93 protein-coding genes, 2 tRNA genes and 5 pseudogenes are annotated in these 90,972 nt (G+C 37.3%); 55 read left to right on the top strand and 45 right to left on the bottom strand.

What is annotated here, in order from left to right; all coding sequences use genetic code 11:
* Window positions 1-124: 124 nt before the first annotated feature.
* Entirely contained in the window at window positions 125-841 is a 717-nt protein-coding gene (trmB, locus tag HJG58_RS03360; RefSeq protein WP_002121537.1) for a tRNA (guanosine(46)-N7)-methyltransferase TrmB, read from the bottom strand.
* 145 nt (window positions 842-986) lie between these two features.
* Here trmB and HJG58_RS03355 point away from each other — a divergent pair, with 145 nt between their 5' ends.
* Window positions 987-3,425, top strand: coding sequence for an ExeM/NucH family extracellular endonuclease (locus HJG58_RS03355; protein ID WP_170247917.1), 2,439 nt, complete (start codon window positions 987-989; stop codon window positions 3,423-3,425).
* 206 nt (window positions 3,426-3,631) lie between these two features.
* Window positions 3,632-4,243 carry a glutathione binding-like protein gene (locus HJG58_RS03350; RefSeq protein ID WP_170247916.1) on the top strand — a complete coding sequence of 204 codons (612 nt, stop codon included), beginning with the start codon at window positions 3,632-3,634 and terminating at the stop codon, window positions 4,241-4,243.
* 61 nt (window positions 4,244-4,304) lie between these two features.
* On the opposite strand, the gene HJG58_RS03345 is transcribed toward HJG58_RS03350, so the two are convergent.
* Both HJG58_RS03345 and ahpF read right to left on the bottom strand, forming a co-directional pair.
* Window positions 4,305-4,649, bottom strand: coding sequence for a hypothetical protein (locus tag HJG58_RS03345; protein WP_170247915.1), 345 nt, complete (start codon window positions 4,647-4,649; stop codon window positions 4,305-4,307).
* A 174-nt stretch (window positions 4,650-4,823) separates the two neighbouring features.
* Window positions 4,824-6,389 carry an alkyl hydroperoxide reductase subunit F gene (gene ahpF / locus HJG58_RS03340; protein WP_216076494.1) on the bottom strand — a complete coding sequence of 522 codons (1,566 nt, stop codon included), beginning with the start codon at window positions 6,387-6,389 and terminating at the stop codon, window positions 4,824-4,826.
* 257 nt (window positions 6,390-6,646) lie between these two features.
* Between ahpF and HJG58_RS03335 the strand changes: the two genes are divergently transcribed.
* On the top strand, window positions 6,647-6,865 hold the full coding sequence (locus HJG58_RS03335) for a DUF1653 domain-containing protein (RefSeq protein WP_004702746.1): 219 nt from the start codon (window positions 6,647-6,649) through the stop codon (window positions 6,863-6,865).
* A 45-nt stretch (window positions 6,866-6,910) separates the two neighbouring features.
* Window positions 6,911-7,498, top strand: a complete 588-nt coding sequence (locus tag HJG58_RS03330; RefSeq protein WP_170247913.1) for an O-methyltransferase — start codon at window positions 6,911-6,913, stop codon at window positions 7,496-7,498.
* Between the two features lie 65 nt (window positions 7,499-7,563).
* Here HJG58_RS03330 and HJG58_RS03325 read toward each other — a convergent pair whose 3' ends face one another.
* Both HJG58_RS03325 and ahpC read right to left on the bottom strand, forming a co-directional pair.
* Entirely contained in the window at window positions 7,564-7,779 is a 216-nt protein-coding gene (locus HJG58_RS03325) for a KTSC domain-containing protein (RefSeq protein WP_005070287.1), read from the bottom strand.
* Window positions 7,780-7,973: 194 nt separating this feature from the next.
* On the bottom strand, window positions 7,974-8,537 hold the full coding sequence (gene ahpC / locus HJG58_RS03320; protein WP_003652649.1) for an alkyl hydroperoxide reductase subunit C: 564 nt from the start codon (window positions 8,535-8,537) through the stop codon (window positions 7,974-7,976).
* A gap of 352 nt (window positions 8,538-8,889) precedes the next feature.
* On the opposite strand from ahpC, the gene hrpA reads away from it, so the two are divergent.
* Both hrpA and HJG58_RS03310 read left to right on the top strand, forming a co-directional pair.
* A complete protein-coding gene (hrpA, locus tag HJG58_RS03315) occupies window positions 8,890-12,747 on the top strand; it encodes an ATP-dependent RNA helicase HrpA (protein WP_170247912.1) in 3,858 nt (1,285 codons plus the stop codon).
* A 95-nt stretch (window positions 12,748-12,842) separates the two neighbouring features.
* A complete protein-coding gene (locus HJG58_RS03310) occupies window positions 12,843-13,949 on the top strand; it encodes a beta-ketoacyl-ACP synthase III (protein ID WP_031947810.1) in 1,107 nt (368 codons plus the stop codon).
* Window positions 13,950-14,049: 100 nt separating this feature from the next.
* Here HJG58_RS03310 and HJG58_RS03305 read toward each other — a convergent pair whose 3' ends face one another.
* The 7 genes and pseudogenes from HJG58_RS03305 to benA all read right to left on the bottom strand — a co-directional run bounded on the left by HJG58_RS03305 (window position 14,050) and on the right by benA (window position 22,212).
* Complete coding sequence (locus tag HJG58_RS03305) at window positions 14,050-15,306, bottom strand: OprD family outer membrane porin (RefSeq protein WP_170247911.1); 1,257 nt, start codon at window positions 15,304-15,306, stop codon at window positions 14,050-14,052.
* Window positions 15,307-15,351: 45 nt separating this feature from the next.
* Entirely contained in the window at window positions 15,352-16,710 is a 1,359-nt protein-coding gene (locus tag HJG58_RS03300) for an aromatic acid/H+ symport family MFS transporter (RefSeq protein WP_170247910.1), read from the bottom strand.
* Window positions 16,711-17,189: 479 nt separating this feature from the next.
* Window positions 17,190-18,383: a benzoate/H(+) symporter BenE gene (benE, locus tag HJG58_RS03295; protein ID WP_170247909.1), complete on the bottom strand. Its 1,194-nt coding sequence runs from the start codon at window positions 18,381-18,383 to the stop codon at window positions 17,190-17,192.
* A gap of 57 nt (window positions 18,384-18,440) precedes the next feature.
* Window positions 18,441-19,226 carry a 1,6-dihydroxycyclohexa-2,4-diene-1-carboxylate dehydrogenase gene (locus HJG58_RS03290; protein WP_170247908.1) on the bottom strand — a complete coding sequence of 262 codons (786 nt, stop codon included), beginning with the start codon at window positions 19,224-19,226 and terminating at the stop codon, window positions 18,441-18,443.
* Between the two features lie 18 nt (window positions 19,227-19,244).
* Window positions 19,245-20,261, bottom strand: coding sequence for a benzoate 1,2-dioxygenase electron transfer component BenC (benC, locus tag HJG58_RS03285; RefSeq protein ID WP_170247907.1), 1,017 nt, complete (start codon window positions 20,259-20,261; stop codon window positions 19,245-19,247).
* Window positions 20,262-20,313: 52 nt separating this feature from the next.
* Window positions 20,314-20,833: pseudogene (benB, locus tag HJG58_RS03280) on the bottom strand (benzoate 1,2-dioxygenase small subunit).
* A complete protein-coding gene (gene benA, locus HJG58_RS03275) occupies window positions 20,830-22,212 on the bottom strand; it encodes a benzoate 1,2-dioxygenase large subunit (protein ID WP_170247906.1) in 1,383 nt (460 codons plus the stop codon). The pseudogene benB and the gene benA overlap by 4 nt, the downstream one beginning before the upstream one ends.
* A 106-nt stretch (window positions 22,213-22,318) precedes the next feature.
* Between benA and HJG58_RS03270 the strand changes: the two genes are divergently transcribed.
* Window positions 22,319-22,447 (top strand): hypothetical protein, encoded by a 129-nt coding sequence (locus tag HJG58_RS03270; protein ID WP_002011251.1) that lies wholly within the window; start codon window positions 22,319-22,321, stop codon window positions 22,445-22,447.
* A 44-nt stretch (window positions 22,448-22,491) separates the two neighbouring features.
* Entirely contained in the window at window positions 22,492-23,451 is a 960-nt protein-coding gene (locus HJG58_RS03265; RefSeq protein ID WP_170247905.1) for a LysR family transcriptional regulator, read from the top strand.
* 49 nt (window positions 23,452-23,500) lie between these two features.
* Here the strand turns inward: HJG58_RS03265 and HJG58_RS03260 are convergent, their stop codons facing one another.
* Entirely contained in the window at window positions 23,501-23,701 is a 201-nt protein-coding gene (locus HJG58_RS03260; RefSeq protein WP_086223908.1) for a heavy-metal-associated domain-containing protein, read from the bottom strand.
* A gap of 166 nt (window positions 23,702-23,867) precedes the next feature.
* On the opposite strand from HJG58_RS03260, the gene HJG58_RS03255 reads away from it, so the two are divergent.
* The 3 genes from HJG58_RS03255 (at window position 23,868) to HJG58_RS03245 (ending at window position 27,251) form a co-directional block, all read left to right on the top strand.
* A complete protein-coding gene (locus tag HJG58_RS03255; RefSeq protein ID WP_170247904.1) occupies window positions 23,868-26,339 on the top strand; it encodes a heavy metal translocating P-type ATPase in 2,472 nt (823 codons plus the stop codon).
* A 75-nt stretch (window positions 26,340-26,414) separates the two neighbouring features.
* The gene (gene cueR, locus HJG58_RS03250; RefSeq protein ID WP_001020650.1) at window positions 26,415-26,816 is read left to right on the top strand and encodes a Cu(I)-responsive transcriptional regulator; all 402 of its coding nucleotides are present in this window, start codon (window positions 26,415-26,417) and stop codon (window positions 26,814-26,816) included.
* Between the two features lie 27 nt (window positions 26,817-26,843).
* Entirely contained in the window at window positions 26,844-27,251 is a 408-nt protein-coding gene (locus tag HJG58_RS03245; RefSeq protein ID WP_170247903.1) for a GFA family protein, read from the top strand.
* A gap of 597 nt (window positions 27,252-27,848) precedes the next feature.
* On the opposite strand, the gene HJG58_RS03240 is transcribed toward HJG58_RS03245, so the two are convergent.
* A complete protein-coding gene (locus tag HJG58_RS03240) occupies window positions 27,849-28,205 on the bottom strand; it encodes a four-helix bundle copper-binding protein (protein WP_086266309.1) in 357 nt (118 codons plus the stop codon).
* Between the two features lie 475 nt (window positions 28,206-28,680).
* Window positions 28,681-29,010 carry a hypothetical protein gene (locus HJG58_RS03235; protein WP_170247902.1) on the bottom strand — a complete coding sequence of 110 codons (330 nt, stop codon included), beginning with the start codon at window positions 29,008-29,010 and terminating at the stop codon, window positions 28,681-28,683.
* 441 nt (window positions 29,011-29,451) lie between these two features.
* On the opposite strand from HJG58_RS03235, the gene HJG58_RS03230 reads away from it, so the two are divergent.
* Window positions 29,452-30,045, top strand: a complete 594-nt coding sequence (locus HJG58_RS03230; RefSeq protein WP_032006561.1) for a LysE family translocator — start codon at window positions 29,452-29,454, stop codon at window positions 30,043-30,045.
* Window positions 30,046-30,093: 48 nt separating this feature from the next.
* Window positions 30,094-30,312: a hypothetical protein gene (locus tag HJG58_RS03225; RefSeq protein ID WP_004709788.1), complete on the top strand. Its 219-nt coding sequence runs from the start codon at window positions 30,094-30,096 to the stop codon at window positions 30,310-30,312.
* A gap of 254 nt (window positions 30,313-30,566) precedes the next feature.
* On the opposite strand, the gene xseB is transcribed toward HJG58_RS03225, so the two are convergent.
* Both xseB and xseA read right to left on the bottom strand, forming a co-directional pair.
* Complete coding sequence (gene xseB / locus HJG58_RS03220) at window positions 30,567-30,761, bottom strand: exodeoxyribonuclease VII small subunit (protein ID WP_002119890.1); 195 nt, start codon at window positions 30,759-30,761, stop codon at window positions 30,567-30,569.
* The gene (xseA, locus tag HJG58_RS03215) at window positions 30,751-32,016 is read right to left on the bottom strand and encodes an exodeoxyribonuclease VII large subunit (RefSeq protein WP_170247901.1); all 1,266 of its coding nucleotides are present in this window, start codon (window positions 32,014-32,016) and stop codon (window positions 30,751-30,753) included. Before xseA ends, xseB begins: the two co-directional genes overlap by 11 nt.
* Before the next feature lie 256 nt (window positions 32,017-32,272).
* Here xseA and HJG58_RS03210 point away from each other — a divergent pair.
* A tRNA-Met gene (locus HJG58_RS03210) sits at window positions 32,273-32,349 on the top strand.
* A 174-nt stretch (window positions 32,350-32,523) separates the two neighbouring features.
* Window positions 32,524-32,757: a hypothetical protein gene (locus HJG58_RS03205; RefSeq protein ID WP_005070233.1), complete on the top strand. Its 234-nt coding sequence runs from the start codon at window positions 32,524-32,526 to the stop codon at window positions 32,755-32,757.
* Between the two features lie 151 nt (window positions 32,758-32,908).
* Here the strand turns inward: HJG58_RS03205 and HJG58_RS03200 are convergent, their stop codons facing one another.
* Window positions 32,909-33,580, bottom strand: a complete 672-nt coding sequence (locus HJG58_RS03200; RefSeq protein ID WP_002119885.1) for an XRE family transcriptional regulator — start codon at window positions 33,578-33,580, stop codon at window positions 32,909-32,911.
* Window positions 33,581-34,252: 672 nt separating this feature from the next.
* Between HJG58_RS03200 and HJG58_RS03195 the strand changes: the two genes are divergently transcribed.
* From HJG58_RS03195 to HJG58_RS03185, 3 genes are all read left to right on the top strand, one after another.
* A complete protein-coding gene (locus tag HJG58_RS03195) occupies window positions 34,253-34,507 on the top strand; it encodes a hypothetical protein (protein ID WP_039757565.1) in 255 nt (84 codons plus the stop codon).
* Between the two features lie 210 nt (window positions 34,508-34,717).
* The gene (locus HJG58_RS03190; RefSeq protein ID WP_002119864.1) at window positions 34,718-35,107 is read left to right on the top strand and encodes a hypothetical protein; all 390 of its coding nucleotides are present in this window, start codon (window positions 34,718-34,720) and stop codon (window positions 35,105-35,107) included.
* A 30-nt stretch (window positions 35,108-35,137) separates the two neighbouring features.
* Entirely contained in the window at window positions 35,138-35,683 is a 546-nt protein-coding gene (locus HJG58_RS03185; protein WP_170247900.1) for a glycoside hydrolase family 108 protein, read from the top strand.
* Window positions 35,684-35,778: 95 nt separating this feature from the next.
* On the opposite strand, the gene HJG58_RS03180 is transcribed toward HJG58_RS03185, so the two are convergent.
* Complete coding sequence (locus tag HJG58_RS03180; RefSeq protein ID WP_170247899.1) at window positions 35,779-36,396, bottom strand: LysE family translocator; 618 nt, start codon at window positions 36,394-36,396, stop codon at window positions 35,779-35,781.
* Between the two features lie 239 nt (window positions 36,397-36,635).
* On the opposite strand from HJG58_RS03180, the gene HJG58_RS03175 reads away from it, so the two are divergent.
* The 4 genes from HJG58_RS03175 to HJG58_RS03160 all read left to right on the top strand — a co-directional run bounded on the left by HJG58_RS03175 (window position 36,636) and on the right by HJG58_RS03160 (window position 39,729).
* On the top strand, window positions 36,636-37,568 hold the full coding sequence (locus HJG58_RS03175; protein ID WP_170247898.1) for an LpxL/LpxP family acyltransferase: 933 nt from the start codon (window positions 36,636-36,638) through the stop codon (window positions 37,566-37,568).
* Between the two features lie 333 nt (window positions 37,569-37,901).
* Entirely contained in the window at window positions 37,902-38,117 is a 216-nt protein-coding gene (locus HJG58_RS03170) for a cold-shock protein (RefSeq protein ID WP_032037901.1), read from the top strand.
* A gap of 223 nt (window positions 38,118-38,340) precedes the next feature.
* Window positions 38,341-38,565, top strand: coding sequence for a hypothetical protein (locus tag HJG58_RS03165; RefSeq protein WP_032037905.1), 225 nt, complete (start codon window positions 38,341-38,343; stop codon window positions 38,563-38,565).
* 354 nt (window positions 38,566-38,919) lie between these two features.
* A complete protein-coding gene (locus tag HJG58_RS03160; RefSeq protein ID WP_170247897.1) occupies window positions 38,920-39,729 on the top strand; it encodes a pyrroline-5-carboxylate reductase family protein in 810 nt (269 codons plus the stop codon).
* Window positions 39,730-39,744: 15 nt separating this feature from the next.
* On the opposite strand, the gene HJG58_RS03155 is transcribed toward HJG58_RS03160, so the two are convergent.
* From HJG58_RS03155 to HJG58_RS03145, 3 genes are all read right to left on the bottom strand, one after another.
* Window positions 39,745-39,861 carry a hypothetical protein gene (locus HJG58_RS03155; protein WP_108008433.1) on the bottom strand — a complete coding sequence of 39 codons (117 nt, stop codon included), beginning with the start codon at window positions 39,859-39,861 and terminating at the stop codon, window positions 39,745-39,747.
* Between the two features lie 178 nt (window positions 39,862-40,039).
* Window positions 40,040-40,525 (bottom strand): Lrp/AsnC family transcriptional regulator, encoded by a 486-nt coding sequence (locus HJG58_RS03150; RefSeq protein WP_216076493.1) that lies wholly within the window; start codon window positions 40,523-40,525, stop codon window positions 40,040-40,042.
* A gap of 233 nt (window positions 40,526-40,758) precedes the next feature.
* A complete protein-coding gene (locus tag HJG58_RS03145) occupies window positions 40,759-41,433 on the bottom strand; it encodes an HAD family hydrolase (protein ID WP_170247895.1) in 675 nt (224 codons plus the stop codon).
* 190 nt (window positions 41,434-41,623) lie between these two features.
* Here HJG58_RS03145 and HJG58_RS03140 point away from each other — a divergent pair, with 190 nt between their 5' ends.
* From HJG58_RS03140 to HJG58_RS03125, 4 genes are all read left to right on the top strand, one after another.
* Complete coding sequence (locus tag HJG58_RS03140) at window positions 41,624-42,391, top strand: class I SAM-dependent methyltransferase (RefSeq protein ID WP_170247894.1); 768 nt, start codon at window positions 41,624-41,626, stop codon at window positions 42,389-42,391.
* Between the two features lie 284 nt (window positions 42,392-42,675).
* Window positions 42,676-43,014, top strand: a complete 339-nt coding sequence (locus tag HJG58_RS03135; protein WP_170247893.1) for a hypothetical protein — start codon at window positions 42,676-42,678, stop codon at window positions 43,012-43,014.
* A gap of 243 nt (window positions 43,015-43,257) precedes the next feature.
* Window positions 43,258-43,887, top strand: a complete 630-nt coding sequence (locus tag HJG58_RS03130) for a class I SAM-dependent methyltransferase (protein ID WP_170247933.1) — start codon at window positions 43,258-43,260, stop codon at window positions 43,885-43,887.
* 630 nt (window positions 43,888-44,517) lie between these two features.
* Complete coding sequence (locus HJG58_RS03125; RefSeq protein ID WP_170247892.1) at window positions 44,518-45,078, top strand: TetR/AcrR family transcriptional regulator; 561 nt, start codon at window positions 44,518-44,520, stop codon at window positions 45,076-45,078.
* A gap of 67 nt (window positions 45,079-45,145) precedes the next feature.
* Here the strand turns inward: HJG58_RS03125 and HJG58_RS03120 are convergent, their stop codons facing one another.
* Both HJG58_RS03120 and HJG58_RS03110 read right to left on the bottom strand, forming a co-directional pair.
* A complete protein-coding gene (locus tag HJG58_RS03120; RefSeq protein ID WP_017481400.1) occupies window positions 45,146-46,081 on the bottom strand; it encodes a metal-dependent hydrolase in 936 nt (311 codons plus the stop codon).
* A gap of 320 nt (window positions 46,082-46,401) precedes the next feature.
* Window positions 46,402-46,635 carry a DUF2171 domain-containing protein gene (locus tag HJG58_RS03110; RefSeq protein WP_014206240.1) on the bottom strand — a complete coding sequence of 78 codons (234 nt, stop codon included), beginning with the start codon at window positions 46,633-46,635 and terminating at the stop codon, window positions 46,402-46,404.
* A gap of 249 nt (window positions 46,636-46,884) precedes the next feature.
* Between HJG58_RS03110 and HJG58_RS03105 the strand changes: the two genes are divergently transcribed.
* The 4 genes from HJG58_RS03105 to HJG58_RS03090 are packed head-to-tail and all read left to right on the top strand — an operon-like array spanning window position 46,885 to window position 49,895.
* Window positions 46,885-47,898 (top strand): acyl-CoA dehydrogenase family protein, encoded by a 1,014-nt coding sequence (locus HJG58_RS03105; RefSeq protein WP_170247891.1) that lies wholly within the window; start codon window positions 46,885-46,887, stop codon window positions 47,896-47,898.
* The gene (locus HJG58_RS03100; protein WP_170247890.1) at window positions 47,886-48,680 is read left to right on the top strand and encodes a PIG-L deacetylase family protein; all 795 of its coding nucleotides are present in this window, start codon (window positions 47,886-47,888) and stop codon (window positions 48,678-48,680) included. Before HJG58_RS03105 ends, HJG58_RS03100 begins: the two co-directional genes overlap by 13 nt.
* Window positions 48,655-49,254, top strand: coding sequence for a class I SAM-dependent methyltransferase (locus tag HJG58_RS03095; RefSeq protein WP_170247889.1), 600 nt, complete (start codon window positions 48,655-48,657; stop codon window positions 49,252-49,254). Before HJG58_RS03100 ends, HJG58_RS03095 begins: the two co-directional genes overlap by 26 nt.
* Window positions 49,251-49,895, top strand: coding sequence for a glycosyltransferase family 2 protein (locus HJG58_RS03090; protein WP_171545199.1), 645 nt, complete (start codon window positions 49,251-49,253; stop codon window positions 49,893-49,895). Before HJG58_RS03095 ends, HJG58_RS03090 begins: the two co-directional genes overlap by 4 nt.
* Window positions 49,896-49,899: 4 nt before the next feature.
* Here HJG58_RS03090 and HJG58_RS03085 read toward each other — a convergent pair whose 3' ends face one another.
* Window positions 49,900-50,262: a DUF3592 domain-containing protein gene (locus HJG58_RS03085; protein ID WP_170247887.1), complete on the bottom strand. Its 363-nt coding sequence runs from the start codon at window positions 50,260-50,262 to the stop codon at window positions 49,900-49,902.
* A 241-nt stretch (window positions 50,263-50,503) separates the two neighbouring features.
* Between HJG58_RS03085 and HJG58_RS03080 the strand changes: the two genes are divergently transcribed.
* Window positions 50,504-51,751, top strand: a complete 1,248-nt coding sequence (locus HJG58_RS03080; RefSeq protein WP_032003974.1) for a mechanosensitive ion channel family protein — start codon at window positions 50,504-50,506, stop codon at window positions 51,749-51,751.
* Window positions 51,752-51,836: 85 nt separating this feature from the next.
* Here the strand turns inward: HJG58_RS03080 and HJG58_RS03075 are convergent, their stop codons facing one another.
* Entirely contained in the window at window positions 51,837-52,241 is a 405-nt protein-coding gene (locus HJG58_RS03075; protein ID WP_170247886.1) for a hypothetical protein, read from the bottom strand.
* Between the two features lie 132 nt (window positions 52,242-52,373).
* Window positions 52,374-53,640, bottom strand: a pseudogene (locus tag HJG58_RS03070) (MFS transporter).
* A 111-nt stretch (window positions 53,641-53,751) separates the two neighbouring features.
* Here HJG58_RS03070 and HJG58_RS03065 point away from each other — a divergent pair.
* Window positions 53,752-54,198 carry a winged helix-turn-helix transcriptional regulator gene (locus HJG58_RS03065; RefSeq protein ID WP_170247884.1) on the top strand — a complete coding sequence of 149 codons (447 nt, stop codon included), beginning with the start codon at window positions 53,752-53,754 and terminating at the stop codon, window positions 54,196-54,198.
* A gap of 284 nt (window positions 54,199-54,482) precedes the next feature.
* Here the strand turns inward: HJG58_RS03065 and HJG58_RS03060 are convergent, their stop codons facing one another.
* On the bottom strand, window positions 54,483-55,355 hold the full coding sequence (locus HJG58_RS03060) for an aldo/keto reductase family oxidoreductase (protein WP_170247883.1): 873 nt from the start codon (window positions 55,353-55,355) through the stop codon (window positions 54,483-54,485).
* Window positions 55,356-55,435: 80 nt separating this feature from the next.
* On the opposite strand from HJG58_RS03060, the gene HJG58_RS03055 reads away from it, so the two are divergent.
* Window positions 55,436-56,071: a TetR/AcrR family transcriptional regulator gene (locus tag HJG58_RS03055; protein ID WP_170247882.1), complete on the top strand. Its 636-nt coding sequence runs from the start codon at window positions 55,436-55,438 to the stop codon at window positions 56,069-56,071.
* Between the two features lie 355 nt (window positions 56,072-56,426).
* Here HJG58_RS03055 and HJG58_RS03050 read toward each other — a convergent pair whose 3' ends face one another.
* From HJG58_RS03050 to HJG58_RS18965, 3 genes and pseudogenes are all read right to left on the bottom strand, one after another.
* Window positions 56,427-56,822 (bottom strand): hypothetical protein, encoded by a 396-nt coding sequence (locus HJG58_RS03050; protein ID WP_170247881.1) that lies wholly within the window; start codon window positions 56,820-56,822, stop codon window positions 56,427-56,429.
* Window positions 56,809-58,242 carry a chymotrypsin family serine protease gene (locus HJG58_RS03045; RefSeq protein ID WP_170247880.1) on the bottom strand — a complete coding sequence of 478 codons (1,434 nt, stop codon included), beginning with the start codon at window positions 58,240-58,242 and terminating at the stop codon, window positions 56,809-56,811. The genes HJG58_RS03050 and HJG58_RS03045 overlap by 14 nt, the downstream gene beginning before the upstream one ends.
* A gap of 305 nt (window positions 58,243-58,547) precedes the next feature.
* Window positions 58,548-58,727, bottom strand: a pseudogene (locus HJG58_RS18965) (hypothetical protein); the annotation flags it as partial.
* 111 nt (window positions 58,728-58,838) lie between these two features.
* On the opposite strand from HJG58_RS18965, the gene HJG58_RS03040 reads away from it, so the two are divergent.
* A complete protein-coding gene (locus HJG58_RS03040; RefSeq protein ID WP_000735767.1) occupies window positions 58,839-59,192 on the top strand; it encodes a lysozyme inhibitor LprI family protein in 354 nt (117 codons plus the stop codon).
* A gap of 173 nt (window positions 59,193-59,365) precedes the next feature.
* Here the strand turns inward: HJG58_RS03040 and HJG58_RS03035 are convergent.
* Both HJG58_RS03035 and cysS read right to left on the bottom strand, forming a co-directional pair.
* Window positions 59,366-59,441 (bottom strand) — tRNA-Gly (locus HJG58_RS03035).
* A 63-nt stretch (window positions 59,442-59,504) separates the two neighbouring features.
* Entirely contained in the window at window positions 59,505-60,926 is a 1,422-nt protein-coding gene (gene cysS / locus HJG58_RS03030) for a cysteine--tRNA ligase (protein ID WP_170247879.1), read from the bottom strand.
* 213 nt (window positions 60,927-61,139) lie between these two features.
* Between cysS and HJG58_RS03025 the strand changes: the two genes are divergently transcribed.
* The 10 genes and pseudogenes from HJG58_RS03025 (at window position 61,140) to HJG58_RS02980 (ending at window position 68,719) form a co-directional block, all read left to right on the top strand.
* Window positions 61,140-62,117 carry a KpsF/GutQ family sugar-phosphate isomerase gene (locus HJG58_RS03025; RefSeq protein WP_170247878.1) on the top strand — a complete coding sequence of 326 codons (978 nt, stop codon included), beginning with the start codon at window positions 61,140-61,142 and terminating at the stop codon, window positions 62,115-62,117.
* A gap of 3 nt (window positions 62,118-62,120) precedes the next feature.
* Window positions 62,121-62,660, top strand: coding sequence for a KdsC family phosphatase (locus HJG58_RS03020; protein WP_002122322.1), 540 nt, complete (start codon window positions 62,121-62,123; stop codon window positions 62,658-62,660).
* 37 nt (window positions 62,661-62,697) lie between these two features.
* A complete protein-coding gene (gene lptC, locus HJG58_RS03015) occupies window positions 62,698-63,246 on the top strand; it encodes an LPS export ABC transporter periplasmic protein LptC (RefSeq protein WP_170247877.1) in 549 nt (182 codons plus the stop codon).
* Window positions 63,230-63,778 carry a lipopolysaccharide transport periplasmic protein LptA gene (gene lptA, locus HJG58_RS03010; RefSeq protein WP_170247876.1) on the top strand — a complete coding sequence of 183 codons (549 nt, stop codon included), beginning with the start codon at window positions 63,230-63,232 and terminating at the stop codon, window positions 63,776-63,778. The genes lptC and lptA overlap by 17 nt, the downstream gene beginning before the upstream one ends.
* Window positions 63,778-64,521 carry an LPS export ABC transporter ATP-binding protein gene (lptB, locus tag HJG58_RS03005; protein WP_002122331.1) on the top strand — a complete coding sequence of 248 codons (744 nt, stop codon included), beginning with the start codon at window positions 63,778-63,780 and terminating at the stop codon, window positions 64,519-64,521. The genes lptA and lptB overlap by 1 nt, the downstream gene beginning before the upstream one ends.
* 273 nt (window positions 64,522-64,794) lie before the next feature.
* A pseudogene (locus tag HJG58_RS19145) lies at window positions 64,795-66,051 on the top strand (TolC family protein); the annotation flags it as partial.
* A gap of 1 nt (window position 66,052) precedes the next feature.
* Window positions 66,053-66,424, top strand: a pseudogene (locus HJG58_RS02995) (HlyD family efflux transporter periplasmic adaptor subunit); the annotation flags it as partial.
* 93 nt (window positions 66,425-66,517) lie between these two features.
* A complete protein-coding gene (locus HJG58_RS02990; protein ID WP_170247874.1) occupies window positions 66,518-67,117 on the top strand; it encodes an IMPACT family protein in 600 nt (199 codons plus the stop codon).
* Entirely contained in the window at window positions 67,110-67,721 is a 612-nt protein-coding gene (locus HJG58_RS02985) for a DapH/DapD/GlmU-related protein (protein ID WP_216076492.1), read from the top strand. Before HJG58_RS02990 ends, HJG58_RS02985 begins: the two co-directional genes overlap by 8 nt.
* 155 nt (window positions 67,722-67,876) lie before the next feature.
* Window positions 67,877-68,719: a universal stress protein gene (locus HJG58_RS02980; protein ID WP_002115820.1), complete on the top strand. Its 843-nt coding sequence runs from the start codon at window positions 67,877-67,879 to the stop codon at window positions 68,717-68,719.
* Between the two features lie 116 nt (window positions 68,720-68,835).
* On the opposite strand, the gene HJG58_RS02975 is transcribed toward HJG58_RS02980, so the two are convergent.
* The 5 genes from HJG58_RS02975 to mutS all read right to left on the bottom strand — a co-directional run bounded on the left by HJG58_RS02975 (window position 68,836) and on the right by mutS (window position 74,393).
* Window positions 68,836-69,504: an O-methyltransferase gene (locus tag HJG58_RS02975; protein ID WP_002115787.1), complete on the bottom strand. Its 669-nt coding sequence runs from the start codon at window positions 69,502-69,504 to the stop codon at window positions 68,836-68,838.
* 137 nt (window positions 69,505-69,641) lie between these two features.
* Window positions 69,642-70,364 carry a D-Ala-D-Ala carboxypeptidase family metallohydrolase gene (locus HJG58_RS02970; protein WP_005802595.1) on the bottom strand — a complete coding sequence of 241 codons (723 nt, stop codon included), beginning with the start codon at window positions 70,362-70,364 and terminating at the stop codon, window positions 69,642-69,644.
* Between the two features lie 130 nt (window positions 70,365-70,494).
* Window positions 70,495-70,818 carry a ferredoxin FdxA gene (fdxA, locus tag HJG58_RS02965; protein WP_002051033.1) on the bottom strand — a complete coding sequence of 108 codons (324 nt, stop codon included), beginning with the start codon at window positions 70,816-70,818 and terminating at the stop codon, window positions 70,495-70,497.
* Window positions 70,819-71,161: 343 nt separating this feature from the next.
* Window positions 71,162-71,692 (bottom strand): GNAT family N-acetyltransferase, encoded by a 531-nt coding sequence (locus HJG58_RS02960; RefSeq protein WP_170247873.1) that lies wholly within the window; start codon window positions 71,690-71,692, stop codon window positions 71,162-71,164.
* Window positions 71,693-71,753: 61 nt separating this feature from the next.
* Window positions 71,754-74,393, bottom strand: a complete 2,640-nt coding sequence (mutS, locus tag HJG58_RS02955) for a DNA mismatch repair protein MutS (RefSeq protein ID WP_049069168.1) — start codon at window positions 74,391-74,393, stop codon at window positions 71,754-71,756.
* A gap of 403 nt (window positions 74,394-74,796) precedes the next feature.
* Here mutS and HJG58_RS02950 point away from each other — a divergent pair, with 403 nt between their 5' ends.
* Entirely contained in the window at window positions 74,797-76,137 is a 1,341-nt protein-coding gene (locus tag HJG58_RS02950; protein ID WP_170247872.1) for an aspartate aminotransferase family protein, read from the top strand.
* 147 nt (window positions 76,138-76,284) lie between these two features.
* Here the strand turns inward: HJG58_RS02950 and qhpR are convergent, their stop codons facing one another.
* From qhpR to HJG58_RS02935, 3 genes are all read right to left on the bottom strand, one after another.
* Window positions 76,285-77,319: an AraC-like transcriptional regulator QhpR gene (qhpR, locus tag HJG58_RS02945; RefSeq protein ID WP_170247931.1), complete on the bottom strand. Its 1,035-nt coding sequence runs from the start codon at window positions 77,317-77,319 to the stop codon at window positions 76,285-76,287.
* 297 nt (window positions 77,320-77,616) lie between these two features.
* Entirely contained in the window at window positions 77,617-78,942 is a 1,326-nt protein-coding gene (locus HJG58_RS02940) for an HAD family hydrolase (protein WP_170247871.1), read from the bottom strand.
* A 74-nt stretch (window positions 78,943-79,016) separates the two neighbouring features.
* Window positions 79,017-80,018 (bottom strand): phosphotransferase enzyme family protein, encoded by a 1,002-nt coding sequence (locus tag HJG58_RS02935; RefSeq protein ID WP_170247870.1) that lies wholly within the window; start codon window positions 80,016-80,018, stop codon window positions 79,017-79,019.
* Between the two features lie 181 nt (window positions 80,019-80,199).
* Here HJG58_RS02935 and eat point away from each other — a divergent pair, with 181 nt between their 5' ends.
* A complete protein-coding gene (eat, locus tag HJG58_RS02930; RefSeq protein ID WP_170247869.1) occupies window positions 80,200-81,615 on the top strand; it encodes an ethanolamine permease in 1,416 nt (471 codons plus the stop codon).
* A 160-nt stretch (window positions 81,616-81,775) separates the two neighbouring features.
* Window positions 81,776-82,402, top strand: a complete 627-nt coding sequence (locus HJG58_RS02925) for a hypothetical protein (protein WP_216076491.1) — start codon at window positions 81,776-81,778, stop codon at window positions 82,400-82,402.
* 158 nt (window positions 82,403-82,560) lie between these two features.
* On the opposite strand, the gene HJG58_RS18855 is transcribed toward HJG58_RS02925, so the two are convergent.
* The 3 genes from HJG58_RS18855 to HJG58_RS02910 form a co-directional block, all read right to left on the bottom strand.
* Entirely contained in the window at window positions 82,561-82,794 is a 234-nt protein-coding gene (locus HJG58_RS18855) for a hypothetical protein (RefSeq protein ID WP_216076495.1), read from the bottom strand.
* Between the two features lie 340 nt (window positions 82,795-83,134).
* Window positions 83,135-83,251 (bottom strand): hypothetical protein, encoded by a 117-nt coding sequence (locus tag HJG58_RS02915; protein ID WP_119026689.1) that lies wholly within the window; start codon window positions 83,249-83,251, stop codon window positions 83,135-83,137.
* Window positions 83,252-83,423: 172 nt separating this feature from the next.
* Window positions 83,424-83,576 carry a hypothetical protein gene (locus HJG58_RS02910; RefSeq protein ID WP_081405284.1) on the bottom strand — a complete coding sequence of 51 codons (153 nt, stop codon included), beginning with the start codon at window positions 83,574-83,576 and terminating at the stop codon, window positions 83,424-83,426.
* Between the two features lie 385 nt (window positions 83,577-83,961).
* Between HJG58_RS02910 and HJG58_RS02905 the strand changes: the two genes are divergently transcribed.
* The 7 genes from HJG58_RS02905 (at window position 83,962) to HJG58_RS02875 (ending at window position 89,150) form a co-directional block, all read left to right on the top strand.
* Entirely contained in the window at window positions 83,962-84,282 is a 321-nt protein-coding gene (locus tag HJG58_RS02905; protein WP_032038393.1) for a hypothetical protein, read from the top strand.
* Window positions 84,283-84,523: 241 nt separating this feature from the next.
* Entirely contained in the window at window positions 84,524-84,733 is a 210-nt protein-coding gene (locus tag HJG58_RS02900) for a cold-shock protein (protein ID WP_014206275.1), read from the top strand.
* A 218-nt stretch (window positions 84,734-84,951) separates the two neighbouring features.
* On the top strand, window positions 84,952-85,101 hold the full coding sequence (locus tag HJG58_RS02895) for a hypothetical protein (RefSeq protein WP_170247868.1): 150 nt from the start codon (window positions 84,952-84,954) through the stop codon (window positions 85,099-85,101).
* A 96-nt stretch (window positions 85,102-85,197) separates the two neighbouring features.
* Window positions 85,198-85,668 (top strand): hypothetical protein, encoded by a 471-nt coding sequence (locus tag HJG58_RS02890; protein ID WP_170247867.1) that lies wholly within the window; start codon window positions 85,198-85,200, stop codon window positions 85,666-85,668.
* Window positions 85,669-85,815: 147 nt separating this feature from the next.
* Window positions 85,816-86,004, top strand: a complete 189-nt coding sequence (locus tag HJG58_RS02885) for a hypothetical protein (protein ID WP_014206277.1) — start codon at window positions 85,816-85,818, stop codon at window positions 86,002-86,004.
* Window positions 86,005-86,651: 647 nt separating this feature from the next.
* A complete protein-coding gene (locus tag HJG58_RS02880; RefSeq protein ID WP_170247866.1) occupies window positions 86,652-87,218 on the top strand; it encodes a TetR/AcrR family transcriptional regulator in 567 nt (188 codons plus the stop codon).
* A gap of 1,107 nt (window positions 87,219-88,325) precedes the next feature.
* Window positions 88,326-89,150: a DUF6502 family protein gene (locus HJG58_RS02875; RefSeq protein WP_170247865.1), complete on the top strand. Its 825-nt coding sequence runs from the start codon at window positions 88,326-88,328 to the stop codon at window positions 89,148-89,150.
* 8 nt (window positions 89,151-89,158) lie between these two features.
* Here HJG58_RS02875 and HJG58_RS02870 read toward each other — a convergent pair whose 3' ends face one another.
* Complete coding sequence (locus tag HJG58_RS02870; RefSeq protein WP_170247864.1) at window positions 89,159-89,515, bottom strand: IS630 transposase-related protein; 357 nt, start codon at window positions 89,513-89,515, stop codon at window positions 89,159-89,161.
* A gap of 496 nt (window positions 89,516-90,011) precedes the next feature.
* On the opposite strand from HJG58_RS02870, the gene HJG58_RS02865 reads away from it, so the two are divergent.
* Window positions 90,012-90,830: a hypothetical protein gene (locus HJG58_RS02865; RefSeq protein ID WP_170247863.1), complete on the top strand. Its 819-nt coding sequence runs from the start codon at window positions 90,012-90,014 to the stop codon at window positions 90,828-90,830.
* Window positions 90,831-90,972 lie beyond the last annotated feature (142 nt).

The raw sequence follows: 90,972 nt of genomic DNA, 5'->3' as shown, positions 1-90,972 counted from the left end.
GAGTTTGGTGTGGTAACTCAACTGATGGCTCTAGTCCTTATGTTTTTCAAGTCAATTTCTTATCCGCGATTCGGGTTATATAAAAAAGAAAAGGCCTAGTTTATGACTAAGCCTTTTTTATTATTTACTTAATCTTTTTAAAGATAAAGTCATTAATTTTATGACCTGACTCAATACCACGGCGTTCAAACTTAGTCACTGGGCGCCATTCTGGACGTGGGTAACTGTTGCCTTTACCTGCCAAGTTCTCAAGATCTGGACGGTTATCTAAAATATCAAGCATCCATTCTGCATACGGTTCCCAGTCTGTTGCTGCGTGGAATGTGCCGCCAAGTTCAAGTTTCTGTTCAACCAATTGCATACGCTCATGAATAACAAAACGGCGTTTAAAATGACGTTTCTTTTGCCAAGGGTCTGGAAAGTAAAGTTGTACACAGTTAATACTGTTGTCTGGCATTTCACGTAAAACCTGAATCGCATCTGCATCAAGTACACGCAAGTTTTTAAGTTCCGCCATACCTGCTTCATAAAGACACTGAGCAATACCAGGTACGTGGACTTCAATACCCACATAGTTGCGTTCAGGGTTGGCTTTTGCCATAAGCACTAATGAACGACCCATACCAAAACCGATTTCAACAGTTAAAGGACGTTCTGGATGTTCGAAATGTTGGCGTAAGTCGCCAACAGGATATTCCAAAATTAAATCGCGATGTTGTTCTAATGCCGTGCGTTGAGACGTATTAAGTGGTGCTGAACGACGCATAAACGTCACAATTTCACGGTGTTCAGGCAAATTGTCTAAGTCTGCAATTTGCGTTTCTAACTGATCGATCGACATAACCTTGGCAATATTGAAATTCAAATGCGGTATTTTAAGTCTTCATGTGGTCAAGTCAAATGTTTCGGTGTTTTTCTTCATGTAGATGTCATGTTCAATATTTAATCTAAGAATCTATATAAATTTCAAATGAACATATTTACTCATGAAAAACTTTCAATTACGCACACTTTCTGTGCTATTAGGGGCACTTGGTGCTTTTACGTATAGTCCTTGGGCACAAGCACAGCTCATGTTTAGTCAATATGTTGACGGCAGTAGTAACCGCAAAGGTTTGGAAATTTATAATCCAGATGGCGCTACAGTTAACTTAGCCGACTATGAAATTCAACAATTTAATAATGGCGGTACAGTAAAAACAGCAACTTTCCGTTTACAAGGATCGTTAACTAGTAAGCAGAAGTTTTTGGTAGGCCGTTCTGAGTTGCAGGCTGAACTTGGTAGTAAAGTCGATCAGGTCGCTGCATTATCTTTTAACGGTGATGATGCCGTTGTGCTTGTGTACAAAGGCACACCTGTAGACCGTTTTGGGCGTATTGGCGAGCGACCAGAAGCAGGATGGGGAACAGCCGTTTCGAGCTTAGGAAATAGTTTTAAGCGTATTGAAACTGAGAACCCAGCTTTAAGTATTGATGCAACTGCAGCATTTGATTTGGACCGTTCATGGTCGGCTTGGGCAAATCGAAATGACTTTTCAAATTTATCAGGTTCTACAACTCAGCCTCCTGTTGAAACAGTAAGTTGTTCAAGCTCAGATACACCAATTGCTGATTTAGCTACATCAACTCAAGACCAGACTTATACAGTGCGTGGGGTGATTACTGCTGATTATCGTTATGCCAATGGTTTTTCTGGCTTCTATGTTCAGACACCAGATACGAAAGCACGTGCGAATGTTAGCAATGCTATTTTTGTTTATATTCCAAATAGCAGCGCTGTAAAAGGTGGACAAATTGGCGATGAAGTTATTTTGCGTGGTCGTTTAACGACTTATCAAAACCAATTGCAATTAGATCAATTACAACAAGATATTCAAACTTGTAATAGCAATATGGCAAATCAAGTTCAGCCGATTAGCCTTGAACTCCCATTTGCTAGCTTAACGGGTGGTTCAACCCATTCTCCGCAGCGTTATCAAGGTATGTTGGTCAAATTACCTCAGACTTTAACGGTAAGCGAGAACTACAATTATGGCCGTTATGGTGAATTATCTCTAAGCTTAGGTCGCTTATATATTCCGACTAATTTATATCCAGCGTTATCTCCTGAAGCTAAAGCTCTTGCTCAGAAAAATTTATTGTCGAAAATTATTTTTGATGACGGCTATAACAACCAAAACCGTACTCCATGGTTACCGACAAATTTTAGCGCTGCCAATACGCTACGTTCAGGTTATCAACTTAAAAATACTGAAGGTATTTTGGAATACCGTTTTAATGGTTGGCGTGTGCAACCAGTGCTTGGACGTAATCAGCCTGAAGTGATTACTCAAACAAACCCGCGTCAAAGTGTCATTACCAAAAATGCTAATCACATTCGTGTAGCTTCATTTAACGTTTTGAACTATGACAATGGTGCAACTGGTTTTCCAACAGAACGTGGTGCAACAACACAAGCTGAGTTTGATAAACAGCACCGTAAAATTGTGAGTGCACTCAAAGCGATTGATGCCGATGTTTACGGTTTAATGGAAATTGCTAACAATGGTTATGGCCCGAACAGTGCAATTGCTCATTTAACCAGTGCTTTAGGTAGTGATTGGAAATACGTTGTTCCTGAAAACTTAGACCGTTTAGGTGGTGATGCAATCGCGGTTGCTATTATTTATAACAGCAAGCGTGTTAAGCCTTTGAATAAACCTGTTGTGCTTGATTTAGGCGACAAGAACCGAACAACATTGGCGCAAAGTTTCCAAGCCGTTCGTGGTAATAAAACCTTTACCGTTATTCCAAATCACTTGAAATCGAAAAGCTGTAGCGGAGTGGATGCTAGCTCTACTGATGCAGACCAAAAAGATGGTCAAGGCTGTTGGAACCCGACTCGTGTGAAAGCAGTAGATCAAATTGTGCAGTGGTTGGCGAAAAATCCAACTCAAGTGCCTAAGCAAAATGCTTTACTTGTAGGGGATATGAACAGTTACGCAAAAGAAGAACCTATTTTGTCATTTGAAAAAGCAAACTACAAAGTTTTGCTGAATGACGCTAAGGTAGGACAGGGTGCTCAGGCATATAGCTATGTATTTGGTGTTGCGAGTGATGCCAATGGAAATGGTGGAGCAGGTAACTTAGACCATGCAATTGCGGATGCATCTTTATATCCAAAAGTAGTGAGAACCTTTGCATGGCATATCAATGCAGATGAGCCAACCGTTTTAGACTACAACGAAGAATATAAAACTGATGAGCAAAAGGCACTGTTTTATGGTGAAGATGCTTATCGTTCTTCGGACCATGACCCTGTAATTGTCGATCTGGATTTAAATGGAAAAGACTCAAGCCATCCTGACGATGATAAGAAAAAAGGGATCTTTGATTTCTTAAATGAATTAATGAATTGGCTTAGTCAGCTTTTTAAGCGTAATTAACGGAAAATTGCGTGACGTAAATGTGTTTTATCATATTTTAAACAATCGTCACGCAAGACAACTTGCAAGGAATAACTTTTTCAAGAATATTAGATGGTGTAAGTATTTTATAAGTTTACGCTTTTTTACAATTAAGGAATTGTGCAAACCTTGCAGGTTTTCTAGAAGCAATTTAAAACGTTAATATGAGATAACAAGGATCAGATATGAAATTATATTATTCGCCAGGCGCATGTTCTTTAGCTGCACATATTATTTTAAATGAAATTAATGTTGATTTTGATTTAGAACGAGTAAATTTAAAAACACATAAAACAGAAAAAGGCGCAGATTATTACGAGATTAATCCAAAAGGATATGTACCAGCTTTAGAAATTAATCCTGGCTTAATGTTAACCGAAAACGTTGCGATTTTACCGTTTCTTGCTCAGCATGATCCTAAGCAGGATTTGATTCCGCCATCAGGAATGGGCCGTGCGAAAGTATTGGAGTGGTTGGGGTATTTGAACTCTGAGTTACATGATGCCTATGCAGTATTCTTTGGCGCACCATTAACAAGTGATGAAAAAGCTAAAGCTTATGCAGAAATCGACCGTCTTTTAAAATATATCGATAATTATTTGGCTGAATCTGATTATGATTATTTGGTAAATGATAATTTCGGCCCAGCAGATGCTTATCTATTTGTTTTAACAAATTGGTCAAACTCAATTGAGCACGATTTAACACCGTATAAGCATATTATTGCATTACGTAATAAAGTTGCAGAGCGTCAATCTGTACAAATTGCGATGCGTGATGAAGGCTTAATTTCATAAAAGATTTTTAAAAGCCAAAAAAAGCCCCTAGTCAATAGGGGCTTTTTTATACTAAAGACGATTAGTGTTGAGCGTCTTTTTTCACATCAGCAGCTGCATTTTCAACAGCTTGAGCTGTATCGGCAGTTGCTTTACGTGCAGTCGCTTCAGCTTGCGCAGCAGCATCAGCGGTTGCGTCAGCAGCATGGTCGGTTGCAGCATCGATTTTTTCAGCAGCATTATCAGTTGCAGTAGCAATATCGTCTGCAGCTTTGTCACCAGCAGATTTGATATCTGCAGTTGCTTGTTGAGCAGCATTTTCTAAGTGTTCACCCGTTGTCGCACCTGTTTCTGGAGCTTTATCTTTATTACATCCAACAAGAGCAACGGTCGCAGCAAGACCTAAAGCAACAAGTAATTTATTCATTGTGTTTTTCCTTCTAATTTATGGCATCCAAAATTATGGATGTCTAAAATATAAACATAAACTAACTGATTAATAAAGATCGAAAATTGTTAAAGAGTTGTAACTCTAATATTAAAAAAGCCTAGCATTTTGTAATGCTAGGCTTGGGTTAAATCGTACTGGTTTGACTAGGTTTTACTGCCCAGAACGGATGATGTAATCAAACGCAGAGAGTGATGCTTTAGCGCCTTCACCTGTAGCAATAATGATTTGCTTGTAAGGTACAGTGGTACAGTCACCCGCAGCAAATACACCTTGCACATTGGTTTCGTTGCGGTCATTCACAATGATCTCGCCACGGTTGGTTAATTCAACTTCACTGTCTTTCAAGAAGTCAGTGTTTGGTAATAAACCAATCTGCACAAAGATCCCAGCAAGCTCGACCACATGCTCTTCATCAGTGGCACGGTCTTTATATTTAAGGCCAGTCACTTGTGATCCGTCGCCTAACACTTCGGTACTTAAGGCATTCATAATCACCGTTGTGTTTGGCAAGCTATGCAATTTGTTTTGCAACACTTGGTCTGCACGAAGTTTAGTGTCGAACTCAACCAGAGTTACATGCTCAACAATCCCTGCAAGATCAATTGCAGCTTCTACGCCTGAGTTACCGCCACCAATCACAGCAACACGTTTACCTTTGAACAACGGACCATCACAGTGTGGGCAGTACGCGACACCACGGGTACGGTATTCTTGCTCACCCGGTACATTCATCTCTCTCCAACGTGCACCTGTTGAAAGGATCACTGTTTTCGATTCAAGCTTTGCACCGTTTTCAAGTTCAACTTCAACCAAGCCATTTGCAGTTTGATCTGCACCAACGATTTTGCTGACACGTTGCAAATTCATGATATCAACATCGTATTCACGAACATGCGCTTCCATTTCAGCAGCAAACTTAGGACCTTGAGTTTTTTGCACAGAAGTGAAGTTTTCAATGTCCATGGTATCCATGACCTGACCACCAAAGCGTTCAGCCACGATACCTGTGTTAATGCCTTTACGTGCAGCATAGATTGCAGCTGTTGCACCCGCAGGACCACCACCAATCACCAATACATCAAACGCATCTTTGGCATTGAGTACTGCTGCATCTTTTTCAGCTGAGTTGGTATCAAGTTTTGCCACAATCTCTTCAAGGGTCATACGACCTTGACCAATGTGTTCATTGTCTTGGAATACCATCGGTACTGCCATGATTTTGCGTTGTTCGACTTCGTCTTGGAAGAATGAACCGTCAATCATGGTTGCTGTAGTGTTCGGGTTATAAATCGCGATCAGGTTAAGCGCCTGTACCACATCCGGACAGTTATGACAGCTGAGTGATACAAACACATCAAAGTTGGCTTTGAGGTTTAAACCTTTAATCTGGTTGAGCACTTCATTTGACACTTTAGGTGCATAGCCAGACACTTGTAACAGTGCCAAGATCAAAGATGTAAACTCATGGCCCATTGGTAAGCCAGCAAAGAACACACGGGGTTGTTCACCTGCTTTAGCGACACCAAAGCTTGGACGACGTGTATTGTTACCGTCAAAACGGGCAGTCACTTTGTCAGAAAGCTCAGCGATTTCACTCACTAGTTCTTTAATTTGAGCAGCTTTATCTGATTCATCTAAAGCAGCAACTAATTCGATTGGACTTTCTAGACGTTCTAAGTAAGCTTTTAATTGAGTTTTAATGTTTTGATCTAACATCTGTTTTTTACTCCAATGCATCCAAATTCTTTCAATAGATGCATAGTACGTGAAAACATAAAATAGGTAAAACAGTATGTTTTTATATATTTGATCGGTTTTTTGAATTATTGGGGCTATTAATAATTAAGATCAATAATTTATCTCTAAAATATTCTTTTTTATGTTTTGTGGTGTTTTAAAATGAAAGTATTTAAAAATTTATATATGTTATATGGCTGTAAAGATTTTATGTCATAACATTAAAAGGTACTTTCATGTCATTGCAACGCGGCATTTATCAGCATTATAAAGGTAATCTCTATCAAGTTTTTTCTGTGGCAAAACACAGTGAGACTGAAGAAGAGTTAGTCGTTTATCAGTGTCTTTATGGTGACTATTCAACTTGGGTACGTCCGCTAGATATGTTTACTGAAACGGTTCAAATGGCTGATGGAAGTATCGTGCCGCGTTTCAAGTTAATTCAAAGCACTTAATTCAAACGACTTTTATATAAAATAACGATTTTAAAGGGTGAATATATGCCAAATACTTTTTTCTTACAAAGAGTTGCCGATTTATATGACTCCTTTAAACGACACGATGCTCAGCAAACAGATCGTTTGCTGCGGTATCGTAATATTGAGGCGGAGTCTGCAAAATTACTATCGCAATTTATTCGGATGCAGCAAACCAAATCAATTTTAGAAATCGGGACCTCAACAGGTTATTCTACTTTATGGCTTGCTGAGGCTGCTCAAGCCACTCACGGAAAAGTAACCACGCTTGAAATTGATGCCAATCGTAGTAATGAAGCGAAACGCCATGTGACTGAACTGACATTAGATGAATTGGTTGATTTCTGGGTAGGAGATGCAGCCGATTATTTAAAAGAAGCTCAGGAAACTTTCGATTTTATTTTGTTAGATGCTGAGCGTCCTGCTTATGAGAATTATTGGCTAGATTTAAAACGGCTGATGAAGCCAAAAGGTGGCGTACTCATTATTGATAAGGTTATTTCACATGCGGCTGAAGTCAGTTCATTCTTAGCTTTAATTAAAAAAGATGAAAATTTTATGAGCAGTATTTTGCCCGTAGGCGCTGGTCTATGTATTGTGGTGGCAAGATAAGCCATTTGAAAATATGATTTATTCATTCATAAAGGCCTGTTCAACGCAGGCCTTATTTCATTATGTTATGAAGCATTCACTAAAGATAGGCGAGTAAAGTGTAAGTCGAATTCTAAATATTTATGTACAAAAGCAGCTTTGTCTGTTGATCGTAATAAGTTGTCATAAATAAATTCTGGTACAGGATGATAAAGTTCGCCCGAACCATCGCTATAAAATATTTTTAGATGACGTGAAGTCGCATTGTATTTCCATGAAGTGACTGCCACAGTATTCGCCATAAATTTTTCCCCTTTTATTTCATATTACTTAAGCTCAAAAAACATCGGTTATTTATTCGACATTACTCAAACTTCATGTAATGGGGAAGGGCATAATTGTAAAAGTATCAGTAGAAAATGTGATGTGCTTATTCAAAACAAAAGAACCATCCGATGAAGGATGGTTCTTTGAGTTTTTAAAATCTAATAAGAGATTAGATCTTACCAACTAGGTCGATAGATGGAGCAAGAGTTGCTTCGCCTTCTTTCCATTTAGCTGGGCAAACTTCACCTGGGTGAGCGTGTACATATTGAGCAGCTTTTACTTTACGAAGAAGTTCAGATGCGTCACGGCCGATACCACCAGCGTTGAGTTCAACGATTTGGATTTTACCTTCTGGATCGATAACGAAAGTACCACGGTCAGCTAAACCTTCAGATTCGATAAGAACGTCGAAGTTTTTAGAAAGAGTCCAAGTTGGGTCACCAACTAATGGGTATTGGATTTTTTTGATTTCTTCAGAAGTGTCGTGCCAAGCTTTGTGAGTGAAGTGTGTATCAGTAGATACAGCATAAATTTCAACACCAAGTTTTTGGAATTCAGCGTAGTTGTCAGCTAAGTCACCAAGTTCAGTTGGACAAACGAAAGTGAAGTCAGCTGGATAGAAGAATACAACAGACCATTTACCTTTAAGGTTAGTTTCGTTAACTTCAACAAATTGGCCGTTGTGGTAAGCAGTTGCTTGGAATGGTTTAACTTCAGTATTAATCAAGCTCATCATTGTCTCCATGATTGAGGTTTATATTTAAACTTGTTTACGAGATGTAGAATAAATAAAAATTCTTTATTGGGGAAATAGTATTTTTACATGACTAAAATCGGAAAATCGAATAAGTGATAAATTTACGATTTTTAAGTCCCCACACACTGTATTCGATTTGACTGCAAAAACATGTAAATCAAATGACAGTTATCGTAAAAGAAACTTGCCTAACAACATGAAGTCTAGTGAATCAAAATTCAAGGGCAAAATTTTAAAAAATTAAAAATATATAAAAAACCAACTGTTTTACCTTATGGTCATTAGAGCGTAAAATAGAGGATTGTTGTATTTTCAGGAAAATTTGTCTGTGCAGAATGATTTAAATATTGATCAGTGGGTGATGGCAAGAGATCGTTACCGTTTAAATCGTTTGCGTAAAGATAAAAAAGCCAATACAGCAGAGATTGAAAAATTATTTGAACAATCTAATGCCAAAGTAAGGCAGCGATTTGAACGTCTCCCTAAAATCAAACTGAATCAGGATTTACCTGTTTCCCAATATGCAGACCGTTTAATTGATGCGATTCAAAAGTATCAGGTGATTATTGTGGCAGGTGAGACGGGTTCAGGTAAAACCACCCAGCTTCCTCAGATTGCAATGCTAGCGGGCCGTGGTTTAACGGGAATGATTGGTCATACCCAGCCACGTCGTTTAGCTGCACGTAGTGTTTCTCAGCGTATTGCAGAAGAAGTCGGCGAAAAGCTTGGCGAATCGATTGGTTTCAAAATCCGTTTTAATGAACAAGGTTCGCAGGACTCTATCGTAAGGTTAATGACCGATGGTATTTTGCTTGCCGAGTTAGGTAATGACCGTTATTTGTCTAAATATGACACGATCATTATTGATGAAGCACATGAACGCTCACTCAATATCGATTTTATTATGGGCTATTTAAAGCAGTTACTGCCAAAACGTCCAGATCTAAAAGTTATCGTGACTTCGGCAACTTTAGATGTAAATCGCTTTAGTAATTACTTTAATGACGCACCTATTTTTGAAGTAGAAGGGCGTAGTTATCCTGTCGAAGTACTTTATCGCCCAATTTCAGAAATGAATATTGGTGGCAGTGATGACGATGAGTTTGATGATTTTGAAGAAAACCTTCCTCGTGCAGTTGTACAGGCCGTAGAAGAATGCTTTGCTGACGCAGAAGCAAAAGGTCATCCAGAACATGCCGATATTTTAATTTTCTCAAGCACAGAACAAGAAATTCGTGAGTTGCAGGAAACCTTACAAAAGTATGGGCCTAGACATACCGAAATTTTACCGTTGTATGCGCGTTTAGCTGTTTCTGAACAACAAAAGATTTTTAGTCCGGGTGGTAAAGGTCGTCGTATTATTATTGCGACGAACGTGGCCGAAACTGCACTTACGGTTCCAAATATTCGCTATGTAATTGATAGCGGTTTTGCTCGTATATCGCGTTATAACTACCGTTCTCGTGTACAACGCTTACCAATTGAAGCAATTTCTCAGGCTGCGGCCAATCAGCGTAAAGGGCGTTGTGGTCGTATTGCTCCGGGTGTGTGTATCCGTTTATATAGCGAAGAAGACTTTTTAAGTCGTCCTGAATTTACCGAACCTGAAATTAAACGAACCAACTTAGCATCTGTTATTTTGCAAATGCAGAGCTTAGGGTTAGGTGAGTTAGAAAACTTCGATTTTATTGAGCCGCCAGATTTCCGCCTAGTTAATGATGGGCGTAAGTTGCTGATTGAGTTAGGCGCACTTAACGAGAAGAAAAATGAGCTGACCAAAGTTGGGCAAATGATGGCACGTATGCCAATTGACCCGCGACTCGCGCGTATGATCGTGGGCGGTGCTCATTTTGGCGTACTCAAAGAAATCTTAATTGTAGTAAGTGCTTTAGCTGTTCAGGACCCGCGTGAGCGCCCAGCTGATAAACAAATGCAAGCTGACCAAAAGCATGCATTATTCAAAGAAGCGGATTCAGATTTTCTGTTTTATTTAAAACTTTGGGAGACTTTAAATCCTAAAGGCGAAGCAGGCATGTCTGAAAATAAACGCCGTCAATTTGCCAAGCAGCATTTCTTAAGCTGGTTGCGTTTGCGTGAATGGAAACAGACACATCAGCAATTGGTTGAGTTAGCCGAAGGTTTAAAACTGAGCTTTAATGAAAAATCTGCGAATTATGAAAACTTGCACCGTGCGTTGCTAACAGGTTTATTATCCTTCATTGCCAATAAAACTGATGAACGAAATACCTTTATGGCAGTGCGTCAGCAAAAGGCTAAAGTTTTCCCTGCGAGTACTTTGCATAAAACCAATACCTCTTGGGTGATGGCTTTTGAGATGGTCGAAACTTCTCAAGTGTACTTACGTACTTTAGCCAAAATTGACCCTGAATGGATTTTGCTTGCTGCACGTGACTTATTGAAATATCACTATTTCGAGCCACATTGGTCTAAGAAAGCGGGAATCGTCAATGCGTATGCGCAAATTTCTTTATTTGGTTTAATTATTGAGCCAAAACGGTTAATTAATTTTGAGAAAGTTGACCAACCTGCTGCTCATGAGATTTTCTTACGCGATGCATTAACTACGGGTAACTTGGGTACAGTTCCACCATTTTTAAAACACAACTTACTTAAACTTGAAGAAGTAGAGCGAGTTGAAGATAAATTGCGTCGTCGTGATTTGGTGGTGGATGAAGAAACAATTTATCAGTTTTATGCATCTAAGATTCCTGAAGAAATTGCGAGCCGTCGTAGCTTTGAAGACTGGCGTGCGACAGTAGAAGCAAATAATCCTCGTTATTTATTTATTGACGATGATGCGCTCTGGCTCAATGACCGACCAACAACTCAGCAATTTCCAGATCATTTGCACAATGGTCAGCTACGTTTAGCAACGACATATCATTTTGACCCGAGCCACGACGAAGATGGTGCCACTGTTCAAATTCCTGTACAGGCGCTGCCTCAAGTTGATGAAAATATATGGTCATGGGGAATTCCGGGTTGGCGACAAGATTTAATTGAGGCTTTACTCAAAGCTTTACCTAAAGACAAGCGTCGTAATGTGGTGCCAATTCCTGATACAGCTCGTAAGCTCATGCAAGGGGTTGATGCGGTACATTTACGTGAACATATTTTTAGTTATTTAGCTTTTGCCTTGCGTGGTGAGCAAATTACTGAAAAAGATTTCTCGTTTGAACGTATTGATCCATATTTGGTACCTTTCATTAAAGTGATTGATGAAAAAGGTAAGCTGATTGCGAAAGGGCGTGATTTACCTGAGTTAAAAGCACGTTGCCGCGTAGAAACACATCGTCCAGTTAAACAGCAAAAAGGTGAGTTTAAAAACTTTCCTGAAAACTTTACTTTTGAGGCCTCTCATAAAGTCACGGGCGTTGTAGTTAAACAATATCAGGCTTTAGTTCCGACCAAGGCTTTTGCTGACCTCGAAGCTAAAGATGAGTCAGGCATTGTTATTCAAACGTTTAACGATCAAGCTGAGGCGATTAAACAGCATCGTGAAGGAATTATTCGTCTAGTCCATATGCAACTTGGTGATTTAGTTCGTCAGTTGAAAAAGCAGATTTCAAAACCGCTCGCGTTGGCTTATTCACCTTTGGGCGATAAAGCTAAGCTTGAGCAGATGTTGGTCTATGCAACGTTGCAGATGGCAATTACGACTTTGCCAATTAACGCTGATGAATTTAATAAGCTGCTAGATCAGGTCAAAAAGCAATTTTTGAGTTATGGTCAGCAAGCACTTGAGCAATTAAGTGATATTTATATTCAGTGGCAGCAAATCCGTCGTCAGCTTTTAGTACTTGATTCAGGCGTGTTTGGACGCAGTATTGATGATATTGAAGACCAGTTAGATCTCATGTCACTGAGTAATTTTGTTTACTGTCAACCAGTCGATCTTTGGCAGGAATACCCGCGTTATTTAAAAGCACTGCTATTGCGTTTAGATCGATTGCCAAATAATCTACAGCGAGATCATGCTGCAATTGACGATGTCGATCCATGGATGGACAAGGTGTTTAAATTCAAAAACGATCCAAAAATCAAAGAATTGTATTTGATGTTGGAAGAATTTCGCATTTCTTTATTTTCTCAGCCGATGAAAACCAAGATGCCTATTTCGCCAACTCGACTGCAAAAGTTATGGGATCGTTTGGGAATCAGTTAAGATAGATCGGGGTCTGTTTATGCTGTTGTTTAGCCTACAACGCAATTTATAAATGAAAGATTAACAGACCCTATTCATTTTTTTAGGAGTTTTACATGGGCATTCGTATCACAGGTACTGGGTTATTTCACCCAACAGAAATCATTTCTAATGAAGAACTGGCCGACAGTTTAAATGCTTATGTGGAACAATATAACCAAGAGAATGCAGAGAAAATTGCAGCAGGTGAGCTAGAAGAGTTACGTGGTTCTAGTGCTGAATTTATTGAAAAAGCGTCTGGTATTAAGCGCCGTTACGTGATTGAGAAATCAGGTATCCTTGATCCAACACGTTTACGTCCTCGTTTGTCTGAACGTTCAAATGATGAACTTTCACTTCAAGCAGAGTGGGGTGTGATTGCTGCGAAACAAGCAATGGAAAATGCAGGCGTAACTGCTGAAGATATCGATGTTGTGATTTTGGCATGTTCAAACATGCAGCGTGCTTATCCAGCTGTAGCGATTGAAATTCAATCGGCACTTGGCATTCAAGGTTATGCCTACGACATGAACGTTGCATGTTCAGCTGCTACTTTTGGTTTGAAACAAGCGGCAGATGCAATTCGCTCGGGTGCTCGCCGTGTTTTATTGGTAAATGTCGAGATTACATCGGGTCATCTGGATTACCGTAACCGTGATTGCCACTTCATTTTTGGTGATGTTGCAACGGCTTCTATTATTGAAGAAACCACTACTAAAACTGGTTTTGAAATTTTAGATATTCATTTATTTACTCAATTTTCAAACAACATTCGCAATAACTTTGGTTTCTTAAACCGTAGCGAAGATGCGGTCGTTGATGACAAGTTATTCCGTCAAGATGGCCGCAAGGTATTTAAAGATGTTTGTCCATTGGTGGCAAAAATCATTAATGCACAGTTAGAAAAAATGCAGTTAACTGCAAATGATATTAAGCGTTTCTGGTTACACCAAGCCAATGCCAATATGAATGAACTAATCTTGAAATATGTGGCTGGTAAAGAGGCAGATTTAAGCCGTGCACCAATTATTCTAGATGAGTTTGCGAATACCTCTTCAGCAGGTGTGATTATTGCTTTACACCGTACAGGCCACGAAGTGGATGATGGCGAATATGGCGTGATTTCATCTTTCGGTGCTGGTTATTCAGTAGGTTCGATTGTTGTTCAAAAGCACGTTGCTTAAGTTACTAGATTAATTAAAAACGCTCGTAAGAGCGTTTTTTTATGGGTCGAAAATAATAAAGCGGACTAAAATTAGCCCGCTTAGATTGAATCAAAAATGATTAAAACTTTTTGGTGTAGTTTACAAACAAGCGGTCTTCACCAAAGTCATTGCCATGTTTTACATTGTAATCAATGCGAATGTATTGCAGGGCGACGCCTTTTAAGAATGACTGCTGAAACGCATAATTTAAAATCACATTTGACTCGGTTTCGTGGTTTTTCTCACCATTGGCTGCTTTAAAATCATGGCCATAGACATATTTCACCATTGCGTTTAAGCCCGGAACATAATCTTTAAAGTCGTAGCCATACATTACATGATAAGACTTTTCGTCTTCTTTAAAGAAACCAGTAGCGTTCCAGTTAATGAAATAGGTTTCCGGTATGAACCCATCCGGTAATGGATAAGCCGACTCACCGATAATCTGCTGGTACCCCAAGCCAAAGGTATGGTTTTTTACTTTGAGCGTTTCTAGCACCCCGATGTTTTGCGCATCAATATCAAAAGTGTTGCCATCATCTTTTGCATTAAAGTACTTAAACTTAGACGTAAGAGCGAAATTAGGTTGTTTCCAATTATGCTCAAACCCTACATAGTGTTTGTTGTAGAGGTCTTCTAAATTACCGAAGTAATATTCACCCTTGAGTGACGGCGTAAATTGATAGCGCAGATCTATGTAATTTAAGCCATCAGATTCTTTAGTCATTCCATTTGCCGTGAAAGAAAACTTTTTAAAGTCTTCTTCATTTCGTGGAGAGACTTTTTCCACTCGGCCAATTTCTGCATAAAGCTGATCTGAAAGTTGCGACTTAAGATTGGTTCCCCAATATGAAGCAAGCAACTGACGACTGGCATCCACAGCGGTTACAGGCAAGTCTAACCAAAGCTCACCGACACTTAAAAGAGTTTTGTCATAACCCAGTTTTAAAGTGGCGCCGTATTTTAAAAAGTCGGATGCTTGTGATTGTGTCTCTTTATTAAAAGGCAAAACTGTGTCCGTAACATGTTTATCTGAACTTAAGCGCACGGCGTATTGAACAGAAGCATCAGCTCCAATCGTAATGGGCTTGTCTGCAATTTGCAGCGGAGTGTCATGCATTTTCGATTTATAAAATAGCGATGCTGCCTGAGACCAACTACCAGTGTCTTTGAGTGCATCATTATCAAAATTACGATTGATATAGGCATTCTTTAGCGTGAATTTCCATTCATCTTCAGCCTGCTGATTTGGATTTGCAGCGAATGAATTGCCACACATCAATACTAAGGTTGCAAAGGTTAAAGCATGTGGCTTAAAGCGATGTAATAATTCCATAATCCATTTCCAAAATCTATGCGCCAGTCCTAGGCGCATGTATGTTTACTGCTGGGTAAGCGTGTTTTGAGGGTTAAAAGTTGATGGCGTTTGTGCGGCAACAGAGGCTTTAAGATTGACCATAAATATTGCAAGTGCAGCAATCACACCCGGAATCGCAATTGCTAAGAAATTCATTTGGTGAGGAAGCTCAAATGTGAGCAGAGCTCCAGTTAAAACTGGTCCAATAATCGCGCCGATACGACCAATTCCAGATGCCCAGCCCATGCCAGTTGAACGAAGTGCTGTCGGGTAGAACTGTGCAACAAACGTGTAGAGTAAGATTTGTGAACCAATGGTGGCAGCGCCAGCAATCGCAATCAGGCTATATAAAATAAATTGTGGACTATTAATGCCAAGCAGAATTAAAGCTGCTGATCCCACAATAAACATAATGGTAATAACAGGTTTTAAATGGAATCTATCTGCTAAAGCACCACCACCAATTGCACCGACCATACCGCCAATATTGAGTGCAAACAGGAATAACATGCTCGCACCTAATGAGTAGCCCGCTTGCAGCATGAGTTTAGGTAACCAGCTTCCTAAGGCATACACCATGAGTAAGCACATAAAGAAAGCAATCCAGAACATAAATGTGCTGAAGGTACGACCCTGTTGGAAAAGCGCACGGACAGGTGCATCTGTTGTGGTGCTCTCATTTAATACCAATTGAGTATTGGAGTTTACCTGAGTTTGAGGTGCAATTTTGCTGACAATACTTTTAGCCTGTTCACTCTGATTAGATTTCACTAAAAAGGCGAGAGACTCAGGCAGAAATTTCCAGATCAGCGGGAGTAATAGCAGTGGAATACCTGCAAGTAAAAACATGATTTGCCAGCCCATATCCTTAACGAGCCATGCACCGAGTAGAGCAGATGTCATGCCGCCAATTGCGTAACCACTAAACATGATTGCGACTAATGTACTGCGGATTTTTTTTGGTGCGTATTCAGTCATAAGCGCGACGACGTTTGGCATAACGCCACCAATCCCAAGACCTGCAATAAAGCGTAAAATAGCAAACTCAGTTGGTCCTTTGGCAAAAGCACCTATAAAGGTAAATCCGCTAAATAAGGTGACACAAATCAGGATGGTCTTTTTACGTCCCAGTTTGTCTGAAAGTGTGCCGAAAATCATGGCACCGAACATCATCCCAAATAGCGCTGCACTGGCGAGTAAACCAGCTTCAACAGCAGTTAAAGACCATTGCTGCATTAACAGCGGAAGAGCAACTCCATAAATAACTAAATCATATCCATCAAAAATAATAATAAGTAAGCACCAGATTAAAACTTTCCAATGAAAAGATGTAAAACTGGCTTTATCAATTAACTCATTAATATTAACCTTGCTCGTATCCATTTTCTTCACCTCCAATTTGTGAAGCATCGCGTTATTTTTAAATAAACTATTTTGTTATTGGATTAGAGTCAAAAACCTAATTGATATATCTTTATGTCTTTAAGGTATTGTGCTTAAATTAATATAGGTATTTGAAAAATATAATTTATTTTATTTTCTTTGTGGGTGTTTTTTATTGCGTTTAAAATAGAGTTAAATATTGTATAGTGAGAATTTTAAGGATTTTATAGGTGCTTTTTTATAGATTTCATTGAGGAGAATCACGCTTAAAAGTATCTTTAAATTTATATTATGAGTTGAAGCAAAAATATAAAAATAAAATACTAAAGTCTATTATTTAATTATTGTAGAAATTGATCTTAAAAATGAAATTTAATTTATATTAAATAAAAAATCGCCAAATCAGAATTAGCAAATTATTTGCATCCTGATGTGGCGATTGAGGCTTTATTTTAGTGGTGGGTGCTTAGATAAAAAATTTAATTTGTGGCTGGAGTTGAGCGTGGTGTGAGAATGAAATGGGCGATTACACCAATACAAATACCCCAAAAGACTGAGCTTAATCTAAGGAAATGCATGCCTGATGCAGTAGCTAAAAAGGTAATAAGTGCAGCATCGCGTTGACTATCATTTCTCATAGCAACAGAAATATTGGTGGCAATCGCTCCAAGCAAGGCTAAACCTGCCAGTGCTGCAACCAACTCTTTAGGAAGTAAGCTAAATAGCATGACAATACTGCCAGCAAATAAGCCTCCTAAAATATAAAAAATTCCATTAGCGATACCCGCAATATATCGTTTTTCTTTAAGTTCATGAGCGTCTTTACCCATACATAAAGCCGCGGTAATTGAGGCAAGCACAATGGTAATACCACCTACGCAAGCAACAGCTAAAGAAGCAATACTGGTGACAGTAATAATGGGTTTGGCTGGGGTGTCGTAACCGCTGAGTTTCATAATTGCCATACCTGGTAAAAATTGACCAGTTAAGCTGACTAAAATGAGAGGAACAGCGAGGTTCAGTGTTGAGTTCCATGTCCACTCTGGGCTAATCCACTGCGGAATCGCTAAACTAAAACTCACATCAACAGGGTTCATTTTTCCTAAAATGAGGCTTAATAAAACTCCGGCAGCTAATACCCAAATCATGGTATAGCGTGGCATTAATCGTTTGGCAATTAAAAAGACAATGAGCATGCTAAAGACAATAAAAGGCATGCTGTCGGACGAGGTAAATAGACCAATACCAAATTGAAAAAGAATACCAGCCATCATGCCCGCAGCGACGTCTTGCGGAATCCATTTTAGTAATTTGTCGAAGTAACCTGTAACGCCAATTAAAAAAATAACGATGGCAGAAGTAATATAGGCGGCTACCGCTTCATTCAACGAAACGTTTGGAAATAGAGTAACTAACAGGGCTGTACCCGGTGCTGACCATGCGGTTATAACAGGCGTTTTAAATTTAATCGAAAGATAAATACCTGAAACGGCGGCACCAATTGAGATTCCCCAAATCCATGACACCATCATGTCGGTGGATACATGGGCACGCTGAGCAGCTTGGAAAAAAATAATCAGTGGGCCTGAGTAAGAAATTAAAACCGCAAGAAAGCCAGCAACTGTTGCTGATATGGACCAGTCATTTTTTAATGTCTTTAACAGGGTTGCCATGTGTGATTGCCTCCATGCAAATCATGTTATTTACTCAATCATGCAAAAAGATCAGGGTTAACCCTGATCTCCACCTCCGACTGAAATAACCGAGCCAGTCATATATGATGCTTCGTCTGATGCAAGAAATAAAATTGCATTGACTTGTTCTTGAATTGTGCCATAACGGCCTATAAATGTTCGATCTATTGTTTGATCAACCACTTGCTGCATCCAGTCTTTTTCATTTTGACTTAACGGGTTGGCGTTACGCGGTACTTTGCGAGGCGGTGCTTCGGTTCCACCCGTCGCAACGGCATTGACTCGGATCCCATCTTTAGCATGTTCAAAAGCAAGAGATGCTGTTAAAGCATTTACACCACCTTTAGATGCCGAGTAGGGAATACGGTTAATACCACGGGTTGCAATTGAAGATACATTTACAATAACACCCGATTGTTGCTTAATCATGGCGGGCAAGACAGCGCGGCAGCACCATAAAGTTGGAAACAATGAGCGATTCACTTCCTTAATGATCTCTTCTTCGGAAAACTCTTCAAAAGGTTTCATCCAGATCGCGCCACCCACATTATTAATCAGGATATCTACCCGACCATAGTGTTCAATGGCTTTTGCAACTATCGCTTGCGCGCCTGCATAGGTTTCAAGATCAGCATTAATCGTAACAGCATCACCACCTGTACTCTGAATTTCTTTGAGAACGTCTTCAACGTATTCAGAGCGATCAGCCATGATGACTTGGCCGCCTTCAGCTGCAACTTGCAGTGCCACGCCACGGCCAATACCTTGGGCACTACCCGTAACAATCACAACCTTATCGGTAAATCTTTGACGGTTTGACATAGATAATTTCTCCACCTGTTAATTCGCAGAGAATTTTTCAAACAAGAAATTAGCAGGTTTGATATTTTCAGTTTCTAACCAGTCGCGTACAGCTTCTACCATTGGTACTGGGCCACATAGATAAACATCGACGTCGCCACCGTTTAACCATTCACTTTCAATATGACCAGTGACATAGCCTTTGCGTTCATGGTTACTCTCAGGGCTTGCGACCACAGTGCGGTATTCGAACCATGGAAATTTTGCCTGCAACTCATTGAGTTTTTCTAGAGCAACCAAATCAAAGTCATTGGTTACACCAAAGACTAAACGAACAGGCTGTTCTGAACCTTTTTCTTCAAGCACTTGTAACATCGACATAAATGGGGCAATGCCAGTACCGCCTGCCAACATCAGTACAGGACGCGCTACATTACGTAAATAGAAGCTACCGAATGGTCCGGTAAATGTCATTTTGTCGCCAGCTTTAGCATTTTTGCTTAAGAATTCACTCATCTTGCCATTTGGTACATTACGGACCACAAATCCCGTTAAGCGGTTGCCCGGTTTTGAGCTAAATGAATATGAACGGGTTTCGCCAGTTTCTGGAATTGCAACGTTAACGTATTGGCCTGCAAGGAAATGAATATCCGGTTGGCCATCATCAAGTTGAATATCAAATGTGATGGTTGAGTCTGATAAGTTTTCAACGCGGGCTAAAGTACCTTGGAAGCTATGAATTTCTGTTTTGCAAACATCTGAAGATGCTTGAATCTGAAATACGGCGTCTGAAGTTGGTCGACATTGGCAAGCAAGAATATAGCCTTGCTCAGCTTCTTCAGGGGGTAATGCGTCTTCAATATAGGTTTCTTCTGGCATGTCATAACTACCGGACTCGCAAAATGCGCGGCAAGTTCCACATGCACCATCACGGCAATCCAAAGGAATATTAATTTTTTGGCGATAGGCTGCGTCAGATAGGGTTTCGCCTTGAGCTACGCTAATGAAACGTGTAACACCATCTTCAAATTGAAGTGCGATATTGTGGTTTGACATGGCATGTATCCTACAAAAGATTTGAAACTTTTACCCTCAGCCAACAGTCCGCTTAGCTGAGGGGGTATGTCTTAAAGGTGGTAAATATCAATCACTTGATTGATGTAGTCATTTTTCAAAACGACATACTTGCTCAAGATTTTTGGTTGATCACCTGAAAAATCGATCACATAACGTGACATACCGAAATAGCTATAATTTGTCTTGTAACGGAAACTCAAGGTATTCCAGTTAAAGCGAACAGTAACTTTGTCGCCATCGCGCTCAACAACTTCAACATTGGCAATATTGTGGCTTGTGCGTGTGTCTGGCATGGTTGCCGATGAGCGTTCAGTTTTAATACGGAACACACGATCTTCTAAACCTTGACGGTCTGGATAATAAATAAGTGAAATTTCAGATTGTGGATCTTCAGTTAATCTATCGTCATCATCCCAAGCTGGCATCCAGAATGAAGCTTCTGGTGCATAGCATTCAATCCATTCATCCCATTGTTCATCATCTAAAAAGCGAGCTTCACGATAGAGAAACTGAGCAATATTTTCTAAAGTTGCTTTGTCTTGAGCACTCATGCTGTTTCTCCCTGATCAGCAATTTCTTTCTCTGATGCAATCGCGTGTTTCATGGTTTGCAACCAATATTGATGTTGGGCAAGATAAAGCCCTTCATCTTCAGTTTTGATACCACTTAACATGGGTTTTAAACCGATTTCGTTCGCTGCTTCGTCTGGTCCATAAATCCAATGTTTTGAACCACGACACATATCATTCCATTCAAGAGCAATACCTGCGTAGCCTGCCTGACAAGCACGGAATTCTTCTAAATCGTCTGGTGTTGCCATGCCTGAAGCATTGAAGAAATCTTCATATTGACGTATACGACGTGCACGAGCTTCAGGCGCTTCACCTTTAGGCGCGATACAATAAATGGTGACCTCGGTTCTATTAACCGAAAGTGGGCGAAGTACACGAATTTGCGAACCAAACTGATCCATCAAATAAACATTTGGATAGAGACAAAGATTACGTGAACGCTCAATCATCCATTTCGACATGGCTTCGCCGTATTTTTCGGTGTATTCGTCTGCTTTCGGGAAGTTTGGACGGTCTTCTGGGTTTGCCCATTGTGTCCAAAGCAACATGTGGCCATTTTCAAAGCCATACGAGCCACCGCCTTGTTTACCCCAAGAACCTGCACTCATGGCACGAATGTTATCTGCAGCTTGAGTTTCTTTACGGTGTTGAGTTGTTGCTGCATAGTTCCAGTGAACAGCAGAAACGTGATAACCATCGGCACCATTTTCAGCAGTGAGTTTCCAGTTACCTTCGTAGGTATATGTAGATGAACCACGTAAAACTTCTAAACCATGTTCAGACTGGTCAACAATCATATCGATGATTTTGGTGGTTTCACCCAAGAATTCTTCAAGTGAAGGAACATCGGGATTTAAGCTACCAAATAAGAAACCTTTGTAACTCTCAAAACGTGCTACTTTTTTAAGGTCGTGTGAACCATCTTGGTTAAAACAGTCAGAATAACCTGCTTCACTTGGATCTTTAACCTTAAGCAATTTACCTGAGTTGTTAAAAGTCCAGCCGTGGAAAGGGCATGTATACGTTGCTTTATTACCACGCTTGTAACGGCAAAGTTGTGCTCCGCGGTGTGAACACGCATTGATCATGGCATTGAGTTCGCCGTTACGGTTACGTGCAATAATGACAGGCTGACGACCAATATGAGTAGTGTAGTAGTCATTATTGTTTGGAATTTGGCTTTCGTGTGCTAAGTAAACCCAATTGCCTTCGAAGATATATTTCATTTCGAGGTCAAAAAGAGATTCGTCAGTAAACACTGAGCGATGAAGTTTAAATTCACCTGTATCGATGTTATCGACAAGTAATTCATCAATACGGTCAAGATGGCTAGTATTGATTACAGGAATACGTGGCATGTCCGTTCTCCGACTTTCCAAAAGTGTGGAAGTCACCAAGGCCTTAGCTACGGTCTAAAAGGCCTTGATATCCTAATATTGTCAATGAAGCGCATGAGTGCGCTGAGTGTTTAACCGTGAATTGATGAAGATGAATAACTGGAAGATTGGCAAAAGGCTTGTTCACAAAGCAATTCATCACTTCATCGGTTTGTTGCTTGTATATACCTTAAAAGAATGGTTAAACTGTGTCTAAGACTGAATTTGCATTTTTTTATATCTTAAAGGTATGGAAGCCTTATGGAACTAAGACATTTACGATATTTCGTGGCGGTGGTGGAAGAACAAAGCTTCACCAAGGCTGCTGAGAAACTATTTATTGCTCAACCACCTTTGAGTCGGCAGATCCAAAATCTGGAAAGTGAGCTTGGAATTCAACTGTTTGAGCGCGGAAGCCGTCCTTTACAGACAACCCCAGCCGGACATTTCTTTTATCAGCACGCTCTTAAACTTTTGTCGAATGCTGAAGAAATAAAAAGTATGACCAAGCGGATTGGTCTCATCGAAAGAAGTATGACCATTGGTTTTGTTGGGTCTTTACTCTATGGTTTACTGCCGCGAATCATTTATTTATTTCGTCAGCAGCAACCACATTTGAATATTCAATTGATGGAGTTAAGTACCACTGAACAACTACAGGCATTAAAAGAAGGACGTATTGATGTTGGGTTTGGACGCCTAAGAATTAGTGATCCTGCAGTGAGACGAATTCTTTTACGTAAAGAACGATTGGTAGTTGCTGCACATACGAGCCACCCAATTGCGCAGCGTACGGAAGGGGTATATCTGGCCGATCTCATTGATGAAAAGATGTTTATGTATCCCACTTCGCCGAAACCCAATTTTTCGACCCAGCTTTTAAATATTTTTGCCGAGCATAGTTTGGTTCCAAAAAATATGCATGAAATACGAGAGATTCAATTGGCTTTGGGCTTAGTGGCAGCGGGAGAAGGTATCTGTATTATTCCGGCAAGCGCCGATACCATTCGATTTCCACACTTAAACTATATTCCGATTTTAGATAACGGCGCGGTCAGTCCAATTTTTATTACAGCACGGGCAATGGACCGAAGTGAAGATTTACAGTCACTGTTTGATTGTATTTATCAGGTTTATGACTTAGAAGGGATACCTTACCAACGGACTGTCTTTACACTCGATCAGAACCCGATAGATGATTCAAATGGTATCGATCTTTAAATAAGAGAAGTGCATAGCTTCAAAGGTTGAAGCTATGCAGTTTTATATCTTATTGCACTTTCGCTGGGAAACCATCTTCTTCAAGTGCTTCGGTAATTTTATCGATGCTTTCACTGCTTTCAACAGTCACGATTTTGGTTGCTAAATCTACATCTACTTTTGCATTTGGGTCGATATCTTGAATCGTCGCAGTCACGCCACGAGCGCAGCCACCACAAGTCATATTTTCAATAAGTAGTTTCATGTTCATACTCCATCAAGAATGAGATGTTTGTTTGGATAACACTGAGTCTAAACCTTGTCATGATTGTAAGGTCAAGACCAAATTTTTAAAAAAATATGCTTGACCTTCCCATGATGGGAATCTGTATGCTCAATACAGAATATTAAATTTTGCAGATTTGCAGAGGTGTTTGATGGACTCAAAAACCACAAAATTGCCAGCATATAGTGAAACACTCTCAATTGAGGGCATGACTTGTGCCTCCTGTGTAGGACGTGTCGAAAAAGCACTTAAGAAAGTTGAAAATGTAGAGATTGCCAACGTTAATTTGGCAACAGAAAAAGCCGTTGTTTATTCAAATCAACCGATTCAGCGCGAAGCACTGGTTAAAGCAGTTGAACGTGCGGGTTATGATGTTCCAAAAGCTGCACCAGTGGAGTTGTCTATTGAGGGCATGACCTGTGCATCTTGTGTTGCACGTGTTGAAAAAGCCCTCAAAAAAGTAGACGGTGTTCAAGAGGCAACTGTCAACTTAGCAACAGAGCAGGCTTGGGTACAAGCAGATGCATCAGTCAATGTTGAAGACTTAATTCGTGCTGTTAAAAAAGCAGGTTATGACGCGAAAGCAGCTGAAAAAAAACAAGATGAGCAACTCGATAAAAAAGCTTCAGAGTTAGATCAGCTTAAAAAAGATTTGATCATTTCGATTGTGTTGGCCTTACCTGTGTTTATTTTGGAAATGGGTTCACATCTAATCCCAGCTTTTCACATGTGGGTCATGCACACCATTGGTCAATACAATAGCTGGCTTTTACAGTTTGTTTTGACCACATTAGTACTCGTTTTTCCTGGACGCCGTTTTTACCAAAAAGGGATTCCAGCCTTATGGCGTTTAGCACCAGATATGAACTCGCTAGTGGCTGTTGGAACTTTAGCTGCCTACAGTTTCTCAGTCGTGTCAACCTTTATGCCGCAAGTTTTACCACAAGGTACGGTCAATGTTTACTTTGAAGCGGCTGCTGTAATTGTCAGTTTAATTTTACTCGGGCGATATTTTGAAGCAAAAGCTAAAGGACGTACTTCGCAAGCGATTCAACATTTAGTTGGAATGCAGCCCAAAACAGCTCGTATTCAGCGTGACGGTCAAGTGGTGGAAGTTGCTGTTGTCGAAGTGGTCAGTGGAACTATTGTAGAAATTCGTCCGGGTGAACGTGTGCCAGTCGATGGTGAAGTAGTTGAAGGGCACAGCTACATTGATGAATCTATGATTACGGGTGAGCCTGTTCCCGTTGAAAAGATCGTAGGCCATCAGGTGGTCGGTGGTACGGTCAATCAAAACGGTACTCTAAACATTCGGGCAACCGCCGTTGGTTCTTCGTCTGTACTTTCACAAATTATTCGCATGGTTGAACAAGCCCAAGGTTCTAAACTTCCGATTCAGGGTTTAGTGGATAAAGTCACCATGTGGTTTGTGCCTGTAGTGATGCTAATTGCTGCAATTACTTTCTTGGTTTGGTTTATTTGGGGACCAGAGCCTGCGCTAACTTTTGGCTTGGTGAATGCTGTTGCGGTACTAATTATTGCTTGTCCTTGTGCGATGGGGCTTGCAACACCAACTTCTATTATGGTCGGTACTGGACGTGGTGCTGAGCTAGGTGTCTTGTTCCGTAAAGGTGAAGCTTTGCAGCTTTTACAAGAAGCACAAGTGGTTGCCGTTGATAAAACAGGAACGCTCACCGAAGGCAAACCGACACTGACAGACTTTAATGTGCAATCTGGCTTTGAACGTAACCAAGTGCTGACTTTAGTTGCCTCTGTTGAGGCCAAATCTGAACACCCAATTGCCCTTGCGATTGTGCAAGCAGCAGAAAGCGAAGGCCTAAACTTATTACCAGTAACAGCATTTAACTCGATTACAGGTTCAGGTATTGAAGCAGAAGTTTCAGGCCAAAAAGTACAAATTGGCGCAGATCGTTATATGCACCAACTTGGTTTAGACACCAGCTCATTCCAAGCGATTGCTGCTCAGTTAGGTGAAGAAGGCAAAACACCACTCTATGTTGCCATTGACCAGCAACTTGCAGCAATTATTGCCGTGGCAGACCCAATTAAAGAAACAACCTATGCTGCGATTGAAGCCTTACATAAATTAGGTCTCAAAGTGGCCATGATTACAGGAGACAACCGTCATACTGCGCAAGCAATTGCCAAAAAGCTGAACATTGATGAAGTCGTGGCCGAGGTTTTACCCGAAGGCAAAGTGGACACAGTTCGTCAACTGCAAAAACAATATGGTCGTTTGGCCTTTGTGGGTGATGGCATTAACGATGCACCAGCCTTGGCGCAAGCAGATGTCGGTTTAGCCATTGGTACAGGTACAGATGTTGCGATTGAAGCTGCCGATGTGGTGCTGATGTCAGGTAGTTTAAAAGGCGTGCCGAATGCAATTGCATTAAGTAAAGCCACCATGCGAAACATACGTCAAAACCTATTCTGGGCATTTGTATATAACGTAGCCCTAATTCCAATTGCAGCAGGTGCGCTATATCCAGCATTTGGTGTGTTGCTTTCACCGATGTTTGCAGCAGGTGCGATGGCACTTTCTTCAGTCTTTGTTTTAGGCAATGCATTACGCTTAAAACGCTTTCATGCGCCAGTAGAGTAAGCGTGCTGAAAATCAACTTTTGGTTTAAGATCATGACAGCAGGTCTTAAACCAAATTTAATATTTGAGGTGTGAGATGAATATCGGTCAGGCATCCAAACATTCAGGCATTTCAGCGAAAATGATTCGCTACTATGAAGAAATCGGTTTACTTGAAGCAGCTCAGCGTTCTGCTTCTGGCTATCGCATTTATTCAGAAACAGACCTTAAAACTTTGAATTTTTTAAAACATGCCAGAGAGTTAGGTTTTTCTTCTGAACAGATGAAAGAGCTTATTTCACTTTGGAAAAACACAGATCGGCATAGTGCAGAAGTGAAAGCCCTAACCGTCAAACACATTGCCGAATTAAAACAGAAAATTGCCCATCTCCAAGAAATGGTCAATATTTTGCAGGCTTCTGCTGATGATTGCTGTGGCGACCAACAGGCTTCTTGTGCCATCTTAGATCACATTGAAAAAGGTGTGGGTGTAAGCTAAGTTTCATTAAAATAAAAAGGAAAAATCATGGCTTATACTGCTTCTTGTCTTTGTAATGGCGTTCAACTGTGCATTAATGTCGAATTAGAACCCATCATGGTTTGTCATTGTAATCAATGCCAAAAAGCACAAGGGGCTGCTTTTGCTGCCATCACTCAAGTACAAAAAAGTGATTTAAACATTGTGCAGGGTGAAAATCTTTTACAGGCTTATTTTGCATCGCCTAATAAAAAGAGAGTGTTCTGTAAAACTTGTGGTTCACCGATCTGGAGTGAACGTCTAGATAAGCCAGAAGTGGTACGCCTAAGGGTAGGACTTATTAATGAAGAAATATCGACGCCAGTCATCTCTCATGCTTTTGTCAATTCACAAGTGAAGTGGTATCCAATTTGTGATACCGCTCGCCAATATCCAAATGGGATAGAAAACCCTTAAATATTAAGGTTAGATCGTATTTTATTCATTTGTAAAAAAACGTGAACAAGACTAGTCATGAATAAATAATGTGCTATAACTGTACCTAAGGTAATCGTAATATCTCCTCGATCCACAGGGAAACTTGGGACAGGGCAAAAGATACGATAAGACCTTACATATAGCTAGCAAAGAGCAAACTAAGAGATGGATAGACACAAATCTTAACTTGCTCACCGTTGCAGAAAAGCCCGTGAAACGGGCTTTTTTAATGTCTTTTAAAAAGCTATTTCTCATTTAAAAATATCTTATATTTTTAAACTATTTATGAAAAAGTAATGTAAAAATCATAAAAAAATTGAAATATACAGACTATTCTGTATTGATTTTTATTTTAATTAACGGTACATTTAGTTAACGGTTTAAAGTTCAAGTTTAATAATGAACTCATGGTCGTTGTGGGAGATCTAAGAGCCTGCATTTTCCCCAAGATGCGGGTTTTTTTTATGCCTATAAAAAAGTATTCCTTAAATAATAAATATATAATTCGTTGTTATTTAAAGTATTTTAATCAGCCTACGATCTAAAGACGCGTAGGCTTTACATCTGGAAAATTATTTAAGCACGATAGGCAAGACAAGCTTGAGCACAGGCTAAACATGCTTTCGCACAGATCTGACAATGTTCATGCTCATGTTTGCTACATTCCGCTGCACAAAGTTGACATGCATTTGCGCAAAGTTGCATTGCTGATTCTGCTAGTTCAGAGTTTCTTAGTTCTAAAGACGTACAAAGTTGGCAGGTTTCTACACATGTCATGCAATGCTTAATACATTCACGCATCATATGAACATGTTCTTCTTGTAAACATGCAGCTGCACAAGTTTTACAAGCAATCATACATTCAATACAAGCTTGAATTGAGGTAGAGGCATTACAAAATAAAGAAGAGTTGGTTTCTCGTTGAATTTCCATAAAAGTTCTCCTGTCGAAGGCTATTATTAAAAAATGGAATATCGTTATATTTCCTATTTTAGAAGATCATTTTTAAGGCATGGCTGTTTGAGATGAAAGGTCTACAAATCGCTAATACATAATTAACCTCGTAGTAGAATGTTACATCCAGTTTTTAGTTAAAACGCTCATAATTGTTCATGTTAAGAGGGGATTTAAATTTAAGGATTGTGTTAAATTTAATTGCATATAATACTTTTGGCTAATTTCTTATTGTGTGAAAATTGGGCAGATTATCAGTGTGAACTTTAAGGGCACACGAAATGGAAAACGTTAATCAATATGCTCACGGAGCTGAGCATGAAGTCCACATACATTGCAAACGATCATTAAGTACTTTAATACTGAGTATGCTTGTATTAATTACAACAGGTCGTTAAAAGAAAAAGCACCTAAGGGTGCTTTTTCTATATGAGTTTAAAGTAAATACCTTCACTTAAGAGTTAATAAAGCCACGCCGTTTTTTGTAGGCTTTACGGTCATAAGAAGGGATGTTTGATTGCTGGAGATCAATCGCGAGTTGTTTCTTGCGTTGAAACTGAACTTCACTTAGAAGAGCAGCATAAATTTTGGGACGATCAGTTTTAAAATTTTCTACATCCAACGGAATCGTATCTTCATTTTTGACAATGTATAGCACAGAACCATTGCCATTCATTTCATAAACCGTCCAACCAACTCGTACAATGTAGAGTCCAGTTTTCTGATTCTTGCCTAAAAAAGATTTAAAACCATCTGGATGAGGGCGAACATAAGCATTCATCATGCATCCTCCATCATCTGATTTATTTGATGAAAGCGACAATCAAAGAATTGATGGGGAATGGGACATCATATTCAGTAAAATCACGACTTCTAATTGTTTATATATTGATCAATTTTCAAATTTCAAGTCAGAAAAAAGCGTTTATTAAATAAGCTGAATAAGAACTAAATATTAAAAATAACGACTTATTTTTCTGTGAAAAAAAGCTTGATTTAGTTGTTTAGCAAGCAGAAAAAATAGCGTTTATTCTATATTTGTGTGATCGATTTTGCATATTTAAAATTATTGAAATAGTAAGTGAATTTGTAGTCATGTGGAGTTAATTAATTGTTTTAAAATTAAAAAAATAAAATTCAATATTTCTTGTTACAACCATTATGTCGACAATAGATATTCCTTTTTGACATATTTCGCCTAGCATAACTAAAGAGTTCATTGCCTATGGTGTCATTTATGTTTATTGGACTTGTGGTCACCATTTTGTTGACTCCAGGCCCAACAAATACATTGTTAGCCTCGGCTGGAATACAAGCAGGGGTGAAGCAGTCTCTTAAACTTATTCCTGCTGAAGTGATGGGTTATCTTATTGCAATTACTTCATGGGGTGTTTTGCTTGAGTCAGTTTCACATTTTATTCCTTGGCTTCCTGCCTTATTAAAGTTAATAAGTGCAACTTTTATTCTCTACCTTGCATTTAAACTTTGGATAACATCAACAAATGACATCAAATTAGACACCCCACTGATTACACCTAAGGCTTTATTTGTTGCAACACTTTTAAATCCTAAAGCTTTACTCTTTGCTTCTGCTATTTTTCCACATGCAGCATGGGAAGTGCTTCACGTTTATTTTGTGCATATTGCTATTTTTTTATCATTAATTACACCCATTGCATTTTTATGGATTGCTTTTGGAACCGTATTAATTTCAAACAAAGTAACTTGGTTAAACCAACGTAATTTACAACGTACGGCTGCATTTATTTTAACTTTTTTTGCGATGCCAATCGGCTATTCTGCGATTAGCTCATTTTAAACTTAACCCATTATTTATATTAAAAAATTTATTTTTCAGGAGATTTTTATGAAAAGATTAAAAGTAATTATCAAGGACCAGTTTGATAAAGAATCAATTGCTTTGGCAAAAGTTAGACCCATGAATGACCATGCGCTTGAGCTTCATAAAAGCGTTGAACATATTGAAATTAATGACGATATTATTTTACCCAATATGGATTTGCTCTATGAAAACCCTAAAGACGGCAAAATTTATCAGTTAATTGGTCCATTCAGTGAGGAATAACTCTTAAATTAAATTTAACAATAACCATGAGTAGAGTTTGTGTTTGGTAGGGTCTTAATAGAACTCGTTTTATTTAAGAGGTGGTGAAAATTAAGCCAAACTAACGTATAGACACAATTAAAATATTGAACATCTAAAATGGTTATGGGACTATGCTTGTGTAAAAATGTGACCTAATCCACATTTTTGCATTTCAGGATTAAGTGGATTTCACTAAGCCCATTCCTTCAATGAGAAGTAGGAGTGGGCTTTTTTTATTCTTTGAATGTCTCATCTAAAGCTTGTTGAACGGCTTCAATACGTGACTTACATGCTTTATAAGCAGTAATAGATTCTTCAACAATCTTCATTAAATTATCAATATCTGGGCTTTCTTGAGATTCTAATAATTCGGCATTTTTCTTCAAAATGTCATGACCATCTTTAAACGTTAACTCTTCATTCTTCATTTGGAATTACCTGTGTAATGTTGGCTTCAACCACACCATCTTGCATCTCAATAGCAATGGCGGGGCTTGAAATTTGATGTATAGAGCGAATCGCTTTACCTTCTGATCTAACAATTGCATAGCCCTTGGCTTGAACCTGTTTCGGGTTTTGCAAAAGGATTTCTTTCATCAACGATTCGATTTGGGCTAATGAAAATTTAACCTGTTGTTGTGAGCTAAACTGAGTACGTTCTTTCATCTGGTCAAGCAAACGATGGGCCGAGCTAAGTTGACTCTGTGCCGAAGATTTTATGTGATGAAGCAGTTGATCATTCTTGCTTTGATAGGTCGTGATTTGATGCTGAGAAAGTAGCTTAATCGTTTGTAGACTATCTACAGCTTCTTGTACGCGTTCAACAATGTGGTTTCGAATACCAGCAATCACTTTACTTGGCGTATCAAATGAGCGATGAGCAATTTCATCAAGAATTGTACGGTCTTTTTCATGCCCTATGCCTACCCAAATGGGTACACTACGTTTGCAAAGTAGGGCGGCAAGTTCATAATCATTTAAATAAGCTAAATCATTCACCGATCCACCACCGCGAATAATCACAATTAAATCAGGCGGAAAGTTAAACGTGCTGGCCCATTGTCTTAAACCTGAACCTAAGGATTCAATCAAACTGGTTGCAGCCGTGTTTCCTTGAAAAGTAGCGGTGTGATACACAAAATGGCAAACCCTATTTCGCTCAAGAGCATCTGCATCTTTTTTAAAGTCACCGAGACCCGCAGCATTTTGAGGGGCAATCACTAAAACATTTTGAATATCAAAAGGAGTGGGAAGAAGTTTATTTTTATGGATTAAACCTTCTTGAGTAAGTCGTTCAATAATTTGCTGATAACGTTTAGCAATTTCACCCAATGTAAAGCTTGAGTCAATCTCTTCAATATTGACCGAAAATCCATATTGAGGATCAAAACGTGCTCTAATTTTGATGAGTACATTTAAATCACTTGAAATCTCAATCCCAGTTTCACGTTCGAACTTTAAAACAATTTTACTCGCTGAAAATTTCCAGATCGTGGCTTTACAGCTGGCAATAACTTTATCAGTCTCTGCATCTTTTTCTGCGAGTTCTAAATAGTAATGACCGCCCTTAATATTTAAATTTCGAATTTCTGCTTTTACCCAAACTGGTTCATCAAAAGCCACACGTATGACTTCCTGAACTGTGCCGAGATATTCACTAAGGGAAAACTGAGGTTCAGACATACGAACTAAAAATTAAAGGACCAATCTAGATAGTATAAAAGCCATCCAACCAAGGCAATTGTTGTCTATGAATATCGGGTTCTATTTAAAATAAATACAACAATTTAAAGAATTAAAAATTGAAATTGATATGTGAATTTAGACTGAATGGTTAAAATGAAAAAAATAATAAAAAGAGAATTGTTAATAATTACAACCGATTAAAAAATAAAGTTTGCTTTATAAAATATATGAGCGTATAAAGCTTACTTCCAATTGCGGGGTGGAGCAGTCTGGTAGCTCGTCGGGCTCATAACCCGAAGGTCGTTGGTTCAAATCCGACTCCCGCATCCAAAATATTATGCTCTGTGATGTACCACTTTTCATAATACGAAAATTATGAAAAGCAATTAGCTTATAAATAACCCTATATAAAGCTAAATATTAAATTCTAGACGAACTGTCCATACCTTAAATCTAGCGTTCTAATTACATACCGTAAAATCACATGAGCTCAGTGATGAGTGAATGATTGTGAATATAGTAAATGAGTGGCACATTGCCACAGCCGTAAATGGCAATGAAATTAATGTGAGGATTGTTCCTCATGTGCGTAAACAAAACTCTCTCGATGGATATCGTTGGGTCGAAGTTGGTAAAAAAATTCAACTTCAGTCTGGTGAAGAAATTGAGTTAAACCAAGATGGTAAAAGCTTCTATACCGGATTTAATCAACTTTATCGTTTAAATACATATTGTTGATAAAACCATGGTAATAAAGCGAGAAAACCTATCTCCTTTAAAGGAGATAGGTTTTTTTATATCTACAGTTTATATAAATAATTAAAGTTATAAAAAAGTTGAAGTGATTAAAAAAATTGTCTTATTATTTTAATTATATTTAATAACTCAATTAGCCTGCTCGCCAGAACTGGCGACCCATAACCTTAAAGTTTTTACCGTTCTCTTCTGTCACGCGTCGGTCTCTAAATTTTTCATTTAAGCTATGCAAAATTAAAGAACCATCTGCTTCTTTAAAAATCTGTTTAATCATCCCTTCGCCAGCAAAGTAAACCGCATAAATCTCGCCATCAATGACTTCTGTTTGAGAGATATCAATACCCACCAAATCTCCGTCTTTAATGTAATCTGTCATGCTATCGCCCTTAGCTTTAATAATACGCATGCATTCTTGAGCAACGCGTTTTTCTTTAAAGAATGAAGCAGGGAATGGAATTTTTCCATTAATAGCATCAAAGTGAAATTCAATAGATTCACCTGTCCCGCAAGAAAAGTTAGCTTCTACAACTTCAATCCAAACATACTGATCAGTAGATTCTGCACTCACTACAGTCGGGCTAAATACATCACTTTCTCTAAAAGAATCTTCAGTATTCCCCGTCGTTAACCAATAACCATCTACTCCTAAAAATTGGGCAATTAAAGGAAGAAATGCAGATTTTAAATTTTTCCCTGACTCTAAAGCCTGATAGGCGGGTTGCGACATCTTTACAGCTTCTGCCACTTCAGCCTGAGTTTTTTTGGCTTTAATTCTAGAGTCTTTTAAACGGTCTTTAAGAGCCATAATGGTTACACCAGTAAACTTATAACAAATATATAACTTAAGTTATATCTAGTAAAACAACTATAGTTATTGACTAATAATAACTATAGTTATAATATCAGTTATATCTCAAGATGAATAGAGAAATTTAAGAGGTGTCTAAGTCATTATTTATCGCTTTATCAAAACTTTGAGATGCAAGCTAAATTTATTTTGTTTCTATAGGTAGCAGAATAAAAGGGAGATAGCTCAATTATTATTTGCAAACAGGCTATCAAAACAAAAATTGGAATAAAAAAAAGCCCGATTCCGTGGATCAGGCTTAATGTTCGTCGATAAAGGGTATCAAGAACATGAAGAATTTAACAAAGATTGTGAGTCCTAACAAAAGTTTCCGATATACGGCAAAGCTTTATATGAACTTTTTGGTCAAAAAATTAAGGCGTGTAAAAAGTTTAATTCCAAAAAATTTAATACTTTTTTACATTTTAGGAAAATGAAGTATTTGTTTATAAATTAATGTCTTAAAGGTGATTTGTTTGGTTCTTTAAGCTTGTTGTACTCGTTGAAACGTTTCGAACACATATTTGTAGCCATAGCTTAGCTATATTGCTCAAAGAATGTATCAAAACCTCAAGAATAACAAACGATAAAGACGCCTTATTAACGAGTAAGTTGAGTTGGAGATAGTGAATGACTACAGCAATGCAGAACAGAGCTAAACAACTTAAAAATGCAAAACGTGGAGGGTATATCCCAACAATTGCCAAAGACGTGAACAAATATAAGGTACAAAAAATAAAAAGGGCACTTGAGGAGGCTAAGCAGATTGTAAATGAGCTTGAAGATGAAGCATTCGAATTCGATGATCAAGTCTCTATGCAAAAAGCGATTGGTGCAATCACAGTGATTGAGTTGATTGAACAAGCCTTAAACGGTGCACACTAACAGGCTTTAGCATACAAACATTTTTTCTCGGACCCCTGAAATAAATGGGGTCAAGGATAAGTTCGTCTTGCAATTTAGCGCAGCTTTAAAGCGTTAGTGTTTTTTATTGACTGTAATAAAGAAAACGAAGGGTATTAATAAACATTGAAAACCGCAAGCTGGTCAACGTGATGAGTTTTTAAGTTTTACCCTTTAGCGCAGGACAAAGTCATGGAAACAGTTTCTAGCAGTGGGTTAGCCACATTTTTAAATTTTTATAGTATTGCAATTATGGTGGCTCTAGCAGTCAGCTTAGTTGTCGCAGTTGTATTAATGATGCGTTTCCCTCGTTCTCCACAAGAATGGATTGTTGCTCTCATCTGTACAGTAGTTTCAAGCCTTACAGGCGGCTCATTCATTATTATGAAATGGAACCTGCATGAATGGGTATCCGATATTTGGGGAATGATCACCCTATCTGGATTCTTCTTTATCTGTGGTTTACCGGGCTGGGCTATCGTGAGATGGATATTTAACTTCATCAATAAACAAGAAGGTAAAACGATTGTAGAGGTCATCAAAGACCTAAAAAAAGCAAAAGATGATCTTCAAAATAGCTAAAGACAGCTTTAAATATAAAGGTAGAATAAAATGAATATTGACCAATACTTAGAAAAAATTATCAGCCGAGAAGGCGGATATGTTAACCATCCATCAGATCATGGCCATGCGACTAAATTTGGCATTACAGAGGCAGTCGCTCAATCGAACGGATATCAAGGCAATATGCAAGACTTGCCATTAAGCGTCGCCAAATCTATTTATAAGCAAAAATATTGGCTTGAACCCCAGTTTGACCAGATTAATGCGATTAGCCCAGCTATTGCAGAAGAGTTACTGGATACAGCTATAAATTGTGGCGTCAATTTTGCAAAACCTTTATTACAACGTGCTTTAAATCTGCTGAATAAGCAGGGGAAGGAAGGGTGGCCAAATCTTGTGGTAGATGGCCAGTACGGGCCTCTTACTTTACAAGCATTGGCTACGTATTTAAAAAGACGTAATAAAGAGGGAGAAAAAGTATTTGTGCGTATTTTAAATATTATGCAAGGACAGCATTATATTGAAATTACCGAGAACAATCCTAACTATGAGGATTTCTTTTACGGTTGGATATTAAACAGAGTAACACTCTAAAATGTATTAGAAGAGAACATGTTGAGAGAACAAAAGAAGTAAAAAGCCTAACCATGAGTTAAGGCTTTTTAACAAATAATAGATCGAGCAATGCTTTATTGTGCGATAAGTAAAATCGCAAGAAGAAAGAAAATAGCACCACTAATTTTATTGAGCATCGAGAAATTATTTCCGGATAACATTTTCTCTTTGAAAATCGAAGAAAAATTTGCGTAAACTAAATGAATTAAAAAGCCAATAAAACAGAAGGTTAAAGAAAGAATTAAAAATTGATTTAAAATCTCTTTCTTGATATCAATAAATTGAGGGAAGAGTGCGATAAAAAATACGATTGTTTTAGGATTAAGCAAAGATGCGAATAGCCCCTGATAAAATAATTTAGATTTACTTACAGCTTTATCGGTTTGTTGATCAGTCATTAACTCTTGGGTTGCAAGTTTTTTAGTAAAGTTTTTATATCCGAGATACATTAAATAAAATGCACCAATAAACTTTAAAACCGTAAAAATAGTAGGGTTACTGGTAATAATAAGTCCTACACCGCTGGCAGAAATTACAGCAATCACAAACATACCAATAATTAAACCACTTATTCCAAACAAAGCAGTTTTAACACCATAGTTAATTGAATTTGTGACAGTAAATAAAACTCCCGGTCCTGGGCTTAATAGGGTAAGAAATGCTATAGTTATAAATACTAAAAGACCGCTCACGCTGATATATCCTATTTATAAATTGAGGCAAGATTGTGCGGTTACTTTAAATGAGAAAATAATCGGTGTATACAGAAGGTTATGTATATTTAAGCCTTAAATAGATTAAATATTTAAAATATAGATTTTTATAAACAGGTCAGGAAAGTAAAACTATAAAAGTGAAAGCAACATAAACACACAACCTTAAAAATTGAGCGTGTTAGTATGTTAAGTCTATACCTCAAGAAATCTATAATATGACGAAAAATGAACGGCAGTTTAAATCTGGCGAGTTTCAATTTTCCTTTTTATCTTTTAAATATTGGGGTATATGGTTTTTAGCTTTTATTTTGATGTTATTCGCGATGTTACCTTGGTCTATTCAATGGCGTCTCGCTAATTTTTTATCAAAAATAGCATGGATATCTTTAGGTTCGAGAAGAAAAACAACACTACGTAATTTACAGGCATGTTTTCCTGAAAAAACACCTCTACAGATTGAAACAAAGGCCAAGCAAGTTTTCGTCGACACCTTAACTGGTGTGTTTGAAGCCCTAAACGCATGGTACTGCCCAAACTGGTTTAAAAGCCGTGTTCACATAGATGGGTTAGAGAACTTAACCAATAATCAGGAAAATGGCGTACTTTTATTAGGTACCCATAGTACGCTTTTAGATGCAGGTGGGGCGGTGTGTACTTTATTTTTTAATATGGATGTGGTTTACCGACCACAAAATAATCCATTTTTAGATTTTTTGATTCATCGTAGTCGGGCCCGAGTGTATAAAAATCAGATTGCTCGAGACAATATGCGCGGGCTCATACAAAATCTTAAGCATGGCCATGCGATATGGTATAGCCCAGATCAGGATTTTGGCCTCAAGCAAGGTGTAATGGCATCATTTTTCGGTATTCAGGCCGCTACAGTTACAGCCCATCGCAGACTAATGGATATCTCAAAAGCAGCGGCAGTTCCTTTATATTTTTATCGAAGCGGTAACATTCGTAATCCGCAATATCATGTTTTAGTAGAGCCAAAATTGGACAACTTCCCAAGTGGCTGTGAAGTCAGTGATGCTGAAAGGGTAAACAAAATTATTGAGAACCAAATTCGTATTGCCCCAACACAATACATGTGGTTTCACCGACGCTTTAAGACACGTCCTGCTGGTGAACAGAAATTCTATTAATGTGTAAATAATTAAATGTATTTCTTTCAATTAAAATATAAAATATCTGGTTTTTAATTGAAAGATCTTTAATTAAATCAATACGAAAGACGAAATGTAAACAGCATAGAATTTTTCTCGCTTTAATTATTTTGAATAACGATTGCAAATGATTTTGAAGCGTGTATAGTCGAACATAACTAACAAAATATTCTTGTCATCATAAATTTCTTTTTCGCAGTTTTATTTATAAGTCTTCGGTTCATTCAGATATTTAAGTTTTCACGTCTATTTTTTAGTTAAATTGGTTTCCCCAATAATAAGTTATAATATTTTAAGATTTAGGATAAATATATGTCTACTACTACTGGTACAGTAAAATGGTTCAATGAAACTAAAGGTTTTGGTTTTATTGCAGCTGATGAAGGTAAAGATATTTTTGCTCATTTTACCGATATTCAAACACAAGGTTTTAAAGTTCTCTTGGAAGGTCAACGTGTTGAGTTTACTGTAGTACAGGGTAAAAAAGGCCCACAAGCTTCAAATATTGTGATTCTTCAGAATTCATAACTTGATAGGGCATCTATAGTTGCTTTAAACATATTATTTAAATAGAATATGTTTAAAGCTAAAGTGCTTTGATAGAGTTTAAGAAAACCCACCATATCTTGTGGGTTTTTTATAAGTTTTAATTAAACTTATCTTTAAAATAAAAAGCAGAATAAAAATACGCTCTTAAAAGTACTTCTAAATTTTTTGTTAAAATATAAGTAATTAGGTATATGGTACTAAAATGGATATTTGTATTGGCGGCATTTTTGACGGTCAAAAAATAGAAAATCACAATGATTTTTTTAAGATAGAAGAGCATTACTCCGATAACAGTTCGAAGTATGTAAAACAACATTTTCACTTATTTGGAAAAATTTTTACTTTCTGGGTCTGTGATGAGATTGATCTGCAACAGGCAATCAGAAAAGCTGAGAGAATTTTAGCGAATAAGAAAGAAACTCTTTAGTTGTTTGAACTAGAACACTTCTGTGCCTTAATTTGGTTTAAAGATTTTCTTATTAAGTAATAGATATTCTTTATATAAGCTTAATAGAATTCATTACAGAATTTTTTACAATACTATTGTATACGTTACACAGCTTAACATTTTTTTTGTGGTATTTACTAACAATAGTAATACATTAGGCTTAAGCTAGAGTTGTTTTATTTATTGCGCAAATAAAACAAAACCCATTTTAATAATTTATATTATTAAAGTGGGTTCTTTATTCAGGCGGTCATTATTAATTCAACATTCATAATTAAATTATAGATAATATTTCTTTTTATAAGCCTCTCTTAAGAAAGGAAAACATTTTAAATGTTAAGTGCAGTACAGCCTAGTATTTGTTTCATTGGAAGTAGTAATTTAGCTTTGGCGTTAATAGGAGGATTAGTTTTAAAAGGATTTCAAAAACAAAAGATACATTTGATTGAAGAGAAAAAAATTAATGATTTAAATATTTTAAATCAAAAAGAAAATGGTTTAAAAAAAGCTGAAATTGTAGTGTTGTTATTAGATCCTAAACAGCTCAAAGAGACACTTATTCCCCTCAAAAAAGCGTTAGCAAATAAAATGATTGTTTCTATGATGGCAGGGATTGATATTGCTAACTTGACTCGTTTTACTGGTTCGAAAAAAATTGTTCGTGTAATTTCAAATCCTCCTGTACTAACGCATACGGGGACCCATGTACTTATTGCGTCAGAGCAAATGGACCAGCTTGATAAAGACTTAATCGAAATGCTCTATTCTGCAACGGGTCAGACTTTTTGGGCGCCGTCTGAAACTCAGACAGACGCAATTATTGCTTTATCTGGTTCGGGACCGGCTTATTTTTTCTATATTTTAGATAGCATGATAAAGACAGGGGTTTCTTTAGGTCTTGATAAACAATTTGCTCTAGATTTAGCACTCCAGGCGGCTAGTGGGGCAGTTGAAATGGTCCGTAAAAGTAATGTCCCGCCAGCAGATCTGTGTGGCAAGGTGACGTTGGCTAACGGGATTACCGAATCAGCACTCAGAATGTTTGAGTTAGGAAATGTATCTGATGATATACGTTTAGCTATGAAGGCCGCATATCATCGTAGTAAAGAAATCACTTCAGAAATTATTACTGAGGTGAGTTAACTCTTCTTGAGCAAACTAGGCTTTTAAAAGGTATTCCCAAATCACGAAGCCTAAGCCAAACCCAATAAAAGAGTAGAGAGTAATAATAAAGAATACAAAACTGGCCTTATTTTTTTTCTTCAAAATGTTCATGGCGATGCCTCCAATTCAGATTAATTACATTTTGAAGAATTGAAGGCTGTAATCATAGATACAGAATTTTTCAAAAAAAATATAACAGAGCTATGATCTGTTATATTTTTTAGGTTTTCTCTTGGTAAATATTTTAAAATCAATAAATTAAGTAATTAACTGTACGCGTTTAACCTTTTTATTCAATTAACATTAAATCGGCAGTATTAGCAGATTTGAGAGGGCGTAGGGCAAAGGTCGAACGTGTGTGTCGAATCCCCTTAATTGAATAAAGCTTTTTCCTTAAAAATCGTTCGTAATGGTCAGCATCTTTGACTGCTACTTTAACCAGATAATCGTAGTCGCCTGTGACGAGGTGATCTTCTACAACTTCAGGTATATCTGCTAATGCTTCACTGAAATTTTCTAGCATTTCGTCATCGTGGCGCTCTAAAGTAATTTCAATAAAAAAGACTTCATGAATGCCAATCGCTTTTGGGTTTACGTTTACCGTATATCCTTCAATAATTTTTAAAGTTTCCAGACGTTTCAGTCGAGTCCAGCACGGAGAAGATGAAAGACCTACTTCTTCGGCCAGTTGAGCAACGGTTAAACGGCCATTTCCACGCAATGCAGATAAAATTTTCCGATCTATACGATCTAGTGTGTATTCTGTTCTGTTCAAAATATAAACCAAAGAAGAATCTTCTGATAAAAATCAATATACTTCATTTTTATGCTGCGAATGTTTAAAATTTTTTAAAAATACAGGAAACATTTTGAGTCAAACGTACATACACTATTTCTATGCATCAAACCTTTCTGGATAGAGGTTGGGATGGAGCAAAGAGCACTGTTTCAGTAAGGGTGACTAAACAGTGCTCTTTGCGGATTTCATAAAAGAACAAATAACCATTTTTAAAGAATGAAATTATCTAATGTATTAATTGCTGTTTCTAGCTGATCATAATGGTGAATTTTTTCATCGGCTACAGTAGAGCAGATAGAAGGATCTGGGTGGAAAAAGATAGTTTTCATTCCGGCTTTATTAGCACCTTCAATATCGGCTTTAGGGTTATCTCCTACAAAAATACATTCATTAGGAGTACAACCAAGCTCTCTACATGCATACTCAAATATCTGTCTATCTGGTTTTCGCATACCTACGGCTTCTGAAACGATAATTGTAGAAAAAAACTCTTTGAGACCGAGTGCATAAAAATTATTTTCTTGGAAGGGGGATTTGCCATTAGAAACTAAGCCTAATTTATATCCTTTGTTATAAAGATTTTTAATTGCTTCAGGAACGCTCTCAAATGAAGAGCAAAACTTATTAAAGTCATTAACATAGGATTCAAGTAAGAAATCGACGCTAAAAGCTTGGATACTAAACTCTTCAATTAATTGGGAATAAACTAAGTCCTTCCAAACATTTCCATTGTTATCTAACTCAATAAATCTGGCGATAAAATTTTGCTTATTTTGTTGTGATACCAATTGAAAAAAGTTTACTTGCCATTCAACAAATTTTATAAGTGATGTATTTCTGTCCAGTAAAGTTTGATCTAAATCAAATAAAATAATATTTGGCATTTTGAGTGTTATAAAATTTTTAGATAAAGACAGTATAGCCGTCTATTTGATTTAAGAATTTTCAAATTTTGTGCTTACTATGTATTAAATTAAATAATAACTTTTATTTATCAATTGAAGAAAAACTAATCATTATTTTTTATCCAACTTTTCCTTTAATGTGATTCCATTACATAGAAGGAGCAAGGTTATGATCACCCAGCATGATATAAATCAAAAACAATATCAAAATAAATCTCTCGACTATTTAAACAGCCAAGCTCACTCTGAAGGTATTGAATTTAATAAATTTGTTAATGAAATTCAGAAATTTGAAAATGCTGTAGTCCTTGATTTAGGCTGTGGTGGTGGTCATGTCTCTTATAATGTTGCTCCTCATGCTGATCTAGTCTTTGCATACGATTTATCTCATGAAATGTTAGACACCGTGTCTAAAACTGCTAGCCAACGTAAATTAAAAAACATCTTTGTGCAGCAGGGCATTGCTGAAGATATGCCTTTTAGCGACCATCAGTTTGATGTGGTCATTAGCCGATATTCTGCGCATCACTGGCAGCATGTTCCGACTGCAATGAAGGAAGTAAATCGTGTTCTAAAGCCTGATGGCATTGTTATTTTTGTAGATATTATTAGTTCTAGCTCGCCTATATTGGATACGTTTTTACAGACGATCGAAACTATTCGAGACCCGAGTCATGTAAGAAACTATAGTGTGAAAGAGTGGGTCTATTTTATCGAAGATGCAGGCTTTGATTTGGTTGGTTTAGATAAACAAACGCTTTCGTTAGACTTTGATAGTTGGGTGAAGCGTATGAAAACGCCTGAAGATCAAATCAAAACTATACGTTATTTGCAGGAAGGTTCATCTGACCTTGTGAAGAAATATTTCAAAATTCAAAATGACGGTAGCTTTGAAAGTCATGTAGGTTATTTTGTCTTTAAGAAACTAGGGTTTTAAATTAGCAGAATGAGTAAGGGTTTTAGTAGATTAGAAATGAATTAAATATCACTAGAACTCTTTTCTCGAATAGCTTGAATTATATTAAAGATGACTATAAAACAAATCCAATATCATTTATTTGATAAAAATTAATCACCCAATTTTATTAAGGTGATTAAGTATTCAAAAGAGAAGTGGTTTTATTTAATTTTCTTTTTATTAATAGACACTTATGAATAATTATTATTTAATACGCCCGCAATATTATCACTAATACTTTTAATAACTTTGTCGGGGAAATAATGCGTATTTTTTTAGTAACAGTTCTCACTTTATTAGTAGGAACATCAATTTATGCTAGTCAAGAAACCAAGAATCTTCTAGAGCAAACACAATGTGAGAAAGCAGTTGAACTACATGGCTTTTTAAGCCGTGCTCAACTTGATTGTAATTCTCACTATTATTCAGAAGAGTTAAAGGATGCTGCAGCAAAATGTACTAAACATGAGCTAGGCGATAAATACGGTAGAGAAGTCATGAAGTTTGGTATGAAGCAATTTGAAGAGCGCAAAAGAGAAGATGCAAAAGGCCATCTATGTAGTAAGGTTTTAAAAGATTTCCCAAACTATATTAAAAAATAAAAAGGTTTTAAAAAACCGATTCTAGCAAGCCGATAAGATGGATTTAATTATCCATTTTATCGGTGTATCACGACATAAAATTTACCAGTTGAACCAGAAAACACACTCTAAGAAGCAGTCTAATACTATATTGACACTTAAAATTTCTTTTAAATGAATAGAATTGAAGAATTAATAGAGATATATTTTAAAAGGTATATTCATTTTTTAATACTAAAAAAGCTATTAGAAGGGCGTAAAATTATGACTATAAAGGAAGTTGCAAGTCCAATTGACCTAAGAAAAGCGGCTGATGCTCTAGAGTGGGCTGAAGAAGTAAATGTGAAACGCCCTTGGAGATATGAATTTTTTAGCATGTATGTGGCTGAGATTAAGTCACTTAATCTCAAAAAAACTAAGATTCTTGAGATAGGTGCTGGTACTGGCTATTTGGCAAAAATTCTATTAGAAAATATAGAGTCTCTGGAATATACAGCTTTAGATTTTTCTGAAGCTATGCATGAGTTGTCCAGAAAAAAATTAGGATCATTTGCGAGTAAAGCTAACTACTTAACTGCCAATTTTAGAGATTATGGGTGGTACAACGTATGCCAACAAGAAACTTTTGATGTCGTCATCATTCACCAAGCTTTACATGAGTTAAGGCATAAAGATTTTGCTAAAGAGTTTCATATGCAAGTTAGAAATCATCTCTTAAATACAAATTATTTATATATAGTGACCGATCATATAGTCAAAGATGAGGAAGGGATGAAAAATAAAGGCTTATATATGACTATTGATGAGCATATAAATACATTTTCTTTAGCTGGTTTTAAGAGTGTTGAATTATTAAAAGAAAAGAATGCATTATGTTCTTTCAAAGTTTCTTAAGCTGCTTTCAATAATTATCCCATTTTATAAACCAAATCTTCTGTATTGGATTAATAAACCCTTTTACTAAAATTATTTTAAAGCTTTATTTGTAGCCAATATCACATTGACACCTAAAACCCCTCCGATTATGCTTTGCCTGCTGGCCACATTGCCAGCCGGCTTTGACAGGCTGTTTTTCATCTAGGGCACCAAGAAAGTAATTTTTTGGTGGCGAACTCGTTCGTCCCCCCTTCGTAGCGGTAGGACGGAGGTGGGACGCCTTGTGCGTGCCGGTTCCTAGATGACTGGTCTGTCAACCCATCTTCGTTCTGCCACCATAATTATTTGACAGTAATTCGGTAGAACTTCTATTTTATCTAGGAGTCCGCTATGCGTACTATTTCTTCTTTATTGGCTTTTGCCAAAGTCTCTCTATTCATACCACTCGAGCAATCTATAAAGCGGTTCAATCGACTCTAGGTTTTCTACACCTTAAGAATCTAAAACACAGCAACTATAAAACTTGAGATAGGTCAGCACGCCATTTTGTGCGGCTTTTGCATGCCTGTTTTTTAGCACTCATTTTAAGAGTGACGGCATTTCTATCTCATTTACATACAACAAAAAATTATTTTTAGCGGTATATCTATGCCAAATTTACAATCTTCCTTTAAAGCATTAAAAGTGCTTCACGTAGCAAAAGACTTATTTAATCAATATGGATTTCACAAGGTCGGTGTTGACCGAATTATTAGTGAAGCCAAGGTTTCCAAAGCCACTTTTTATAATGCCTTTCACTCAAAAGAACGGCTAATCGAGAGGTGTATCAGTCTCCAAAAAGACACGCTAAAAGATAAAGTGTTTTCCATTCTCTATTCTTACAATGAACTCATGGTGCTGGATAAACTTAAGCAAATTTATTTTTTACATGCGAGTTTAGAAGGGCCATATCATTTACCCTTTAAGTCATTGTTTGAAATCAAAAGAGTCTATCCCAAGGCCTATGGCGTTACGATCGAGTACCGAACTTGGTTCATCAATGAAATTTATAAACTACTTTTATCCGTCAAAACTACTGCCTCAGTCGAAGACGCTTACATGTTTTTATGTATGATTGACGGGGCAATGTTCCGACTTTTTGAAAAAAATAGTATTGATGAAAGCGCGCTAGTTCGATTGTTTCTTTTTAATCTTTGTCGGTCTAGATAACTCTTAAACGAAAGAAAGCCTCCCAAAAAGAGGCTTTACTTTGTATTGAAATAAGCGCTTAGCTTGATTACACAGGTTTTGCGGCCTGCGCCATTCCTTCAAAATATTGAACCGCAGGCGAGCGAGCCATATAAGCTAAAGCTTGCTCGGTGTCTCCCTCATGAATTGGGTTAAATTTTGGTGAAACCCATCTTAAAGTCGCTTTCCACAAATATTTAATAGTCGGTAAGTTGTCTGAGCGAGTCGCAGTTTTTTCAAATTCTCGAATAATTTTGAAGTAGCCACGGCGCATCAATTTTTGAATATCTTCATGCTCTAAATCTTGCTTACCTAAACTACGGGCAAAGTCAGCAAGGAAGTAAATAAACAGTGGAAAAACCGCCGCCATAATCACTTGGCGCGACACATAAAACCCAAACTTGTTTGTTAAAAGGTGCTCAAATAAATCGTAAGCAACACAGCGATGTTCTACTTCTTCAGCCAAATGCCAACGGAACAAATCTGCCATAGCAGGGTCAGCTTGGTCCCAAGTCTTACTGTCCAGCGTCCATTGACCAATGGTTCCCGTAAAGTGCTCGATTGCAGCAATCACGCCCACTCGGAAAAGTAACCAATATTCATCAAGCTTTTCGCCTTTTAAAAAGGGTATGCCGAGCGGTTTGTCACCCAATAAAATGTTAAAAACAAAATGGGCACGGTTGAGTGTTTCTTGAATGTCGTAACCATTTTCACGTAAGAAGTCCTGTGCTTTTTCATGCGCACGTGCATGAGCAGCTTCTTGGCGGACAAATCCAATCACTTCTTGTTTTAGGGTTTCATCGGTAATTAAGGGCAGGGTTTTATTAAACACACGGCAAAACCAAAACTCACCAGCTGGCAAGAGCATGTTAATGCCATTGGCGACATGCGAGCATAGCGGATCATTCGGCATCCAACAGACCGATGATTCGGTAAAATCGAAATGTACCTTTCTGGCTTTAAGCTGATGATTCCCTGTGATCATATACGTCACCTTATTCATAATTGTTCATTTAATGCGAATGCACAATTTTTAGCACTAAGTAAAAACGATCACCATGTGCTTAAGGGACAAAATGAACCACAAAAAGGTTTGTAGAGATAAAAGCAGCTCCGTTAAAGACTAGGTGAATTTGAAATAAAACGAGGTTAAGTTTTATTTATTTTAAATATGAGATAAATAAAAAAGGCTCCTTTATAAAAAGGAGCCTTAGTTTTAGATTTTAGTAATAAACTAATTTTATTTTATTAGTAAAAAATAGCTTATTTAAAAAAGCTAACTATTTTATAGTTATATTTAGAAGTCTAGATCGCTTGCCACTGATCTTTAACTTCCTCTGAATTTTTATTCAGAATGACTTGGTCTTCTTTTACTTCCCCAATCCATCCTGTAGGAATAAGGTGATGTTGACCACTTTCATCTCGGGTGAGTTTTAACTGGTTTTCACCTTCAAGATGATCGACTGTTCCTACTTTAGTGCCACAAGAAGCAATAACATCTGCGTGTTTTTTAATATCATTAATATTTAAAGTGTTCATTTTAGACCTCTTCTGTAGAAATAGAAAAACGGTAACAACTAAATTACTTTAAATAATGAACTAAATGTTGAGTTTTTAATAAACCTTACATGATCGGTTTATAAGTTCACTTAATGGGTGTATTTGAATAACAATGAAATAATTAGATATAAAACTAATAATATTTATCTTTTTATTACAATTTATATGTTTATTTAAACAGAAGTATTTAGATATGGTTAAATCAAGTCTTATAAATAATTATTTGCAATGAATATTAAAATACCTATAAATATGACGATATTAAGTATATTGAGTGAATTTGAAGCTGCCTTAGCTGAAGATAAAAGTAAGCTTCGTATAGATTTGCTCAATCAATTGGTAAGTTTAACTCACAATTTGCCTCACCCAGCTTCTGGCCAAACCTATCAACGTTGGCAACTTTTTGCGCAGATTGCTGGAGTCGACTTAAGTTTAGCTAAGCTTTTTGAGTCTCATTGCGATGCTCTAAGCATTTTGAGTGAATTGGGTTATCAACAACAAATAGATGACCAGACTTGGGCTGTTTGGGCAGCAGACGGTGGACCAGCGCCATTACAAGTGGAAGATAGTCTTTGTAATGGCATCAAGCTTTGGTGCTCTGGTGCGGAATTTATTCAAAAAGCTTTAATGAGTTATAAAGATCAGCAAGGGCAGGCGCAGCTTTGTATTGTTGACTTAAGTCATCCATCCATTACGACCGATTTAAGCCACTGGCATGCTGTAGGCATGCACGCAACACAGACTGCACAAGTTCGTTTCGAGAATACGCCTGTTCAGATGGTTGGTCAGCCAAACAGTTATTTAAAACGCCCAGGTTTTTGGCATGGTGCAGCAGGTGTTGCGGCCTGCTGGTACGGTGCCGCCGTAAGTCTAGCCGGTTTTTTACAAGAAAGCTGTCAGGCAAATCCGAATCTTTATAAAAAATTGTATTTAGGAGAAGTCGCTCAGCAGCTAGATATCACCAAACAGTATTTTCAATATGTGGCCAAGCTGATAGACCAGAAACCAATGCTAAGTCATGAGCGGGAAATTCGAATATTGCGTGCCCAAACAGAACAATGCTGTTTGAGTGTTATTGAAAGAGTAGGTAAAGCCTTAGGCGCTCGTCCTTTTTGTGAAGATGCCACATTTGCTCAGCTCATGGCTGATTTGCCTGTGTTTATACGGCAAAGTCATGCCGCGTTTGATTATGAACAAATTGCAGAACTCTGTGTATCGGAGCAAAGCCTATGGGAACTTTAAAACATCCTTTGGTTGAAGACCGCGTTATTTTTGGTGAGGGTACGGCCAAAGAGCAATGGTTAAAGGCATTTAAAGAACAACCGTTAGCAGCTTTAGATCTTGAGCTATTTCGCTCAAAAAGAGTGGTAATTGTTGCGCCACATCCGGATGATGAAGTGCTTGGCTGTGGCGGATTAATGCAGCAGCTTGTTGCACTGAACTGCAAGATTTTGGTTTTAGCGGTAAGTAACGGTACCCAAAGTCATCCTAAATCTACAAAATATCCTCCAGATCAGCTTAATATTCTTCGCCCGCAAGAAAGCTTGGCAGCCTTAAATTGTCTAGGGGTAGCAAAGTCAACCGAGCATATAGAGCTTAATTTGTTAGATGGCCAGATCCATTTGCAAACCGAACAACTGTGGCAGAGTTTAGACAAGTTAGTTCAAGCCGACGATATTCTAATTTGTAGCTATGAATTTGATGGTCACCCAGACCATGAAGCCGTGGGTAAAACCGTACAAGCCTATGCAACCGCTAAGCAACTACTCTGTTTACACGTATTAATTTGGGCTTGGCATTGGGCAGAGCCTTTAGACCCACGAATTGATTGGCACCGAGCAAAAGCCTACCGCTTAACCGAAGAACAGCTAACTAAAAAACGTCAAGCAATTTTGCAGTTTAAAACCCAACTTGAAGCAGATGAAACCACGGGTAATGCTGCGGTTCTCTCTCCAAGTGCGATTAAACGTCTTTTAATACCTCATGAGGTTTATTTGAGTGATTCATTCTCGCGTGTACTTTGAAGATTTATATCGTCATAACAGTGATCCATGGGGCTATGACGCTCACTGGTATGAAGCCCGTAAAAGACAAATTTGTCTCGCGCTGCTGACAAAACCCCGCTATCCAAAGGTGCTAGAAGTGGGCTGTTCAAATGGACATTTAAGTTTTCATTTGGCGCAAAGAGCTGATGAGTTAGTGTGTATAGATGTCTCTGAGCGTGCTGTTCATTTAGCTTCCGAGCGGCTACAAGAGTTTGAGCATGTTGTGGTTGAGAACAGGAAAATACCCGAAGACTACTCAATTCAAAAATTTGATCTGATTTTAATTAGTGAGATGGCCTATTACTTATCCAAGGATGAATTACATCAGTTTATTGAAAAGTTAAAGCATAGTTTAAATGATGATGGCGAGATTCTGTGTTGTCACTGGCGTCATGAAATTCAAGATTTTGAGTTAAACGCTGAACAAGTTCATCAAGCTTTTCAGCAACATTTCCCATTTCATCATTACCTCAGCTTAAACGACCCAGACTTTATGATTGATCTGTGGACGGCGAACACTTCCTCTTTAGCACAGCAGGAAAAACTAAGATGAAAATAGGTATCGTCATTCCAGCACATAACGAAGAGCACTATCTATCTGCCTGTTTGCAATCTATTCAGGTCGCCATAGATAATATTTCTGGTTATGAGGTAGAAGTGCTTGTTGTACTCGATAACTGTACAGATCAGTCGCGGTTGATTGTACAAAGCCATCAAATCAATTGGATTGAATGCAACTATGCATGTGTAGGGCAAGCGAGGGATTTAGGAATCCGTCATTTAATCAGGTGTGGCGTCACTTGGATTGCATGTACTGATGCAGATACCGTGGTGAGTCCAGATTGGCTGCGCTATCAAATCCAGCATCAACCTACAGATGCAATTTGCGGCACTGTGACGCTAGATGATTTTAGTCATCTCTCTATAACGAAACAGCAGAAATATTTAGCGCACTATAAAGATCAGATGGATCACGCGCATATTCATGGGGCAAATTTAAGTTTTAGTGCAGAGGTCTATCTTTTGGTTGGTGGCTTTGAGCCTATTTCATGTCATGAGGATGTATCTCTAATCAAAAAATTGATCAATCATTGTTGCAATATTACTTGGAGCAATCTGGTTCGAGTAACTACAAGTAGTCGTTTAAATGGACGCGCACCTCAAGGTTTGTCGTCTTTTTTAAATAATCTCTAATGACCTAAATCATCACTTCGCCCAATATCGAAATATTCTTTAAATTTTTAGGATCATATTTAATATTAATAATGCTACCGACTTTATATTTATGTTGATCTTGCTTAGCAATAAGCACCTTTAGATTTTCAGTAATGATTTGGCCTTGCTCAGTTTGGAATTTTAATTTGATATAACATAAAGGGCGATATTGCACCTTAGCTAATGAGTCTTGAAAATATACGACCTCGGCAGAAGTCATCTTTCCTCGTTTATAAATCAAAAATCTTCGAACCTGACTTTTAAGAAAAAATGTCCAAGCAATATAGATAAATAATAAGCTGAACCAGACCACTCCAATAAAAGTTAAAAAGTCAGAAAATTTCACTCAATACAACCAGAAGCCTTCGTTTAGCACATTATTCTAAAGGAGCTGATAGCTTCGATCTACTTTCTAGAATCAATCTTAAACATAAATAGGCAAGGGGGTGAAATTAAGCAATTCGATTTAAATTTGAGTGGGTATATAACTTAGTTGTTGTATTTATGACAACATATGTAAACAAACCTTATTATAAATGTCCTTAACCCCTAAAATTCTAGAAAAGAAAGTTTTAAGGTGTATAGGTTTGGATTTTTTAAATTTTTTCCGTGATATTCGGGGTGAGTTAAGCCAATATCCTTGGCTAGAGATGTTTGTTTCACTCACTATTTTGATTTTATTTGCAGCAATAGCAAATTTTATTGCTAAACGCATTATTGTTCGGGGCGTTCGTCATTTAGTCACAAAACTCAAATCTCCGAATCAATCTATTTTTGCTCAGCATAGCGTTATAAAGAAATTTGCAAATATTGTTCCTGCCGTTGTGATTATGAACGGTATTGCAACGGTTCCTCATCTATCTCCGAAGTTTATTGCTTTTGTGGAGATGGGCGCGCAAGCATTCATTTTTCTTACACTCGCGCTTACGATCAGCGAACTATTAAATATCTTTAACCTTATTTATCAGCGTAATCCGAAATCTAGAAATAAGCCGATTAAAGGTTACTTACAGCTGGTTAAACTCATTTTATTTGTTGTGTGTGGCCTCATGATTTTGGGAACATTCCTTAAAAAGGATGTATTCACTTTACTTGCAGGTTTTGGTGCAATGGCAGCGGTATTAATGCTGGTTTTCCAAAACACCATTTTGTCTTTGGTGGCGAGTGTACAAATTGCCTCTTACGACATGGTACGTATTGGCGACTGGATTGAAATGCCATCACTCAATGCAGATGGCGATGTAATTGATATTTCACTGCATACCGTGACTGTTCAAAACTTTGATAAAACCTATACCACCATTCCAACCAATAAGCTCGTGACCGATACTTTTAAAAACTGGCGAGGCATGAGTAATTCAGGTTGCCGTCGAATGAAGCGCTCACTTTTCATCGACCAAAGTAGCGTTCATTTCATGAGTGATGAAGAGCAACAAAAGCTCAAAGACTTTTTATTGCTAGATCAATACTTAAATGCAAAGAACTCTGAGATTGAAGAATTCAATAAGCATTTAAGCAATCAATCTCGTTACAACAAGCGCCGTCTAACCAATATTGGTACATTTAGAGCCTATGTAGAGTTTTACTTGCGTCAGCACAAGGGTATTGCTCAAAATCAAACCATTATTGTTCGTCAGTTACAGCCGACCAGTCAAGGGTTGCCACTGGAGATTTATGCATTTACCAACACGATTGCGTGGGTTTCTTATGAAGCAATTCAGTCAGATATTTTTGACCATTTAATTGCGATTCTTCCCGAATTTGGTTTACGTGTTTACCAAGCACCTTCGGGTCATGATTTGCAAAGATTAACGGCAGAAATTCACCCCAGTTAAGTTTTAAGCTATAAATAACAGCAGTTAAACGAATTTGAAAAAGCTCCCAGACGGGGGCTTTTTTACTCATACTCTTCACAAAAGATTAGCCGGCAAACCAAATATTCTGATGATCACACATGGGACTCAAATGCCTAATACGTAGATTGTCTTGCTCAAAATCACCAATACTTCCAGTAATATCTAATCTATTGCCTAAGCCGATCTGCTGACCTTTATAACTTAAAGTGCTTTTTTCATCATCCCATTGAGCAGTATGTTCAGGGAAGACAATGAGTATATCCTTCACATAAAGACATCCTTGCTTTAACTCTAAATTTCCTTTTAAGCGTGCTGAACCAGAAACGCCATTAAACTGATAGACTGGGAGTTTTACAGCATCGGGACCATCGTCTGCTTCTTGTTGATGACATCCTGCAACAAGGGCAAATACCATGGTGTAAATCACTTTATTATAGATACCCAATTTTGTTCCTATAGGGGTTTTCATATATTTGATAGTAATTGACTAAAGTTACATATCAATCTTTAGATTGTTAAAGAAGATTTCATCCCATTACCGCTCGAACTTCAAAGTTGAAGTCCAAATGAGTTTATTTATGGGGGATGAAATTTTTGGTTATTATAATTTATGTATTTGTATATTGTTATCTTTTTTCATATGCTCTTTAAGACGTAATATGCCGTGTCATTCGCCAAAATAATAATGCCAGAAGGCTAACACCTGCGCCGAGTGCACACACGCCAAACCATCCAGCATAAGCATAAGTCGCTGTTGTACTAATTGCGCCTAGTCCACTACCTACCGCATAAAAGAGCATGTATAGACCAACAAGCCGACTATGCGCTTCTGGGCGAGTACGAAAAATCATACTCTGGTTGGTGACATGTAGGGCTTGTCCACCTAAGTCTAGCAATACGATGCCAATCACGAGTGCCCAAAGCGAATAGGACATGAGTGAAAGTGGAGCCCATGCAATTAATAATATTAAAAGTGCAGCCAAGCTTGTACGCTGAGCATATCCACGGTCTGCCCAGTAACCGGTACGCGCAGCAGCCAAAGCACCAATCACCCCAACGAGCCCAAAAGACCCAATTACAGTATGAGAAAAGTTATAAGGCGGGGCACTTAACGGTAGTACCAATGCACTCCAGAAAATATTAAATGCTGCAAACATGAGTAAAGCTAACACACCGCGCACTTGGAGCACTTTTTCTTGGCGTAGCAGTTTCAACATAGAAGCCAGAAGTTGAGGGTAGTGAATGGCACTGGGTTGAATATTTAAATGAGGAAGTCGTTTCCAAAGGGGCAAAGCAATTATGAGCATGATGATGGCTGCGCAAAAGTATACGCCGCGCCAACCCGCTATATCACTAATGCCTCCTGAAAATACACGGGCAAGCAGTAAACCAATGAACACACCACTTTGTGCGGTACCTACTACATGTCCTTGCTCATGTGGGGCCGCAGCACTTGCAGCATAGGCAATAAGCCCTTGTGTCATGGCTGTGCCGAGGAAACCCACCGCAAGCATTCCTACCAAAAGAATAATCGTAGAATGGGCAAAGCCAACCACGAGCAATGCAGATATCAAAGCCAATAACTGTAGGGCCATTAACCGACGCCGATTTACCAAATCACCCAACGGCACTAAAAAGATTAAGGCTAGCGCACAACCTATTTGAGTGGCTGTCACCACACCACCAATGGCGACATGACTCACATTAAAGTCACTCGCCAATATGTCGAGCAAGGGCTGTGCATAATAGACATTTGCTACGCTTGCACCACTTGCTATAGCAAACAGCAAAATTACGCCACGAGGCATGTTTGAAAGCGGTTTATCACTTTCGGAGGATGAAGTTGAAGATGCAAGAGAAGCTTTCATGGGCCTAAATCCATTCAATCTAGTTTTAAAATGCAACTAGTTGAATGTTAGATCGACTGGTTTTAAAATGCAACTAGATGACTTGTTACTGATAATTGGTTAGGAAACTCAATGGCGAACTCTACACTGATAAAAGATGAACCTTGTCCTGTTGCGCGCTGTGTCAATCTCATAGGAGATCGTTGGTCACTGCTTATTGTGCGTGATGCTTTTGATGGAATGCGCCGTTTTGGAGATTTTCAGCGCAGCTTAGGAGTAGCACGTAATATTCTTTCTGATCGTCTAAAAAAATTAGTCGATGCAGGTGTTCTTGAACTACAAGATGCTTCAGATGGCACGGCTTATCAAGAATATGTATTGACCGCTAAAGGGCAGAGTTTGTTCCCAGTGATTGTGGCTTTACGACAATGGGGAGAGCAGAACCTATTTGAAAGTGGTGAGCACCATTCTCTGTTAATTGATAAAAATACAGGTCAGCAAATTCCATTTATGGCACCAGTCGCGGCGGATGGAACAGTGCTGAGAAGTTCAGATACTAAAGTACAGAAAATTAAATGAAATATTGTTAATACTTTATTTTGGATGTAAAAAAGCCCTTGCTCGAAAGCTAAGGGTTTAGTCATTCATTGATCTAGCAATTAACTATATAAGGCTCATCTCATACTAAGGCCAGTATATATGAAATTGAGTCAATAAAGAAGGTAGTAGTGTCTTAACGTTAATAAAAGGTTTTAACATAGAGTTTGAATACTAATAACTAAAAACCACCTAATTCTTTTCAAATTAAGTGGTTTAAATTTTGGAATTTTGGCATAGGCTGGAACTTACTTCCAGCCAAACAATTAGCTATTATTTAAAGAGCTTAGTAAATTGTAGACTTCATCTGACAATATCAATTTGGAAGCACCAATATTTTCTTCCAAATGAGCTACCGATGATGTACCAGGAATTAATAAGATATTAGGTGATCGTTTTAGTAGCCATGCTAATGCGATTTGTTTCGGAGTTGCACCAAGATCATTTGCTATAGCAGATAATGTATCTGATTGAAAAGGTGTAAAACCACCTAGCGGAAAAAAGGGTACATAACAAATTCCTTTCTTAGCCAGTTGATCAATTAATACATCATCTTGACGATTAAATAAATTATATTGGTTTTGTACACAAGCAATATCTGTGATTTTTTCAGCTTCAATAATTTGAGCTTCTGTAACATTGCTTAATCCAATATGTTGAATTAAACCTTGTTCTTTTAATTTAGCCAGTACAACAACTATTTCCTCAATGGAACCTTCGGAAGGCATAATGGGGTTAAACATTGCTCGAAAGTTTACAACATCTAAAGTTTGTAGACCCAAATTACGCAAATTATCATGTACATCTTTTTCAATTTGTTCTGCAGAAAAAGCTGGTAGCCAAGAGGCATTTTCTCCTCGCTTTGCTCCAATTTTTGTGACAATGGTAAGATCATCTCGATAAGGATATAGAGCCTCTCGAATGATTTGATTGGTTATGTGAGGGCCATAAAAATCGCTGGTATCGATATGATTAATACCTAACTCGATAGCGGTTTTTAGGACATTTATTGCAGTATTTTTATCTTTTGGTGGTCCAAATGCATGGTGACCTGCCAGTTGCATTGCACCATAGCCAATTCTATTTACAATTTTATTTCCAAGTTTGTATGTGTCGGAAAGATTTATAAGATCGGACATAAGTTTTCCTAAGACTTTACTTTCAATATTGTTAAAGATAAATTTTATGAAGAATCCTTCACATTTAGAATTCGCATTTTATGTCCATTAATAAAACTGCTCTGAAGCCACGAAAATCACCAGTTCAGGCGCGTTCAACAGCAACAATAGAAGTACTTCATGAAGCAACCATTCAGGTTTTACTCAAAGAAGGAATTGTAAAATGTAATACTACACGTATTGCTGAAAGAGCGGGTGTATCAGTCGGTAGTATTTACCAATACTATCCAAACCGAGATTCTTTATTAGCTGCAGTTTTGCAACGTCATCTTGATAGCGTTGCAGAAAAAATTGAAGAGCTTTGCTTGAAACATGAAAAGACTTCAATTCAGACCCTAATATCAGCTTTAGTCGATGAAATAATCTTGGCAAAATTAAGTAATCCTGAGGAGTCAAAAGCGCTATATGCTATTTCAGGAGAAAGAGGGGGATTGGATCTTTCAAAGCGAATGAATGACCGTATGTTAGCTGCTGTTTCAAATTTATTGGAGAGTGCTTCGGATATTGAGTTTGATGATAGTCAGATCGTCGCTGAGTTCGTTTTAGGTGCAATTATGGGATTAATAAGAAGAGTGCTTGAAAATCAGTTAACAGATAAAGTGGAGCAGGTATTAGAGTCTCATTTAAAATTAATGGTCGTCGCCTATTTACAACAAGTTGGAGATACAAAGAATTAAAAATTTTAATCTTACAAATATGAAAGCTTCCGTTTGTATGGAAGGAAGAGTGGTAAAACTTCTCTAAATTTACACATAGCCAATAAAAAACCACCTAATTCTTTCGAATTAAGTGGTTTTTTAAATTTTGGAGCGGGAAACGAGACTCGAACTCGCGATCCCAACCTTGACAAGGTTATAATAACTATTAAATAACAATAGTTTATATTTTAATGGGGTCGAAGTGGTGTCGAATATTTTTTTACAATTAAAGCTGAGATATTAAGCGATTTGAAGAGTAATTAGTTTAACAATTACAGTATAAAAGAAAAAGTGCATTCCAATTTATGAAATGCACTTTTAATAACTCTCTAATTTATCCAGCAAACCAAATACTTTTATGCTCACATAAAGGGCTTACATTTTTAACTCGCTTACTATCTCGTTCAAACTGGCCAAAACCACCAGCTATGTCCAATTCTTCACCTAAGGCAATTTTTTTACCTTTATAAGTTAAAGTCTGATTTTTGCTATTCCATTCTGTAGATCGTTCAGGAAATACAACTAAAATGTCATTCACATATAGACACTCATCCTTAAGTTGTAATGGTCCTCTTAATCGTGCAGAAGCAGAAATACCATTGAATTGATAAACAGGAATTTTTACTGAGTTAAGTTGATCTTTATTTTCTTGCTTACTGGGTACTTGCTGCTGACATGCAGCAAGTAGTCCTAACGAAGCAACCGCTAATAATATTTTATTGATATACAAGTTGAGCTCCTATATCAGCCAAGTAATCTACGCTGGTATAAATGACTGTATTTGTGATTGTTTCGCCAGTATCTTTCCATGAGCATGCTGACTGAATACCAAATGCTACATTTAAAGCAAACCATGGGCCGCCACTGTCACCACGCACACAACGCAAAGTACCTAAGCCAGATGTATGATTAGTGCCAGCTCCACTTTGGGTATTGGTAACAACTACATAAGTGTTTCCACCTGGATGATGATTCGCACCAGTAATTGATATTACTTCACCACAGCTTTGCATCAATGCTGGATTTGTTGGTGAAGTTTGTCCAAGATGACAAACATAAGATCCTTTAACCGTTCCGCTTTTTACTACAGTACTAGTTCTATTTCGTTTACCTGTTAAAGCCCGAGCTGGTGATGTTGCATCAGCATAAAACTCTGGCACAGCTTGTTGAGTGGTAGTTGTACCTGCCTTCATAAATGCTAGGTCCATAGTTGTATCGTTACGATACATACCTGCTATAGGTGAAATAGCATATTGAGTTCCATCTTTATCCTTGTAGTTAAGAGGGGTAGTTGATTTTATACAATGGCCTGCGGTTATAACACCGAGTTCACCAGTTGAGACCCTTTTTGCAGTAAAACCAGTCATACAGTAGTTTCCACCTGTATTCGTTACTAACCAAGATCCACCACGTGATTTTGTCGGTAGAATACCGGTAGGAATTTCAGATAAGTCTACTTTGACGTTGAGCAGTCTTTCGAGAGCTTGTTTATCAATTTGTTTTAGAGATTTCACATAGACTAGTGCATTACCTGTTTGCTCATCATCCAAAATCATTTCAACTGTAGGGTACGCTTTTTTAACAGCAGCAAATGATTTATTAAGATGATTTACTCGTTGTTGCTTAGTATTTGAAGCCTCTTGTATAAGGGTAATAGGGGCACTTACACCGCGCTCAATAGCTCTATATGCTGATTCCACTTCTGTTTCAGTTAAATTTGCCAGCTTTCTAACTTGAATACGTTCTTGAACATTTTTATTTTTTAAAAGCTTAATCGATGTATCTGGTTTTCTTTCTAATTTAAAAGCTTGTTGAGAATTATTATTTCCAACAACTTTAACTTTTAATCCGAAGTCAGGTCCATTATCAAAATATAGACCAGAAATAACATTTTTATATTTATCACTTAAACCTGCTACCTGATTATCTGTACCATGCATAATAAGTAATCTTCGCATAGCTTCGTCTAATGTAACTCCATAAGATGCTGCATAGTGTTTCGCATCAAATGCTAATGTCTCAGCGACATTCATTACAGGTTTTTGTTGATTTGAATTACTATCTGCTGCAAATACACCGGTCGAAGTAAATGCAATAAATAAAGTGGTTGAAAGGGTTTTTAATTTAAATTTCTTGTATTTAGATGACATTTTTATCTCACAATGGAATCAATTATGAGTCTAAAACCTAACATATAGTTTTTTTATAAAATATAAAAGCGTGTAACTAAATATTTTACCAATTGATAAAATATAAGAATTTATATGTTAAATGGTTAATATAAATATGAAAATAAAATCATTGTAAAATTGTAAATAAATTAATTTATAAGTGGTTTTTACATTGAATAACTTTAATGAAAATATTGTTTTTAAATTTGTGATTTTATTTAAACTTGGTTTTTTTGGTGGAATATATTTTTATAAGAAATAATAAAGGGGCGTAAAGCCCTATATTAATTCTTCCTTCTCGACTGACGTTGCTGTCTTTGCCTGTTTAAATTTTCAAGGATAGGAATAACTTCATTCGGTTCATAAAGATGCTTGCCATCAGTCCCTTTATTGAATGGACGAAGCTCATCAATAATCAATTTACGAGACAGGCTATAGCGATCAATTAACCATGCTGCAGTAACTGAAATGACGTAGCTAAATAATTAAAACCTCTGGTACGAATAAAAGTTGTTTCATGTCATAATTAAAACCTAATGATTCAAATAGTTAGAAATTTGAAAGGTATTATATAAATGAAGAAATTAATGCTTACATTGTTAGTGTTATTTTGTGGGGTTGCTCATGCAGAATGTAAAACTGGCAATGTTTATTCTGATATTGAATGCTTTGAAAAACAGTTAAAAACTGATAAAGCTAAAATGAATAAGATATACAATAAATTAGCTTCAAACTTGGATAGTGAAGGGAAAGCCAGTTTGGAAAATTCCCAAAAGGCTTGGCTTGATTATCGTACAAAGCAATGTTCTGGTTTGATGGGGTATTATGGATCTCAAGCAATGGGAGCAGGTTCACATTTAATTATTTTAAGTTGTGAAGCTGATAAAACTAAAGAACGTCTTAATGAGCTTAAAAGTTTAGATCTTTAAAATAGGTTTTAAAAATTACGGTGTTTTAAATATTTAATTCTAAACCTGCTTTTTAGCGGGTTTTTTTAATACTTAAAGTATAGGTTAGTTGAATAGTCTAATTAATCAAAGCAAATAACTACCAGACAATAAAAAACCACCTAATTCTTTTGAATTAAGTGGTTTTTAAATCTTGGAGCGGGAAACGAGACTCGAACTCGCGACCCCAACCTTGGCAAGGTTATGCTCTACCAACTGAGCTATTCCCGCAATGTGAGCACATTATAGAGTGTTTCATTAAAGTGTCAACACTCTTGTGATCTAATTGAACGTTTAATCAGCACGGCGCCAAACTGTACCTTGACGCGTATCTTCTAATACCACACCTTGGTCGAGCAAAGACTGGCGAATACCATCCGCTTTAGCAAAGTCTTTTGCTTTTTTCGCATCAACACGTTGTTGAATGAAATCTTCAATTTCAGCATCAGACAAAGCAAGCGCTTCTTGTCCAATATCTGATTTTAAAAAATCATCTACATTGTGTTGTACCAAACCTAAAATGTTGGTGAGGTGACGTAATGTCGAATAAAGCACAGTCGCTTGGTCAGCTTGCTCTTCTTTTACAGCACGGTTTAACTCTTTGTTCAGTTCAAACAATACAGCCATTGCTTCAGCAGTATTGAAGTCATCACACATTGCATTGTTAAAACGCTCAATAAAGCTTTGATCAAGCGTTTCAGTTGTCTTCTGACCGTACACTTGTTGATAAGCTTTAAATGAATGATAGAAACGAGTTAAAGAAGTTTTTGCTTCTTTGAGTGCCACATCAGAGAAGTTCACAGGACTACGATAGTGCGAAGACACAATAAAGTAGCGGATCACTTCAGGGTGGAATTTCTCCATCACGTCACGAATCGTAAAGAAGTTGCCTAAAGACTTAGACATCTTTTCGCCGTCAACGTTAATGAAGCCAACATGCATCCAGTAGTTTACATATTGCTCACCAGTCGAAGCTTCACTTTGCGCAATTTCATTTTCATGATGCGGGAACATTAAATCTGAACCACCACCATGAATGTCAAAGTGATTGCCTAGGCAGCAAGTCGACATTGCAGAACACTCAATGTGCCAACCTGGACGACCATTACCCCAAGGAGATGCCCAAGATGGTTCATTTTCTTTTGCATGTTTCCAAAGTACAAAGTCAAAAGGGTGTTTCTTTTCAACTTCTACATCAACACGCTCACTCGCACCAGCTTGCATATCATCAAGCTTACGACCAGAGAGGCGACCATATTTTTCAAATTTGGTCACTTCAAAATAAACATCGCCGTTTGAAGCAGGGTAGGCAGCGCCTTTATTCACCAAATTGCCAATCATATTTTGCATCTGGTCGATATATTCAGTCGCTTTAGGTGCTTCATCAGGAGCTAAACAGCCTAGGTTCGCAGCATCTTCATTCATTGCATCGATAAAACGAGTGGTGAGTTGTTGGATTGTTTCATCATTCTCATTCGCACGTTTGATGATTTTGTCGTCAATGTCGGTAATGTTGCGAATGTAGCGCACATTCCAGCCTTGACTACGTAAGAAACGAATAATGTAGTCAAATGCAACCATAACTCGAGCATGCCCGATATGACAGTAGTCGTAAACGGTCATACCGCAGACGTACATATCGATGTGACCTTCTTTGCGAGGTACAAATTCAACTTTTTTTCGTTGCTCAGAGTTATATAAAACAAACGGTTGCATAAGGGTTTTCAAACACTCAACAAAAACAGTGTTACATCATAACTGATGCATCATTTTTCACAAAGGTTTATGCAAGAATTTTATAAGCTTGTGAAATCTTATACATTTAAAAACGTGTAGATGATTGAGTTATGTTAGAATGCCCCCAAATCTTTTGATTAAAATCACCGATCTTCACAAGAGATCAGATCAATTATTTTGAGTCAAACTCGTATGCCCAATCCTACAGATTTCCAAAGCAGCGCATTAGCAACATTGCGTATTGAGCAACAAGCCTTAGACGTGTTAGCAACACAAATTGGTGACAGTTTTAATCGAGCTTGTGAAATATTGTTACAGTGTAAAGGTCGTGTTGTGATCACTGGCATGGGTAAGTCAGGGCATATTGGCCGTAAAATGGCTGCTACTTTCGCCTCAACTGGTACACCATCTTTCTTTATGCATCCGGGCGAAGCTGGACATGGCGATTTGGGAATGCTGGTTCGTGGTGATGTTTTAATTGCGATTTCCAATTCTGGAAAAAGTGATGAAATCATGATGTTGATGCCTTTAATCAAACATCTTGGCGTTCCTCTTATTACGATTAGCCGTGATGATAAAGGCCCAATGCCACAAAATGCTGACATCGCTTTAACTTTAGGTGAGTCTGACGAAGCGTGCCCATTAGGTTTGGCGCCTACGTCGAGTACGACAGCAACTTTAGTATTGGGTGATGCACTGGCCGTTGCTTTACTTGAAGCGCGTGGTTTTACCGCAGATGATTTTGCTCGTTCGCATCCAGCAGGTGCGTTGGGTAAACGCTTACTTTTACATGTAAAACATCTGATGCATACAGGCGATGAACTGCCAAAAGTTTCACCAGATACACCAATGAATCAAGTGCTTTATGAAATTTCTAATAAACGTTTAGGCTTGACGACAATTGTAGATGAACACGAACATTTGCTTGGTATTTTCACCGATGGTGACTTGCGCCGTTTAATTGATAAACAGCAAGGTTTCGATGTGAATTTGCCTGTTTCCGAAGTGATGACAAAAAAACCATCAACGATTTCTCAAGAAGCACGTGCGGTAGAAGCTCTACAACAGCTGAACCTGAAAAAAATTAGTCAGTTTGTGGTGGTAGATGACCAAAACAAAGTGATTGGTGTAATTAGTATGCATGACCTTATTCAGGCAGGGGTAAATTAATCAATGGCATCTTATGCATTGTTAGAACAAGCACGTCATTTACAGGCATTGGTTCTGGATGTTGATGGTATTTTGAGTGATGGCTTCGTAACGTTAACCAATAGTGGCGATGAAATTAAATCATTCGATATTCGTGATGGTTTAGGAATGAAGCTTGCACAGCAAGCCGGCATGAAAGTCATCATTATTACAGGTCGAAAAAGTAATATTGTTGAAAAACGTATGTCTGATTTAGGTGTAGACCTCGTTTTTCAAGGCCGTGAAGACAAAGGCTCAGCACTTCGTGAAGCTTGTGCGCAGTTTAATATTTTGCCGTCTGATTGCTTGTATATGGGCGATGATTGGCCTGATTTATCTGCTTTTGCAATCGCAGGTATGAGCGTTACTGTGCCAAATGGTCACGAAGAAGTACGTCGCCGTGCGCATTTAGTGACGCAGTCGATGGGTGGGCGTGGTGCTGTGCGTGAAGTCTGTGATATGTTGCTGATCGCAAAAGGCATTTACCAAGAACTTCTTGAAAAATATCTTGCAGTACCGCATTAATAATAAGATTACTTAAAAAGGTAGGCTATTCCTGCTCATGGATACCAGAGTTTTATCAATTGTTGCTGTAGTGGTTGCTGCTATAAGTGGTGGTTACTACTACTATAGTGGCAAGGCAAAAAAACTAGACATTGGTTCTGCGAAGAATATGACATATTCAGCGCAGGGCGTCCATTTGACTCAAACTGATGATCAAGGCAATTTGTATATTCGTGCTGAAGTTCGTCAGCTTGAACAGGATATGCAACAAAAAACATCAAAGTTGGATCAACTTAATGCCTCGATGTATAAAGATGGCAAAGTTGATGCGACGTTCTTTGCAAAACAGGCAAATGGCTACGATGATAACCGTAAAGTTATTTTATCGGGTGATGTGGTCGCAACCAAACTGGCGCCACAAGGGAAGATTGAGTTCCAAACTGATGAGTTAACCGGATATCCAAAAACCAGAGAAATTGAAACCGATCACCAAGTGATTGTTCAATCTCCGCAGGGCGATTTTGTCAGCAAAGGACTAAAAGCTAATTTGAATAATGGTCAGTACGAATTTTTTAATATTCGAGGAAAGTATGTACCAAAGTCTTAATTTAAAACGTTCTTCAGCTTTCCTAAAACAAGCTGCGGTAATTACATTCGTTGCTTTATCATCTGCTTCGACTTTTGCTTTACCGTCTGACCGTAATCAACAAATTTCGTTAGTGGCAGATCGTGCAACTTATAATGAAAAAACCGGTTTGACGACTTATACGGGTAATGTTGTGATTGAGCAAGGTACGATGAAGCTTCAAGCCGACTCGATTGTTGCTACGCTTAACTCTAAACGTGAAATTCAAACGATTACTGCCAAAGGTAGACCGTCTAAATTCCAACAGCAAATTAGTGCTGACAAGGGCCTTGCACGAGGCGAGGGGCAAACCATTGTTTATAATGCAGATACAGGCATTATTACTTTGACTGGTGGTGCATATCTATATCAAGATGGTTCAAGCATCCGTGGTAACTCGTTGAAATATAGTATGAACAAAGGCGATGTTGAAGCTCAAGGTTCATCATCAAACCGTGTTCAAATTATTATTCCGCCATCAACTTCAAAAAGTTTCCCAGGAGCGCGTGACTAATGCAACAAGCTCTTCAACCCCAAACTTTGTGTATTAAGCACTTAGCAAAAAACTATAGTAAACGTTGGGTCGTCAAAGACGTATCTTTTAGTATGCAAAGTGGACAGATTGTTGGTTTGCTTGGCCCTAACGGAGCAGGAAAAACAACAAGCTTCTATATGGTTGTTGGACTAGTGCGTATGGACAAAGGTGAAATTCACCTTGATGATCTCGATATGTCTGATTTAGCAATGCATGAACGGGCACGTAAGGGAATCGGCTATCTTCCGCAAGAAGCTTCTATTTTTAGAAAGCTGACAATTGCTGAAAATATTATGTCTATTTTAGAAACACGCAAAGACTTAAATAAGCAACAGCGCCAACAACGTCTTACTGAATTGTTGAATGACTTTAAAATCAGTCATATTAAAGATTCATTAGGAATGAGTGTGTCTGGTGGTGAGCGTCGCCGTGCTGAAATTGCGCGTGCATTGGCTGCTGATCCTAAGTTTATGTTACTTGATGAACCGTTTGCCGGTGTCGATCCAATTTCGGTAGGTGATATTAAAGATATTATCCAAACCTTAAAAGATCGTGGCATTGGTGTGCTTATCACAGACCATAACGTACGTGAAACTTTGGCAATCTGTGAACGTGCGTATATTGTGAGCGAAGGGGCGGTAATTGCGGAAGGTACTCCACAAGAAATTTTGGATAATGAACAAGTCCGTAAAGTATATTTAGGCGACGATTTTACAGTTTAAATAAAAAAGTTAATCTGTTTGGCTAAAAAGAGGTCAGTACCTCTTTTTAGTTTTTTTATATTTATTTTTTAAAAACAATAAATTAGAATCTTTAGTTGATGAAAAAGTAATGTGTGAATTATTCCTGCATTTATGCTTCTTTATGCAAAAAAATATGTAGAATGTAAAAGCTTTTAAACGATAACAAACAAGATCAACAAGACAAGCATGATTGGATATAACCAGAGAAGAGTAAAAAGGACATGTAAAAAGCCAGCTTTCCTGAAAGGGTTGATGCTTTTAACTTCACTGCATGTACCTATGGTGATATATGCCGCTAAACCAAGTGAGCAATATCACACATTAAAAGACAACTTATCACAACTTTTTGCCCCTAAAAGTAGTGATGAATTTAAAGTCGCTAAGATGCAAGAGTTGAGTAATTTTAGGCTAGATCGTTCTAGAGTGCAGGAGTTTCCGACTGTTCAGCTCAATGATAGAGCAGCTTCATCTTATTCAAATTTGCCATCAAGGAAAATGACTCTACAGGAAGCGGTGAAAATCGCCATCCAGCGTAACCCTGATATTTCCCAAGCCATTTCAACTCTAGCTGGCCAAAACGCTGGTATTGATGTTGCGAAGGCAGGTTACTATCCTCAAATTTCAGGTGGTATTACCACAGGAGACTTGAGTAGTGGTGAACGTGGTCGGCAGTTATTGACTTTAAACGCAACTCAAATGCTTTATGATTTTGGTAAAGTCAAATCAGGCGTATCGGTTGAGAAGGCTAAACTCCAAGTCGAGCAGGCGAATGTGTTGGTCAGCATTGATGATATTGCACTTGATGTGGCTCAGTCGATTATCAATATTCAGCGCTATCTCCAATTAAATAAAATTGCCGAGCAGCAAATTGCGGGTATTCAGCGAATTCAGGAAATCGCTAATTTACGTGCGAATGCTGGTATTAGCAGTCAGGCTGACCCGATCCAAGCTCAGTCTTATTTACAAGCTGCACAGTCCGGTTTGATTGCACAGCAATCTTTATTACGTCAGTACCAACAACATTTAAGAACATTGTTGGGTGCTGATGTTTCGCGTACAGGTTGGATTATTTCAGATGATTTGGTGAAAGTATCTGATTTATATGGTGAGCCTGAGTTTAATACCATTCCAAAAATGATCGCTGCACAAGCGGGTATTGAAGTGGCTAAAGCTCAAAAGGAACAGACTCGTTTAACTCGTTATCCAACTTTGGCAGTGAAAGGCTCGGTCAGTCAGGCCATTAATGGAAAAAACCCAAACAATGATGAGGACGACGGTTTATATAGTTCCATCATGCTTGAAGCCACCAGCCAGTTTTATCAAGGTGGGGCAGTTTCTTCCCAAGTAAAAATGGCAAGTTATGCAGAAGAAGCCGCTAAATCTAAAGTGAATTCTGTGTATCTGGATGTGCTCGATCAGATCAGAACTAGCCGTGAACAAATTGAAAATAAACAACGTCAAATGCAGGTTTTAGCCAACCGCCAAGCGACAACGGTTCGTACACGCGAAGACCATTGTACCGATTGACGAACAACTGCTGATTGAAGCGCGTATTTTACCGCGTGACATTGCATTTATTCGTCCGGGACAAGAAGCGCTGGTTAAAATCACGGCCTATGACTACTCAATTTATGGTGGTTTAAAAGGTAAGGTTACGGTTATTTCACCAGATACCATTCGTGATGAAGTAAAACAGGACCAATTCTATTATCGTGTTTATATCCGCACTGATTCCGACAAGCTTTATAATAAACAAGGTAAGGCATACGGTATTACACCGGGTATGGTGGCAACAGTAGATATTCGTACAGGTGAAAAAACGGTACTGGATTACTTACTTAAACCATTCAACAAAGCCAAAGAAGCGTTACGAGAAAGATAATAAAAAAAGCCCCGATATTCGGGGCTTTTTTTATCGGTTTGATTCTATTAAATTCACGTTATAATTTGATTTTTATTATGCTTTATCTTATTTATGGCTTTTACGATTGCATCACAGATTACATTTGAAGAAGAAATTAAAAAAAGTAGATTTCAGGCGATTGCTGCGCCAGTAGAAAATGAACAGCAGGTTAAAGAATTTTTAGAATACAACAAGGATATCTCGACCACTCACCAATGTTGGGCGTGGAAAATTGGGCATAACGTACGCTTTAACGATGATGGTGAACCGTCAGGAACAGCAGGGCGTCCAATCTTGGCGACCATTGAAGGGAATGACCTGACGAATATTATTGTAATGGTTAACCGCTGGTATGGCGGTATAAAACTGGGAACGGGCGGCCTTGTGAGAGCATACGGTGGCTGTGCTGGACAATGTTTATTATTGGCTGAACATATTGAACTCATTGCAAAGAAGACAATTCACTTTTCGTGTCATTTTAATGAATGGCCCATATTTCAATATGAGCTGACTCAACAACAGATTGAATATCAGGAAACCTATACGGCAACAGGTGTAGATATTGAAGCGAGACTACAGATACATCAAATTGAACCGCTTGCCTTAAAACTCAGAGACGTAACACGTGGTCGTGAAGAATTAAAAATTGAAGAGGAATTAACAGATGACTGATTCCTTACTGAAATATCGTGAGCAACATAAGCACCGCTTAAACTATATGCCATGGTTATATTGGACTTTAAAACCTAAAAACCGTGCTTGGGCTGAAGAGTGGCAAAAAGAATATCAAGCTTATTTAATGGATATGGAAACCGTTGAGATTGGTGAAAATTGTTTTATTTCACCGCTAGCACATATCTTTGCTGAACCAGGCCGCAAAATTATTATTGGGGATAATAGTTTTATTGCGGCTGATTGCACATTGCATGGACCGCTGGAAATCGGCAATGAAGTCGCGATTAACCATCATAGTATTTTAGATGGGGGACGAACGGGCATAAAGTTGCATGACCAAGTCCGTATTGCCGCGTATTGCCATTTATATGCATTTGACCATGGGATGCAACTAGACCGTCCACTTTACCAGCAGCCAGTTACTTCTAAAGGAATTGAAATTGAGCAAGACGTTTGGTTGGGTGCGCATGTGGGAATCAAAGACGGTATAAAAATCGGTAAACATGCTGTGGTCGGGATGAATAGTATGGTGACTAAAGATGTTGAGCCGTACCATATTGTTGGCGGAAATCCCGCAAAATTTATTCGTTTAAGAGAATAATGCAGTCTCAAGAATGTAATAAAATGTTTGATCTTTAAACAAAAAAGTTGATTTTTATACATAAACCTTAACATACCAATTTTTATCTATGTTAAGTTAAAGCTAAGTTTTAATAATAATCTCCAAGGCAATAGACCTGAAGAAGAGAGGCTAACATGAACCGTGTTATTGCGTGTATTGACTCATCACCGTGTATTAATGCTATTGCTGATGCAGCAGCATGGGTTGCTAAAGCGACCGGACGGGAACTTGTATTATTACAAATTCTGGACTATTACCCAGCCAGTTACCATCTTGGTGAAATTAGTGGGGTAATCGGCTTTGAAAGCAATGCAATGCTGCTAAAAGAGTTAGCTGAGCTAGAGCAAAAACAAAGTGAACTCGCGTTAGATTATAGTAATAATTTACTCCGCCATATTTCTGATCTTATTCAAGAAAAACACGGAATTACTAGCTCAAAAATTCAAGAAAAAGGTGATTTTTTAGAACAAAGTTTTAATCTCTTACATGAAAATGACATCGTTATTTTAGGTCGAGTCGGGGAAAGAGCAGCCGAGAAACACAAACCAATCGGTAGCAATGTTGAAAACTTCATCCGCGGTGCGAACTGTACTGTTTTGACCATTGGTGAAAACTTTAAAGTGCCAACACGATTTATCTTTGCTTATGAATATTCGCCAACTTGTCAAAAAATGATGCGCCGTATTGCCCAAAGTGACTTATTGCGAACACTGCAATGTCATTTGGTATATGTAGGTGATCATCCAGAAATATTAAATGAACCAGAACATTATCTTAAACAAGCGGGTCTAGATGTAGTCACCGTTTACCGTTATGGTGATGTTGCACAAAATATTTTAGAGTACCAACAAGAACACGGTATTCAAATCATTGTGTTAGGGGCATTTAGTCATAGCAAAATTCATCAATTCTTCTTGGGAAGTATTGCGACAACCATATTCCGAAACGCGACTGTACCATTACTTGTGGCTAAATGATGAGATTTGCATATAGTTATCCGCAAATCTTGTGGATAACTATATGGAAAAGCAACAGTAATAAAAGTAATTAATTGATTATAAATAATAAAATAAAAAAGATGATTTTTTAACCATTATTTCACAATTGCAATTGCGAAGCCATCATGACCTTTTGAGCCAACTGTTTGTAAGGCTGTACAAGACAATATTTGCGGATGATTTTCTAAGGCTTTAAACATTTCACGGATGCCTTCAATACTCGGTTTTTTATTGTCAGGATTTAAAATATCACCTGCTCGAATTACATTATCGAGTACGATAATCGTACCTGATCTTGAGAATTTCAGACTTAATTCTAAATATTCAGGATAACCCTGTTTATCTGCATCAATGAAAATAAAATCAAAAGGCTCGATAGATTGAGGATCGATCGCAGAAAGGATATCTGCAGCACGGCCAGCTCGAAGATCAACTTTTACAGGAAGATTGGCATGATCGATATTTTTTTGTGCCATTTCTGCATGAGTAGCACGGCCTTCTATTGTGAGTAAATAACCATCTTCAGGTAAGGCACGACCTAACCAGATGGTACTGTATGCAGCAAAGGTTCCGATTTCTAAAACTCGTTTGCATTTATTCATTTGAATAAGCATCTGCAAGAACATACCTTGGTTAGGAGCTACTGCAAGATGATTTGAAAAGCCGTGTTCGTCGGTATTCTTTAATGCATATTCGAGTCGCGGGTCTTCGGGAATTAAATGTGAATCGATATATTGGTCAATGTCTGTCCACATCTGCTGCATAATCAAATTTACCTATATGTTGATCGGGCTATTTTAAACGTTTATGCATAGAGTGCAAAAATCTTCGTTTCAAGAAATTTTGGTTGATTGGGAAATGTACAATAAAAAAACTCCTTTCAGTTGAAAGGAGTTTTTTATTAGAAATTACACATCGAACTGTTTCGGGTGAGGTCAGGGCCCCAAGTACGATAGCCTTGAGTATCAATATGAATTTGCCCGGAACTATATAGACCAATACCCATATTTAAGCTTTGACCATGCTGAGCCCAGAACTGACAAAGTTTAAACTTGGTATTTTCGATAAATGCATAATCTTGAGCTTGTGGGAACTCAGGACCAATACGGAAATCGATTGCCGAGTTAAATAAATGTTTAGATGAGCTTGCGCCACCTGCACATTCATTTAAAGGTAAATCTCGGTAAACCGAAGTCACTTCAAAGTCGGTAAGAACTTTTGCTGCAACTAAATATTTAAATACGCGTAGGGTAGATAAAGAATTTCCCCATAATTCGCGATTAGGTACAGCATATTCAGAGCGGCCACATTTTTGCCAATCACGTGCTGAACGTAATAACTCAAAGCTTGGTACAATGCCTGCAACATTATTTCGGGTTAAGAATTTTTCGTATTCACGAACACGTTGGTAATTTTCACCAGAACTTAACCAACTTCGATAAGATGCAGGCTCAACTTTAGGGGGAATTGGGCGCTCGATAATAACGCGCTCTTGTGGAATAAAGATTCGTTTACCACTTGGAGAGGTTTTGCCTGTTGTTGTGTGTTGGGGAGAGCTGACACAACCTACCATAACCGCTGGGATTATGCATAAGGGCACCAGACTCTGCAAAAACTTCCGCATAAGAAAAATTAAGCACTTATAAATATTGCAGGTATTTTAATGCAAAACAGTGCACAAATTACGAGGAATTTGCAATGAAATGTTTGAATAGGGTATAAAAAAAGATCAGCGATTGCTGATCTTTTTGAAATTACTTTTCAAGATATTGTAATTTATCAGGTTTGCCGTTCCATTCTTCACGGTCAGCTGGTTGATCGCCAATTTGAGTAATGTTAGGCCATTTTTGAGAAAGTTCAGCATTTAATTCAATAAATACTTCTTGACCTTCAGGTAGCTCATCTTCAGAGAAAATTGCATTTGCCGGGCACTCTGGTTCACATAATGCACAGTCAATACATTCATCCGGATTAATCACTAGGAAATTCGGACCTTCGTAAAAACAGTCTACAGGACAAACTTCTACGCAATCTTGGTATTTACATTTAATACAATTTTCAGTGACAACAAAGGTCATGGCGACAGCTACCTAAAAAATATGGTTTCATTTCGAATAGCTTATTTTAGGCAAAAAAGGGGTAAACAAACAATTGCTTTTATTGATATTCTTTATTCATGCATATGAAGATAAGTTAATATGTTGATAATCAAACAGATCTTCTATGGTGAATAAAGCGTAATCTATAAAATCAAAATAATAATATATTTTATAAAACAATAACTTAAAAAATATTTTATTTAATTATTTAGATGTCATTTAAGTCAAGGCATCTATTTTATTAAACGCCTTAACTTTTTATTTTTTCTTTTACAAATTTTGATTTATGGTTTTTTTCCTAAAAAAACTTAAATTTTTAGAGCTAAAGCTTACATAGTAAATGGATATCTTCAGGTTCGAGCTGCCAAAGTTGTTGATCTGGAGCACTTAACGGTTGCGCGCCATGTTTCATATAGAAGTCCACAGTGCGTCGACTTGGGGTTGCTGAAATATACAGTTGGTCTGCACCGAGTTGCTTGGCTGACTCTTTTGCGGCTTGCATAAGCTTAGCGCCAATGCCTTGACCTTGTTGGTTTGCATCGACATAGAAATAGTGGAGTAATTTTGCTTGGGGGTAATTCGCTATAAGTTGATTTGAGACTACGCTTATACCAACGAGCTTTTCAGAAGCATCAAATGCACCGACAAATATTGAACCTTGTGCAAAGAGTTGTTTGAGTTTAGGTGGGTCATTTTCTAAATGATATGAATCCCAATTTTGTACATCAAAAAAACAATCAACCAATTCTAGCTTTTGCTGTTTTTGTATGTAGTTTTGAGTGATTAATTCACGGCGGCTAATGTGCTGCCAAATAAGATCGATTTCTGAATTTTGTAAAGATCTTAAGATCATATAAATATTATTCTCCGATATGAATAAGCAGACCTAAGCCTGCTTATTCGGAATTACTTTATTAAGATTTGAGTGCAGCTTTTAACTCGTAGAGTTGTTCAAGTGCCTGACGAGGCGATAAGTTATCGACTTCAATTTGTTTAAGTAAATCTAGAGCAGGGGATGAAACTTCAATTTCGACCACTTTCTCTATGATTTGTGAACCAGAGTTTGCATCAGGTGGAGCAAACAAATCATTTTGAAAACTGGTTTGTAGATGTTGTTGCTGCTGTTTTTCTAAAATGCGTAAACGCTTCTGCGCTTCTTTAATAACATTGGCAGGAATACCCGCTAATTTTGCAACTTGTAAACCATGACTTTGACTTGCAGGGCCTTGTTGAACTTTATGCAATAAAATCAGATTGCCATTCAGTTCTTGCGCCGTGACATGATAGTTATCGATTCCTGCTTCACTACCAAGTTCGGTCAACTCAAAATAATGAGTCGCGAATAAACATAAACATTTTACGCGCTTGGTTAAATCGACCACACATGCCCATGCTAAAGATAAACCGTCATAGGTACTGGTTCCGCGGCCAACCTCATCCATTAATACCAACGACTGGTTGGTGGCATGATGCAGAATTTGCGAAGTTTCAGTCATCTCGACCATAAAGGTTGATTTGCCTGTAGATAAATCGTCGGCTGAACCAATACGTGTAAAAATTCGGTCAATTGGACCAAGTTTGACGGCTTTCGCCGGAACATAGCTACCGCAATAAGCAAGTAAACTGATTAATGCTGTTTGGCGCATGAAGGTTGATTTACCGCCCATGTTTGGACCGGTAATAATTGCCATGCGGTGCTGAGCATCAAGGAAAGTGTCATTTGGGGTAAATGGTGCTTTATTTAATGCTTCAACGACAGGATGACGACCTGCCTGAATTTTAATGCCCGTTTCCGGAGTAAATTCAGGGCGCGCCCAATTGTTTAAACGTGCTTGATGAGCAAAGTTTGCAATGACATCAATTTGAGCAATTGCTGAACTCATCATTTGTAGATGAGCGATATTTTCGCGAAGGTTTTCAAGCAAAGCTTCGAATAATGCTTTTTCACGTGACAGCGCACGTGACTCGCTCGACAGGACCTTATCTTCAAAACTCTTAAGCTCAGGGGTAATGTAGCGTTCAGCATTCTTTAAAGTCTGACGACGAATATAGTCGGCTGGCGCTTGTTCTGCTTGAGCACGAGTGAGTTCAATGTAGTAACCGCTTACACGGTTATAGCCGATTTTAAGGGTATTAATGCCTGTACGTTCACGCTCTTTAATTTCTAGATCAATTAAGAATTGACCTGCATGATCACGAATTTGGCGTAATTCATCAAGCTCAGCATCATATCCTTCTGCAATTACATTGCCATCACGAAGTAATACCGGTGGGTTTTCAACAATAGCTGCCATTAAATGCTGATGAAGCGCTTTGAAGTCTCCAAGTTCTTCATCTAGTTGAACTAATAATTTAGATTTCTTCGCTTGAATGACTGGAGTTAACGCCGTTCTTAAAGCTGGAATTTGTGCGCACGCATGACGAAGTTGCACCAAATCACGTGGTCGTGCACTGCCTAGCGCAACCCGGCTAAGCACACGTTCAATATCACCAATTTCTTTAAGCACTAACCGAACTGGGTTTTCGTGATATCCCTGAATGAGTTGTTCAATCGCATCTAAACGAGCATCAAGCAATGCAGTATCACGCACAGGTTGCATGAGTGTGCGGCTTAATAGACGGCCACCCATTGCAGTTTGGCAGTCATTTACCAGTTGAAATAATGATGTTCCGTGTTCAAATAATGGCTCGATAATTTCTAAGTTGCGACGTGTAATTGGGTCGAGCGCAATAAAGTCAGTACTTTGTTCAAGTTGGATTGAGTGAATATGTGGTAATGCAGTTTTTTGGGTTTCTTTTGCATAGTGAATAAGTGCAGCGGCAGCAGCTTTGGCCAAAGGTAATGGGTCTAAACCAAAACCTGAAAGTGTTGATACCGTAAACTGGTCACATAAGGTTTTTTGTGCATTATTTAGGTTGAAGTCTACATTTGGACGTTTAGTAACAGGGCAATCTAAATGCTTTTTAATTTGTTCAATAATATTGGTGTCGACCAAGTCTTCATCAATCAAGATTTCACTTGGCATTAAACGCGCAAGTTCAATAGGTAATTGTTCTGGCTTGTAATCTTGTTGTTGAACTTTAAAAATGCCCGCACTCAAGTCGAGTAAAGCAAAACCGATCTGGTTTTGATGAATGCACAATGAAACGAGATTAGATGATTGATAACTGCTGAGTAATGCATCATCAGTTAATGTACCTGGGGTCAGAATACGAACAACTTTACGTTCAACAGGGCCTTTGCCTGTTACTTCTCCAACTTGTTCGCAAATGGCTACCGTGCGCCCAGCTTTAACAAGACGCGCCAAATAACCTTCTGCCGAATGATAGGGAACACCTGCCATTGGAATAGGTCGGCCACTGGCTTTGCCACGATGGGTTAAGGTAATGCCTAAAAGTTTGGCTGCTAAATGAGCATCTTCAAAGAAGAGTTCATAAAAGTCACCCATACGGTAGAACAGCAACGCATGTTGATAGTCCGTTTTAACTTTGAGATATTGCTGCATCATAGGTGTGTGAGAAGATAAGTCAGCCATGATTTCAGCGCTATTCATGCGTATTAAACCCTTAAAAAATCAGTAATATTTTACGTTTGGTCATCTAACCAATTTCAAGTCTTTTAAAAATGAATGTCATTCAAGAAAAGAACACAACTGGATGAACTTTGAAAATTGGCATCCATAGTATAAAGCGAATTGGAGTCACTCCAGATGTGTAATGGTAACAAATTTGAGTTATTGAAAAAAAGAGTAGTGAAGCTCTGAAATATAAGACCAATAAGTTGACTTCAAATTGTGGCTTAAGTGGTCTGAGGTCAAGTTTTTTTCAACATACTTAAGCAATATGGTTTGCGTAACTTCAATCAAATACTGAAATATGTTGAATCAGCGTATGAATTGCCTACGTCAGTCATTGTCTTGTGCAAAAGTATGCTGAATATAAATAGAGGAGTCATTCATGGGTACGCGTTCAACCATTATGGATACCAATAGCTTTCGTCCAGAACATGCTGCTGAGCTGGATCATGCTACCCGAAAACTGACAGATAAAAGAAATAAAATTTTAGGTGAGTCCTATCGCTTGTTTTATCGTAATCCCGTGCATCTGGTGAAAGGTCAGGGGCAATATTTATGGGATGCAGCAGGTCATCAATATCTGGATGTTTACAACAATGTTGCCAGCATTGGTCATTGTCATCCTGCGGTCATTGAAGCGGTGAATGAGCAAATGAAAATGCTCAATACCCATACCCGTTATTTACATGAAAATATTTTGGATTATACCGAAGAACTCTTACAAACCACTCCCGATGAAATTGACCGTGCCATGTATATGTGTACAGGTTCGGAAGCGAATGATTTAGCGATTCGTATTGCCCGCGAATATAGCGGTGGCACAGGAATTATTGTGTCTCAAGAAGCCTATCATGGGACCAGTAGTTTAACCTCAGGATGTTCTCCAGCACTTGGAACTGAACAACCTTTAGATGATACAACTCGCCTAGTTCCGGCACCTGATTATTATCGGATTCAAACTGATGATTTAGGTGAATGGTTCGCACAGCAGATTCAACAGCAAATTGACGATATGAACGCAAAAGGCATCAAGTTTGCAGGTTTTTTAGCGGACTCCATATTTTCTTCTGATGGTGTGATGCCTAATCCTGTTGGGTTCTTACAAAAAGCGGTTGATGTCGTGCATGCCAATGGGGGAATCTTTATTGCTGATGAGGTACAACCGGGTTTCGCTCGCACTGGCGACGCTTTCTGGGGCTTTGGCCGTCACAACGTTGTTCCTGATGTAATTACCACAGGTAAGCCAATGGGTAATGGTGTCCCTGTGTCAGGGCTTTTAGCTAAGAGTGAAGTCCTTGCTGCTTTCAGCGATAAAATTCCATATTTTAATACCTTTGGCGGTAATCCTGTTTCTATGGCGGCGGCACAGGCTGTACTTAAAGTCATTCAGGAAGAAGAATTGCAAACCCATAGTAAATATGTGGGAGGGCTACTTCTAAAAGAACTCACTAAGCTTATGGACAAACATGAAGTGGTGGGTGATGTCCGTGGCGCTGGTCTGTTTATAGGATTTGAACTGGTTAAAGATAGAGGCACAAAAGAACCGAATAAAGCATTGGCTTTGAACCTTATTGAAGAGCTCAGAAATACTCATCGAGTTTTAACCTCAGTTGCAGGTCCTTATGGCAATGTATTGAAACTGCGCCCACCTCTGGCTTTCCAAACAAAAGATATCGATTGGTTAGTCGGTGCTTTAGATCAAGCCTTAACAAAATTAAAGTAAGACCTTCTATAAAAAATACCCTTCAAGTTGGATGTTAAATCTAATTTGAGGGGTATTTTATTGTTAATATCTTATGCATCTTTAGAAGATATCTTGAATTACTTAAATAATAAAAGGCCTTTATTCAAGGCCTGTATTTGTGATGTTTTAGTGTCTTAATTGACGGGGTGTAACACCAAACCAGCGTTTAAACGCACGAGACAATGCGCTTACTTCTGAATAACCTAATAAGAATGCCATTTCTGAAATTGGAATATTTTTCTGTTTAATATAATGCTCGGCCAACTCACAACGGACCTGATCGACTAAATGGGTAAAGGTCAGTCCTTCAGTTTTTAAACGGCGGGTAAGGGTGCAACTACTTAAACCAATATCATGAGCGATTTTTTCAAGGTTTGGTTCACCTTCACTGAGTTCAAGTTGTATGTGAGAACGGACCTGATCTGCAAGACATTGACTTGGTGAAGCGCGATTGAGTAGGTGCAATGTATCTAGAATCACTGTTAATAAAATAGAATCACGGCCCGGCATAGTATGCTGGACGTCTTTTTTTGAAATGATGATGGAGTTAAAAGGCTGATCAAAATAAACAGGCGCATTAAATAATTTGCTATGTTCTTGCCAGAATTCAGGTCGAGTATGCTCAAAGTGAATCGCGCGTGGTGAATAATGAGGACCCATCACTTCACGGATCACATTCATAAACATGCCCATAGTCAGTTCTGCATCTTGGCGACGAGTTAAAATCGCGCCGTGTTGAACCTGATAATCTATGCGCCAGCTATCTCCTAAATCGACCATTCGATTGAGGGTATCTTTCTGATGCAAATAAAAGTTATTGGTCATGTTCATGAGTGCAGACTCTAATGTGTTTGAGCAAAGACCGATGTAACCAATAAGCCCTAATGATTTCGGTTGAAACTGTTGACCATAATGCAGACCAAAATTATCACAACCTGAAACCAATGCCGCCTGTTCTAGCACCTTGCAATAATTGGGTAGTTGTAAGCTCAAAGTTGGGCTGACTAGAAGTTCAGGATTAATACCACTAATTCCTAAAACACGATCAACATCTGCACCTTTTTGATGAATAAACTCGCTTAATCCAGAGGCGGCTGCAGACAATACACCTTGATTACACATATTTGAATCGACAAGATGAGCTGGATTGAGATGTAACATGTCAAGTCTCATGATATTTATTCCTAACTATTATTATATTAAGCAAAAGCCATACCAGTTTTTGCTTACGTCCATGATTTTGTGTGGTTAAAAGTATTTATAAAATAATGGTTTATGTGTTGCTGTTTTAAGTTTCAGGTTTGATTCTTTAAGAAGATATCTTTAGGTTGGGTAGCGAACTAAAAGAAGGCAGAAAATGCATTAGAGATAGGCAAAAAGGGCAGAACTAAAACAAGAAATTAAGCAGCTTCTCATGCATACAACATGTATTGTAGGCATGAGAAAATAAGTGAAATACTAATTTTTTGTAGTTTTTGCCGTTTGCGCACCATAACTTAAACTGGCCATTGAAGGTCTAAATTGACCTGTATTGGCATCGCGGCCCTGTAGTAAAAACTTAGTATTGGCTTGACCATAGCCCTGTACAGCCTGCTGAGAAAACTTGCCGATATCTGAACTTGGGCTGCGTAATCGATTAATAATCAGAACCTTCTGAGTCGTTGCAAAATCTTGCATCATATTTTGATCGCCTTCACTGTCACCTGCGATAAAAATTGGTCCGTAACCATATTTAGAGATTAAAAAACGCTGGATGGTTGCAGTTTTGCCTTTACCTTGAGTTTGCGCATAGCCATGACGAAACTCAGGTAAAATTCGATTTTGTGCATCTCGTTCTAACTCCATGGCGTAGGCATTTTTTTCATTAATGTTATAGCCAATCTCTGGATTAGAAATAATTTCCTTAATCACATCAATAAAAGATGCCGAACAGACATAGACATCAATGCCATTATCCTGAAAGGCCTTAAATAGATTTTGCATTTCACGGTATGGTCTTAAACCATTTTCCCAAGTGGTTTTCACAACGCCTGCTTGACCCGAAAGTGCAGCGGGAGAGGTCCATGTCACGGGTCCAATCGGTTGCTGCATTTGCCAAGCCACCGTTGCTTTCACCAAATTACGGACTTGTTGTTCGGTAAGCCCAGTAAATAAATAAGTGACCCACGGATATGCAACTTCATGGTCAAACGTGTCTCCAATCGCCGCATATAGATATCTCATTTTAGTAATGAAATCGAGATAATGCGGATCTTGTTTAATTTGATCCAGACTTTGCTTACCTTTTAGACCGCTATAGTGGTGATAAAGCCATGTATAGCTGGCAATAATATCTGGGGCAATTTTATCAATATTGACAGCTTGGCCTTGCTGGTTGTTGTAGGCTGCTTCAAAATTTTGCGAGCTGATTCCTTTACGAATAATCTGATTAAGCTGCTCTGGCGTGACATTAAATGCTAAATGTTCAAGCTGATAAATTAACGTTGCTTCTTCGATGTCTAAAAATACCGAAGTATTGTCAAAGTCAGTGACAATATATGGGCGTTTTTCAGGGTTATAGTTAGGGCTATCTTTTCCATAGGTAGCAATTAATTGATTAAGTTGGTCAAAGTTAAAAGCGTCCCATTGACCTTTTTGTATATATTCCTTTTTGGGAATAGCGACTGCGGGAGATGTATTTTGTATAGGGCTGTAGTTACATGCGCTTAGAGCAATCATACTTGCCAGACTACTGGTGAGTAATAGTGTTTTGGCAACTTTGCTCAGTTGATGGGTAGCTTGCATAAACCCTTCCTTTAAATTCTATAAAATTTAAAAACTAAAAATTGAAAATGAAGAAAAGCGATCTAAACCACTTTTCAAATTCCTACAGGCATTTGACCGTTTAGATATTTTTTACAAAGACGCACAGTTTCATTGGACCATTGATCACCAAGACTTTGAGCCATTTCTGTTTGTGCGTGAGAACCATTCCAAGCCATCATTTGAATGCGGCGTTGCATGATAAAAGTTGGGATCATTTCATATTCTTCAGACTGAATATGACCTACGCGCTCGTAGCCTTTTAACCAGTAATCAACCCAATGAGGTGCATTTGCATAATGTTCATTGAAGCTAATCGCAGCGGCGAGATCATGCATAAACCAGCTCATTCCGCAGTCATCAAAATCGATCACACCGATACGTTCTTGTTGTAGTAATAAATTGGTTAAACGCAAATCGGCATGAATCAGGCCATAGCGTTCTTGGGTTTTACCAAAGAAATTTAAATCTTTCGAAATTTGTACAATGGCTTCTTCAATAACGCTGTGGTCTTGTTGTCTCAAGTGAGGTGCATTTTTCCAGTTTCCCCAGTGTCCATCCGCACCGATCATGGTTTCATGATTCCACACAATACGTTGAAAGTTTTCAGGCGCTTGCCATGTCTTACTATGTACGTGCAACTTTGCGGTAATTTGCCCTAATTGCTCAAATGCAGTGGGGTCAACTTCAACAGTCGGCATATCGCCCTCAACCCAGTTGAAAAGGACTGCATAACGATAAATATCATTCGATAGTTTTAAAGTAATGACACGCTCACCTGATTGATCTGCAATCGCAACAGGAACTTGAATACCACTCGCATTTAAAGCATCTAACCATTCAAGCTCGCTTTGTATATCGAGTTTGCTGTGGTAGTTGGGACGGTGAATTCGAAGCGCATATCGGGTAGAACCAGTTGAAATCTGAAAGGTTGCATTTTCAGACTGACACAGCAGTTTGACCTGTCCTTGATATTCCGAGGGATATTGCTTAATTGCTTGTTCTGCCAGTATTTGTAATTGAACTTGGCTTAAAAATTCATTTTGTTCTACAGACATAACCCAACTCCTCAATTTAATTTTTAAACACGTTCTGTGTTGAGATGCCGTCGATCTTATAAAAGAAAAAATGAATCAACTTGACTTCAAGTGGTCGGGGAGATGTTTTGCTGTCAAGTTTTATGAATATCTTTTGCGCAACTATTGGTGTTGTAAATTTAGTCGATAAGGCAATACGACAATGAAAGAGTCAGAATTAAGCGTAGATGTGGGTGCTCTACAACAGGACGCAGAGTATTTTGCAAAACGTCAGTTAAAAAAGGGGGCAGTAGGTTGGTTACTTTTAGTGGGGCTGGGTGTTTCTTACGTCATTTCGGGTGACTTTGCAGGTTGGAATTTTGGGCTGGCACAAGGTGGCTGGGGAGGACTCTTTATTGCAACAGTCATCGTTGCGTTTATGTATCTCTGCATGAGCTTTGTAATGTCTGAGATGTCGACGATGTTACCTACCGCTGGCGGTGGCTATAGTTTTGCCCGCGTTGCATTTGGTCCTTTTGGAGGTTACCTCACAGGGACTGCGATTTTAATTGAATATGCAATTGCACCTGCTGCCATTGCCGTATTTATCGGTTCTTATTGCGAATCACTCTTTGGAATTGGAGGCTGGGCTGTTTATCTAATTTGTTATTTAGTTTTTATGGGTATTCATCTGAAAGGTGCAGGTGAAGCACTTAAAATCATGTTTGGAATTACCGCCGTTGCTTGTATTGCACTGGTCGTATTCATTGTTGCGATGCTTCCACATTTTGAAAGTGCGCGTTTATTTGATATTCCAGTCAGTTCTCATGCAGGTGCAAGTAGCTTTTTACCGTTTGGCTATATGGGAATATGGGCCGCAGTACCGTATGCCATCTGGTTTTTTCTTGCAGTTGAAGGGGTGCCACTGGCTGCCGAAGAAGCAAAAGATCCAGTACGTTCATTGCCACGAGGTTTGATTGGTTCAATGTTGATATTGGCATCGTTTGCACTTTTAATCTTATTTTTGGGAGCAGGTGCAGCGGGTTCAAATGCTTTAAAAAATTCAGGGGCACCTTTGGTTGACGCACTCATTGCTGTGTATGGTCAGCACACATGGTTAGCGAGCTTTGTTAACTTTGTAGGTCTTGCTGGACTGGTCGCAAGTTTCTTCTCAATTATTTATGCATATTCGCGTCAGATTTTTGCATTGTCACGTGCGGGATATTTGCCAAAAAATTTATCGCTCACCAATGAAAATAAAGCGCCATATTGGGCCATTATCATTCCGGGCATTATCGGCTTCTTACTTTCTTTAACAGGTGAGGGTGACTTACTCATTTTAATGGCTGTATTCGGCGCAACAATTTCTTATGTGTTGATGATGCTTTCACATATCAAATTACGTTTGTCTCGCCCTGAATTACCACGCCCGTATAAAACGCCTGGTGGAATGTGGACGTCTTGTATTGCCTTGGTTCTCGCTGCTGTTGCTGTAGTTGCAGGTTTAATGGTCAATCCAAAAGTTTGGTTATTGGCCGCGCTGATTTATGTTGGATTTATACTCTATTACTTATTATATAGCCGTCATCATTTAGTGAAAGGCACACCTGAGCAAGAGTTCGCCATGATTGATGACTAATTTTAAGTGGGTTAAAAATAAAGAGGCTTCGGCCTCTTTTTTAAGTTTTATACTTCTGTACAAAAGAATATAAAAACAGCAAGTAGTACTTACTCAAATATCATTTTAATCTGATTGATATTTATACAATATAGTTACCAGATCACACGGATATGAACTCATGAAATTTCTAAAATTTCTAACTTTTAGCACCATTCTTACCTTATCCGCACATAGTTATGCGACAGTGGGCGGTGGACAAAAAATTGAAGTATTGGGCTATCAGCAAAAAGAGAAGAAACTTTATGTATTAAGACACTATGAAGATGGTCGAGGACGTCTACCACAACTCTATTATTATCTATTAAATAGTAAATCGCCTGATAAACTGATTGAAGTTAAATCTCTCTATATCAATCCAAAAACACATAAGATTGATTATGATCAAGATAGTAGAGCATTTGATAAAGCTCTAAATAAAATTAAAAAGAATTTAACCCCATTAGTCGTAAGTAATAGTAAGATCGTAAAAATTCAAACATTAAAAACTCATCAGAATCAAGTATCGTCTTGGTTTGATCCTTCAGGAAAGATCACGCAATATAAAACAGAATATGTTGTAAAATCGCCGTCTTTACAAAGTAAGACCCATGTTGCGGTTCATTACACCAAAGCAATAAAAATTTCCCAAAATTATAGCGTGCCTAAACACAATAAGAGGTTGGTTGTCGTTAAATATCTGGGGATTCCAGAAGAAACTGGGTACGATATTGAAGACCCTGTTTTACTACTTCCTGTGAAAAAATAAGTTTAAGAGCAAATTATTTTCTTGGTTCAAAGGGGCAGCAGTAGGGCATCATTATCTAGATGTTCACAACAATATTGCTGGCATTGGTCATTGTCATTTTGCGGTCATTGGGGCGGTAAATGAGCACAAGGAAATTTTCATTTGTTAGTTAGATCGATTCATTCAAGGTCGAGTTGGTGGTCATCTTTTGTGACTTTAATTTTTAACTTCTTATATTTCCGTTTATTGGGGTCAATTGCAGAATTTATAACTTCATCTGAAAAAGCTGAACATAACATCAATTTTGCATATGCTCGGTAACCTATCAAAATTCTTCGTAGTGGATAGTCTGTTCTGGTGGAGTAATAGTCGATTCTGGAGTTCAATTCTTGTAGCAGAGTCTGCTGTGACATTGGAATAATTTCTGTAAGAGGTGTATTCAGCATATAGTGATTTATCTACTGTAAGAAGAATTATTTTGAAAATGTTATAAATTTTAGATAAATCAATATTTATATTACATATCAAAGCATTTTAGATATGCAAAATATATATTTATTCTCTTTAAATTTAAGGAGATATGCTGCAAACATAAATTTTTGATGATGCTGTAAAGATAATAGTAACAACTCTTTTTAAAGCCACAGTGCACTATGTGTTATAGTCAATTTCGATTAATTATTGGCATTAAAATGGATATCTGTATTGGCGGTATACTTGATGGGAAAAAAAGAAAAGACGATCAAAATCATTTCAGAGTAGATAGTCATTATTCTGATCATGGATCCGAATATAATAAAGAGCATTTTCATCTACATGGGCAGCTTCATACATTTTGGATAAGTGAAGAGATTGATTTTTGTGATGCACAAAGAAGAGTTGAATTAATATTAAATAAAAGATTAGAACTTGTTTAAATTAAAAATAAATATATGTATTAGCGTTTTTTAGATTCTATATGGAAAATGAATAAAACGTTTTAATTAATATGATGTTAAACAAAAGCTCTATTTAATATAGAGCTTTTGAGCTATCAATTATTTTATTCCTTTTTTTCTTCATTATTATTTTCTTTAGGGTTATTTTCTTCTTCAGGCGATTGTACGGGTTTTTCAGTTTTATCCTCATTAGGTTGAGCATTAGAATCATTTTGGTTTTGGGTGGTTTTTTTTGAAAATTCTTTGAAATCAGACATTTTAAACTTCTTAATAATAGTAAGGAAGCTTTATCGTAGGCCTTTAATTCGCTTACATTGCGGTGATTATGAGAACTCTATGTAGAGATATGTGCGTAAAAGTGCTTAATTCTCGACATAATGTTTCTTTGAATCAAATAGACTGTTGATATATAAGTGGAAGAAAATTTTAATCAAATACAAGAGTTAACATATAGCTAGAGAGCTATTGTTTTTAATGGTTTTTTGATAATTATAATTTATTTAAATATATTATTTTAAGTTCTTAAGTGGAGGAAATATTTTTAACTAAAGTGGGGGATTCGATCTGTAAATATATTTATACAACATAAAGATACAGTTTTACATGCATACTCAATCAAATTAATTAAAAAATGAGGGAAATATGGATGATGAAATGAAAAAATATTTTGATGTGGCTGAAAGTGTTTACAATAATATTCACTTTAAAAATCAGTCCTCTAAGGATTTAATTGACTGTCTGAATAGACTGTTAATTGAAATTAAAAAAGAAGCAGCTATAAACAATTTACAATTAAAATATCCTGTTATTGATTTTGAAAGTTGTTTAAATAGGCCAATGAAAGAGCGTATTGTTAAAATTGATTTAAGCCTTCTCCCTAATTTTGATAATGAACATGAATTTATTCTTTGGTTGGCGGGATTTGTAAAAAGTATTTCTGTATCTAGAAGTTATTATTTTTAAAAGTGTGGTGTGATAGCAAATAAAATAAATATTTTTTAAATATGTTGTATAAATATTTATTTGGCGTATACTGGGTTTAACTAGAAAAAAAGACTTATTAGTAAATCCTCTTTTAGTATCGTAGTTTTATTCATAATCCTTCGTTTTTTTAAGATCTTAAACTCAATTTGTTATTATTTTTTTCAAAGTTTAATGAGTCATGAAATATGGCTTTATATTATTAAAAATCAAAGGATATATTATGTCTAATACAGCAATCGGTACAGTGAAATGGTTTAATGAAACCAAAGGTTTTGGTTTTATTCAACAAGATACAGGCCCAGACGTTTTTGCACATTTTAAAGAAATCAGTAGCTCTGGGTTTAAAACCTTATATGAAGGTCAACGTGTTAGTTTTAATATAGCTCAAGGACAAAAAGGTCTTACAGCTACTAATATTATTGCCCAATAATATTTTAAAAATAAAAAAAGCATCTTAGGTGCTTTTTTTGTTTTTAGTATATTAATCATAAAGATAATTTTAAATAAATTAAAAATATAAATTATTATAATGATAAACAATAATATCATATTCAGATACACTTGCATTGTATCTATATAAAGGTAAAAGGACTATGTTAACTAAGTGCTAGATAATCATCTACACAACATTAAATAGGAGAGACTCTAATGTCTCAACAAAACCAAGTTAAAAGCGATCAAGACAAATCAAAAGAGCAACAACAGCAACAGCAAGATGGTAAAGAGTTTGAGCCTAAAAGCCCTGATCAAAATGCTGTAGAAAAAATGGATCAAAATGATAAAAATGAGAAAAAATAATAATATAATAAATTTATTTTTTCTTAAATGATGGGTTGGTCGAAAGAATAATGATTCTTTTTGCCAATTTATAAAATTAAGAGGAATGTTTTTAATATGTCTTTTATTATAATAATTTTTATTTTGTTTGTTTTTGCTTATATTTTGTTTAAAGTTTTTTCTAAAGTTAGTCTAGAACTTCCCGAAAGTACCCTAAAAATAGCTGGTAAAATATTTACAGAGAACAAAAACTTTTTTGAGCATGAAATAATTGTAACTTTATACCAAGAAGAACTGATAACTTTAGTCGGTAACCAAAGTGGTGGTAGGACTAAGGTTTTTAAAAATGCTGTAATATGCCTAGAAAAGGAAACAGATAAAATTGCTGTCTATATAGATACTTTAAGAGTTGGATATCTTAATAAAATAAATGCCTCAAGTTTTGTTAATTTTTTAGAAATAAAAGGTTTCAGTGATAAGGATGCTTTTGAGGTTGATGCAGTTATAATAAGTGAAAAATCAAGCAAATGGAGTGTGAAGCTAGATATACCGTATGATATGAAAAAGTTTAGATTTGATAAGTATTAATTTTTAATGACCATTTAATTAACGTTGCTATAAGATATATTTTGGAACACTTTTTTTAGTATTTAAAATATAAAAAGGATCATAATAATTATATCAATAATAAGAAGGTCAAAAGAGATGGAACTTAGAGCCGTGAAAATGCATAAAATGTTTAGAGATTTTCATGAAGAAAAGGAACGTGGCTATATAGGGGAATATGATGAAAAACATAACCTTGTAGCAATATATAATACGTTTAAAGAAAAAATGCAGAAAATAGAAGGAACTTATCAATGGGTTTTACCTTCATCGGGTGAGGTATTTTTTGTTGAGGAAGATCCGCTATATAGTCGTTAGTGAATTCCAACCTCTAAATTAAGTAACTAAAAACACCTCTTTATAAACCCCAATTTAACAATAACTTATTTATTATTTAGCCCTACTTTTTTAATGATCTATTTTAAAACAAATGGCATTTTGCGTGCTTGACTGCAATAGGACAGAGCACTATCCTTTGCCTGCTGGCCACATTGCCAGTCGGTTTTGACGAACCGTTTTCACACGAGTATCAGAATTATTCCTTCTGAGGGATAGTTTTGTGCAGCCCTTCGTCTCCCTCTCGTAGCGGTAGGACGGAAGGGGGACACCCTCGGGTGTGCTGGCCTCGTGTGACCAGTTCGTCAACCCTCTTTCGTTCTGCCACCATAATTTTAATTTCTGGCAGAACTCCCAATAAAAAGGAGTTGGCTTTGTACATCCATTATTTCTTGGCGGCCCTTGCCATAAGCTATTACGACACAGCTTAAACGTTTAAAGCAGTTTGATCACCCTAAGGTTTTCAAACTTTAAATCGTCACGACCAAAAAACTTACTCAACAATAAAACTTGAGATGTGCCAAGCACAGTCTTTATAGGCTTTGCTGTGCCTTTTTTTCTCCCAGAAAGGGCACAGGTTTTTTTTTATCTCATTTATATACAACAAGAATTTTTATAATGGTAAAACTATGCCAAAGTTAGTTCTCTCAACACGTGCTATTCAAGTTATTAATACGTCGATTGATTTATTTCAGCATCACGGCTTTCATACGGCTGGGGTCGACAGAATTGTTAAAGAGTCAAAAATTACTAAAGCGACCTTTTATAACTTTTTTCATTCAAAAGAGCGGTTTATTGAAATCTGCCTAATTGTGCAAAAAGAACGTTTAAAAGAAAAAGTGGTTTCAATTGTTGAATACGACCAAGGCTTAAGCGTGAAGGAAAAACTTAAGAAACTTTATTTCTTACATACTGATTTAGAGGGACTGTACTATTTATTGTTTAAAGCCATTTTCGAAACTAAAAATAGCTATCCAAACGCTTATCAAACTGCGGTGAGTTACAGAAAATGGCTCATTAATGAAATCTATAGCCAGCTTAGAGCACTCAAAAGGGATGCGATTTTTCAGGACGCCAAGCTATTTTTATATATGATTGAAGGCACAATTATTCAGCTTTTAAGTTCAGAACAGAAAGATGAGAGAGAAAGGATGTTGGATTGTTTTTGTAGGGGTATATTTAATGCTAATAAATAATTGAAATGGAAATTACATGGCTTTTGAGGTAAATGATAAATTTACGAACCATTCACAGATTAAATTCTTAACTTATTTACAGATTATCGGTCTAATAGCTTTCTACGGTCGAGAAAACACATTGGTAACTTTCTTATAAATTCAGATAAAAAAGTTGATTATAATTGGATTCTTTAATGTGCAAATTGTACATTTATATGCTATTTTAAAATGAGAATCACATTGTTCAAGCGTAGTGTGGTCTATATTGCATGTATTATGCACGGCTCAATGCAAATGCTATGAGCTTTTTTTTGTCCTTAGTTTTGTATCGTTAGTAACATTTAAGTGGATAAACTTATGAATATCTGGAACTTTATCAAAAGTTTTCACTCTATAAACACTTATTTAATTCTTTCATTTTCTTTTCTTTCTATTGTAACAACTTATTTTTATTACATAAATCCAAAGTAGGCTGTTGGCATCTATCTCATTTTTAGAGGATTATAATTGTATAGAGCAGAATTTCCTTCTTGCTAAGTTTGAATTCAAGCTGTTATCAAAAATTATAAGGTGAAATATAAATTTATTAGTAGTCATTCTTAGAAATTTAATATAGATAACTTTTAATATCAAATAATTAAATCAAAAACTAGAACTCAACTTTAAAAAAGAAAACTAAATAAATGTTGGTGTTGTATATTTATTAATCTAATGAAAGCTTGTCATAATAATAAAATGTTGTTGCAGTTCTAGCTGATATGCGTCTCACAAGTAGCTTAAGCACAAGAATATTTCTAACCCACATATGCAAAAAGATAACTAAAATGAAATAAGAGTAAGAGTTATTGGTTAATTTGGAATAAGGTTCTGGATATGTAAGGACACTGCGTCAAAAGTAATTAAACTAAAAGCAAATCTAATTCAGATAGTGCAATTAATGAAAGACCTTGCTAAACAAGCATCTAACAAAACTAGCTTATTATTTCACAAAAAAAAGCCTACATTTTTTAAAAAAAAGCCTACAATTTAGCATACTGAAAAAGTATAATTTTATTAAATTAACTTCTAATTTTCTTTCTAATTATTGAACTGGGGAATTCTATTCTATCATATCTTGGAGTGTACATGGGTAAAGAGACATCGACTTTGGAAAATTCTGAAGAGATGATATTGCCACATGATACTGAAACTACATTAGAGCATGCTATTAATATTATGCCTGAGTTAGTTCATTGGCTCATAAAAGCGGGTGTCGGTTATACAGAGTTTTCAGCAGCACTTAAAATAGTATTTTATAATGAAGCGATTAAAGAGTTAGATGCTATTAAGCAAAAAAAGACAGACTCTGCTGTTAGCTTATTATCGGGTTTAGGTCGACGTGATGTCAGGAGTTTTTGTCAGACTCATGGTGAATACAAACTAATTAATCAAATTAATCAGCAATTACCTATTAGTGTTCCGGCTCGTGTTATAGGTCTATGGGTTGGGCAAAAGCTTCCATCTCAAATCCCATTTAGTGGAGAAGGGACAAGTTTTGAGGGCTTAGTTAAGCAAATATCTTCTGAGAAGCACCCTAAATCAATATTACTGGAGCTCAAGCGGCTTGGGTTAGTCATTGAAGAAAATGATCAAATTATTTTGCAGAATTCTAGTTTTACTCCAGATCCCCAAAAAGACGAAAGTAAACAAATATTTACTCAGAATATTTCAGATCATCTTGCAGCAGGAATTAGTAATTTAACACAAAAAACCAATTTTTTAGAGCAAGCTATCTTTGCAGATGAATTAAGTCAGGAATCTGTAGAAAAGCTTAAAAAACTAAGTTTAGATATGTGGACTTTGATGTCTAAAGCCATTCTGTCTTCGGCAATAGAGTATTGCAACAAGGATGAGGGTTCAGCTGAGGCGAATAAAAACTTTCGTCTGGGTATTTTCCAATATGATAAATAAATATTGATTCACTTTCGACTTTTGAATGTATTTTTCCAACCAATTTTTTTTAAGCCTCTCCAAAGAATCGAATATGAGACTTTATAGCCAAATCTTTGTTCAAAAGGATCTATTAGTTCACTGATCTTAGAGAAGGGTGTAGTTTTTACAAAATCTTCAAAGCTTTTTAAGTCATAAATAGAAAAGGGTCTACCAGTACGAATAAGCGGTAGTGGTTTTAAATCTTGTGTTGTTTCTTGAAGAGCAATCCATTCATCCAGTGTTGATCTAGCGATCTTAAACTGTTTACATACTTTTGTCTTATGCTGCGTTTGTTTGTAAGCAACCATTACCTTCTGGCGAAAGTCTAAAGAATATGCACGCATAGAATTTAACTCATTTCCTTATATCAAATATTTAATAAAAAGCTACTATTTGAGCTATCAAAATTTTCTATTCACATGTTACATGTTCTAGCCTTTCCTCTTTTATCTCAAATCACTAACGGAATGTACCATTATTTAAAAAATATGTACATATTGCACATATTTTTATTTTTTAGAAATTTTATACTCTTTTTATATTATAGTTTTTCATGAAAAATGATTTAATTGCACATTTTTGTTTGTTAAATGGTATTTTTATTGTTAAATTATCTTAGATTTACTAGTGTATGATTTCTGTAGAGTTCGATTCTATAGAGCATGCATATTTCTGAATGACTAAATTCTAGTTAGTTGGTTGAATTCTATAAAATTTCAATTTTATAGCGATCAATTAATACTGAGTATTTCAGTTTCCTATACAATATTTCATGAAAAAACAGGACGTAAAGGAATCTTCTGTTTTTTAGTTCTTAAAACGTTTATTGAGATAACTCATATGCCTCATTCACGTCTTACATTACCATTAGTAACTGTAGGTTTGTTCATACTCTCTGGTTGTACAGGAGAGGATGGTGGGTTTAATGTTGGAGTCACTTTAGGGGGGACTGGCACGGGTGAAATGACGGTTGGTACCGAAAACCCTGTTACCAATCCTCGACCAAACCCAGGTTCTAATCAAATGGAAGATGATGGTGAATATGCTGTAGCTTATCCAAATCCTATAACACAGTATTGTGGCGGTGTAGAGCGAACAATTCAATTTGTTAGACACTATGCTCCATTTATTCCCATGAAAATGGGAGATCGGATGGATCTTTTGGGAATAAATAGTGGGTTGAAGGTAAGATATAAATTACAAGTTATTGTAAAAAATACGACATCAGAACCGATCTATGAGTACATCAATAGTTGCAAAGCTGCTATTCAGTTAACAGGTTCTAAAACAGAAAAAATATCAGAAACGAATTATTGTTTAAATGATGAAACTGTCAATACGTATCAACCAAATGAAGAAAAAACATATTATTACACCTTCAATTTACCTAATATTTTGCAAAATTGGACAGCAAGTTATAACACACAATATTCTAACCAATTATATGCTTCACCTTACGAAGAGGATAACTTAAGTTCAAGAACGCAGTGTGATGCTCTAAGTACAATATTATTAATAGATGAATATCCATCAAGTAAAGATGGAGCTCCTCCTCAAACTTCTGAACCGGAAAGTGGTTCTAACTCGTCTGAAGGAAACTCAAATAATGATGATACTACGACAGAGGAGCCCCCAATCTTCGGTGGATTTGATTTATAAGTTTAAATCTACAGTAGACTGAATTTAGCTTAAATTTTTTCGTTCAAACTGTTTCTCATATAAGCCATACACTTGAGTATGGTTTTTTTATGCCTTATTGAAATTGTTTTCTTTATAAGCATAAGAACTAATGGGCTTAAAG

It is taken from the genome of Acinetobacter geminorum (assembly GCF_013009345.1).
In the GTDB taxonomy this organism is placed as follows: domain Bacteria; phylum Pseudomonadota; class Gammaproteobacteria; order Pseudomonadales; family Moraxellaceae; genus Acinetobacter; species Acinetobacter geminorum.
The sequence above is the reverse complement of the archived record's forward strand: the minus strand, read 5'-3'. Positions and strand labels throughout refer to the sequence as shown.

Coding starts and splice junctions, on each gene's coding strand:
- xseA (WP_170247901.1), bottom strand. CDS start 32,016: ATGTCTGAACCTCAGTTTTCCCTTAGTGAATATCTCGGCACAGTTCAG.
- HJG58_RS03190 (WP_002119864.1), top strand. CDS start 34,718: ATGGAAACAGTTTCTAGCAGTGGGTTAGCCACATTTTTAAATTTTTAT.
- HJG58_RS03105 (WP_170247891.1), top strand. CDS start 46,885: ATGAATATTAAAATACCTATAAATATGACGATATTAAGTATATTGAGT.
- HJG58_RS03145 (WP_170247895.1), bottom strand. CDS start 41,433: ATGCCAAATATTATTTTATTTGATTTAGATCAAACTTTACTGGACAGA.
- HJG58_RS03130 (WP_170247933.1), top strand. CDS start 43,258: ATGACTATAAAGGAAGTTGCAAGTCCAATTGACCTAAGAAAAGCGGCT.
- HJG58_RS02910 (WP_081405284.1), bottom strand. CDS start 83,576: ATGTCTGATTTCAAAGAATTTTCAAAAAAAACCACCCAAAACCAAAAT.
- HJG58_RS02990 (WP_170247874.1), top strand. CDS start 66,518: ATGGCTTTTACGATTGCATCACAGATTACATTTGAAGAAGAAATTAAA.
- HJG58_RS03235 (WP_170247902.1), bottom strand. CDS start 29,010: ATGATGAATGCTTATGTTCGCCCTCATCCAGATGGTTTTAAATCTTTT.
- HJG58_RS03155 (WP_108008433.1), bottom strand. CDS start 39,861: ATGAACATTTTGAAGAAAAAAAATAAGGCCAGTTTTGTATTCTTTATT.
- HJG58_RS03125 (WP_170247892.1), top strand. CDS start 44,518: ATGCCAAATTTACAATCTTCCTTTAAAGCATTAAAAGTGCTTCACGTA.
- HJG58_RS02905 (WP_032038393.1), top strand. CDS start 83,962: ATGGATGATGAAATGAAAAAATATTTTGATGTGGCTGAAAGTGTTTAC.
- HJG58_RS03205 (WP_005070233.1), top strand. CDS start 32,524: ATGATTGTGAATATAGTAAATGAGTGGCACATTGCCACAGCCGTAAAT.
- HJG58_RS02975 (WP_002115787.1), bottom strand. CDS start 69,504: ATGCAGCAGATGTGGACAGACATTGACCAATATATCGATTCACATTTA.
- HJG58_RS03260 (WP_086223908.1), bottom strand. CDS start 23,701: ATGAACATGAAACTACTTATTGAAAATATGACTTGTGGTGGCTGCGCT.
- HJG58_RS03290 (WP_170247908.1), bottom strand. CDS start 19,226: ATGTCAAACCGTCAAAGATTTACCGATAAGGTTGTGATTGTTACGGGT.
- HJG58_RS02980 (WP_002115820.1), top strand. CDS start 67,877: ATGAACCGTGTTATTGCGTGTATTGACTCATCACCGTGTATTAATGCT.
- HJG58_RS02935 (WP_170247870.1), bottom strand. CDS start 80,018: ATGTCTGTAGAACAAAATGAATTTTTAAGCCAAGTTCAATTACAAATA.
- HJG58_RS03335 (WP_004702746.1), top strand. CDS start 6,647: ATGTCATTGCAACGCGGCATTTATCAGCATTATAAAGGTAATCTCTAT.
- trmB (WP_002121537.1), bottom strand. CDS start 841: ATGTCGATCGATCAGTTAGAAACGCAAATTGCAGACTTAGACAATTTG.
- HJG58_RS02870 (WP_170247864.1), bottom strand. CDS start 89,515: ATGCGTGCATATTCTTTAGACTTTCGCCAGAAGGTAATGGTTGCTTAC.
- HJG58_RS02960 (WP_170247873.1), bottom strand. CDS start 71,692: ATGATCTTAAGATCTTTACAAAATTCAGAAATCGATCTTATTTGGCAG.
- HJG58_RS03090 (WP_171545199.1), top strand. CDS start 49,251: ATGAAAATAGGTATCGTCATTCCAGCACATAACGAAGAGCACTATCTA.
- HJG58_RS02875 (WP_170247865.1), top strand. CDS start 88,326: ATGGGTAAAGAGACATCGACTTTGGAAAATTCTGAAGAGATGATATTG.
- cueR (WP_001020650.1), top strand. CDS start 26,415: ATGAATATCGGTCAGGCATCCAAACATTCAGGCATTTCAGCGAAAATG.
- HJG58_RS03100 (WP_170247890.1), top strand. CDS start 47,886: ATGGGAACTTTAAAACATCCTTTGGTTGAAGACCGCGTTATTTTTGGT.
- lptC (WP_170247877.1), top strand. CDS start 62,698: ATGGATACCAGAGTTTTATCAATTGTTGCTGTAGTGGTTGCTGCTATA.
- HJG58_RS03330 (WP_170247913.1), top strand. CDS start 6,911: ATGCCAAATACTTTTTTCTTACAAAGAGTTGCCGATTTATATGACTCC.
- HJG58_RS03160 (WP_170247897.1), top strand. CDS start 38,920: ATGTTAAGTGCAGTACAGCCTAGTATTTGTTTCATTGGAAGTAGTAAT.
- cysS (WP_170247879.1), bottom strand. CDS start 60,926: ATGCAACCGTTTGTTTTATATAACTCTGAGCAACGAAAAAAAGTTGAA.
- HJG58_RS03350 (WP_170247916.1), top strand. CDS start 3,632: ATGAAATTATATTATTCGCCAGGCGCATGTTCTTTAGCTGCACATATT.
- HJG58_RS03025 (WP_170247878.1), top strand. CDS start 61,140: ATGCCCAATCCTACAGATTTCCAAAGCAGCGCATTAGCAACATTGCGT.
- HJG58_RS03165 (WP_032037905.1), top strand. CDS start 38,341: ATGGATATTTGTATTGGCGGCATTTTTGACGGTCAAAAAATAGAAAAT.
- HJG58_RS03170 (WP_032037901.1), top strand. CDS start 37,902: ATGTCTACTACTACTGGTACAGTAAAATGGTTCAATGAAACTAAAGGT.
- HJG58_RS03195 (WP_039757565.1), top strand. CDS start 34,253: ATGACTACAGCAATGCAGAACAGAGCTAAACAACTTAAAAATGCAAAA.
- HJG58_RS02885 (WP_014206277.1), top strand. CDS start 85,816: ATGTTTAGAGATTTTCATGAAGAAAAGGAACGTGGCTATATAGGGGAA.
- HJG58_RS03175 (WP_170247898.1), top strand. CDS start 36,636: ATGACGAAAAATGAACGGCAGTTTAAATCTGGCGAGTTTCAATTTTCC.
- HJG58_RS18855 (WP_216076495.1), bottom strand. CDS start 82,794: ATGTCACAGCAGACTCTGCTACAAGAATTGAACTCCAGAATCGACTAT.
- HJG58_RS03055 (WP_170247882.1), top strand. CDS start 55,436: ATGTCCATTAATAAAACTGCTCTGAAGCCACGAAAATCACCAGTTCAG.
- HJG58_RS03065 (WP_170247884.1), top strand. CDS start 53,752: ATGGCGAACTCTACACTGATAAAAGATGAACCTTGTCCTGTTGCGCGC.
- HJG58_RS03325 (WP_005070287.1), bottom strand. CDS start 7,779: ATGGCGAATACTGTGGCAGTCACTTCATGGAAATACAATGCGACTTCA.
- benA (WP_170247906.1), bottom strand. CDS start 22,212: ATGCCACGTATTCCTGTAATCAATACTAGCCATCTTGACCGTATTGAT.
- HJG58_RS02970 (WP_005802595.1), bottom strand. CDS start 70,364: ATGCGGAAGTTTTTGCAGAGTCTGGTGCCCTTATGCATAATCCCAGCG.
- HJG58_RS03355 (WP_170247917.1), top strand. CDS start 987: ATGAAAAACTTTCAATTACGCACACTTTCTGTGCTATTAGGGGCACTT.
- HJG58_RS03075 (WP_170247886.1), bottom strand. CDS start 52,241: ATGAAAACCCCTATAGGAACAAAATTGGGTATCTATAATAAAGTGATT.
- HJG58_RS02895 (WP_170247868.1), top strand. CDS start 84,952: ATGTCTCAACAAAACCAAGTTAAAAGCGATCAAGACAAATCAAAAGAG.
- xseB (WP_002119890.1), bottom strand. CDS start 30,761: ATGAAGAATGAAGAGTTAACGTTTAAAGATGGTCATGACATTTTGAAG.
- HJG58_RS03310 (WP_031947810.1), top strand. CDS start 12,843: ATGGGCATTCGTATCACAGGTACTGGGTTATTTCACCCAACAGAAATC.
- HJG58_RS02925 (WP_216076491.1), top strand. CDS start 81,776: ATGAAATTTCTAAAATTTCTAACTTTTAGCACCATTCTTACCTTATCC.
- HJG58_RS03300 (WP_170247910.1), bottom strand. CDS start 16,710: ATGGATACGAGCAAGGTTAATATTAATGAGTTAATTGATAAAGCCAGT.
- ahpC (WP_003652649.1), bottom strand. CDS start 8,537: ATGAGCTTGATTAATACTGAAGTTAAACCATTCCAAGCAACTGCTTAC.
- HJG58_RS03230 (WP_032006561.1), top strand. CDS start 29,452: ATGGTGTCATTTATGTTTATTGGACTTGTGGTCACCATTTTGTTGACT.
- HJG58_RS03110 (WP_014206240.1), bottom strand. CDS start 46,635: ATGAACACTTTAAATATTAATGATATTAAAAAACACGCAGATGTTATT.
- HJG58_RS03135 (WP_170247893.1), top strand. CDS start 42,676: ATGCGTATTTTTTTAGTAACAGTTCTCACTTTATTAGTAGGAACATCA.
- HJG58_RS02900 (WP_014206275.1), top strand. CDS start 84,524: ATGTCTAATACAGCAATCGGTACAGTGAAATGGTTTAATGAAACCAAA.
- HJG58_RS03185 (WP_170247900.1), top strand. CDS start 35,138: ATGAATATTGACCAATACTTAGAAAAAATTATCAGCCGAGAAGGCGGA.
- HJG58_RS02880 (WP_170247866.1), top strand. CDS start 86,652: ATGCCAAAGTTAGTTCTCTCAACACGTGCTATTCAAGTTATTAATACG.
- HJG58_RS02950 (WP_170247872.1), top strand. CDS start 74,797: ATGGGTACGCGTTCAACCATTATGGATACCAATAGCTTTCGTCCAGAA.
- HJG58_RS03265 (WP_170247905.1), top strand. CDS start 22,492: ATGGAACTAAGACATTTACGATATTTCGTGGCGGTGGTGGAAGAACAA.
- lptB (WP_002122331.1), top strand. CDS start 63,778: ATGCAACAAGCTCTTCAACCCCAAACTTTGTGTATTAAGCACTTAGCA.
- HJG58_RS02890 (WP_170247867.1), top strand. CDS start 85,198: ATGTCTTTTATTATAATAATTTTTATTTTGTTTGTTTTTGCTTATATT.
- HJG58_RS02940 (WP_170247871.1), bottom strand. CDS start 78,942: ATGCAAGCTACCCATCAACTGAGCAAAGTTGCCAAAACACTATTACTC.
- HJG58_RS02985 (WP_216076492.1), top strand. CDS start 67,110: ATGACTGATTCCTTACTGAAATATCGTGAGCAACATAAGCACCGCTTA.
- HJG58_RS03345 (WP_170247915.1), bottom strand. CDS start 4,649: ATGAATAAATTACTTGTTGCTTTAGGTCTTGCTGCGACCGTTGCTCTT.
- HJG58_RS03245 (WP_170247903.1), top strand. CDS start 26,844: ATGGCTTATACTGCTTCTTGTCTTTGTAATGGCGTTCAACTGTGCATT.
- HJG58_RS03120 (WP_017481400.1), bottom strand. CDS start 46,081: ATGATCACAGGGAATCATCAGCTTAAAGCCAGAAAGGTACATTTCGAT.
- HJG58_RS03305 (WP_170247911.1), bottom strand. CDS start 15,306: ATGGAATTATTACATCGCTTTAAGCCACATGCTTTAACCTTTGCAACC.
- HJG58_RS03020 (WP_002122322.1), top strand. CDS start 62,121: ATGGCATCTTATGCATTGTTAGAACAAGCACGTCATTTACAGGCATTG.
- qhpR (WP_170247931.1), bottom strand. CDS start 77,319: ATGTTACATCTCAATCCAGCTCATCTTGTCGATTCAAATATGTGTAAT.
- eat (WP_170247869.1), top strand. CDS start 80,200: ATGAAAGAGTCAGAATTAAGCGTAGATGTGGGTGCTCTACAACAGGAC.
- HJG58_RS02865 (WP_170247863.1), top strand. CDS start 90,012: ATGCCTCATTCACGTCTTACATTACCATTAGTAACTGTAGGTTTGTTC.
- lptA (WP_170247876.1), top strand. CDS start 63,230: ATGTACCAAAGTCTTAATTTAAAACGTTCTTCAGCTTTCCTAAAACAA.
- HJG58_RS03255 (WP_170247904.1), top strand. CDS start 23,868: ATGGACTCAAAAACCACAAAATTGCCAGCATATAGTGAAACACTCTCA.
- ahpF (WP_216076494.1), bottom strand. CDS start 6,389: ATGTTAGATCAAAACATTAAAACTCAATTAAAAGCTTACTTAGAACGT.
- HJG58_RS03140 (WP_170247894.1), top strand. CDS start 41,624: ATGATCACCCAGCATGATATAAATCAAAAACAATATCAAAATAAATCT.
- mutS (WP_049069168.1), bottom strand. CDS start 74,393: ATGAATAGCGCTGAAATCATGGCTGACTTATCTTCTCACACACCTATG.
- HJG58_RS03040 (WP_000735767.1), top strand. CDS start 58,839: ATGAAGAAATTAATGCTTACATTGTTAGTGTTATTTTGTGGGGTTGCT.
- benE (WP_170247909.1), bottom strand. CDS start 18,383: ATGGCAACCCTGTTAAAGACATTAAAAAATGACTGGTCCATATCAGCA.
- fdxA (WP_002051033.1), bottom strand. CDS start 70,818: ATGACCTTTGTTGTCACTGAAAATTGTATTAAATGTAAATACCAAGAT.
- benC (WP_170247907.1), bottom strand. CDS start 20,261: ATGTCAAACCACAATATCGCACTTCAATTTGAAGATGGTGTTACACGT.
- HJG58_RS03060 (WP_170247883.1), bottom strand. CDS start 55,355: ATGTCCGATCTTATAAATCTTTCCGACACATACAAACTTGGAAATAAA.
- HJG58_RS03225 (WP_004709788.1), top strand. CDS start 30,094: ATGAAAAGATTAAAAGTAATTATCAAGGACCAGTTTGATAAAGAATCA.
- HJG58_RS03240 (WP_086266309.1), bottom strand. CDS start 28,205: ATGGAAATTCAACGAGAAACCAACTCTTCTTTATTTTGTAATGCCTCT.
- HJG58_RS03200 (WP_002119885.1), bottom strand. CDS start 33,580: ATGGCTCTTAAAGACCGTTTAAAAGACTCTAGAATTAAAGCCAAAAAA.
- HJG58_RS03045 (WP_170247880.1), bottom strand. CDS start 58,242: ATGTCATCTAAATACAAGAAATTTAAATTAAAAACCCTTTCAACCACT.